The 115343-nt window shown below is 60.6% G+C and carries 106 protein-coding genes (2 of these 106 cut by a window edge); 19 read left to right on the forward strand and 87 right to left on the reverse strand.

What is annotated here, in order from left to right:
* From BM235_RS11810 to lpdA, 4 genes are all read right to left on the reverse strand, one after another.
* Positions 1-89: the beginning of a dihydrolipoamide acetyltransferase family protein gene (locus tag BM235_RS11810; RefSeq protein WP_369803503.1), read on the reverse strand. It extends 1366 nt beyond the left edge of the window; the window shows 89 of its 1455 coding nt (coding positions 1-89); its start codon is at positions 87-89; its stop codon lies off the left edge, out of view.
* 28 nt (positions 90-117) lie between these two features.
* Positions 118-1104 (reverse strand): alpha-ketoacid dehydrogenase subunit beta, encoded by a 987-nt coding sequence (locus BM235_RS11815; protein WP_090113027.1) that lies wholly within the window; start codon positions 1102-1104, stop codon positions 118-120.
* Positions 1105-1107: 3 nt separating this feature from the next.
* Entirely contained in the window at positions 1108-2136 is a 1029-nt protein-coding gene (locus tag BM235_RS11820) for a thiamine pyrophosphate-dependent dehydrogenase E1 component subunit alpha (RefSeq protein WP_090113029.1), read from the reverse strand.
* Positions 2137-2415: 279 nt separating this feature from the next.
* Positions 2416-3855 carry a dihydrolipoyl dehydrogenase gene (gene lpdA / locus BM235_RS11825; protein ID WP_090113031.1) on the reverse strand — a complete coding sequence of 480 codons (1440 nt, stop codon included), beginning with the start codon at positions 3853-3855 and terminating at the stop codon, positions 2416-2418.
* A gap of 293 nt (positions 3856-4148) precedes the next feature.
* Between lpdA and BM235_RS11830 the strand changes: the two genes are divergently transcribed.
* A complete protein-coding gene (locus BM235_RS11830) occupies positions 4149-4463 on the forward strand; it encodes a DUF2627 domain-containing protein (RefSeq protein WP_090113033.1) in 315 nt (104 codons plus the stop codon).
* Positions 4464-4501: 38 nt separating this feature from the next.
* Here the strand turns inward: BM235_RS11830 and BM235_RS11835 are convergent, their stop codons facing one another.
* The gene (locus BM235_RS11835) at positions 4502-5425 is read right to left on the reverse strand and encodes an AraC family transcriptional regulator (protein WP_090113035.1); all 924 of its coding nucleotides are present in this window, start codon (positions 5423-5425) and stop codon (positions 4502-4504) included.
* Positions 5426-5552: 127 nt separating this feature from the next.
* On the opposite strand from BM235_RS11835, the gene yicI reads away from it, so the two are divergent.
* Positions 5553-7892 (forward strand): alpha-xylosidase, encoded by a 2340-nt coding sequence (yicI, locus tag BM235_RS11840; RefSeq protein ID WP_090113037.1) that lies wholly within the window; start codon positions 5553-5555, stop codon positions 7890-7892.
* A 426-nt stretch (positions 7893-8318) separates the two neighbouring features.
* Here yicI and BM235_RS11845 read toward each other — a convergent pair whose 3' ends face one another.
* The 37 genes from BM235_RS11845 to BM235_RS12025 form a co-directional block, all read right to left on the reverse strand.
* Positions 8319-9341 carry a FecCD family ABC transporter permease gene (locus BM235_RS11845; protein ID WP_090113039.1) on the reverse strand — a complete coding sequence of 341 codons (1023 nt, stop codon included), beginning with the start codon at positions 9339-9341 and terminating at the stop codon, positions 8319-8321.
* The gene (locus BM235_RS11850; protein WP_090113041.1) at positions 9341-10390 is read right to left on the reverse strand and encodes a FecCD family ABC transporter permease; all 1050 of its coding nucleotides are present in this window, start codon (positions 10388-10390) and stop codon (positions 9341-9343) included. Before BM235_RS11850 ends, BM235_RS11845 begins: the two co-directional genes overlap by 1 nt.
* 37 nt (positions 10391-10427) lie before the next feature.
* Complete coding sequence (locus BM235_RS11855; RefSeq protein WP_090113578.1) at positions 10428-12149, reverse strand: ABC transporter ATP-binding protein; 1722 nt, start codon at positions 12147-12149, stop codon at positions 10428-10430.
* 262 nt (positions 12150-12411) lie between these two features.
* Positions 12412-13635: a peptidylprolyl isomerase gene (locus tag BM235_RS11860; protein ID WP_090113043.1), complete on the reverse strand. Its 1224-nt coding sequence runs from the start codon at positions 13633-13635 to the stop codon at positions 12412-12414.
* Between the two features lie 77 nt (positions 13636-13712).
* Positions 13713-14672 (reverse strand): acetylxylan esterase, encoded by a 960-nt coding sequence (locus BM235_RS11865; protein WP_255374332.1) that lies wholly within the window; start codon positions 14670-14672, stop codon positions 13713-13715.
* 196 nt (positions 14673-14868) lie between these two features.
* Complete coding sequence (gene spo0A / locus BM235_RS11870) at positions 14869-15693, reverse strand: sporulation transcription factor Spo0A (RefSeq protein ID WP_090113047.1); 825 nt, start codon at positions 15691-15693, stop codon at positions 14869-14871.
* 221 nt (positions 15694-15914) lie between these two features.
* Positions 15915-17246 (reverse strand): SpoIVB peptidase, encoded by a 1332-nt coding sequence (spoIVB, locus tag BM235_RS11875; protein WP_090113049.1) that lies wholly within the window; start codon positions 17244-17246, stop codon positions 15915-15917.
* Positions 17247-17366: 120 nt separating this feature from the next.
* A complete protein-coding gene (gene recN, locus BM235_RS11880) occupies positions 17367-19064 on the reverse strand; it encodes a DNA repair protein RecN (RefSeq protein WP_090113051.1) in 1698 nt (565 codons plus the stop codon).
* A gap of 40 nt (positions 19065-19104) precedes the next feature.
* On the reverse strand, positions 19105-19554 hold the full coding sequence (gene ahrC / locus BM235_RS11885; protein WP_090113052.1) for a transcriptional regulator AhrC/ArgR: 450 nt from the start codon (positions 19552-19554) through the stop codon (positions 19105-19107).
* Entirely contained in the window at positions 19551-20021 is a 471-nt protein-coding gene (locus tag BM235_RS11890) for a hypothetical protein (RefSeq protein ID WP_090113055.1), read from the reverse strand. Before BM235_RS11890 ends, ahrC begins: the two co-directional genes overlap by 4 nt.
* A gap of 218 nt (positions 20022-20239) precedes the next feature.
* A complete protein-coding gene (locus tag BM235_RS11895; RefSeq protein ID WP_090113057.1) occupies positions 20240-21094 on the reverse strand; it encodes a TlyA family RNA methyltransferase in 855 nt (284 codons plus the stop codon).
* A 4-nt stretch (positions 21095-21098) separates the two neighbouring features.
* On the reverse strand, positions 21099-22994 hold the full coding sequence (dxs, locus tag BM235_RS11900) for a 1-deoxy-D-xylulose-5-phosphate synthase (RefSeq protein ID WP_090113058.1): 1896 nt from the start codon (positions 22992-22994) through the stop codon (positions 21099-21101).
* A 363-nt stretch (positions 22995-23357) separates the two neighbouring features.
* The gene (locus tag BM235_RS11905) at positions 23358-24221 is read right to left on the reverse strand and encodes a polyprenyl synthetase family protein (protein WP_090113580.1); all 864 of its coding nucleotides are present in this window, start codon (positions 24219-24221) and stop codon (positions 23358-23360) included.
* Between the two features lie 53 nt (positions 24222-24274).
* On the reverse strand, positions 24275-24538 hold the full coding sequence (gene xseB, locus BM235_RS11910) for an exodeoxyribonuclease VII small subunit (protein ID WP_369803504.1): 264 nt from the start codon (positions 24536-24538) through the stop codon (positions 24275-24277).
* Positions 24528-25898, reverse strand: coding sequence for an exodeoxyribonuclease VII large subunit (gene xseA / locus BM235_RS11915; protein WP_255374333.1), 1371 nt, complete (start codon positions 25896-25898; stop codon positions 24528-24530). Before xseA ends, xseB begins: the two co-directional genes overlap by 11 nt.
* Before the next feature lie 15 nt (positions 25899-25913).
* Positions 25914-26771 carry a bifunctional methylenetetrahydrofolate dehydrogenase/methenyltetrahydrofolate cyclohydrolase FolD gene (folD, locus tag BM235_RS11920; protein WP_090113062.1) on the reverse strand — a complete coding sequence of 286 codons (858 nt, stop codon included), beginning with the start codon at positions 26769-26771 and terminating at the stop codon, positions 25914-25916.
* Positions 26768-27271, reverse strand: coding sequence for a transcription antitermination factor NusB (gene nusB / locus BM235_RS11925; protein ID WP_090113064.1), 504 nt, complete (start codon positions 27269-27271; stop codon positions 26768-26770). Before nusB ends, folD begins: the two co-directional genes overlap by 4 nt.
* A gap of 20 nt (positions 27272-27291) precedes the next feature.
* Complete coding sequence (locus BM235_RS11930) at positions 27292-27525, reverse strand: DUF2273 domain-containing protein (protein WP_090113066.1); 234 nt, start codon at positions 27523-27525, stop codon at positions 27292-27294.
* A gap of 15 nt (positions 27526-27540) precedes the next feature.
* Entirely contained in the window at positions 27541-28104 is a 564-nt protein-coding gene (gene amaP / locus BM235_RS11935; protein WP_090113068.1) for an alkaline shock response membrane anchor protein AmaP, read from the reverse strand.
* A gap of 158 nt (positions 28105-28262) precedes the next feature.
* Positions 28263-28670 (reverse strand): Asp23/Gls24 family envelope stress response protein, encoded by a 408-nt coding sequence (locus tag BM235_RS11940; RefSeq protein ID WP_090113070.1) that lies wholly within the window; start codon positions 28668-28670, stop codon positions 28263-28265.
* A 147-nt stretch (positions 28671-28817) separates the two neighbouring features.
* Positions 28818-30185, reverse strand: coding sequence for an acetyl-CoA carboxylase biotin carboxylase subunit (gene accC, locus BM235_RS11945; RefSeq protein WP_090113072.1), 1368 nt, complete (start codon positions 30183-30185; stop codon positions 28818-28820).
* A 59-nt stretch (positions 30186-30244) separates the two neighbouring features.
* Entirely contained in the window at positions 30245-30724 is a 480-nt protein-coding gene (gene accB, locus BM235_RS11950; RefSeq protein WP_090113073.1) for an acetyl-CoA carboxylase biotin carboxyl carrier protein, read from the reverse strand.
* A 249-nt stretch (positions 30725-30973) separates the two neighbouring features.
* A complete protein-coding gene (locus BM235_RS11955) occupies positions 30974-31780 on the reverse strand; it encodes a SpoIIIAH-like family protein (RefSeq protein ID WP_090113075.1) in 807 nt (268 codons plus the stop codon).
* 76 nt (positions 31781-31856) lie between these two features.
* Positions 31857-32510, reverse strand: coding sequence for a stage III sporulation protein AG (gene spoIIIAG / locus BM235_RS11960; RefSeq protein ID WP_090113085.1), 654 nt, complete (start codon positions 32508-32510; stop codon positions 31857-31859).
* Between the two features lie 17 nt (positions 32511-32527).
* Positions 32528-33235 carry a stage III sporulation protein AF gene (locus BM235_RS11965; RefSeq protein ID WP_158543731.1) on the reverse strand — a complete coding sequence of 236 codons (708 nt, stop codon included), beginning with the start codon at positions 33233-33235 and terminating at the stop codon, positions 32528-32530.
* Positions 33236-33268: 33 nt separating this feature from the next.
* Positions 33269-34567, reverse strand: a complete 1299-nt coding sequence (gene spoIIIAE / locus BM235_RS11970; protein ID WP_255374334.1) for a stage III sporulation protein AE — start codon at positions 34565-34567, stop codon at positions 33269-33271.
* Positions 34568-34569: 2 nt separating this feature from the next.
* A complete protein-coding gene (spoIIIAD, locus tag BM235_RS11975; RefSeq protein WP_090113088.1) occupies positions 34570-34971 on the reverse strand; it encodes a stage III sporulation protein AD in 402 nt (133 codons plus the stop codon).
* 10 nt (positions 34972-34981) lie between these two features.
* Positions 34982-35185, reverse strand: coding sequence for a stage III sporulation protein AC (spoIIIAC, locus tag BM235_RS11980; RefSeq protein ID WP_090113099.1), 204 nt, complete (start codon positions 35183-35185; stop codon positions 34982-34984).
* A gap of 15 nt (positions 35186-35200) precedes the next feature.
* Positions 35201-35719: a stage III sporulation protein SpoIIIAB gene (gene spoIIIAB / locus BM235_RS11985; protein ID WP_090113100.1), complete on the reverse strand. Its 519-nt coding sequence runs from the start codon at positions 35717-35719 to the stop codon at positions 35201-35203.
* A complete protein-coding gene (gene spoIIIAA / locus BM235_RS11990) occupies positions 35712-36746 on the reverse strand; it encodes a stage III sporulation protein AA (RefSeq protein ID WP_255374335.1) in 1035 nt (344 codons plus the stop codon). Before spoIIIAA ends, spoIIIAB begins: the two co-directional genes overlap by 8 nt.
* Before the next feature lie 124 nt (positions 36747-36870).
* Positions 36871-37113 carry a YqhV family protein gene (locus tag BM235_RS11995; RefSeq protein ID WP_090113589.1) on the reverse strand — a complete coding sequence of 81 codons (243 nt, stop codon included), beginning with the start codon at positions 37111-37113 and terminating at the stop codon, positions 36871-36873.
* Between the two features lie 178 nt (positions 37114-37291).
* The gene (locus BM235_RS12000; protein WP_090113103.1) at positions 37292-37648 is read right to left on the reverse strand and encodes a hypothetical protein; all 357 of its coding nucleotides are present in this window, start codon (positions 37646-37648) and stop codon (positions 37292-37294) included.
* Between the two features lie 172 nt (positions 37649-37820).
* Positions 37821-39074, reverse strand: coding sequence for an aspartate kinase (locus BM235_RS12005; RefSeq protein WP_090113105.1), 1254 nt, complete (start codon positions 39072-39074; stop codon positions 37821-37823).
* A 122-nt stretch (positions 39075-39196) separates the two neighbouring features.
* The gene (gene efp, locus BM235_RS12010) at positions 39197-39754 is read right to left on the reverse strand and encodes an elongation factor P (protein WP_090113107.1); all 558 of its coding nucleotides are present in this window, start codon (positions 39752-39754) and stop codon (positions 39197-39199) included.
* A gap of 32 nt (positions 39755-39786) precedes the next feature.
* Complete coding sequence (locus BM235_RS12015) at positions 39787-40866, reverse strand: M24 family metallopeptidase (RefSeq protein WP_090113109.1); 1080 nt, start codon at positions 40864-40866, stop codon at positions 39787-39789.
* A 26-nt stretch (positions 40867-40892) separates the two neighbouring features.
* A complete protein-coding gene (gene aroQ, locus BM235_RS12020) occupies positions 40893-41342 on the reverse strand; it encodes a type II 3-dehydroquinate dehydratase (RefSeq protein ID WP_090113591.1) in 450 nt (149 codons plus the stop codon).
* A gap of 101 nt (positions 41343-41443) precedes the next feature.
* The gene (locus BM235_RS12025; protein ID WP_158543730.1) at positions 41444-41983 is read right to left on the reverse strand and encodes a YqhR family membrane protein; all 540 of its coding nucleotides are present in this window, start codon (positions 41981-41983) and stop codon (positions 41444-41446) included.
* Positions 41984-42146: 163 nt separating this feature from the next.
* Between BM235_RS12025 and BM235_RS12030 the strand changes: the two genes are divergently transcribed.
* Both BM235_RS12030 and BM235_RS12035 read left to right on the forward strand, forming a co-directional pair.
* A complete protein-coding gene (locus BM235_RS12030; RefSeq protein ID WP_090113112.1) occupies positions 42147-43106 on the forward strand; it encodes a DUF1385 domain-containing protein in 960 nt (319 codons plus the stop codon).
* Positions 43107-43132: 26 nt separating this feature from the next.
* On the forward strand, positions 43133-43459 hold the full coding sequence (locus BM235_RS12035; protein ID WP_090113114.1) for a hypothetical protein: 327 nt from the start codon (positions 43133-43135) through the stop codon (positions 43457-43459).
* A gap of 48 nt (positions 43460-43507) precedes the next feature.
* Here BM235_RS12035 and BM235_RS12040 read toward each other — a convergent pair whose 3' ends face one another.
* Complete coding sequence (locus BM235_RS12040) at positions 43508-44572, reverse strand: patatin-like phospholipase family protein (protein WP_090113116.1); 1065 nt, start codon at positions 44570-44572, stop codon at positions 43508-43510.
* A 120-nt stretch (positions 44573-44692) separates the two neighbouring features.
* Positions 44693-45115 (reverse strand): transcriptional regulator MntR, encoded by a 423-nt coding sequence (mntR, locus tag BM235_RS12045; protein ID WP_090113118.1) that lies wholly within the window; start codon positions 45113-45115, stop codon positions 44693-44695.
* 165 nt (positions 45116-45280) lie between these two features.
* On the opposite strand from mntR, the gene splB reads away from it, so the two are divergent.
* The gene (gene splB, locus BM235_RS12050; RefSeq protein WP_090113120.1) at positions 45281-46348 is read left to right on the forward strand and encodes a spore photoproduct lyase; all 1068 of its coding nucleotides are present in this window, start codon (positions 45281-45283) and stop codon (positions 46346-46348) included.
* Between the two features lie 16 nt (positions 46349-46364).
* On the opposite strand, the gene BM235_RS12055 is transcribed toward splB, so the two are convergent.
* From BM235_RS12055 to BM235_RS12080, 6 genes are all read right to left on the reverse strand, one after another.
* Positions 46365-47075 carry a cytochrome c biogenesis CcdA family protein gene (locus BM235_RS12055; RefSeq protein ID WP_090113122.1) on the reverse strand — a complete coding sequence of 237 codons (711 nt, stop codon included), beginning with the start codon at positions 47073-47075 and terminating at the stop codon, positions 46365-46367.
* Positions 47076-47127: 52 nt separating this feature from the next.
* Positions 47128-49731: a CHASE3 domain-containing protein gene (locus BM235_RS12060; RefSeq protein WP_090113134.1), complete on the reverse strand. Its 2604-nt coding sequence runs from the start codon at positions 49729-49731 to the stop codon at positions 47128-47130.
* A 113-nt stretch (positions 49732-49844) separates the two neighbouring features.
* A complete protein-coding gene (metG, locus tag BM235_RS12065) occupies positions 49845-51869 on the reverse strand; it encodes a methionine--tRNA ligase (RefSeq protein ID WP_090113136.1) in 2025 nt (674 codons plus the stop codon).
* A 382-nt stretch (positions 51870-52251) separates the two neighbouring features.
* Entirely contained in the window at positions 52252-52512 is a 261-nt protein-coding gene (gene yidD / locus BM235_RS12070; RefSeq protein ID WP_255374336.1) for a membrane protein insertion efficiency factor YidD, read from the reverse strand.
* Positions 52513-52585: 73 nt separating this feature from the next.
* Positions 52586-52786, reverse strand: coding sequence for a hypothetical protein (locus BM235_RS12075; protein ID WP_090113139.1), 201 nt, complete (start codon positions 52784-52786; stop codon positions 52586-52588).
* Between the two features lie 106 nt (positions 52787-52892).
* Positions 52893-53372, reverse strand: a complete 480-nt coding sequence (locus BM235_RS12080) for a hypothetical protein (protein ID WP_090113141.1) — start codon at positions 53370-53372, stop codon at positions 52893-52895.
* A gap of 191 nt (positions 53373-53563) precedes the next feature.
* On the opposite strand from BM235_RS12080, the gene BM235_RS12085 reads away from it, so the two are divergent.
* The 6 genes from BM235_RS12085 (at position 53564) to BM235_RS12110 (ending at position 55579) form a co-directional block, all read left to right on the forward strand.
* Positions 53564-53788, forward strand: coding sequence for a spore germination protein (locus tag BM235_RS12085; RefSeq protein ID WP_090113143.1), 225 nt, complete (start codon positions 53564-53566; stop codon positions 53786-53788).
* Complete coding sequence (locus BM235_RS12090; RefSeq protein ID WP_090113145.1) at positions 53788-54006, forward strand: spore germination protein GerPB; 219 nt, start codon at positions 53788-53790, stop codon at positions 54004-54006. Before BM235_RS12085 ends, BM235_RS12090 begins: the two co-directional genes overlap by 1 nt.
* Before the next feature lie 36 nt (positions 54007-54042).
* Positions 54043-54741: a spore germination protein GerPC gene (gene gerPC / locus BM235_RS12095; RefSeq protein ID WP_090113146.1), complete on the forward strand. Its 699-nt coding sequence runs from the start codon at positions 54043-54045 to the stop codon at positions 54739-54741.
* 5 nt (positions 54742-54746) lie between these two features.
* Complete coding sequence (locus tag BM235_RS12100; protein ID WP_090113148.1) at positions 54747-54947, forward strand: spore gernimation protein GerPD; 201 nt, start codon at positions 54747-54749, stop codon at positions 54945-54947.
* 1 nt (position 54948) lies between these two features.
* Complete coding sequence (locus BM235_RS12105; RefSeq protein ID WP_090113150.1) at positions 54949-55356, forward strand: spore germination protein GerPE; 408 nt, start codon at positions 54949-54951, stop codon at positions 55354-55356.
* Positions 55357-55459: 103 nt separating this feature from the next.
* The gene (locus BM235_RS12110) at positions 55460-55579 is read left to right on the forward strand and encodes a sporulation protein YjcZ (RefSeq protein ID WP_090113152.1); all 120 of its coding nucleotides are present in this window, start codon (positions 55460-55462) and stop codon (positions 55577-55579) included.
* Between the two features lie 129 nt (positions 55580-55708).
* On the opposite strand, the gene BM235_RS12115 is transcribed toward BM235_RS12110, so the two are convergent.
* From BM235_RS12115 to BM235_RS12170, 12 genes are all read right to left on the reverse strand, one after another.
* Positions 55709-57094 carry a PucR family transcriptional regulator gene (locus BM235_RS12115; RefSeq protein WP_090113154.1) on the reverse strand — a complete coding sequence of 462 codons (1386 nt, stop codon included), beginning with the start codon at positions 57092-57094 and terminating at the stop codon, positions 55709-55711.
* Positions 57095-57372: 278 nt separating this feature from the next.
* On the reverse strand, positions 57373-58020 hold the full coding sequence (locus BM235_RS12120) for a zinc-ribbon domain-containing protein (RefSeq protein ID WP_090113156.1): 648 nt from the start codon (positions 58018-58020) through the stop codon (positions 57373-57375).
* A 39-nt stretch (positions 58021-58059) separates the two neighbouring features.
* The gene (locus BM235_RS12125) at positions 58060-58812 is read right to left on the reverse strand and encodes a DUF1361 domain-containing protein (protein WP_090113158.1); all 753 of its coding nucleotides are present in this window, start codon (positions 58810-58812) and stop codon (positions 58060-58062) included.
* A gap of 155 nt (positions 58813-58967) precedes the next feature.
* Complete coding sequence (locus BM235_RS12130) at positions 58968-60959, reverse strand: glycoside hydrolase family 15 protein (RefSeq protein ID WP_090113160.1); 1992 nt, start codon at positions 60957-60959, stop codon at positions 58968-58970.
* Positions 60960-61007: 48 nt separating this feature from the next.
* Complete coding sequence (glgA, locus tag BM235_RS12135) at positions 61008-62438, reverse strand: glycogen synthase GlgA (RefSeq protein ID WP_090113162.1); 1431 nt, start codon at positions 62436-62438, stop codon at positions 61008-61010.
* A gap of 46 nt (positions 62439-62484) precedes the next feature.
* Complete coding sequence (gene glgD / locus BM235_RS12140) at positions 62485-63597, reverse strand: glucose-1-phosphate adenylyltransferase subunit GlgD (protein ID WP_090113164.1); 1113 nt, start codon at positions 63595-63597, stop codon at positions 62485-62487.
* Positions 63597-64760, reverse strand: coding sequence for a glucose-1-phosphate adenylyltransferase (locus BM235_RS12145; RefSeq protein ID WP_090113166.1), 1164 nt, complete (start codon positions 64758-64760; stop codon positions 63597-63599). The genes glgD and BM235_RS12145 overlap by 1 nt, the downstream gene beginning before the upstream one ends.
* Positions 64761-64799: 39 nt before the next feature.
* The gene (gene glgB / locus BM235_RS12150) at positions 64800-66710 is read right to left on the reverse strand and encodes a 1,4-alpha-glucan branching protein GlgB (protein WP_090113167.1); all 1911 of its coding nucleotides are present in this window, start codon (positions 66708-66710) and stop codon (positions 64800-64802) included.
* Between the two features lie 225 nt (positions 66711-66935).
* A complete protein-coding gene (locus BM235_RS12155) occupies positions 66936-68210 on the reverse strand; it encodes a methyl-accepting chemotaxis protein (protein WP_090113169.1) in 1275 nt (424 codons plus the stop codon).
* Between the two features lie 210 nt (positions 68211-68420).
* On the reverse strand, positions 68421-69902 hold the full coding sequence (araA, locus tag BM235_RS12160) for an L-arabinose isomerase (RefSeq protein WP_090113171.1): 1482 nt from the start codon (positions 69900-69902) through the stop codon (positions 68421-68423).
* A 205-nt stretch (positions 69903-70107) separates the two neighbouring features.
* Positions 70108-70338: a DUF3892 domain-containing protein gene (locus tag BM235_RS12165; RefSeq protein WP_090113173.1), complete on the reverse strand. Its 231-nt coding sequence runs from the start codon at positions 70336-70338 to the stop codon at positions 70108-70110.
* Positions 70339-70415: 77 nt separating this feature from the next.
* Positions 70416-72446, reverse strand: a complete 2031-nt coding sequence (locus BM235_RS12170) for a beta-galactosidase (protein WP_090113175.1) — start codon at positions 72444-72446, stop codon at positions 70416-70418.
* Between the two features lie 115 nt (positions 72447-72561).
* Here BM235_RS12170 and BM235_RS12175 point away from each other — a divergent pair, with 115 nt between their 5' ends.
* Positions 72562-73392, forward strand: coding sequence for an AraC family transcriptional regulator (locus BM235_RS12175; protein WP_090113177.1), 831 nt, complete (start codon positions 72562-72564; stop codon positions 73390-73392).
* 297 nt (positions 73393-73689) lie between these two features.
* Here BM235_RS12175 and BM235_RS12180 read toward each other — a convergent pair whose 3' ends face one another.
* From BM235_RS12180 to BM235_RS12200, 5 genes are all read right to left on the reverse strand, one after another.
* Positions 73690-74670 carry a sugar kinase gene (locus BM235_RS12180; RefSeq protein ID WP_090113179.1) on the reverse strand — a complete coding sequence of 327 codons (981 nt, stop codon included), beginning with the start codon at positions 74668-74670 and terminating at the stop codon, positions 73690-73692.
* Positions 74667-75308, reverse strand: coding sequence for a bifunctional 4-hydroxy-2-oxoglutarate aldolase/2-dehydro-3-deoxy-phosphogluconate aldolase (locus BM235_RS12185; protein WP_090113181.1), 642 nt, complete (start codon positions 75306-75308; stop codon positions 74667-74669). The genes BM235_RS12180 and BM235_RS12185 overlap by 4 nt, the downstream gene beginning before the upstream one ends.
* A gap of 185 nt (positions 75309-75493) precedes the next feature.
* Complete coding sequence (locus BM235_RS12190; RefSeq protein ID WP_090113183.1) at positions 75494-76240, reverse strand: hypothetical protein; 747 nt, start codon at positions 76238-76240, stop codon at positions 75494-75496.
* A 94-nt stretch (positions 76241-76334) separates the two neighbouring features.
* Positions 76335-78230 carry an ABC transporter ATP-binding protein gene (locus BM235_RS12195; RefSeq protein ID WP_090113185.1) on the reverse strand — a complete coding sequence of 632 codons (1896 nt, stop codon included), beginning with the start codon at positions 78228-78230 and terminating at the stop codon, positions 76335-76337.
* Positions 78227-79963: an ABC transporter ATP-binding protein gene (locus BM235_RS12200; RefSeq protein WP_090113187.1), complete on the reverse strand. Its 1737-nt coding sequence runs from the start codon at positions 79961-79963 to the stop codon at positions 78227-78229. The genes BM235_RS12195 and BM235_RS12200 overlap by 4 nt, the downstream gene beginning before the upstream one ends.
* Positions 79964-80126: 163 nt before the next feature.
* On the opposite strand from BM235_RS12200, the gene BM235_RS12205 reads away from it, so the two are divergent.
* Both BM235_RS12205 and BM235_RS12210 read left to right on the forward strand, forming a co-directional pair.
* Positions 80127-81116: a lipoate--protein ligase gene (locus BM235_RS12205; protein ID WP_090113189.1), complete on the forward strand. Its 990-nt coding sequence runs from the start codon at positions 80127-80129 to the stop codon at positions 81114-81116.
* A gap of 68 nt (positions 81117-81184) precedes the next feature.
* Positions 81185-82012 (forward strand): aldo/keto reductase, encoded by an 828-nt coding sequence (locus BM235_RS12210; RefSeq protein ID WP_090113191.1) that lies wholly within the window; start codon positions 81185-81187, stop codon positions 82010-82012.
* Positions 82013-82743: 731 nt separating this feature from the next.
* On the opposite strand, the gene BM235_RS12220 is transcribed toward BM235_RS12210, so the two are convergent.
* From BM235_RS12220 to BM235_RS12250, 7 genes are all read right to left on the reverse strand, one after another.
* On the reverse strand, positions 82744-83301 hold the full coding sequence (locus tag BM235_RS12220; RefSeq protein WP_090113195.1) for a nucleotidyltransferase family protein: 558 nt from the start codon (positions 83299-83301) through the stop codon (positions 82744-82746).
* Between the two features lie 4 nt (positions 83302-83305).
* Positions 83306-84244 carry an RluA family pseudouridine synthase gene (locus BM235_RS12225; protein WP_090113198.1) on the reverse strand — a complete coding sequence of 313 codons (939 nt, stop codon included), beginning with the start codon at positions 84242-84244 and terminating at the stop codon, positions 83306-83308.
* Positions 84245-84382: 138 nt separating this feature from the next.
* Positions 84383-85342 (reverse strand): ABC transporter permease, encoded by a 960-nt coding sequence (locus BM235_RS12230; RefSeq protein ID WP_090113200.1) that lies wholly within the window; start codon positions 85340-85342, stop codon positions 84383-84385.
* Positions 85326-86429 carry an ABC transporter permease gene (locus tag BM235_RS12235; protein ID WP_090113202.1) on the reverse strand — a complete coding sequence of 368 codons (1104 nt, stop codon included), beginning with the start codon at positions 86427-86429 and terminating at the stop codon, positions 85326-85328. Before BM235_RS12235 ends, BM235_RS12230 begins: the two co-directional genes overlap by 17 nt.
* Positions 86426-87967 (reverse strand): ABC transporter ATP-binding protein, encoded by a 1542-nt coding sequence (locus tag BM235_RS12240; protein WP_090113204.1) that lies wholly within the window; start codon positions 87965-87967, stop codon positions 86426-86428. Before BM235_RS12240 ends, BM235_RS12235 begins: the two co-directional genes overlap by 4 nt.
* A gap of 103 nt (positions 87968-88070) precedes the next feature.
* A complete protein-coding gene (locus BM235_RS12245; protein ID WP_255374339.1) occupies positions 88071-89213 on the reverse strand; it encodes a BMP family lipoprotein in 1143 nt (380 codons plus the stop codon).
* Between the two features lie 113 nt (positions 89214-89326).
* Complete coding sequence (locus tag BM235_RS12250; protein WP_369803509.1) at positions 89327-90253, reverse strand: nucleoside hydrolase; 927 nt, start codon at positions 90251-90253, stop codon at positions 89327-89329.
* Between the two features lie 341 nt (positions 90254-90594).
* Between BM235_RS12250 and BM235_RS12255 the strand changes: the two genes are divergently transcribed.
* Both BM235_RS12255 and add read left to right on the forward strand, forming a co-directional pair.
* Positions 90595-90990, forward strand: coding sequence for a DnaJ family domain-containing protein (locus BM235_RS12255; protein WP_090113208.1), 396 nt, complete (start codon positions 90595-90597; stop codon positions 90988-90990).
* 37 nt (positions 90991-91027) lie between these two features.
* Entirely contained in the window at positions 91028-92071 is a 1044-nt protein-coding gene (gene add / locus BM235_RS12260; protein WP_090113210.1) for an adenosine deaminase, read from the forward strand.
* Between the two features lie 88 nt (positions 92072-92159).
* On the opposite strand, the gene BM235_RS12265 is transcribed toward add, so the two are convergent.
* The 3 genes from BM235_RS12265 to BM235_RS12275 all read right to left on the reverse strand — a co-directional run bounded on the left by BM235_RS12265 (position 92160) and on the right by BM235_RS12275 (position 94224).
* Entirely contained in the window at positions 92160-92789 is a 630-nt protein-coding gene (locus BM235_RS12265) for a GTP pyrophosphokinase (protein WP_090113212.1), read from the reverse strand.
* A gap of 40 nt (positions 92790-92829) precedes the next feature.
* Positions 92830-93510 (reverse strand): TerC family protein, encoded by a 681-nt coding sequence (locus BM235_RS12270; RefSeq protein WP_090113214.1) that lies wholly within the window; start codon positions 93508-93510, stop codon positions 92830-92832.
* A 186-nt stretch (positions 93511-93696) separates the two neighbouring features.
* Positions 93697-94224, reverse strand: coding sequence for a YfiT family bacillithiol transferase (locus tag BM235_RS12275; protein ID WP_090113216.1), 528 nt, complete (start codon positions 94222-94224; stop codon positions 93697-93699).
* 303 nt (positions 94225-94527) lie between these two features.
* Here BM235_RS12275 and BM235_RS12280 point away from each other — a divergent pair, with 303 nt between their 5' ends.
* Positions 94528-94869: a hypothetical protein gene (locus BM235_RS12280; RefSeq protein WP_090113218.1), complete on the forward strand. Its 342-nt coding sequence runs from the start codon at positions 94528-94530 to the stop codon at positions 94867-94869.
* A gap of 96 nt (positions 94870-94965) precedes the next feature.
* On the opposite strand, the gene BM235_RS12285 is transcribed toward BM235_RS12280, so the two are convergent.
* From BM235_RS12285 to BM235_RS12320, 8 genes are all read right to left on the reverse strand, one after another.
* Entirely contained in the window at positions 94966-96573 is a 1608-nt protein-coding gene (locus BM235_RS12285) for a helix-turn-helix domain-containing protein (RefSeq protein ID WP_090113220.1), read from the reverse strand.
* A complete protein-coding gene (locus BM235_RS12290; RefSeq protein WP_090113222.1) occupies positions 96548-98335 on the reverse strand; it encodes a cache domain-containing sensor histidine kinase in 1788 nt (595 codons plus the stop codon). The genes BM235_RS12285 and BM235_RS12290 overlap by 26 nt, the downstream gene beginning before the upstream one ends.
* On the reverse strand, positions 98332-100056 hold the full coding sequence (locus BM235_RS12295) for an ABC transporter substrate-binding protein (protein ID WP_090113233.1): 1725 nt from the start codon (positions 100054-100056) through the stop codon (positions 98332-98334). The genes BM235_RS12290 and BM235_RS12295 overlap by 4 nt, the downstream gene beginning before the upstream one ends.
* A 55-nt stretch (positions 100057-100111) precedes the next feature.
* On the reverse strand, positions 100112-100783 hold the full coding sequence (gene rnhA, locus BM235_RS12300) for a ribonuclease H (RefSeq protein ID WP_090113235.1): 672 nt from the start codon (positions 100781-100783) through the stop codon (positions 100112-100114).
* A gap of 150 nt (positions 100784-100933) precedes the next feature.
* The gene (locus BM235_RS12305) at positions 100934-107290 is read right to left on the reverse strand and encodes an S-layer homology domain-containing protein (RefSeq protein ID WP_090113237.1); all 6357 of its coding nucleotides are present in this window, start codon (positions 107288-107290) and stop codon (positions 100934-100936) included.
* Positions 107291-107336: 46 nt separating this feature from the next.
* Positions 107337-108179, reverse strand: a complete 843-nt coding sequence (locus BM235_RS12310; RefSeq protein WP_090113239.1) for a sugar ABC transporter permease — start codon at positions 108177-108179, stop codon at positions 107337-107339.
* On the reverse strand, positions 108179-109483 hold the full coding sequence (locus BM235_RS12315; protein WP_090113241.1) for a sugar ABC transporter permease: 1305 nt from the start codon (positions 109481-109483) through the stop codon (positions 108179-108181). Before BM235_RS12315 ends, BM235_RS12310 begins: the two co-directional genes overlap by 1 nt.
* An 83-nt stretch (positions 109484-109566) precedes the next feature.
* Positions 109567-110922, reverse strand: coding sequence for an extracellular solute-binding protein (locus tag BM235_RS12320; protein WP_090113243.1), 1356 nt, complete (start codon positions 110920-110922; stop codon positions 109567-109569).
* Positions 110923-111299: 377 nt separating this feature from the next.
* Between BM235_RS12320 and BM235_RS12325 the strand changes: the two genes are divergently transcribed.
* Positions 111300-112277: an aldo/keto reductase gene (locus BM235_RS12325; protein ID WP_090113245.1), complete on the forward strand. Its 978-nt coding sequence runs from the start codon at positions 111300-111302 to the stop codon at positions 112275-112277.
* A gap of 74 nt (positions 112278-112351) precedes the next feature.
* Here BM235_RS12325 and gpmA read toward each other — a convergent pair whose 3' ends face one another.
* The gene (gpmA, locus tag BM235_RS12330; RefSeq protein WP_090113247.1) at positions 112352-113134 is read right to left on the reverse strand and encodes a 2,3-diphosphoglycerate-dependent phosphoglycerate mutase; all 783 of its coding nucleotides are present in this window, start codon (positions 113132-113134) and stop codon (positions 112352-112354) included.
* Positions 113135-113377: 243 nt separating this feature from the next.
* On the opposite strand from gpmA, the gene BM235_RS12335 reads away from it, so the two are divergent.
* The gene (locus BM235_RS12335; RefSeq protein ID WP_090113599.1) at positions 113378-114832 is read left to right on the forward strand and encodes a SulP family inorganic anion transporter; all 1455 of its coding nucleotides are present in this window, start codon (positions 113378-113380) and stop codon (positions 114830-114832) included.
* Positions 114833-114998: 166 nt separating this feature from the next.
* Here BM235_RS12335 and BM235_RS12340 read toward each other — a convergent pair whose 3' ends face one another.
* On the reverse strand, positions 114999-115343 hold the end of the coding sequence (locus BM235_RS12340) for a DUF4962 domain-containing protein (protein WP_090113249.1). It continues 4059 nt past the right edge of the window; only the last 345 of its 4404 coding nucleotides appear in the window; its start codon lies beyond the right edge, outside the window; its stop codon occupies positions 114999-115001.

The following is a 115343-nucleotide window of genomic DNA, read 5'->3' on the forward strand; positions in this document are numbered from 1 at the left end:
CCCGGCTTTTTCAGCCAACGGTCCACGGTCGCGGTCTCCAGCGATTCGGCCAGCTTCGGCATGATGATTTCGGTAATCTTTTTGCTCAAGTCCGTTCAGCTCCTTCCCGTGACGGTTCTAGTATCGCGCCAGCTCCAGCATGGCCGCCTTCAGCTTATCCTTGTTCAGCATGAACTGCTTTTCGCCCACCGGATTGTACGGCATCGCAGGCACGTCGGGACCGCACAAACGGCGGATCGGCGCGTCGAGGTCGTACAGCATCTCCTCGGCGATGATCGCGGCGACTTCGCCGCCGATGCCGCCTGTTTTGTTGTCCTCGTGAACGATCAGCACCTTGCCGGTGCGCGCGGCAGCTTCGAGGATGCCCTCGCGGTCGAGCGGCTGGATCGTGCGCAGGTCGAGGATGTGCGCCTCGACGCCTTCTTCGCGCGACAGTTCCTCGGCGGCTTGCATCGCAAAATGAAGCGGCATGCTGTAGCTGATCACCGTAATGTCGCTGCCTTCGCGCAGCACGTTCGCTTTGCCGATCGGCACCGTGTACTCGCCTTCGGGCACTTCGTCGCTTACGAGACGGTAGCATTTTTTATTTTCGAAAAAAATGACGGGATCCGGATCGCGAATCGCGGAGATAAGCAGGCCCTTGGCGTCATAGGCGGTCGCGGGCGCGACGATCTTGAGGCCCGGCGTGCCGAAAAACACCGATTCGGTGCACTGCGAATGGTACAGGCCGCCGAATACGCCGCCGCCGATCGGCGCGCGGATGACGACGGGGCAGCTCCAGTCGTTATTCGAGCGGTAACGGATCTTCGCCGCCTCGCTGATGATCTGGTTGGCCGCCGGGAACATGAAATCGGAATACTGCATCTCGGCGATCGGCTTCATGCCCGCCATCGCGGCGCCGATCGCGACGCCTGCGATCGCGGATTCCGCGAGCGGCGTGTCGATCGCCCGGTCCTCGCCGAACTGCTGCTGCAGTCCCTTGGTCGTGCCGAACACGCCGCCTTTGAGACCGACGTCCTCGCCGAGGACGAACACGCTGTCGTCCCGCTCCATCTCTTCCTTCATGGCCAATCGGATCGCGTCGATATATTCGATTACCGGCATGCGTTAGCGCACCTCCCCGTTGTCTTCGGCGTACACGTAGCGGAAGGCGTCCTCCGCCGACTGGTACGGCGCTTGCTCGGCATAGGCCGTCGCCTCGTCGAGCTCCTTGCGGATGCGCTGTTGAAGCGCCTGTTCTTGCGCCTCGGACCAAAGCCCGAGCTGCTCCAAATATACGCGGAAGGCCGGCAGTGCGTCCTTGGACCGGTTTTCGTCGACCTCTTCCTTGGTACGGTAGGCCATGTCGTTGTCAGACGTCGAGTGCGGCGTGACGCGATAGGTCATGATCTCCACGAGCGTCGGCCCTTCGCCCGCCAGCGCGCGCTCGTGCGCCTCGCGGAACACGCGGTACACTTCAAGCGGATCGTGTCCGTCGACCCGGATGCCGGGGAAGCCGTAGCCGAGCGCGCGGTCGCTGATGCGGCCGGCCGTCTGCTTGGACAGCGGCACCGAGATCGCGTAGCCGTTGTTCTCGCAGACGAAGATAACGGGCAGCTTCTGCACGCCCGCGAAGTTGCAGCCTTCGTGAAAGTCGCCCTGGTTGCTCGAGCCTTCGCCGAACGATACGATCGCCACGGACGATTCGCCGCGGATCTTCGAGGCGAGCGCGAAGCCGACCGCGTGCGGCACCTGCGTCGTCACGGGGCTTGAGCCCGTCGCGATGCGGAGACGTCGACAGCCGAAGTGCGCGGACATCTGGCGTCCGGCGCTGTTCGGGTCCTCGCCCTTGCCGTAAAGCGCCAGCATCAGCTCCTTGACGGTCATGCCGACGGTCAGCACCAAACCGTAGTCGCGGTAATAAGGTAGAAACCAGTCTTTGTCGCGATCCATGGCAAAGCCCATCGCCACCTGCGACGGCTCCTGCGTAATGCCCGATATGTGGAAGTTCACCTTCCCGGCGCGCTGCAGCACCTGGCCGCGCTCGTCGAATTTGCGCGCGAGCATCATCGTCTCGTACATGGCGACGGCCCGTTCGTCCGTCAAGCCCAGCGCGATATGCCGCGCTTGTTGTTCTACGCTGCCTTTCTGGGTCATGAAGCGTCCCTCCCGGCTTTTCGTTTTAGGATTCGTTTTAGAAGTTGTCGTTAGTGTTATAACCTGGTCTTAATACTTGAACCTAGAACCTATTATACAGCGGCACGTTCGAAAAAGAAACCGCGGGCGGAGCGGAGTTCGGTTAATCGCCACGGGTGCAGCTTGCTCCAGCGCGCGCCGCGTCTTCGGCCAGCTCCCGCAACGCAAAACGGCCTCGCCTGAAAATCCGGCGAAACCGCGTGCGCGAAGCGCCGCGGCGAAAGCCTGGCGCTGCTTCCTTTAAGAACCGTGCGAAGCGGAGCCGGAGACGGCCTGCATCACTTCCTGCATCGCTTCGGATAACGTCGGATGCGGATGAATGGCGCGGCCGATCTCCCACGGCACCGCGTCCAGCAGCTTCGCGAGCGACGCTTCGGCGATCAGGTCGGTCGCATGGGGACCGACGAGATGGACGCCGAGCAGGTCGCCCGTCTTGCGGTCCGCGATCGCCTTCGCGAAGCCTTCGGGCTCGCCGTGCACGAGCGCCTTGCCGAAGATCCGCATCGGCAGCTTCACCGCGCGCGTCTCGAAGCCGGCCGCCTTGGCCGCGGCCTCGGTCCAGCCGATCGCCGCGGCCTCGGGCCGGCTGTAGATCGCCCGCGGCACGTCGCGGTCGGGCGTACGGGGAATCGGCTGCCCGAGAATATGGGCGACCGCGACCTCCGCCTCGTGCATCGCCGCGTGCGCCAGCTGTACGCCGCCGATGACGTCGCCGACGGCATAGATGTGCGGCTCCCCGGTCTGCAGCGTTGCCGGATTCACCGTCACGAAGCCGCCTGCCGCCTTGACGTCCGTATTTTCGAAGCCGAGGTTCTCGACGTTGCCGACGCGTCCCACGGATACGAGCATGCGCTCCGCCTCGAGCGTCTCGGCTTCGCCGGCGGACGTCTCGATGCGGACGGATACGCTCCCTTCCGCAGACACGCACGACAAAGCATCCAGCTTCGCGCCCAGACGCAGCTTCACGCCTCGCTTCTCGAGCCGGCGGGCCAGCTCCGAGGAGATATCCTTGTCTTCGCCGGGCAGCAGGCGGTCCGCCGTCTCGACGAGCGTCACCGCCGTGCCGAAGTCGCCGAGCAGCGACGCCCATTCGACGCCGATGACGCCGCCGCCGACGATGATCGCGCTGGCCGGCAGCGACGGCCACGTCAACGCTTCGTCGCTCGTCACGACGCGAACGCCGTCGTACGGCAATCCTTCGAGTCTTCGCGGGCGCGATCCTGTCGCCAAGATGAGATGACGAGGCACGACGGTCTCCGATTCTCCGTCCTCGAGCTCGACGGCGATCGCGCCTCCGCGCGGCGAGAAGATCGACGGACCGGTCAGCCGGCCGGCCCCCCGGATCACCTGGATGCGGTTTTGCTTCATTAGCGCCTCTACGCCCTTGTGAAGCTGTCCGACCACGTCGTCCTTGCGGTTCAGGACGGCGCTCCAGTCCACGCTGACGCCGTCGGCCTCGGCCAGACGGACGCCGTAAGACGCGGCGCTTCTTACCGTAGCGTATACTTCGGCGCTGCGAAGCAGCGTCTTGCTCGGAATGCAGCCGCGATGCAGGCAGGTGCCGCCGAGCTTGTCCTTTTCAATAATAGCCACGCTTCGTCCGGCTTGAGCGGCACGTACGGCGGCGGTATAACCGCCGGGGCCGCCGCCCAGGATGGCGACGTCGACTTCGATTGGCATGAAGGTACCTCCGGATTTTTAGGCTTTGCAGCAGCATGAATATGTATATAGAGCTTGGCGTCTTCGTAAAAGCACGCCGCTTTCTTGATTCCCGCCGACCCTACCATTATAGCGTCTCGCGCCGCAACAAAAAAGTTCGCCGTATTAGCGGCAGTTCGGTCACCATTTCCCACCATTTCTGTTAAAAGCGAACGATACCAAGCACTCGCGCCTTTTACGTTCTCATTTACGATGGACATATTCTCGATAAATCGCTATCATTAGAGCATAGAACAGGAAGGTGGACATGACCGTTGAAGCTCGTGATCTCGCGCTTGATCGCCATTCTCATGCTCGTCGTGCCCGGCCTCGCCGCCGCATACGGCTTCCTGCTGATGAAGGACGCCTTGTTCGATTATTTCGCGCAGTTCGGGAACGTCAACCTGCCCGATCCCCATTTTGATCTGTGGCACTTTTTGCTGGGATTCGTTTTATTTCTCGTCGGCGTCGGCTTCATCGGCGGCTGGATTTTTTTCCGCGATCGCAAGCACAACTACGTGTCGCCCCGCTTCCGCGCAAAGCGCCCTCCGCGTCCTCCGCGCGACGGCAGCAAGTCGGGCGGCCAATAAATGAATAAAAAGGAATAGCGCCTTCGCGAATCGCGGCGCTATTCTTTTTTTGTTGCCGCGGCATGCAAAGCAGGTCCCTTGTCCGCTGTACCGGCCTTTCGGTAGGCTCTTGGCGTGCAGCCGTAAATGCCGCGAAACAGCTTGATGAAGTAGCTGAAGTTATCGAAGCCCGCTTCCAGCGCGACCTCGGAGATCGTCGATTCGGACGCGGTCAGCCTGCCGGCCGCATACCGGATTCGATGACGGTTCAGATATTCGACCGGCGTCCTTCGCATGTACGCTTTGAACATGCGGCTAAAATGCCCTTCGCTCATGCCGGCCACGTCGGCGAGCTCCCGCAGGCTTAACTTGCGCGCGAAGTTCGTTTCCATGAAGACCAACGCCTGCTTCAACCTTTCCGCCGCATGGCTCTCGCCTTCGTCCGCCGGCGATCGCGATTGCCATTGTCCTGCGTCGATCAGATCCGCGATCAGACTAAGCAGGCCCGCTTTAACCCGCAGCTCGCGCGCGGGCGCAACGGCATGCTCGAGCCGTTGAACGGCCGCGATCGCCGCGATCGCCGCCTCGCCCCAAGGCGTATCCGGCGTCCAGTGGTGCGGCGGTCCTGACCGCCCGCGCTGCAGCGGACGCAAATAGCGCGCGGAGATCGCGTCGTCCGGGCCGCCGTCCAGCCAGCCGAGGTCGCAGACGAGCGCTTCGTACGCGCAATCCGACGCTTCGAGCGGGTATCCGCCGTGCAGCAGCCCGCCGGGTATGAACAAGGCCTCTCCTGCGGACACTTCGTAAGCGGACAAACCGATTTGAAAAACGGCTCGACCGGACGTCACCCTTAGAAACTCGATCTCCTCGTGCCAATGAAAATCGAGAATGCCTTCCTGGGGCGTCCGCGCTTGCTGATAGAAGCCGACCGGGAAGCCCGGCGTGCCGTGCCGGCGGTCCTCTTTTAACAATTTATTGTCCACGTAATCGCAGCCGCCTCATAATCGTGTTATTTATAAGCATAATATTGCAAGAAATTCGATAAATCAATCGGTATTATGTTACTTAAAGAGAGCGGTTTCCTATCGCTCGAACAGGAGGTCCGATTCCATGAAATTCAGCAACGGCTATTGGCTGACCCGCGAAGGCTTCGAGGTGCTGACGCCTTACGAGGTGCACAGCATCGACATCGCCCCGAACAAATTGACGGTGTTCGCGCCGCATCGCCATCTCGAGCACCGCGGCAATACGCTGAACGAAGCGCTTACGACGATCGAATTCGATTCTCCCCTTCCCGACGTCATTCGCGTAAAGCTGTATCACCACAAAGGTCGCAAACGGCTGTCGCCTGGCGCTTTCCCGCTGACCGGCGGTCAAGAAGGCGCTGCAGCGACGATCGAGGACGGCGAGGATCGGGTTACGCTGACCAGCGGCGATACGAGCGTCTCGATCGAGAAGGCGCATCCGCTTCGCATTACTTATTATTATAAAGGCCGCAAGCTGACGGGCAGCGGATTCCGCCAGACCGGATTCGTGAAGGGCGCGGACGGCGTTCACTATTTCCGCGAGCAGCTCGATCTGGCAGTCGGCGAAACAGTATACGGACTCGGCGAACGCTTTTCCGCTTTCGTCAAAAACGGGCAAAGCGTCGATATCTGGAACCAGGACGGCGGCACGGCCTCCGAGCAAGCGTACAAAAACGTGCCGTTCTACGTCACGAATCGCGGCTACGGCGTGTTCGTCAACCATCCGGAGCTCGTTTCCTTCGAGGTCGCATCGGAAAAGGTATCGAAAACGCAGTTCAGCGTGCAGGGCGAACAGCTCGAATACATGATCGTCGGCGGCGACTCCCTGAAGGAAGTGCTCGCCAATTACACGTCGCTCACCGGCAAGCCCGCGCTTCCTCCGTCATGGACGTTCGGCCTTTGGCTGACGACTTCGTTCACGACGAATTACGACGAAGAGACCGTGAACAGCTTCGTGGACGGCATGGCGCAGCGCGATCTCCCGCTGTCCGTATTCCACTTCGACTGCTTCTGGATGAAGGAGTACCAATGGTGCGACTTCGAATGGGACGAACGCGTATTCCCGGATCCGAAGGGAATGCTCGATCGATTGAAGGCGAAGGGTCTCAAGATCTGCGTCTGGATCAACTCGTATATCGCCCAGCGCTCCAAGCTGTTCGACGAAGGCATGGCGAACGGCTACCTGCTCAAGCGGAAGGACGGCAGCGTCTGGCAGACCGACCTGTGGCAGTACGGCATGGGCATCGTTGACTTCACGAATCCGGATGCCTGCCGCTGGTTCGGCGACAAGCTGCGGGCGCTTGTCGATATGGGCGTCGATTGCTTCAAGACCGACTTCGGCGAGCGGATCCCGACTGACGACGTCGTCTACTTCGACGGATCGGACCCGCAGCAGATGCATAACTATTACACGCAGCTGTACAACAAGGTCGTATTCGACGTCCTCGAGGAGAAAAAGGGCCGCGGCGAAGCGGCGTTGTTCGCCCGGTCGGCCACGGCCGGCGGCCAGCAGTTCCCGGTGCACTGGGGCGGAGACTGCGAAGCGACGTTCGAATCGATGGCGGAAAGCTTGCGCGGCGGCCTGTCGCTCGGTCTCTCGGGCTTCGGCTTCTGGAGCCACGATATCGGCGGCTTCGAGCAGAGCGCTACGCCCGACCTGTACAAGCGTTGGGTCGCTTTCGGACTGCTGTCCAGCCACAGCCGCCTGCACGGCAGCACATCGTACCGGGTGCCGTGGCTGTTCGACGAAGAAGCGGTCGACGTGCTCCGCCGCTTTACCAAGCTGAAAGCGAGCCTCATGCCGTACCTGTTCGCCCAGGCGGCCGATTCCAGCCGCATCGGTCTGCCGATGATGCGCGCGATGCTGCTCGAGTTCGGCGAAGATCCGGCCTGCGATTACCTGGATCGCCAATTCATGCTCGGCGACTCCCTGCTCGTCTCGCCGATCTTCAACAGCGAAGGCGAATCGGCCTATTACTTGCCGAAGGGCAAATGGACGCACTTCCTGTCCGGCGACGTCGTCGAGGGCGGCTCGTGGCATCGCGAGACTTACGATTACATGAGTCTGCCGCTGTACGCCCGCGAAGGATCGCTCATCGCGGTCGGCGCGACCGACGACCGTCCGGACTACGATTATACGACCGGCGTAACGCTCCACCTGTTCGAGCTCGGGGACGGCGCTTCCGCCTCCGCGGATATCGTCGGCGAAGACGGCGCAGTCCGTCTCACGGTCACTGCCGAGCGCAGCGGCGGCACGATCTCGGTCACGGCTTCGGGCGAAGCCGCCGACGCCGCCGACTGGTCGATTCAGCTGCGCGGGATCGAATCGGTTCGCGCCGTGACCGGCGGTGAGACCGCGGCGGACGGACTCGGCCTGAAGGTAAGACGCTCGGCAGGAGAGCGCCGCATCGCGATCGAGCTTTAAGATTCGGCATATACGCAGTGAAAGAGCCGCCCCTATCGTCATGAAAATGACCAAGGGGCGGCTCCTTTGTTTTTATTTTATGCAAATCCAGACTCCCGCTTACGGACTACAGATTCGCTATTTTCGTGTTATACGGCCCGAACCGACCTTTTGCGGACAGGAGAACCGTTATTAGGCTTTTCAACACACGAATCCCTCCACTTTAGTGAGAATAACGGATCCTGAGTCCGCTCCGCACACCAAGAAGCCGATTACAACGAAATAACGGATCCTGAGTCCGCATGCACGTCCGGGATGCATCGATCCTTCGCCGTCGCCGGCACATTACGGGCACTCGCGCTGCCGCTTCCGTTCGGCAACTGCCGCGCCACGCCTCCATAGGCGTTCCACCATCCATCAAGCGCGGGACCGAACGATCCTCGCGCTTTATCTGGCGCGCGCCAGCAAATAAATAAAGTACGGCGCGCCGATGATCGCGACGATGATGCCAGTCGGCGTGTCGGAAATGCGGCTGATCGTATCCGCAGCGATCAGAAGCACGCTGCCGGACAGCGCGGACGCGGGCAGCAGGATCTCGTGCCTGGAGCCGACGAGCCGTCTGGCGAGGTGCGGACCGATCAGCCCGATGAAGCTGATCGCGCCGCCGACGGCGACGCAGCTGCCAGCCAGAGCGACCGCCGCGAGGAGCAGCAGCAGACGTTCCCGCTGCAGCCGGGCGCCCAGCCCTACGGACAAGTGATCGCCCAGGCTGAGCACGTTCAGCGTCCTGGCCTTCGCCATGACGAACGGGATCAGCACCGCCATCCAGGGCAGCAGCGTCAGGACGAACTTCCAATTGGCGCCCCACAGACTGCCGGCGAGCCAGGTCGCGGCGAACTGGTATTGCTCGGGGTTCAAGCGCTGCGTCAGGACGATGATCGCCGCGCTGATGCCCGCCTGCACCGCGATGCCGACGAGGACGAGACGAAGCACGGAGACGCCGTCCGATTTTTTATACGCGAGGAAGTAGACGAGCGCGCCGGCCGCCGCCGCGCCGAAAAACGCAAGGAAAGGCAGCGTGTAGGGCGGAGAGGCGCTGATGGACGGGCGCAGCGCGACGAACAGGATGACCATCAGGCTCGCGCCCGAGTTGACGCCGATGAGGCCGGGGTCCGCGAGCGGATTGCGCGTGATGCCCTGAAGGATGCAACCGGCGAGCGCGAAGCCGGCGCCGACGAGCACCGAGATGACGATGCGGGGCAATCGGAACTGGAACAAAATAAGCGATTGCTTGTCCGTGCCGAAGCCCAAAAGCGTTTTACCGACGTCGAGCGGACTAAGCCGAATAAATCCGGTGTTCATGCTGATCACGAAAACGACGACGACGAGCAGGGCTAAGCCGACGACGGTGGACCATGCCTTCGCTTTTCGCCTCGTGTCCGAGGCTGCGTAGATCGACTTCGCGGCCATTACAGCTCCCTCCCTTCGCGTCTGGCCAGGTAGAGAAGGAACGGCACGCCGATGATCGCGATAAGCGCGCCGACAGGCGTTTCCGTGCCCGGCCGCACCATTCTGGCGCCCAGATCCGCGAGCACGAACAGCAGCGCGCCCAGTATCGCCGAGCATGGAACGATCCATCGGTAGCTGACGCCGACAAGATAACGGGTTATGTGCGGTACCATCAGCCCGAGAAAGCTGACGAAACCGACGACCGACACGGATGCCCCCGCTAGGATCAGGATGATGACGGCTCCGATCAGCTTGATCAATCCGACGCGAACGCCGATGCCCGCAGCCGTCTCTTCTCCCAGGCTAAGCAGCGTAATATAGCGTGCCAGCATGAAAGCGGCCAATAGGCCGCCGCCGATCCACCATTGAATCACGTCCACCTGCGCCCAGCGGACGCCCGCGGCGCCGCCGAACAGCCAAAAGTCCAGGCTTTGGCCGATCCGGTACTTCAAGGCGATGCCTTCGCTGATCGCGAGCAGCAGCGCCGATACGGCGGAGCCGGCCAGCGCCAGGCGGACCGGCGTCAGCCCGCCCCGCGACAGGCTTCCCAGACCGTAGATGAGCGCCGTGGCGCCGGCAGCGCCGGCGAACGACATCCAGATCAGCTGGCCGAACAGCAGATGCGGAATAAAGGCGAAACAGACCGCCAGCATGAAGCCTGCCCCCGCATTGATCCCGAGCAGCCCGGGATCGGCCAGCGGATTGCGCGTCATGCCCTGCATAACGGATCCTGCGACCGCGAACGCCGCGCCCGTAAGCATGCAGGCGATCGTGCGGGGCATCCGCAGCGAGCGTATGATCTGATGATCCGTCAGGTCGCGATTAAAGTGCCATATCGCGTCCCATACGACGGACAAGCCGATGTCCTTGGCACCGATCGAGATGGATAAGGCCATGCTGAACGCGAGCAGCGCCAAGCCGCCAATCAAGATGACGGATGCCGCCAGGGGCCGGGTGCGAAGCTTCTTCGCGGAAGCTTCCGCTTTCTGCCCGTTCGAATTTGCTGCCATAGATTCAATACCTACCTCGACTGTAGCGTTTAAATGATTAGCGTACCGCGCTGAATTGGGCCTGGTGAAGACGGCTGTAAATGCCGCCGGCCCGTACGAGCTCTTCGTGCCTTCCCTGCTCCGCGATGCCGTCCTCGGTGACGACGACGATGCGGTCGGCATCCTTGATAGTCGCGAGCCTGTGCGCGATGACAAGGGTCGTGCGGCCTTCGGAAAGCTCGGACAGCGATTGCTGGATCGCGGCTTCGGTCTCGGTGTCGAGCGCCGAAGTCGCTTCGTCCAGGATCAGGATCGGCGGATTTTTCAGAAACATGCGGGCGATCGCTAGACGTTGCTTCTGGCCGCCGGACAGCTTCACGCCCCGCTCCCCGATGACCGTATCCAATCCGAGCGGCTGCGCGCGGATGAATTCTTCGAGCTTCGCTCTGCGCGCCGCCGTCCAGATTTCTTCTTCGGTCGCCCCCAGCTTGCCGTAAGCGATATTCTCCCTTACCGTGCCGGAGAATAGAAAGACGTCCTGCTGCACGACGCCGATCTGACGCCGCAGCGAAACGAGCTTCATCCGGCGGATGTCCATGCCGTCGATCGTAATCGAGCCGCCCGAAACCTCGTAGAAGCGCGGCAGCAAGCTGCAGAGCGTCGTTTTCCCCGCGCCCGACGGACCGACGAACGCGACGGTCTCGCCCGCCTTGATGGACAAGTTGATGCCGCTTAGCGCTTGCGTGTGCGACTCATAGCCGAACGACACGTCCCGATAACGAATTTCGCCGGCCAATTTGCCGACTTCGACCGCACCGTCCGCATCGGACACGTCCGGCTCGGTATCCATGAGCTCGATGTAACGCTTGAACCCCGCGATCCCCTTCGGATACAGCTCGATGACCGCGTTGATTTTCTCGATCGGTCTGAACAGTACGTTGGTCAGCAAAATAAAGGCCAGAAATTCCCCATATTGAAGCTCGCCTCGAATGACGTACCAGGCGCCCGCGACCATGACGATCAGCGATACGAGCCGCATCAGCATATAGCTTGCGGTCGAACTGCGCGCGAGAATCTTGTAGCCGAGCAGCTTTGCCTTGCGGAACATCTGGTTGTTGACGCGGAAGAGCGACATCTCGTGCTCCTCGTTGGCGAAAGCCTGCACCACGCGGATGCCTCCGATGTTGTCCTCGACCCGCGCGTTGTAATCGCCCATGCTGCCGAACATCTTGTTCATGGCGCCCGTCATTCTGCCGTTGAAGTATATCGACAGCACGATTAGTACGGGCACGGTGGCGAACGTGATGATCGCCATCCCGGGATGGATGTACAGCATGAGGCCGAACGCGCCGGCGAGCGTCATGACGGCGATGAACACGTCTTCCGGACCGTGGTGAGCGACTTCGCCGATGTCCATCAGATCGGTCGACATGCGGGACATGAGATGGCCGGTTTTCGTATTGTCGTAAAATTTGAAAGAAAGCTTCTGGAGATGCGCGAACAGATTGCGGCGCATGTCGGTCTCGATGTTGATGCCGAGCATATGTCCCCAGTAGGTCACGACGAATTGCATAAAAGCGTTGAGCAAGTAGACGGCGAGCAGGCCGCCGCATGCCCATAGGATCGGCTCCCAATCCTTGCTCGGCAACAGCTTGTCGACGACTCGGTTCAGCGCGAGCGGAAATGCTAGCTCCAGTAGCGCCGCCAAAATCGCGCAGCAAAAATCGAGATAAAACAGACCTTTATACGGTTTGTAAAAAGACATAAAACGGCGAATCAAATCCATGTTCCTCCCATGCGACAGCAGCCGTCGTTCGGCCGCTCCGCCCGTGTGCGTCTGCGTTTCCGTCAGTCGGAACGCGATGAGACCAGCATACCCCGCCCGCTCCGGGTTAGACAAGGCCGAATGCGCATGTTTCAATGATAATGAATATCATTATTGATTTCAATCATTTTTGACGCATGTCTGCCGGACATTAATAAAGCCGCCGCCTTCTCCGAAAGAGAAAGGCGGCGGCTGCAATGCCGTATCGATGCGTTTTTTATTCGCTGGCGCTGGCCGACGGCGATGCTGCGGACGAAGCCGACGGAGATGCGGCACCGGAAGCAGAAGGCGCAGTCGATGCTGCCGGAGATGCTGCCGGAGATGCGGCCGGCTCTTCTGCCTTCGTCAGCAGGTTTTCGTAGCCTGCGTCCTTTTTAGCCGTTTCGATCCATTCGGACGCGCCCTCGTTCACCTTTTCGTCGAGATACGCGGACTTGACCTTGTCCTTAACCGAATCGTACGTGGAGGTCACGGCATCCTTGCGGTCTGTCAGAAGAATGATATGGAAGCCGTTCGGCGATTCGACGACGCCGCTCATTTCGCCCTTCTTAAGCTTGAAAGCAGCCGTCTCGAACTGCTCGTTCATGGCGCCTTTGCCGAAGAAGCCGAGATCGCCTCCGTTTGCCTGGGAGCCGGTGTCGGTCGACTTTTCCTTCGCGACCGTCGCGAAGTCGGCGCCGCCCTTCAGGTCCTTGAGGACCGCATCGGCCTCCGCCTTCGTCGCCAGCAGGATGTGCGAGGCGCGAACTTGTTCGGGCGTGTCGAAGGTGGCTTTGTTCGCGTCGTAATAAGCTTTAAGATCCTCTTCCTTGGGCGCAAGCTTCTTATCGAAAATCGCGCGAAGCTCGACTTGAGGCAGAATCTGGTTTTTCTTGTACGCTTCTAGCGTCGTGCCGCTCGAGGACAGCGCGTTTTCGAAGTCGGCATCCGTCGCGAAGTTGTATTGCGCCTTGATCTTGACGACTTCTTGGGCGACCGCTTCTTCGGCGGCCGCTTCGGTCAAGCCGGCTTTCTCGGCTTCGCCGTCGATCAGCTTCAGCGTCATGTAGTTGTCGAGCATGGAGCCAGCTTGATCTTTGCCGACTTGATCGTACATGACCGTATAAAATTCGGACTTGGTGATGTCCTTCCCGTTCAGCGTGCCGACAGCGCCCTTCAGGTTGCCGCCGCCGTCGTCGTTCTGGCGGATCAGGACGACCGCCAGCGCGATGACCGCGATGACCGCGACGATCCATGGCACGACGACTGCGGCTTTGGCTCCGGACGCCGCCGGCACGACCGTCGCGGGCTCGGTTTCGTTTTCTTGCGGCAAGTCATTCCTATACGATTCGGCCGGCTCTGCCGCCTCCTCGATCGATTCTACGTGCGATTGCGCGTTATTTTCGTCCGGCACCCCGTCCTTGCGGGCCGGGTTGTTCGGGTCCTTTTCCAAATCGCTCATTCCTATTCTTCCTCCTTGAGTGTTAACGGATCATTCATCCACTATATCAAATTATGGACAAGTTACCTTAAAGCCAGCTAAAAATTGAAGCTCGAACGGATAAATTCGAGCGCCTTGCGGTTCTGGTCGCCGCTGACCGCATGTCCTTGGAACGGATAAACCTCGATCCGCTTGTCCGACTCGATCCGGTTGTAGGCGGCATAAATCGTCTCGGGCATCGTAACCGGATCCTTGAGACCGACGGAGACCAGGAGGGGAATGCGGATGCGATGCGCCAGGTTCATCATGTCGAAGTAACTGAGCGTCCGCAGCACGTCATCGAGCTTGTCCGGGAAACGGTTCAAGAAATCGGCGGCTTCCGTCAGCGAGCTGGTGGAGTTTAAAATGCCGAAATCCATGTGGCACATGTTCGGGATGTGCGCGACGGCGATCGATGGCACATCCGACAGCGCCGCCGCAAGCAGCGCGAGACCGCCGCCTTGGCTGCCGCCGCTCGCGCAGATGCGCCCGGCGTCGACTTCCGGCTGCGCCGCTGCCCACTCGAGCGCCTTCAGCGCGTCGATCGAGATCGCTTTATAATAACACTCGTCTTTGTCCAAAATGTTTTGCGTCAGCCAACCTCGCGTCATCCCGTGCCGCTGCGCTAGCAGATTGCCCGTCTCCCCGCCTTGGCCGCGTATGTCGACGGCGAATGCGGCGACGCCTAACATCGCGTATTGCGCGAAATCCTCGGGGTACCCCTTGCTGCCCGTATAACCGTGATAAAGAACGACGCAAGGGAGCTTGGCGTCGGCCGGCCTGTTTTTCGGCAAAATGAACCAGCCGTGAATGCGGGTGCTGTCGAAGCCTTCGTATTCGACCTTGTAAGCTTCCATGCTGTCGAGCGGCGTCTTAGTCAGCAGCCGCATGCCGTTAAGCGGCTTGTCCTTGGCAGAAGTCAGCGTGCTGCTCCAAAATGCGTCGAGATCCGGCTCCGCGGTCAGCGCCGGACGGTACTGCTCCAGATCGGCGATGCGTCTTTGTATCGCATTGTTCAAATTGCAATCCCCCTGTTTCTGTGGCTTTTCCTCGCGTTCACCAATTGGACACAACAGGCCTATCTTACCATCGTATACCAGCAGTGTCGACCATAAAAAAACGCCGCTTTCATCGTCGGCGGCAATCATCCGATGATGAAGCGGCGTTTCCCGAAGAACGCGAACAGATCGATTTCGCTTAATTTCGCCCCGTTTCCTAGCTCACCTTGTGCTCGATACGAAGCTTGTCGGCCACCATCGCGATGAACTCCGAGTTCGTCGGCTTGGACTTGGCGATGTTGATCGTGTAGCCGAACAAATGGCTGATCGAATCGATGTTGCCGCGCGTCCAGGCGACTTCGATGGCATGCCGGATGGCGCGTTCTACGCGGCTGGGCGTCGTCTTGAACTTTTCGGCGATAGCCGGATACAGCGTTTTCGTAATCGCGCCGAGAATCTCGATGTTATTGTAGACCATCGTGATCGCCTCGCGCAGATACTGATAGCCCTTGATATGCGCCGGTACGCCGATTTCGTGAATGATGCTCGTGATATTGGCGTCCAGATTTTTCGGCTTGCCGATCGGTACGATATTCGAACGCGAGCCTCCGCTGAAGGAAGAAGACGCGGACGAAGAAACGGATACCGGGATTTGCGACGGCGTACCCGCAAGCTGACGAATACGGTTCGCGAGCACGTCCATGTCGAACGGCTTCAAAATATAATAGGAGGCGCCAAGCTGTACCGCGCGTTGTGTGATGTTCTCTTGGCCGAACGCGGTGAGCATAATGATCTTCGGCATGGGGGACAGGTTCAGGTCCCGCAGCTTTTCCAATACGCCGAGCCCGTCCAGGTGAGGCATAATAATATCCAGAATCATCACATCCGGAATATTCCGGGTTTCTTCCAGCTGACGGATGACCTCTTCTCCGTTGTACGCCACGCCGATGACGGTCATGTCCTCCTGCTCTTCGATATACTCGGACAGCAGGTTGGTGAATTCTCGGTTATCGTCTGCAAGAAATACTTCAATCCGCGGCAATGTTGTATCCTCCCTCACAAGCTTAAGATTATGTTAGAAACGCTCACCGTTCCCTGCTTATCCGAATTCGACAAAGCGTTTGCAATTCCTTCTTGTCGTAATTTTTTTCTTTATTTTTTTATCTGCATAACATATAATAAAGAATTTACGTCATTTGACGATCTATTTCGGTTTTTTTCGACAAAGCGATGTCGTTAAAAATAACGAGAAAATCCAAGGCGTCATACCGCCTTGGATTTTGCCTGGCCCGGCTTCAACATAATGCCCGCGTCCTGAAGCATCCACTCGATGTAGCAGCCGTAGCCCGACGCCGGATCGTTGACGAAGACGTGCGTGACGGCGCCGACCAGCTTCCCGTTTTGCAAAATTGGACTGCCGCTCATGCCTTGAACGATACCGCCCGTGCGTTTGATCAGATCCGGATCGGTGACGCGGATGACCATCCCTTTCGTCGCAGGCGACGATTGCCGGGACACGTGCACGATCTCGATCTTGAAGCGCTCGACTTTCTGACCGCCGACGACCGTCCATATTTCCGCCGGCCCTTCCTTGACCTCTTCGGCGAAAGCGACCGGTACCGGTTCCGCCTGGTAGGCATGACCCGGGAGCTCGCCCATCTGGCCGAAAATGCCGAAAGGCGTATTGCGTTCTACGTTGCCGAGCGTTTTGCTGCCCGGCACGAACTCCGCGCGCTTTTCGCCCGGATCGCCGTTCTCGCTCTTGGCGATCGACGTGACGTTCGACTGAAGAATTTGCCCGCTGCCCACGGTGATCGGCGTCTGCGTATCCATGTCCGTAATGACATGGCCCAGCGCGCCGTATACGCCTTGGTCGGGCGCGTAAAAGGTCAACGTGCCGACCCCGGCCGCGGAATCGCGTATATAGAGGCCGACGCGCCATGCTTTGTCTTCCTGGTCGTAAACCGGCGTCAGCGTCGTTCGAAATTGTGCTTTGCCCCGCTGAACGACCAGCTTAAGCGGCTGCCCCGTGGCGCCTGCTTGCTTCGCGAACGGAGCGACGCGCTTAACGTCGTTGACCGGTTCCCCGTTAATCGAAACGATCAGATCCCCCATTCGCAGCTTGGCCTCTTCTCCCGGCGATACGCGCGACTGTTCGCCGGTCTGTACGAGATGATGGCCGACGACCATGATGCCGGCCGATTTGACCTTGACGCCGATCGTTTGGCCGCCGGGAATGACTTTGAGATCCGGTACGACCTGAAGCTTGACGGTTTTAAACGGTATTCGGCCGAATAGCTTAAGCTTGAGTTCTGTTTGACCGCTGCGTTTGGAATGAATGGACACCGGATGATTAAGATCGATCCGTACGCTCGCGCTCGTCGAGCCGTTCACTTCGGCGACCGTCGAATCGGATAGCGAGCCCTGCGCATGCACCGGCATCGCATAATGAAGGTGCTTGTCCTGTCCCTCGAACAACCGAAGCTCATTCGGGAATGCGGCATAATGACGCATCGGTGCGGAACAGACGGCAAATCCTAGAATAAGCGCTAGGAATAGACCAAAAACGCGACGCCAAGAGGACTTCCCGTTCAAGTTCTCACCACTTCCCTACAGACTACACCGGCGAACCGTGACACTGCCCGGCGACGTAACTATAAGGTAACCGCGGCTCCCCCCTTTTATGTTGCCGAAAACCTTCCTTGAATCATGAATTTACGCGTCCTGGCGCGATTTTTGAGCCTCGGCCAGCGTTAACATTTCTTGCGCGTGATGGCGGGTTCGATCGGTGACTTCCACCCCGCCAAGCATGCGCGCGAGTTCCTCCACGCGCTCGTCGGCGTTAAGCATCCGTACGCGCGTCGACGTTCTGCCGTCGTCCGTGACGCGCTTGGCGATCTCGAATTGATCGTCCGCCATGCACGCGACCTGCGGCAAATGCGTAATGCAAAACACCTGACAGTGCGTCGCCAGCCTGGACAGCTTGTCGGCGACGGATTGGGCCGCGCGCCCGCTGACGCCCGTATCGACTTCGTCGAACACCAGAACCGGAATCTGATCGATTCGGGCAAAAATGGCTTTTAGCGCCAGCATGACCCGAGACATCTCGCCGCCCGACGCGATCCGGGCAAGCGGCTTCGGAGGCTCGCCGGGATTGGTCGACAGCAGAAATTCGGCCGAATCCGTGCCTGTCGGAGTCAAGTTGTCCGTGTTCACCAGCCGCACCTCGAAAGCCGCTCGCTCCATTTGCAGCCCCTTGAGCTCTTGCTCGATCTCCGAGCCGAGAAGCGCGGCGGTCTCTCTACGGATCGCGCCTAGGCGCTCGGCCAGCGCGCGCAGCTCGCTCTCCAAGCGCACCTCGCGTTCGTTCAACTCTTTGAGGAGCTCGTCGCGATTTTCAAGCCGCTGCGTATCTTCCTGAATTCGGGCATAATATTGCAGGATGTCCTCGACGCTCTCGCCGTACTTGCGCCGAAGTCCGAACAGGAGATCCATCCGCATCTCGATCTCGGACAGCCGCTCCGGATTGAATTCGATGCTTTCTTTGTAATCGCGCAGTTGGTAAGAGACGTCCTCGGCGGCATAGTAGGCCGACTGCAGCTGTTCGACGAGCGGCCCAAGCTTGGCCGGATCGACCTTGACGATGTCCTCGAGCTTCGCGATGGCTTTGGACAAGACGCTGAGCCCCTTGTTGCCGTAAAGCAGGTCGTAGGCTTCAGTCGCCGATTCGGCCAGCTTCTCGGCGTGCGCGAGCTTGCGCCGCTCCTCGGCAAGCGACTCGTCCTCTCCCGGCTTCAGGCGCGCATCGGCGATCTCCTCGAGCTGATATCGGTAGAGGTCCAGCATCTGCATCTGCTGGCGGGTGAGCTCGTCCAGCTCCCTGCGCTCTCGGCTGACCGTCGCGTACTCCCTGTACCTATTTTGATACTCGGTTTTGAGCGAGGCGATGGCGTCTCCCGCAAATGAGTCGAGCCATTCCAGATGGCGGTCGGTTCGCAGCAAAGACTGATGCTCGTGCTGACCGTGGATATTGACGAGGTTTTCGCCGATTTCGCGCAGCATCGTCAGCGTGACATGCTGCCCGTTCACGCGCGCGGACGACTTGCCTTGCGCCTGAAGCTCGCGTCGTACCAATAGCGCTTCGTGCGGATCGGCGTTCACGCCGTGCCGGTCGAGCACGCCCCATACAGGATGCGCGGGATCGAGATCGAATACCGCTTCGATCTCGGCTTTGTCGCAGCCATGGCGGATCATCTCGGCGGACCCGCGCCCTCCCGCGATGAGGCCCAGCGCATCGATGATGATCGATTTGCCGGCGCCGGTCTCGCCTGTCAGCACCTCGAAGCCCCGCTTGAACGATACCCGAATATTTTCGATTACCGCCAAGTGGCGAATGGACAGCTCTTGCAGCATATGGCGCTCATCCTCCCCAGCCGGCGCAGGTCGCCGGCTTCTAACGAATAATGTCCAAAATGCGGGTGACGATCTCTGCGCCCTGCGGCTTCGTGCGGCAGATGAGCAACGTCGTGTCGTCTCCGCCGATCGTGCCGACGATCTCCGGCCAATCCATGCCGTCCAGCAGCGAGGCGATCGTGCCGGCCGTACCCGGCAAACACTTCACGACGACCAGATTCTCCGCGGCTTCCGCATGGATAAAGTGATCCATCATCGCTCGCTTCAGCTTCATCGTCGGGTTGAAGCGTTGATCCTGCGCAATGGCATATTTATATCTGCCGTCGCCCAGCGGCACTTTGATGAGCTGCAGCTCCTTGATGTCGCGGGAGACGGTCGCTTGCGTCACGTTGAAGCTCTGGGCGCGGAGGGCTTCAACCAGGTCTTCCTGCGTCTCGATCTCGCTCGCGCCGATGAGCTCGCGAATTTTCCTTTGCCGCTGACCTTTCATTCTTTGCCCTCCTCTATTTTGAATTTTACCGTTTTAAGGGATCTGTCGCGCATGTCCGCGACGATCACGCCTTCGCACTCGGGAAACAAAAGCGCATACACGAGCAGACGCTCCCGGATCCCGCTGGCCGTCCAATCCATGGGCTGCCTCGGCCGTTCAAGCTTCACGAGATAGTAGCGTTCTTCCTTGGAGGCGATATAGTCGAAATACAAGCGGGTCGCCTCGTACGGCCCGTCGTCGACCGATACGCCTAAAGGAATCCGGTGCTTGCCGGAGAGCGCTTCGTAACCATGCTCCCGCAGCAGCGCCGCCGCTTCGTCATCTTCGTCGGGCGCGCCGTCCCTGGCCAGCCTGCGCAGGCGTGAGCTCGGCGGCTCGTGCAGCCAATGCCTGAACCGGCGCCAGACCCACCATATGATCGCCGCTACCGCCGCGGCAAAAATCAGACCGTCCCCGAACCGAGCCATCGCCCCGCCTCCTCCGCATCCTGATTCATTCGCGGCGGCGGGCCGGGTTTCCTCTATGGGAGCAAGCAAAAAAACCGGTGCGGAGGGCGCTTGCGCGCCTACCGGCCGGCCGTGCTTCGGCGGACGCGGAATCCTATGTAGGCCGGCGGCCTCTCGGCCGTGACCGATTGCCCTTATCGGACCTTCGTCGAACAGGCGCTGAAGGCTGTTAAAAGGCTTTATGCACGATGCCTGAACTTGGCCGCCGCCTCTTCGACGACATGGCTGAGCAAGCTGTCGCCGTTCAAGCCTCCGGGCCATTCGCCGCCGGCTTGTCCGGACGATGAATCCGCCAGTCGCCAATACGCGAGAAACTCGATGTTGCCTTCGCCTCCCGTAATCGGGGAATACGTCAGGCCCCTCAGCTCAAAGCCCAGCGCGTTCGCCGCGGACAAGACTTCGCGCAAAACGTTCAGGTGAACGTCCGGATCCCTTACGACTCCCGACTTGCCGACCTGTTCGCGTCCGGCCTCGAATTGAGGCTTGATCAGCGCCACGGTGCCCGCTCCCGGTCCAAGCAGCGGGCGCAGCGCAGGCAGGATGAGCTTCAGCGAAATGAACGACACGTCGATCGACGCGAATGCAGGCGCCGGGCCCGACAATTGGTCCGGCGTCATATGCCGGAAATTGCAGCGCTCCATCACGCAAACCCGAGAATCCTGGCGGAGGCTCCAATCGAGCTGGTTGTAGCCGACATCGATCGCATAGACGAACGAAGCGCCGTTTTGAAGGGCGCAGTCCGTGAACCCGCCGGTCGACGCGCCGATATCCATCATGACCGTATCCTTCAAATCGATGCCGAATTCGCGAATCGCTTTTTCCAGCTTGAGGCCGCCTCGGCTCACATACGGATGAACGGCGCCTTTGACGGTTAGCGCCGCGTCGCGCGGAATCTTGGTACCCGGCTTATCCACTTGCTCGGTTCCGACTAGGACAAGTCCCGCCATGATGGCGGATTGCGCCTTTGAACGGCTTTCGAAAAAGCCTTGTTCGACGAGCAGCGTGTCGATTCTTTCTTTAGCTATCGTCGACATCGCCTCAGTTCGCCGTCTGCCGCTGACGCTTCAGCAGCGCGAACGACCGAAGGTGCTTCGCCGCTTCTTCGGCGGTCAGGCCGACTTCGGCGCGCTGCTCCTTGATCGTCGCATGCTCGATGAATCGGTCAGGTATGCCCGCGAGCTGAACGGTCGGCTTCAAGCCTTGCTGCGCGTAATGCTCGAGAATCGCGCTCCCGAGTCCGCCAGCGACCGCCGTCTCTTCGAGCACCAGCATCGGCAGCCGCTCCTTGGCGAGCTGAGCGAGCATCGCCTCGTCCAACGGCTTGACGAATCGCGCGTTGACGACGCGCACGCTCAGTCCTTCGCGCTTCAGCAGCTCCGCCGCTTCTTCGGCGACGTGCACCATCGGGCCGATCGCGAGGATCGCCGCGTAGTCGCCGTCTCTCACGACCTCCCATGAGCCGATCGGGATCGGCGCGAGTTCGTCGTCCATCGCGACGCCTCTGCCCTGCTCGCGCGGGTAGCGGATCGCGATCGGACCGTCGTCGTACGCCACGGCCGTCGCCAACATGCGGCGCAGCTCGTATTCGTCCTTAGGCATCATTAAGACGAGGTTCGGGATGTGACGAAGATACGCGATATCGTAAACCCCTTGGTGCGTCTCGCCGTCGCCGCCGACGAAGCCGGCGCGGTCGATGGCGAAGATCACGTTGGCATTATGCCGGCAAATATCGTGTACGACCTGATCGTACGCGCGCTGAAGGAAGGTCGAATAGACCGCGTAAACCGGCTTCATGCCTTCCATCGCAAGCGCGGCGGACATCGTTGCCGCATGCTGCTCCGCGATGCCCACGTCGATCATCCGTCCGGGGAATCGTTGCGCGAAGCCGAGCAAGCCGGAGCCTCCAGGCATCGCCGGCGTGATCGCGACGATCCGTTCGTCCTTTTCGGCCAGCTCGATCAGCGCATTGCCGAACACCTCGGTGTACATCGGCGGGCCGACCGGCTTGAGCACCTGGCCGGACTCGATCTTATAAGAACCGGTGATCCCGTGCCATTTGTGGGAATCCGCTTCCGCCGGAGAATAACCCTTCCCTTTGACGGTGAGGATGTGGACAAGGACGGGACCTTCGCATTTATCCGCCTGACGGAACGCCTCGATCAGTTTTTCCGTATCGTGGCCGTCGACCGGTCCAAGGTACTTGAGCCCGAACTCTTCGAACAGCATGCCCGGAACGACCAGATACTTCAGGCTGTCCTTCAGCCGCTCGGCCGTCTTCGCGAGCTTGCCTCCGATCGCCGGCACCTTGCGCAGCAGCCACTCGAACTCGTCCTTCGCTTTGCGGTACGTCTTGTCGCTGCGGACTTTGCCCAAGTAGTTGTGAAGCGCGCCTACGTTAGGCGCGATCGACATCTCGTTGTCGTTCAGAACGACGGTAAGCTTGCGCTTTTCATGGCCGATATGGTTGAGCGCCTCAAGCGCCATCCCGCCGGTTAGCGCGCCGTCCCCGATGACCGCGATCACCTTGTTGGCGCGCCCCTGCATATCGCGCGCGAGCGCCATGCCCATCGCTCCGGACAGGGAGGTGCTGCTGTGGCCGGCCTCCCAGACGTCGTGCTCGCTCTCCGCGCGCTTGACGAAGCCGCACAGTCCGTCCTTCTGCCGAAGCGTGTCGAACCGGTCCATGCGTCCGGTCAGCATCTTGTGGACATACGCCTGATGACCCACGTCGAACAAAAACTTGTCGGTCGGGCTGTCGTACAAGTAATGCATCGCAAGCGTCAATTCGACGACGCCTAAGTTAGGCGCCAGATGCCCACCCGTAACGGACAGCTTTTCAATTAGGAATTGTCTGATCTCTTGGGCCAACTGAGGAAGCTCTGACATGGACAGCCGCTTCAGGTCGGTTGGACTATGGATGCTGTCGAGCAGCAATAGGAATTCCCCGCTTTCCAAAAACGATTGCTATGTTGAATTTAGTCAACGCATCACGATTCGTCGATTTTAGTCTAAATGTATTATAGCATAATGACCATTTAAAAACTCCTCCGCCCCCCCTAATCCCTCCCATTTGCATACGAATCTGCAAGCCGTCCGGTGTCATGACCGTTACTAAAAGCCTATCCTTATGTATAAAAAGACGGCGCGCCGATAACCGGAACACACCTACCGTGCGATTTTTACCCAACTTCCCGGCTGGCTAAACAAGTAAAAAAAGCATCCCCGCTTCGGTCCCGGAATGCCGATGACCGATGAGAAATGCTTTGTTGGGCGGATGAAACCATGCCCATTCGCTTTTTAATTGTCCCTGGAAATCAGCCGCATCGCGATCTGCTCCAGCCGTCCGCTGTCGGCAAGCTCCGCCGATCTGACGGCCGAGATCGCTTGCTCCGTCAGCTCCTCGACGCGCCTGCGGCTCCGCTCGAGTCCGATCAAATAGGGATAAGTGACTTTGCCCTGCCGCTCGTCGCTGCCCACCGGCTTGCCCAGCTTGCCCTGATCGCCCGTAATATCGAGGATGTCGTCTTGGATCTGGAAGGCCAAGCCGACGTTCGTGCCGAAGCGAGCGAGCGCGTCTAACTGCCGGTCGCTGGCGCCTGCCGCATGCCCGCCCGCCCGCAAGGAAAACGCGATGAGGTCGCTCGTCTTGTGCAGGTGGATATGCTCGAGCTGGTCGATGGACGTGATCCCTTGCTCGCCTTCCATATCGTCGGCCTGTCCGCCCACCATGCCCGGAAAACCCGCCAGCCGGGCCAAGTCGCGGACGACGGCCAGCGTCCGCTCGGCCGGCACGCCAAGCGCCGCCGCTTCGGAGGCGGCATAAAAGGCGTGCGTCAGCAGGCCGTCGCCGGCCAGAATCGCAGTCGCTTCGCCGAACACTTTATGATTGGTCGGGATGCCCCGCCTGTAGTCGTCGTTATCCATCGCGGGAAGATCGTCGTGGATCAACGAGTACGTGTGCACCATTTCCACGGCGACGGCGAAGGGCATCGCCAGGCTCGCGGCCTTCTCGTCGCCGTGAACGGCCTCCGCCGAAGCCAGCACGAAAATCGGACGAAGACGCTTGCCGCCTGCGGCAAGCGAATACATCGCGGCTTCCTTTAGCCGTCCGTTCACGCGCCAATCTCCGGGTATCGCCTTCTCGAGCGCTTGCTCGACCATCGTCCTTCGGGACGCCAGATAGACCGATATGTCTTCCGTTTGCACCTTTTCGATTACTCTCCTTTGCCGCCTGCCTCGCCCTGCTGCGGCGCGAAGGGCTTGCGCTGCAAACCGTCTCCGTCCTCCATCAGCATCTCGATCCGGCGCTCCACCTGCTCCAGCTTCTGGCCGCACAGCCTGGACAGCGCCATGCCTTCCTGATAGAGCTCGATCGCCGCTTCAAGCGGCACGTCTCCGCTCTCCAGCTTGGATACGATGCCTTCGAGCCGTTCCATCGCCTGCTCGAAGGAAAGCGCCGTTTCCGATTCATTCGTCACTCGTATTCGCCTCCCCATGCACCGCCGCTACGCTGCAAGACAGCTTGCCGTCCGCCAGCCGCACGACGAGTCTGTCGCCGGCCTTCGTTTCGCGCACGGACCTAAGCAGCTTTTTCTCTTCTTCGTCATAAGCCAAACTGTACCCGCGCGCCATGACCTTAAGCGGACTGAGCGCGTCGAGTTGGCGGATCGCGGAGCCGAAGGCGCTCCGTCCGTCCCGCACGATGCCGCGCATGGCCGCGGTCAATGCCTTTTCCGCGGCTTCCTTGCGCCTGCGCGCATAGACCGCCTGCTCGGTCGGGCTCGCCCCGGCCAGCCGGCCGTTCAGACGCGCGAGCCGTTCCCGGCTGCGGTCGGCGAGCGCGCCGGTCCGGTAGCCCAGCCTGTCCCTCAGACGATCGAGCCGCTCGGCCGAAGCGAGCAGTGAACGCCGGGGCTGCGTAAAGTAAGGCGATCTGGCGGCATGACGGTATCGTTCCCGCGCGCGGCCGAGCTGGCTGCCGAGCGAGCGCGCCATCCGCTGCTCCAGATGGCCGAGCCGCTCCTGCAGCTCGGCGATATGAGGTACGGCCAGCTCCGCGGCGGCAGTCGGCGTAGCCGCCCTGAGATCGGCCGCGAAGTCGGCGATCGTGAAGTCCGTCTCGTGGCCGACGGCCGAGATGACGGGAATCGCCGACGCGCGAATCGCGCGCGCGACCGCTTCCTCGTTGAACGCCCACAGCTCCTCGAGCGAGCCTCCGCCACGGCCGACGATCAGCACGTCCGTCTCGGCCAGCCGGTTCATCGCCTGAATCGCCTTCACGATCGACGGCGCCGCCCCTGTGCCTTGCACCGAGACCGGATACAGCACGATCGCCACCGACGGATGCCTGCGCTGGAGCGTAATGATGATATCCCGCACGGCCGCTCCCGTCGGGGACGTAATGATGCCGATCGCTTTCGGATATTTAGGAATAGGCCGCTTGACCGCCTCGTCGAAAAGCCCTTCCCCATGAAGCTTCTTTTTGAGCTGCTCGTAGGCGAGGAACAGGCTGCCGATGCCGTCCGGCTGCATGGCGGTCACGTAAAATTGGTATTGTCCGTCCCGCTCGTAAACGGACACGCCGCCCCGCGCGATGACTTTCATGCCGTCCTTGGGCCTGAAAGGCAAGCGCTGATTGTGGGACGCGAACATGATGCTCTTAAGGCGTCCGCTCTCGTCCTTCAGCGTGAAGTACATATGGCCGCTGGAATGATGGGTAAAATTCGAAATCTCCCCGCGCAGCCAAATATCCTGAAGCTTGGGGTCTCCCTCGAGCTTCATCTTGATGTAGCGGTTGACGTCCCGAATGCTGAGGATGCGGGCCGGTTGGTCCATCATGGCCTCGCCCCCGTCCTATTCGATGCCGCGCGCGGCCTTCGCCGACTTCAGCGTATTCAGCATGAGCATCGTAATCGTCATCGGTCCGACGCCGCCCGGCACGGGCGTGATCCAGCCGGCGACCGGCGCGACATCTTCATAATCGACGTCGCCGCAAAGCTTGCCGTCGGGCAGTCGGTTGACGCCGACGTCGATCACGACCGCGCCCGGCTTCACCCAGTCTTTTTTGACGAGCTTCGGCACGCCAACGGCGGCTACTACGATGTCCGCGCCGCGGACGACCGCCGGCAGATCCGGCGTGCGGGAATGACAGATCGTCACGGTCGCATGCTCCCGCAGCAGCAGGATCGACACCGGCTTGCCCACGATGTTGCTGCGGCCGATGACGACGGCATGCTTGCCCGCCGGGTCGTTGCCCGTGCGCTTCAGCAGCTCGATGACGCCGGAAGGCGTGCATGGCTGGAGCGCATCGTCGCCGATGAGCAGATTGCCCACGCTGACGGGATGGAAGCCGTCGACGTCCTTTTCCACCGAGATGGCGTCGATGACCGCCTTCTCTTCGATATGCTTGGGAAGCGGCAGCTGCACGAGAATGCCGTTAATATCCGTCTGGGCATTCAGCCGAGCGATGAGCGATAGCAGCTCCTCCTGCGTCGTCTCGGCGGACAAGCGATGCACCTCGGAATAGAACCCAAGCTCTTCGCATGCCTTCGCTTTGTTGCGCACGTATACTTGCGAAGCCGGATCTTCCCCGACCAGCACGACCGCGAGTCCGGGACGCACGCCCTTCGCCGCGAGAGATTCCGTCTCGCGCTTGATCTCTTCGCGGATCTCGGCCGCGATTCGCTTGCCGTCTATAATCTGCGCGCTCATTCGTTTTCCTCCCCTTCGGCCGCGGGTCCCGACCCGGCTTCTTCTCCGGCAGCTTCTTTGCCTTTCGTCTGACCGCGCTCGCGAATCAACCGCCCCAGCACGCCGTTGACGAACTTGCCGGATTCGTCCGTGCCGAAATGCTTGGCCAGCTCGATCGCTTCGTTTACCGCGACTTTGGCGGGCACGTCCTCGCGATGATTCATCTCGTAGGCGGCCAACCTCAAAATCTGCCTATCCACTCTGGACAGCCGATCGACCTGCCAGCCGGTCAGGTACCCTGCCAGTTGAGCGTCCAACGCATCCTGGTTCGACTTCACGCCGAGCACGAGCTCGCGCGTAAAGCCGTCGACGGCCGCCAGCTCGGCGACCTCCGTCTCCATTTCGTTGTCGCCCTTCGCTTCTTCCATTACGGCATCGACGGCTTCTTGCGCCGACACGCCGTTCATCTCCATCTGGTACAGGCTTTGTACCGCAATCTCTCTCGCCAATCTGCGCTTCATGAATCCTCCCGAATTAAGTCTTAACTACGTCCGCCGGGCCACCTGTCGGACAGCCATTCCGTCAGTCTGCCCCAATGAAAAAGCGGGCCCCGCCGCTCGTCGCGCTGCTTGCCGACGGCGAAACCGATGCCGACGAGCAGCGCGCAGAACAGCATGTCCCAGAATCCGACGATTAAATAAATAAGGCCGCAAAGCATGCCGGCGGCGACGCCGAGCGTCCGGCCGCCGTAATTGTCCCACCATATTCTCCACATGGATGGCAAGGCCTCCTATTCCACGCGGCTTTTGAAAGTCGTCGGCGCCTGCGTTACGTTAGCGATATACACGGTCACGTCCGAAACGGGAATGCCGGTCGTCTCTTCGATCTGCTGGGACACCGTGCGCTGCATATCCTCGGACAGGGTCGGAATCGAGCCTTCTCCGTCCACGAAAGCGCGAATCGTAATATGCAATCCGGCTTCCGCGACGCGTACGCGCGCGCGAAGATCCTTGACGCCCTTCGAGCGGGACGCCGCCTTCAGCGCCAGATTCTCGACCGTCTCGATGGAGATCTGGATATCCCCGTGCTCCGTCCGTTGGTTGATCGTCGGTGCCGTTGTGTTCAAACGTCCGACGGACAGCACGAGAAAGCGGAGGCTGATCAGAATCAGTACGGCCGCCACTACGATAACGCCGACCTGCAGCGGCCGGTAATCGCCGGTCGTCTGGTCGACGACTTCGGTCAGCCATTCCATCGAAAAAGCGCCGAGCGCTACCGCGACGACAAAAGCCGAAGCGACGACGATCGCCAAGGAATAAATGAATAGCAGCAGCCTGTCCCATACTTTGAACATGTAACCGACTCCTCCTGTCATGAACCTATCCTGAACGCCGAACAGCCTATATGGTCGAAAAAGCGCCCGATGCGCCCTCCCTCGTAAGGTCAGGCCATCAAGGCGCCGTCACCCGCAATTCCAAGAGAGACGACTGCCATGTCCGGCTCACGCCGGCGTCATCTCACGCGCAGTTGCCCATCTTCCTCTTCGATCTTGTCCGCCGGCTTGAACAGCACGTCATGGACATGGACGTTCACTTCGACGACGTTCAGGCCGGTCATCGTCTCGATCGAGCGCTTGACGCCGTGCTGAACCTCCGAAGCGATCTCCGTGATCCGCCTGCCGTATTCGACGATGATCGATACGTCGATCGCGGCTTCTCTTTGACCCACTTCCACCTTAACGCCTTTGGACAAATTTTTGCGTCCCAGCAATTCGGCGATGCCCGAAGAGATGCCGCCGCTCATTCCCGCGACGCCCTCCACTTCGACCGTTGCCAGCCCCGCGATAATCTCGATGACTTCCGGCGCGATCTGGATGGTCCCCATGTCGGTTTTCTCGTAGTCTGACACCAATGTTTCCATTCGCTGGTACACCTCCTCGCGTCTTGTCGTCGGCCAGGCCTTCATTATTAATACTATAGCAAAGGCCAAGAATTATGACAAACCTCCGTACGGGCCTCGAAAGAAGGGCGCATCGCGCCCGCCGGTCTTCGGCCGATCCAAAAAGGTTTAGGCTTCTTCGCGGTACGGCGCGTCGACGTCGTGCTCCTCGAGGAACTTGATATCGAACGTGCCCTTGTTGAAAATCGGATGATTCAGAAGCTTCAGGTGGAACGGAATCGTCGTCTTGACGCCTTCGATCATGAACTCGCCGAGCGCCCTGCGAGCTCTCGCGATCGCTTCTTCGCGCGTCGGTCCCCACACGATGAGCTTCGCGATCATCGAATCGTAGTGAGGAGAGATCATATAGCCTGGATAAGCGCCGCTGTCTACGCGCACGCCGGGACCGCCCGGCGGCAAGTAGAACCCGATTCGGCCCGGAGATGGCATGAAGCCGCGATCCGGATCCTCGGCATTGATGCGGCACTCGATGCTCCAGCCGTCGAAGCGAACCTCTTCTTGCGTGAAGCTAAGCGGGCGGCCTTCGGCGATGGAGATCATTTCCTTGATCAGATCGATGCCCGTGATGAGCTCGGTGACGGGATGCTCGACCTGGATCCGGGTGTTCATCTCCATAAAGTAGAAGTTGCCGTCAGGTCCGAGCAAGAACTCGATCGTCCCGGCGCCCGAATAGTTAACGGCGCGAGCCGCGCGCACGGCCGCTTGGCCCATGCGCTCGCGCAGCTCGGGCGTCATGACCGGGCATGGCGCTTCTTCCACCAGCTTCTGGCGGCGGCGCTGCACGGAGCAGTCGCGCTCGCCGAGATGGCAGACGTTGCCGTGCTTGTCAGCGATGATCTGAATTTCGACATGCTTCATGCCTGTCAGATACTTCTCCAGATAAACGCCGGAGTTTCCGAACGCTTTTTGCGCCTCTTGCTGCGCGGTCGAGATCTCGCGAACGAGCATCTCTTCGTCGTCGGCGAGGCGAATGCCCCGTCCGCCGCCGCCCGCCGTCGCCTTGATGATGACCGGATACCCGATCTCCCGCGCGACGCGGATGGCTTCGTCGATATCTTCGACAAGCCCGTCGGAGCCCGGAATGACCGGCACGTCCGCGTCCTTCATCGTCTGCTTGGCGACCGCCTTGTCCCCCATCCGGCTGATCGCTTCGGCGGACGGGCCGATAAATACAATATTGCACGTCTCGCAGATATCCGCGAAATCGGCATTTTCGGAAAGGAACCCGTAACCCGGGTGAATCGCGTCGCATTCGGTAAGCGTGGCGACGCTCATGATATTCGTGAGATTGAGATAGCTGTCCTTGGAAGCGATCGGCCCGATGCAATAGGCTTCGTCCGCAAGCTTCAGGTGAAGGGACTCGCGGTCTCCTTCGGAATATACGGCCACCGTGGAGATGCCGAGCTCGCGGCAAGCGCGGATGATGCGCACGGCGATCTCGCCCCGGTTGGCCACCAGAATCTTATGGATATTCAAAGCACAAGTCCCCCTTCGTAATTCCGGCCGCCGGGGTACGGGGCCGGAAATAGCGCGCGTTATTCCGGTTTGACGAGGAACAGCGGCTGTCCGAATTCGACGAGCTGGCCGTTCTGCGCCAGTACTTCGACGATCTCGCCCTTCACTTCGGCTTCCAGAGGGTTCATCAGCTTCATCGCTTCGAGAATGCATACGACCGTCTTATCGTGGACCTTGTCGCCTTCGTTCACGAACGACGGCGCGTCCGGAGACGGCGCGCGATAGAACGTGCCGACCATCGGCGACACGATCTGGTGCAGGCCGGACAGGTCCCTGCCGGCAGGCTGCGACGCTTCGGCCGGCGCGGCCGCCGCGGCAGGAGCCGGAGCTGCCTGTACGTATGTATGGGGGACCGAAGCCGCGGTCTGTACGTTCACGACCTCCGTGCGTCCGGGTTTCCGGATGGAGATCCTCGCGCCCTCGTTTTCGATCTCGAGCTCATGCACGGAGGTTTGATCCACGAGTTTGATTAATTCTTTGATTTCGCTAAGTTTGAACATATTCGCCCTACGCTCCTTGGCTGTCTCATTTGCCGTATGAAATCCAAGCGGCCTCGCCGCCCTCGTTCAAAGGGCAATTAAAGCAAGCCGCCGTCCATACTGAGCCGTCGTACGGCCCGATCTCGTCTTCGTATGAATAGCAAAGCCTGTACGTACCCATAACGGACTCATTATAACATAATCGAAAGAAATGGAAAGAGCCGGCCCGCCGGCCGGCTCCCGGCCGGTTGCCCGGCGCGCGAATTCTGATTATTGGATAAACTGCACGGAAACGGCGTCCGGCTTTACGCTAAGCTCTTTGGTCGCGAGCTTGACGATCTTGACCGCCTGCTTAGAGTCGAGCGCGTCCGCCTGCACGATGATCTCGAACTTGTCGCCCTCTTGCTTGACGACCGCGTTCTCGTAATCGGACACCAGTTTGTCTTGCAGACTTGCGATACGCTCTTCGGTAGCGGTGATGCGGCCCTGCTCTTCGACCGCGGCGGCGGCTTCGTCCTGCGACTTGGAGCTGTCGGCGACGATCTTGTCCAAGTCCTCGTAAGCTTTGGAAGCCGCTTGTTCGCGTTCGAGTTGAATCTGGTCGAACTGCTCGCGCGCGGAGAGGTTGTTCATGCCCTTCAGCACTTCCTGATCCGCAGGCGATACCGCGGATTGGCCGTCCTTGCCCGCGTCTGGAGAAGCGGCGGCTTCCTTGTCCGTTCCTTTCGACGCATCCGGCGATGCAGCCGTCTCTTGGTTCGGCGCCGCCGAAGCGTCCGGCGATGCCGACGCCTCCTTGCTCGGCGCGGCCGTGCCGTCAGTCGAAGCGGACTTGTCGCCGCCGCTCGCGGCTGCCGCGCCTTCGTCGCTTAGTCCGCCGGCGCCGTCGACGGAGGTAATCTCGATGCCGTCGTCATCCGCCGCGCCGGTCACGCCGGTCGCGTCCGTGACCATCTGCTGTTCCTGCGCCGTGCGGTCCGGCTGCGTGACATCCTCGGTAAACAGATAATAAGAGGAAAGAATGACCATGAGCGAAAGCATCGAGACGAGCCAGATCGTTTGCCGTTTGTTGTTCATTTGTTTTTGACCTCCTGCGTATTTGGGATTGGGAATTCGGAATTGAGATTGGGTATTGGGATTTTAAAGGTATTCCTCACTCGGCGGTGCGCGGCATGACCGAAACGCGATGGATCGGCACGTCCAATCCGGATGCGACCGCCTCCGAGATCATCCGGCGAACGGTCGCGTTCTCCGCCCCTTTCGCCACGATCAGCACGCCTCTCAGCCGAGGCTTGATCTTTTTCACGACGATGGGCGATTTGCCGCCCGATACCTCGTATAACACGACCTGGCCGTCCTGCGTGACGTCCGTGATATGGCGCCTCGCGCCGTTTTTGTCCGTTTCGTCGGTAATTTGCTGGGTTTTCTTTTCGTTCAGCTGCACGACCGTCTCTTCGGTCGAATCGACCGTCACCATGACGTCCGTTGTGCCGACGCCGGCGATCTTCTCCAGCATCTCCTTCAACCGGATATCGAGCTGGGTCTCGATCTCGGCGAACGGATCGTCCTTGCCTTCTCCCGTTCCTAGAAACGTCTCCTGCTGCGCCGGCTTGTCTACGTCGCCCGGCGGCACGGCGCCATCCCCGTCAGGGGGCGTCACGGGCTTCATCTTGATGAACGAGGAGGCCAGAATGAGCGCGGCTCCGACAAGCCCGATCAAGATGAGCCAGCGAAACGTCTTCACCCGCTTGGGGCCGCCGGGCCCGCCTCCGATATAGGTTTCCAGCTTGTGCAGCCACTTGGCCATGTTTCTCGCTCCTCCTGTCATCCGCCCGCCGCCGCGACCTCGATCTTGGACGTTCCGATCCCGAACCGTCCGGCGACGAGCGCCGCGATTCGTCCGTCCCGGCCGTTGTCCGCAGTTGCCTCGCCGGTCTGCGCCGCCGGCACCGCCCGGTCGACGTCTTCATCGCTCCGGTCATCCGCACCCGTCCCGACTTCGACGTCGACGACGACCGGGGAGACGGGCTCCACCTCGGCGATCGGTTCGCCGCCTTCCGCCGTGATCCCGGCCTCAGGCGCTACCAGCCGAATTTTAACCGACTCGACCGCCAACGCTCCGTCCGCAGCCGGTTCCGCCGAAACCTCGACCGAACCGACCTTGACATCCTCTTCCTGCTCGACGACTGCCTTGATCTGGGCCTCGAGCCCCGCTACGGCAAGCTTAGCGGCCTGTTCGTCCATGCCCGCTCCGATCCGCTTCGCCTCCGCCATGATGGCCTCGAGCTGGCTGCGGTCTTCGCCGCCGACCGGCTCCCGCTCCGCCCACTCGATGCCCGCGGCCAGCTTGGCGTCCATATCTCCCTGGATCCAAGAGAGCAGCGGTCCGGCGAGCGTCAGCAGGATGAAAAGTCCCGCCACGAGCCGCACGTATCGCTGCATCGTACGGTTCGGGAGCAGCAGATCGATCAGCGCGGCCAGCAGGACCGCGGCCACGACTTGGCGAAGCCAGCCGCCGAGCGCTTCAATCAAGGTCTTCGCCTCCCTCCGGATCCGCCGTCCGGCTCATCTCATCAGAATGGATGCGTTGCCCGCCGTCAGTACGATCGTCACCGCCAGGAAAAACATGAGGCCAACCGACGCGAGCGCGGCGAATACGTAGACGAGCGTTTTGCCGATGACTTGGAGGCACTGCACGATCGGCGTGTCGCCGAGCGGCTGGAGCACCGCCGCGGACAATCGGTAGATCAAGGCCAGCGTCAGAATCTTGACGGCCGGGAAGGCGCACAGAAAAATCAGAATGACGACGCCCGCGAGGCCGACCGCGTTTTTGACCAATAGGCTTGCCGACAGCACGGTATCCGCGGCGTCCGAAAACATCCGGCCCACGACGGGCACGAAGTTGCCCGTGACGAACTTCGCCGTCCGAAGCGCGACGCCGTCCGCGATCGCGCCGGTGGCGCCCTGGATGGACAGCACGCCGAGGAACAAGGTCAGCATCGCGCCGAGAAGTCCGACGGAGGCCGTGCGGAGCAGATTGGCCAGCTGCGTCACCTTGAACCGCTCGGACACCGTGCTGGCCAGATGCAGGACAGCCGAGAAGAACAAGAGCGGGAACACGACGAGGTGGATGACGGTGCCGATCGAATGGACCATGAACACGATGACGGGATGCAAGACCGCGACCGTCGTCACGCCTCCCGTGCTGGCGAGCAAAGTAAGCAGGAGCGGTACCATCGCGAGCATGAACTGCACCATCCCGGCGATCGCGTCCGCCGCGTAGCCGGCTCCCGTCCTGAAGCTGTTCACGGCGATGATAAGCAGGACCATGTACGCGATGGCATAAGCGACCTGGCTGACGGCCTGGCGTTCGAAGGCGCTCTGCATCGTCTCCAGCAGCATCGTGAAGATGGCCAGCAGGACGATCGTGACGATCAGCTTGCCGCTGTACAGCACCTCGTGAAGGAAAAATCGCGCCAGCGCGAGCAGGACATCCTTGACGCTCCACCCTTCGCCTTCTTTCGGAAACATGAGCTCCCGCAGCGTCGGGGCTTCGCCTTCCGGAAAAAATCCGCCGTAATCGTTTTTGAGCTTGTTCCAGAATTGCTCGATCTGCCCTAGGCTTAAGTCCTCGGACTGCGACTCCGCCAGCTCGCCGGACAAGGTCCCCGGGTCCGTGCCGTACGTGCCGTCTTTGTCCGGCGCGATGACGGCCTCCGATCGAGGCGCATGGGCGGCGGCTTGACGTCCTTCGTCCCCTGCGGCGGCAGCCGGGCGCGGCCAGAACGACAGCAGCATAGCGCACATTAGAAGCGCGAACGGGATCCAGCCTGTCCGCCGCTCGAGCAATCCCGGTCGACCCATCTTTAGGCTCCTCCCCCCGCCGGCAGCAATCCGAGCACCGTCTCGATGATGATGCTGATGATCGGCACCGCCATGACGAGGATCAGCATTTTTCCCGCGAATTCGATCTTCGAGGCGATGCTGTCGAGACCCGCGTCGCGGACGATCTGGGCGCCGAACTCGGCGATGTAGGCGATGCCGATGATCTTGAGCATCGTCTTCAGGTACACGGACTGGATGCCGGAGCGGTCGGCCAGCTCTTCGATCATCGAGACGACGCCGCCGATCTTGCCGATCAGCGCGAGGAATACAGCGATGCCGAAAAAGGTAGCCAGCAGAAACGCGAACATCGGCTTTTGTTCGCGGATGACGAGAATCAGAATGGCCGTCAACAATCCGATGCCGACGATCTGCAAGATGTCCATAAGCGACCGCCTATTGGAACAGGAAGATCGTCTTGATCTCCTGGAACAGATCGTTCAGCAGCCGGACGACCATGAACAGCACGACGACGAACCCGATCACCGTGACCCAGTGCGCCATGTCTTCCTTGTTCATCTGCTTGAGCACGGTATGAATCATCGCGACGATGATTCCGATGCCCGCAATCTGGAAAATCGTGCTCACGTCGATATTCATGAATACGGCCCCCTACTACATCATGAGAATGACGACCAGGGCGGCCGTGAGCACTCCCAGACTTCGGCACAGCTTCTCGTATCTCTGCTGGTCGTCGCGCGCCGCCTGCTCTTCCGCCTGGAGTTGATGCATCGCAAGCTTCAAGTGCTTGAGCTGATCCTCCGCGCCGCTCGCGCCGAGCGTCTCGCCGAGCCGCAGCATCGTATCCCGCTCCGGCGGACGCATCGAAGTTGCAGGCCATCCAGCCTTGAAGGCTTGTTCCCAGCAGTCCGACACCGTCTCCCCGGTCCCGGACGCAAGGCGGGCGGACGCCTCCGCGAACAGCGCCGACACCGGCGCCGTTAACGCTGCGGCGATCCGGGCGAGCGCTCCCGGCAGCGGCGTCTGGCCGTAGCCGATCTCCGTCTCCAGCCGCTGGAGCGCATGGAGCAGCTGACGGATCTGCTTGGGCCGCTGCGCGAACTTCGCGGCTTGCATGAAGCCGATCATCGTGCCCGCGAACAGAATGAGCGCCGCGCCCGCCAGCTTAAGCATGGCGCACCCCGTCCCCGTTCGGCGACCGGATGACCGGCACGGACCGGCAGCCGGAAGACTTGCGCGCCTCCGCCTCCGCTTCGTCGGCGCCGACGACGCGATGCCGCACGACGCCGCCGGACCGGGACAGCAGGACGTAGGCGCCGAACATGCCTTCGGCGGCGAGCTCAGCCAATACGGGCCTGGCGAACACGTCGCGCAGGTCGAGCGCATGCGCGGTCGCCACGACCCGCACGCCGGCATGCAGCGCTTCCTTGAGCGCGTAGGCGTCCTCCGGCCGGCCGATCTCGTCGGCTACGACGACCTCCGGCGACATCGAACGCACCAGCATCATGAGACCCTCCGCTTTCGGACAAGCATCGAGCACGTCGGTGCGCGGACCGAGATCGAACGCCGGCACGCCTCGGTCGCAAGCCGCGATCTCGGAGCGCTCGTCCACGACGCCGACCTTGCGGCCGCCCCAGCGCTGCGCCTGCGGGTGGTACCACTGCCCCGCGCTGATCGAGCGAGCCAGATCCCGCAGCAGCGTCGTCTTGCCTTGCTGCGGCGCGGATACGATCAGCGTATGCCTCACGGTCCGCGCGACCGGGTCCAGCAGCTCTGGCAGCAATCCCGCCGCGCAGCCGGCGCGCGCCCTCGCGATCCGGATATTGAAGCTCGCGACGTCCCGCAGATGGCGCACATGTCCGCCCTCGAGCACCGTGCGGCCCGCCAGGCCGATCCGGTGGCCGCCGGCCACGGTTACGTAGCCGCGCCTCAGTTCCTCTTCAACCGCGTACAACGAATGGTTAGTCACGCGTTCCAGCAATGCCCTGCAGTCTTCGCGAGTCGGGCGGTAGGCTTCGGCGCTGTCCGTCACGGCTTTCCCTTGCGGGCAAACGAATGCCGAGCCGCCTCCGAAGCCGATCTCAAGCGGTCTTCCTTCTCTGACGCGAATCTCCTCGAGCGACTGCAGCAGCGTCTCCGGCAGCTTTTCCAGCCGCCCCCGCAGACCGGCGGGGAACAGTTCCAGCAACGGCAGCGACAATCGTCCTCCCCCTCTCCGGCGTAAGCAAGTTGTCCTTCGCTCTTCCATGCATATGCTTGGACGCTTCTCTTTTATGCTTGGGAAGTCTCTTTTTTCCGTTAATAGATTGGGGACCCCGATCCGCTTATTTTTTAAGGATGCCGATTAGCAGGCAAGCGACTCCCGCGCCGATCCAGACTAATTTGACGGGAGAAAGCTTGTCCGACATGCCGACGAGGCCGATCGTCGTCGTGGAGATCAGAATCAGCGGTCCGACCAGCGCCAGCATCGCGTTTACGCTTAGCGCCTTGGTGACGTCGTTCAGCTTCAGCATGACCAGCGCGGCCGTCAATTCGATGCTCCCGGACAAAATCCGGAGCAGCGCCATGCTGAATACGGATTTATCCAAGCCGCTCTCACCTCCTTTCGCTCACTCGAATCATGTCCGTGGTATACGCTATGCGGCGGAGTCGGACAACTTGCCTATGTTCTCGAAAAATGAGAGATTCATTTGAAAAGCAAAAAAAGACCCGTCCGATCCCGGACGGGCCTGTCATGTCTTGCTACTATTTTGCTCGCTTTAACGCTCTGATCTCCGTATCGTGCTCCAGCACGCGGAAGGCAAGCGCTTCGATCGCTTTCCCTTGCCTGGATTGCTCGGTCTGCAGCGAATCGAGGGCGATCGCGTGCTCCTTCTGAACGTCCATCACCTTCGATAACCGTTCGTTTGTGTCCATGACTGCGGACGCGACTTGATTCAACGTTGTCTCGATCACGTCGAATCGCCGATCCATGCCGTCCAGACGCTGATCGATCGCGTCAAACCGCCGATCCATCCCGTCCAGCCGTTGATCGATGCCGTCCAACCGCCGGGACATCCCTTTCAACTCTACCAAAATCGTATCCAGCACCTGCTCGCTCAAACTCGCTTCCTCCTTCAAAGGATAATACCGCCGACGACAAAACAAATCGTAATTCGACAGGCATGACCTCCATGGGGTCGGAAGGAGGCAGGGACCTTTGCTAAATAAAGATTAGCAAAAGCGCTATAAATATCCAATAATAACTTAAAACGCTAAAAAATCATTGACAAACTTAGCGTCTGTCCTGCGGTCCGCCCACGAAAGCCGCGTCCGCCGTATCCAGACCGTACGCGGTGTGAAGCGCGCGCACGACTTCGTTCAAAGGCTCGGCCGCGATGACGCAGGAGCACTTGATCTCGGACGTGCTGACCATCTTGATGCTGACGCCCGCTCTCGAGATCACGTCGAACATCTTGGCGGCTACGCCAGGGTTCGACACCATGCCTGCGCCGACGATGGATACTTTAACGAGGTTTTCTTCGTAGGTCGCCTCGTCGTAAGGCACCTCTCCGCGCACGCGTTCGATGACGCCGAGCGCGCGCGCGCGATCCGCCAGGGACACGGTAAACGAAAAGTCCGCCTTGCCGTCCGAAATGCCGCTTTGCACGATGATGTCGACGTCGATCGACTCGTAGGCGAGCGCGCCGAAGATTTTTGCCAATACGCCCGGGATATCCGCCACGCCTACGATGCTGATGCGGGCTACATTTTTATCAAAAGCGATGCCGCTTACGACGACGCCTTGTTCCATTGCCGCTTCCTCCCTCACGAGCGTTCCTTCATTCTGGGTAAAGCTCGAACGCACCACGAGATGAACGTTGTAGTGCTTCGCGTATTCGACCGCGCGGGGGTGCAGCACCGCCGCGCCAAGATGGGCAAGCTCGAGCATCTCGTCGTACGAGATGACGTCCAGCTTTCGCGCGTTCTTCACGACGCGGGGATCGGTGGAATAAATGCCGTCCACGTCTGTATAAATCTCGCACACGTCGGCTTTGATCGCAGCCGCGAGCGCGACCGCCGTCGTATCGGAGCCGCCGCGTCCGAGCGTCGTGATCTCGCCGTCTTCCGTCATGCCCTGGAAGCCCGCGACGATCGCGATCGCCCCGCCGTCCAGCGCAGCGTGAAGCCGAGTCGGCGCTATCTCGGATATTCTTGCTTTTCCGTGTACTGATTCCGTCACGATGCCGGCTTGCCAGCCCGTGAACGATTTGGCTTCATGGCCGAGTTTATGAATAGTCATCGCGAGCAGCGCGACCGAGATCTGCTCGCCGGTCGTCAGCAGCATATCCATCTCCCTGGACGGGGGATTGTCGGTTAATTCCTTGGACTTGTCGATCAGATCGTCGGTCGTATCGCCCATGGCGGACACGACGACGACGACGCGATGGCCTTGCAGCTTTTTGTCGATAATCCGCTGGGCCACGCGCTGCATCCGCTCAGAGGTCCCGACGGAACTGCCGCCGAATTTCATCACGATTAAGGACAACGCGGTTCCACTCCTCATCTACACTGTGCATACAGCAATATATTATAGCATAAGCCCAGCGGCCCAGAAACGAAAAAAAAATCCTCCGGTCCCGAAGGGAACGCGGAGGATCGAGGTCGAAATTAGGCGCGGGAGATATACTTGCCTTCTGTCGTATTGATGAGCAGTACGTCGCCTTCGTTGATGAAGAGGGGTACCTGCACGTTGTGGCCGGTCTCGAGCTTCGCGTTTTTCGTTGCGCCCGTGGCCGTATTGCCCTTGATGCCCGGCTCGGTCTCGACGACCTTCAGGTCGACGTTGTTCGGCAGGTTGATGCCGAGAATCTCGCCTTGGTAGCTGGTGATGTTGACGGTCATGTTTTCCTTGAGGAAGTTGATCTCCCATTCGAGCTGCTTCTTGTCCAGGTTGAACTGGTCGTAAGTCTCGTTGTCCATGAACGTGTACTCGCTGCCGGAGTTGTACAGGTATTGCACGGCGCGGTTTTCGATATGGGCGCGAACGACGTTCTCGCCGGCGCGGAACGTTTTCTCGATGACGTTGCCGTTGCGCAGGTTCTTCAGCTTGGAGCGGACGAACGCGGCGCCCTTGCCCGGCTTGACGTGCTGGAAGTCGATGACGGTGCATAGATCGTTGTCCACTTCAATGGTAAGGCCTGTCTTAAAATCGTTAACGGAAATCACTGCTAAATTCCCTCCTGTAGGAACGTGGCTCCCTATTCCAGAACGATCAGTTCTTTCGGGGAACGCGTAAGTATTTTAATCCCGTCATCCGTCAGAACGACGTCGTCTTCGATCCGTACGCCGCCGAAGCCCGGAACGTAAATACCCGGTTCGACCGTGACGACATGACCCGGGAGTAAAATCGTATCCGGCGCCGAATAGCTGAGCCGCGGCTCTTCGTGAATCTCGAGCCCGATCCCGTGACCGGTGCTATGGCCGTATTGATCACCATAACCATACCGCGTGATGATATCTCTCGTCAAGGCGTCGCCTTCCCGTCCGGACATTCCCGGCTTCAGGTGCGCGAGCGCGTGCAGCTGGGCTTCGAGCACGATGCCGTAGATCTCTTTGTGACGATCCGTCGCCGGACCGACGACGACCGTCCGGGTCAGATCCGAGCAGTAGCCTTTGTAGTATGCGCCGAAATCGAGCGTGACGAATTCGCCGGTCCCGATCACCCGGTCGCTCGCCACCCCGTGCGGCATCGCGGAGCGCTCGCCCGAAGCGACGATCGTATCGAACGACGTGCCCGAGGCGCCCAGTTTCCTCATATAGAACTCCATCTCCAAGGCAATGTCGGATTCCTTCGCCCCCGGCTTGAGGAAGCCGAGAATATGCGAAAAGGTCCGGTCTGCGACGTCGGCGGCTTCCTGAATGACCGCTAGCTCCGATGCGTCCTTTACGGCCCGAAGCTTCTCCAGCGCCTTGCCCGCGGGCACGAGCTCGACCGGCGACAGCCGCTCCTTCAACATCGCGTATTGCGCGTAGCTGACCGTGCCGTCCTCGAACAACAGCCGCTGGACGCCGGCGCCGCGCAGAAGCTCCGCGACCCGATCGTGATAGCCCGTCGGCGGGTGCTCCGCGACTTCGACGCCTTCGGCTTGGGCATTCGCTTGCTCCGTATAACGGAAATCCGTAAACAGTACGGCGCTTCCGGCCGTCACCAGCACGACGCCGGCCGTGCCGGTGAACCCTGTCAGATAACGACGATTGTGTCCGCTCGTTACGAGCATGGCATCCCCGCCAAGCCCCGCCATCTCGCCTCTTAATCTTGCGATTCTAGCTTCGCTCATTAATCGCACCTCCTCTTCCTTTAAAACTACGGGCGAGCCGGCTGCCGGAGATGCCGCAGCAGCGCGAGCAGGCCAAGCTCGTAGCCGTACGCGCCGAAGCCGGCGATCTGGCCGACGCACACCGGCGCGAGCATCGACGTATGCCTGAAAGACTCGCGCTTATGTATGTTCGACAAGTGGACTTCGACGGTCGGGAGACCGACGGACGCGATCCCGTCGCGAAGCGCGATGCTCGTGTGCGTGTAAGCGCCGGGATTGATCAATATGCCGTCGTGCCGACCGAAGGCGGCATGCATCTCGTCCAGCAATCCGCCCTCGTGATTCGATTGATAAAAGAAAAGAGCAGCCCCTTCGCGCTCGGCCGCCTCTCTCAGATTCCGCTCGATGTCCGATAGCGTTGCGGTGCCGTACACCCCCGGCTCTCTGACGCCGAGCATATTCAGGTTCGGTCCGTTCAGAACCAAGATACTGGGCAAGTCCGGCACTCCTTCCTTGATTTTCAGCGATAAATTCATCAGTCATTGTATCACAACGGCCCAAGGAGGTGCCACACGCGATCCTCGCGTTCAGCCGTCCGTCAAGCGGGCTCGGGATCGCTTGAGCGGCCGCCTTCTTCGCCGTTCGCCCGATTCGGCTCGCGCGCGGACTCGTTGTGGTATTCGAAAGCGAACGAATAGCCGATAAAGAGGCCCCACAGCAAGTACAAGGCGCCTTCCGTAAACATGCTGCCGAGACCGATTTCTTTATATGCAGGCACGGCGCCCGTCTTCGGTCCGATCCAGAAAAACAAAAGCACCCACCAGGCGGCGCCGAAAAACAAGCCGGGCCACGGTCCCCGAAGCTTGCCTAGGATCAACCAATATAAATAGGCGGCAACGATGGACATGACGACAAACATCGCCAAACCTACGCAATGCCACGCGATCGTGTCCAGGCTCTCCCGCTTGACGAACGGATCTGCCAAAAAAGCCTGCGGCACCTTGGTGAAATTCATCGCGACCGTCAGCCACCGGAGCGAACCCCAGATCAGTCCGGCGAACAAGCCGAGCGTCAGGCAATAAACGGCGGGGTGCTTCGTTCTCCCCGTACCCGCGCTTTTGTTTTCCGTTTGTTCCATCTTTTTCGCACCATCCTTTCGGAAGCTCCCGCTTGTCGGCATAGTATGGGCTTCATGTCATGGGGCTAGTCGCTTCGCGGCCGGACCATGTAGCATTGCAGGCCCTTATCCTGTAAAATAAGAAGATACTCGAAGCCTTCAGCTTCAAGAGATTCGTCGAGAGATGGTGAATGGTTTGGCAGAACAACCGACCTCCATATACGGGGGACAAGCGGTGATAGAAGGCGTCATGTTCGCCGGACGGAACGTCCACGTGACCGCGGTGCGGCGCAAGAACCAAGAAATTGCTTTTTTTGAAGTTCCCCGCAAGCAGCAGCAGAGCCAGGCGCTCAAGGTGCTGAAGCGGATCCCTTTTATTCGGGGCATCGTCGGCATCGTCGAGTCCTCGGCCAAAGGCTCTCAGCACTTGAACTTCTCGGCCGAAGCGTACGCGGAGGACGAAACGCAGCCGGAAGCGGCCGAAAAGCCGAAGGAAAAAGAAAAATGGAGCCTGTCCATGGTGCTCGGAGTGGCCGTCGTAGGCGTGCTGTCATTCGTCTTCGGCAAGCTGGTATTCACGACCGTCCCCGCCCTGCTCGAAGGCTTTCTGTTCGAAAACGTATTTAGCAGCATGATCCTGCATAACCTGTTGGAAGGCGTCATCAAGATCGCGTTGTTGCTCTTTTATCTCTGGTTCATATCAAAGACGCCTTTGATCAAGCGCCTGTTCCAGTATCATGGCGCCGAGCACAAGGTGATCAGCGCCTACGAAGCAGGCGTCGAGCTGACGGTCGAAAACGTTCAGCGGTTCACGCGACTTCATTATCGCTGCGGCAGCAGCTTTCTCGTGTTCACGGTCATCGTCGGCGTCGTGCTGTACTCGTTCCCGATTTTCCATTGGGACACGATATGGGAACGCGTATGGATTCGGATCGCTTTGCTCCCCGTCGTCATCGGCATTTCTTACGAGGTGCTTCGCTTGACGAACGCGGCTCGCGATATCCCGGGGCTGCGCGTGCTCGGGTACCCGGGACTGTGGCTTCAATTGTTGACGACCAAAGAACCGAATGACGATCAGGTAGCCGTTTCCATCGCTTCGTTCAATCGCATGCGGGAGCTCGACCGCGAGATTCGGCCCGTATAATTCAATTTCAACGGGAGGGACGCTCATTGCGCAAACGCAACCGAATGCCAACTTGGTTTGTCGTCGTCCTGGCGTTAGTCGCCATCGGAATCGCGTCCAGCATCTTGAACGGCGGCCAAGCGCTCATCATTCCCGTCGTCCTCATCGCGATCGTATGGATCTTGTACAAGTTTCCGCCGAACCGCTGGGCTCGCGGAGGAGCGCCTCGCTCGGACTATCAGCGCGCGGCGGCGCAGAGCAAGAAGCGCCAGCAAGCCAAGGAAACCGCCGCCAAGCCGCGCCGCAGCCCCTCGCCTTTCCGCGTCATCGAAGGCAGCAAGGGACGCGACGACGAGCCGCCGACCTATCATTGATCGACCGTTTTAACGACGCGCCGCGCAAAAAGGATTGAGGCTCCCGCCTCAATCCTTTTTATTTGGCCGTTCGGGCGGCTTGGCATATCCGAACCGAACCTTGGGCGCGCTTGGCGCATGGATTGCATGCGGATGGATATTCGGCAGGTCGGGCGGGCATACCCCCGTCCTGTAGTCGAACAGGTCGAAAAACTCGCTGCCCGCGTTTAACCCGGACTGATACAGGCTTTCGCTTTGCGCTTCCGACAAATGAAAGTCCGTCGTCCGTACGCCTAGCGTCGGGATCTTGATCGTCCGCACGCGGTTGTTTTTCTCGATATAGCGCTCGTCGTGGGCGCTCAGCATCGTTTCGAACATGGCATAGAACATCGTGAACGGCCCGCTGATCCGATGCCCTTTCGGATTCGGCCTGCCGACCATTTGGAAGCCGACCACCGGCAGCACGGGACCCTTCGCCTCGGGCTCCTCGAAAAGCCAAAGCGGAAAGTTGCTGAGCAGTCCGCCGTCGACGACATAGGAGCCGTGCGCGATCAAACTTTTGTCATCACGTTTGGCGCGTTTGAACGGGCGGTAGGCGGAGGCGCTGCGTACGATGACGGGATCGAAAAAATAAGGGATGCTCACGCTCATGCGGATCGCCTGGGCCACGCCTAGATCGCGGGGCTCCATTCCATAATCTGCGATGTCGTCGGGCAGTACGAGAATTTTGCCGTTCGTAATATCCGATGCGACGATGCGCAATCGGCCCGGGGGCAAGTCCCCGAACGTTCGGATTCCGCGAGCCGCCAGCAGCTTTTCGGCCCACGCTTCGAGCGTGTCGCCGCTGTACAGTCCTTTGAATATCAACAGGCGAGCGGCGGGACCGATCAGCTTCACGTTAAAGATGGGCGCTCGCTTCAAAAAAGCGGAAAAGGGCGTGCCGTCGATGATCATTTTCATCTCCGATGCGCTGTACCCGGCTGCGATCAACGCCGCCACGATGCTTCCCGCGGAGGTCCCCGCAACCTGGTTGAACCCGTAGCCGTTCAACTCCGCGGCCCGAACCGCGCCGGCGAGCGAAATGCCCTTCACCCCGCCGCCTTCGAAAACCGCATTGATCATTTTCAGGTGCATCAAGCTACCTCCGTCCGCATTAAGCCGGTTACAGCAAGCTTATGCGGCAGAACTGAGGTACAGACCGATGCGGCTCATCCTCCGAGAAAAGCAAAAAGGACGCCTTCGCGTCCTCTCTCCTTATTCGGTATCCAATTCGGTGCGTATGCGCATCAATTCGGCCCGGCGCGCATCGTCCCGATTAAAATATTCGACCAGCGTCTCGATGCAGGTAATGGAATCCCAGCTCAAATGATGCTCGATTCCTTCCACGTCGCGGTAAATATTCTCATGCTGCACGCCGATCACGTTCAGGAACGATTCGAGCAGATGATGCCGGTCGACGAGCCGCTTTCCGATTTTTTTTCCTTTGCTCGTGAGGATAAGTCCCCGATACTTCTCGTAAATTAAATATTGATCCTTGTCCAGCTTCTGTATCATCTTGGTCACGGACGAGGGGTGCACTTCCAGTCCTTCGGCGATGTCGGATACGCGGGCGTATCCCTTCTCGTCGATCAGCCTGTAGATGCGTTCGAGATAATCTTCCATGCTTGGCGTCGGCACCGAACTGTCCCCTTTCCCGACGGTTAATAACTCTTTGTATCATACAACGCTCGACCGGCGAGGGCAAGCCGCCCGCTCCGCCCGCTTGAATCTCATCCAGAAGTTAACCGGTGTCCGCCGGCCTTGGCCGAAGCATACTACGGATTCAAAGGGGGCGAGTGTTCGATGAGCGTCGGCGTCACCGAAAAACCGCGTAAAGCCGTCACGACCAAGCCGTTCGTTCCCGAGCTCGTCTACTTCGAGCCCGAAGCGCTGAACTATCCGATGGGCATGCGAATCCGCGATTGGGCGTTGCGCGAAGGCATTCCGCACCGGATGACCACTTCGCATAACCGTATCACCAACCTGCCCGGAGAGACCGAGACGGAGCAGTACAAGATCGCGAAAAGAACGCTTGTCGTGGGCCTCCGCAAGACGCTGAAATTCGATACGTCCAAGCCTTCCGCCGAATATGCCATCCCTCTGGCGACCGGCTGCATGGGCCACTGCCATTATTGCTACCTGCAAACGACGCTCGGCGCGAAGCCCTATATTCGCGTGTATGTCAATATCGACGAAATTCTGGCTGCCGCCAAAGGCTACATCGACGAGCGCAGTCCCGAAATCACCCGCTTCGAGGCGGCTTGTACGTCGGATCCGCTCGGCCTCGAGCATATAACCGGATCGCTGGCAGAAACGATCGCCTTTATGGCGAAGCAGCCGCTCGGCCGACTGCGGTTCGTATCCAAGTTCCATCACGTCGACTCGCTGCTCGGCATCGCGCACGGCGGTCACACGCGGGTGCGATTCAGCGTCAACGCCGACTATGTCATCCGAAGCTTCGAGCCCGCCACGTCCCGGTTCGCGGAACGGATCGAGGCGGCCGGCAAAATCGCAAGAGCGGGCTACCCGCTTGGTTTCATCATCGCTCCCATTATCTGGTTCGACGGTTGGGAAGACGGGTACGCGGAGCTGCTAAAGCGCCTGGCTGCAGAACTGCCGCCGGAGGCCGGGCGAGACCTCACCTTCGAGCTGATTCAGCACCGCTTTACGAAGACAGCCAAGACCATCATCGAAAAGCGTTATCCGAAAACCAAGCTCGAGATGGACGAAGCGAAACGGAAAAAGAAATGGGGCCGCTGGGGGCAAAATAAATACGTTTATCCCGACGAGCAGGCCGACGCGCTGCGCATGTTCATAACCGAGCGCATCTTCGAAGCGTTCCCGACCGCGAAAATCGAATACTTCACCTAAGGTCGCGCTAGATGATTTAGAACAAAAGCCAATCCGGCGTGATCCGGTTCAGCCAGATCGTGATCTCGGTCATTCGGTCCGTAAATAGCAAGATGCCCATCAAAATCATGAGCGCGCCGCCGATTTTCATCAGCTTGTCGGAGTACTTCAAGATCCATCTAGCCGATCCGATAAAAAACGCGAGCACGAAAAACGGTACGCCGAAGCCTAAAGAATACGCGGCCGTCATGCTTGCCCACGTGCCTGGCTCGCTGGCGGCCAAAGCCAAAATCGCGGTAAGAATCGGCCCTACGCACGGGGACCACCCGGCGGAAAAGCCGATCCCGAAAATAAAGGAGCCGATATAACCGGCGGGGCGCCAGCTCACGTTCATCTTGCGCTCCTTGAGCAGCAGCTGCGGTTGGAAGACGCCCAGCAAAAACAAGCCCATGAGAACGATGAGGATCGCCGAGATTTGACGGATCAGATCCTGATATTCCCGGAACGTATAGGCGAACGTGTTGGCCGTGTAACTAAGCGTGAAGAATACGGCCGAGAAACCCAAAATAAAAAAGAACGTATGCGCCATCGTTTTCGAGCGTATTTCTTTGCTCGTTTCGGATTTCAGGCGGGTCACCGATATTCCGGTTATGTACGACAGATACGACGGATATAACGGAAGGCAGCAGGGAGAAATAAAAGAAGCGAGTCCCCCCGCAAAAGCGATTCCGATGTTCAGTTGACTCATAGGTTCCTCCTTACGAATATAAAAGCGGGGCCGGAAAACCGGCCCCAACGCATCAAGCTTCTACCTTCATCTGAGCGACCATGATGGATATGAGCTGCTGAACCTGAACCGGCTTGCTGATATAAGCGTTCGCTCCGGCCTCAAGGCATTTGTCCCGGTCTTCCTTCATCGCCTTTGCCGTCACCGCGATGATAGGCGTGTTCAGCTGCAGCGTATGCCGAATCTCGCGGATCGCCTGGAATCCGTCCATGTCCGGCATCATGATGTCCATCAGTATACAGTCGTAATTGTCGCCGCCGCGCAGCCGGTCCATACACTCCAGACCGTCGTGCGCGATCGTGAACGTCATCTCGAGCGACTCGAGCACATGCGACAGCGCGAACAAATTGCGTGCGTCGTCGTCGACCAGAAGGACGCTCCGCCCCTTCAACGCCGCGGTACTCAGCGGCATCTCGGATACGGCGATGGACACCGGATCGGCAACGGACAGCGCCGCGGAGGACGTCGCTAGCTGCTTCGAAGCGACCGCCTCGTCCAGCTCGCCGATCGAACGCTGCGCCGGCAAATACAACGTAAATTCGCTGCCCTTGCCTTCCTTGCTCTGCACCTCGATCCGGCCGCCGAGCATATTCGCGAGGGAAGCAGAGATCGTAAGGCCGAGGCCGGTGCCTCCGTACTTGCGGGCGGTACCGCTGTCGGCTTGGGTGAAGGCTTCGAAGATCAAACCGAGCTTTTCGCTCGCGATGCCCCTGCCCGTGTCCGTGACGGTGAACGCGATCTCCTGCTGTCCCCACGAATTGTTCGCGTGCACGCCGATCAGGAGATCGACTTTGCCGGCTTCGGTAAACTTGAACGCGTTGGACAGCAAGTTTTTCAATATCTGCTGCAGTCGGAATCCGTCGGTCTCCAGCCAGGCCGGCGTTGCCGGCGCGATCCGGACCGCGAAGTCCAGCTTTTTCTTGGCGGCGACTTCCTGGAAATTGCTCTGAATCGTGAGCTGAAGATCCGCCAGGATGATGTTTCCCATCTCGATATCGAGCTTGCCGGCCTCGACCTTGGACAGGTCGAGAATATCGTTGATCAGGTTCAGCAGATCGTTGCCGGCGCTGTAAATCGTATTGACGTAGCTGATATCGTCCTCGCTTAGATGGCCGTGCCGGTTCTCGGCCAGCATCTGGGACAGAATCAGCATGCTGTTAAGCGGCGTCCGCAATTCGTGCGACATGTTGGCGAGAAATTCGCTCTTGAAGTTGGAGCTGCGCTTGAGCTCGTCGTTCATCGTCAGCAGCTCGAGCGACTGGGCGTTAAGCTCTTCGGACTGGACCTGGAGTTCTTCGTTCGCCGCTTGCGCCTCCGTGTACAGCTGCTCCATCTCCATGCGGCTCTTGACGGATTGGATGGTCACGCCCAGCATGGACGCCAGCTGTTCCAACAGCTCGATATCCGCCTTTTTGAAGGGCTTGAACGTGCCGATCTCAAGGACGCCGACGACGACTTTCTCGAAGAGTACCGGCAGCAGGACGATCTGCTTCGGCGCGGATTGACCGATACCGGAGTGAATATTCACGTAGCCGTCGGGAATCTGATTGACGACCATCGTGCGAGATCCGGCCGCGCATTGCCCGACCAGTCCTTCGCCAATCTGAAATTCCTTCCGTCCGAAGTTCTCGAAGGCGTCCGCGTAAGAGGCGTTTTTGGCCAGCTGGTTCGCCTGGTCGCGGACGTACAAGACGCCGTAGGGGATATCGAATACGCGGACCATCTGATTCATGAACAGGCGTCCGACGGCATCGATGTCGTTCTGCTCCTGCAGCAGCGTAGCGATCTCCGCAATCTGGTCTTTGCGAAGGTTTTGCCGCTCGATCGAATCCAGCAGGGCGTTGGTCGAGTCCCCGAGCTCCATCATCTCGTCTCTCGTGTTGATCTCGATCCGCTTGTCCAGGTTGCCGTCCTGCGAAGCGATCTGGCGGATCGTCGTGCTGACCTTGCGGATCGTCTTGATGACGGTACCGGAGATGAACCAGGCGATGGCGATCGCGATGATCGCTACGAACAACCAAAGTAGATATAGGAAAAAGATTAGGGATGCGTTACTCTCCTTCAGATCCGTCACCCGTTGGTTGGTCAGACTCATCTCCGTATCCTTAATGTTTAGCAGCTGCTGCCGGAGCGCGTCTGTCTTGGACTTGCCGGTTTTCTCCCTAAAAAAACGGTCGAGGCTTTCCGTATCCCCGCCTCGCTTGAAACCGATCGCGTTTTCGCTCGCCGTGTCCGTCCATTCGCGGATGTTCGTCTTGATGCTATCCAGATTCCGCAGCTGCGCTTGGTTATCGATGACAAGCGCGGACAACGCATTGACGTCGGATTCCCATCTGGACTTGCCGGTATTGTAGGGTTCAAGGTAGTCTTCGTCTCCGCTGATGACGTACCCTCTCATCCCCGTCTCCATATCGAGCAAGTCCTTTTGAATCTGGTCGACCGTCTCGTGCACCTGAATGTCGTGCGTGCTGATGAATTCCACTTCGTTTTGCAAGGACGCGATCCGTACGGTCAAAGCGACGATCGCGATGCCCAAAAAGACCATTACGATCACGTTGCCCAACAGAATCTTGGTCCGAATGGATATTTTTCTCCTTCGCTCCGGGACGCTGTACACGAATTGCTCCTCCTCGATGCCGTTACTCTATTAGTACTATCATACCTGAAAATAACGATCAATTAAAATGAAAAACCTGCGAATACAGAGATTCGCAGGTTTTATATCCGATATTATTTGACCAAAGCACCGTTCGGCATCCCTTCGGGGACCGTCGCCAGCTTCAACTGGCCGCCCTCCGAAGCCGCCAAAATCATGCCGTGGGACCATTCGCCGCGCAGCTTGACCGGCTTCAAATTGGCGACGCAGATCACCTTGGCGCCGACGAGTTCCTCCGGCTTGTAATATTGGGCGATGCCCGAGACGACCTGCCGCGACTCGCCGCCGAGGTCGAGCTGCAGCTTCAGCAGCTTGTCGGCCTTCGGGATCGGCTCGCAGGCCGTGACTTGCGCGACGCGCAGCTCGATTTTGGCGAAGTCGTCGATGGAGATCTCCTCCTTCGCGCCCGCTTTAGCGTTCGGCTGCGCGACCTCTTCTTTCGCGCCGGACGCGGGCTTCTCCGGAGTCGCTTCCGCTTTGGCGCCGCCCCCCATCATCTCCACGATCCAGGCGACCTCGCTCTCAAGATCGAGACGCGGGAACAGCGATTCTCCCTTCTCGACCTTCGCGCCGGCGGCGAGACCGCTCCACGCGCCGATGCTGTCCCATGCGGTCGCCTGGCCGGCGGCGATGCCGAGCTGCGCCCAGATGCGGGCTGGCGCGTGCGTCATGAACGGCTGCAGCAGAATCGATACGATGCGCAGGCTCTCCGCCAGATGCGCCATGACGGACGCCAGCGCGCCGCGGTCGGCTTCATCCTTGGCGAGCACCCATGGCTGCGTCTCGTCGATGTACTTGTTCGTCCGGCTCACGAGCGTCCAGATCGCCGTCAGCGCGACGGAAAATTCCATCGCTTCGATCGCTTCCTCGGTTTTGCGCACGGCCGCCGCCGCCACGGACTCCAGGTCCGCGTCGAACGCCGTAGCGCCGTTAGCCTCGGGCACGACGCCGTCGAAGTACTTGCCGATCATGGCGACGGTGCGGCTCAGCAGGTTGCCCAGATCGTTGGCCAGGTCGTAGTTCAGCCGCTCGGCGAAGTTCTCCGGCGTGAACGTGCCGTCGGATCCGAACGGCACCTCGCGCAGCAAGTAATATCGGACCGGATCGAGCCCATAGCGGTCGATCAGCTTGACCGGGTCCACCACGTTGCCTTTGGACTTTGACATTTTGCCGTCTTTCATCAGCAGCCAGCCGTGGGCGAAAACCTTCTTCGGCAGCGGCAGGTCGAGCGCCATGAGCATGATCGGCCAATAGATCGTATGGAAGCGGACGATCTCCTTGCTCATCAGATGCACGTCCGCCGGCCAGAACTTGCGCATGAGCGCGTCGTCCGGCGTTCCGTATCCGAGCGCCGTGATGTAATTGCATAGCGCGTCGATCCATACGTAGATGACATGCTTCGGGTCGGAGCGCACCGGGATGCCCCAATTGTAGGTCGTCCGGGATACCGCGAGATCCTCGAGTCCGGGCTTGATGAAGTTGTTGATCATCTCGGTCTTGCGCGACTCGGGCTGGATGAAGTCCGGGTGCGCCTCGTAATGGGCGAGCAGCCGGTCCACGTAATGGCTCATTTTGAAAAAATAAGACTCTTCCTTGACCAGCTCGACCGGGTGCCCGCTGTCGGGACTTTTGCCGCCGACGACGTTGCCCTGCTCGTCTTTGACGACGTCCACCAACTGCGTCTCGGTATAAAATGTCTCGTCGGGGATGCTGTACCAGCCTTCGTACTCGCCTTTATAGATGTCGCCCTTGGCCAGCAGCTTCTCGAAAATCTCCTCCACGACCAGCGTGTGCCGGGGCTCGGTCGTGCGGATGAAGTCGTCGTTCGAGATCTCGAGCTTCTTCCACAAATCCTTGATGCCGACGACGATATCGTCGACGAATTGCTGAGGCGTCTTGCCCGCGTCCTGCGCCTTGCGCTCGATTTTCTGGCCGTGCTCGTCCGTGCCCGTCAGATAGCGAACCTCGAAGCCGCGGAGGCGCTTGTATCTGGAAATGGCGTCGCCGGCGACGGTCGTGTAAGCGTGCCCGATATGCAGCTTGTCGCTCGGGTAGTAGATGGGCGTCGTGATATAAAAGGTTTTGCCCGTTTCGGTCATCTTCTTCAGCTCCTATAGGGGATATGGCGCAGACATCGGGCCGAAAACGCAAAAAGACTCCCGTCCGTCATGGGACGAGAGTCTGCGCTCACGTGGTACCACCCAAATTCCCTCCGCCGCATGCGCGCACGAAGGCTCATTCGCGCCGGTCGCCATCGACCGGCAGCTCCGTTAACGCCGGAACGCGTCGTACTCTCATCGCAGGACCGCGGCGGCGGCTGCGCTCGGGCACGAATCCTCCAGGACCATCTTCCAAAGTCGATCTATGCCGGCTCGCAGCGTCCCCGGCTCTCTGAGATAGATCGTTGCCTTGTACTCATCGCTTCATCGGATCGGTATACGGTTGTATTGGCCAAAATATAACGCAGCGCGAGGGCCGATGTCAAGCGGACGGCCGCCCTACATCGCTTTTCCCCTTAGGCGGAGGAACCGGATCGAAGCCGCCGGGGTGAAAAGGGTGGCATTTGCAGATGCGTACCGCGGCCAAGCCCGCGCCCTTGATCGGTCCGTGCACTTCGATCGCCTCCAGCGCATAGGCGGAGCAGGTCGGAGCGAAACGGCAGGTCGGCGGCTTGAGCGGCGAGATGAACCGGCGGTAGAACAGGATGGGCAGCCGCATCGCCGCCACGATTGTCTCCCTCATCCCGTAACGCCCCCTTGCGCCCTTTGTCCTCATGATGCAGGAAGCCCCCGACGAAGTCAAATCGGCGAACGGATCAAGCGAACCACTCGTTTACGATAAAAATAAACGCGGCGAGCGAGACGGCCGAGCCGATCAGATAGCCCCAGCCTTGTCCCTTTTTGCCCTGAAAAAAACGGAGTATGCCCATGCTGAGCAATCCTCCGACCAACAAAATAAAAATAACGCCAACGATAAACAGACCCGCGGACACTTCAGATACGTCGACCAGTTCCAAAAAAGCTTCCTCCCCATTCTCTGATGCATTCACGCGCCTAGCATGCGCGAATGCCGCTGTAAAGCATTATATCGAATCCGGGCATGATTGAACATCGTTACCCGTGCTATTCGCCGATAAAAAGCTCAACCTCGCCTTGTCTCGGCGGCTTTCGCCGGAATACGACGACCCATCTCCCGTTTTTCCAGGCGACCCTCCCCGTCTTCGGCAAAACGAGACTGGGCAGCTTCAGCGACGCGGTTGCGTCGCCGGGCAGACCGGACACGCGCAGCCTGTCGGCCGTCGCGTACAGACGGACGGCGCTCCTGTCCGTGCCCGGCGGCGGCTTGATCGTGGCGACGACGCGTTTTTTCTCTTTTCGCGCCTCCATTTGCGGACTCGCGGTGACGATGGCTTCGGGCCGTGCGCCCGCGACGGCCCCCGTCTTTTCCAGAGACTTGCCGAACCCGAGCTTCCGTATATAATCGTCGAGCCACGATTCGTCTTCGTGCCCCCATTGTTTGATCAAATCCCACGGCAGGTCCTTGCCGATCAGCCGGCGGATCTCGCTCCAATCCGGCAGCGGTCCTTCGTCGAAAAACGCCATCATTCCCGCCCTCCCTCGCAGGCAAAACGTCGCTGCGCCGCTTGCTCGCGGCGCGTCGTCCCGCCGGTTCCGAACCCTCATCAGCTTATGCGGGCCTGGGCGAGGAAGTGCGGAAAGCCGGAATTCGGGAACATCTGGGCTCCTGCCTTCATACATTAAGACATGACCATTCAAAAGGGAGTCGTTGCCGCATGCCCAGCATCGTAGGAGCTGTCAAAATCATCAGCATCGGCTCCAGCGGCGTCGTCCAATTCGGGGACTGCCTCCAAGTTTCTCCCTCCAGCACGACCAAAACTTTCGCGGGAGCAGGTTCCTTCGTTACCGGCGACTTGCCTAGAACCAACTCGATAAGCTCGACGAATACGAACGATCCTGACGTAGTCGATTCGAATTCAGCGGGAGGCGCCGTCGTCTGATGGCATGGACGATCTATCAACAAATCTCGATCGGCCAGCTGCGCGTGGATGCCGTCTCCAACTCTTCCGTCCTTCAGATCGGCAGCGCCGGAAGCATTCGGTCGCTCTCCCAGTTATATAATTCGGGAGGGTTCACCGAACCGGCCGCGCAACTGAGCGAGAGCCAGCCCAACGCGTCGCAGCCGCTATTTCTCGCGCCGTTGCCCAACCCAAGCTAGCGAGTTACGCATTTTACCGGCAGGAGGCGTATCGCATTGAACTCGGTATGGCATTTTCCGAACGGGCATTCGGGTTTCGATTGCCAAGTCTGCGCAGGTCGAATTCGCGAGCTCGAATCTTGGGCCGGGTCGGCAGCGGAGCAATTGAAAGATTTCCAAAAGCAAATCGATAACCTGCGCCAGCAGCAAGCCGAAGCGCAATCGCGTATCGCCGAGATGCAGACCCGAATCGAGGACCTGCAGCGCCAGCCCCCGGTTCACGTCGAGTATCACTTCGACCAGCTGAAGGTGAGCAGGCTGGACGGCACGCTCAACATCGGCATTAGCCCGAACGCCAAAGGCGACGTCGACTCCTTCGAAGTTCCGGCAGCGGGCACCTGGCAGACGCCCGCCGTCGGATCCGAAGGACCCGAACCTCTTATTCCGCGACTAATCAAACAAAGCCGCGATATGTTCGACCAAGAGGCCGCAGCCGACCTGGCCGCGACCGCTGCGAAGAACGGCATTTCTTTCGAAGCCTCCGAGATCCGGCGGGTATCGGACGACGTAAAAGCGCAATTGGGACCCCGAATCCAGTATTACGCGCGCACGACGCCGCTGCCTAAGGAGAACGGGGAAAAAGCGTTGGCGGATTGGGAACGGGAAGTAATCGAAAAAGTCAGGAAAGACGTGCGTGCCGCTTTTGAAAATTATGCGGCCAAGCGCGTGTCGCAAGCGCCGCCTGAAAGGCAGTGAATCCAATGAAGCTTGGACAAATGATCGTAAACAACGAGCCGGTTCGGATCGGATCGATCCGCGTACTCGGCATTTCCAGTTCTTCCTCGATGCTCGTGGGGGACACGCAGAGCATGACGCTGTATTCGTATTTCGACACGCCGCCGGAATCCGTCATCATCGGACCGCTGGCGCCGCTGCCGGACCTTCCCGAAGAGAACCTATAATATGAGTTTGTCGCGAAGGGTCTCGGCCGTCGGCCTCGTCTATATCAATTCTGCATCCGATTCGTCCGTCGTCCATTTTGGGGACAACCGCGACGGCGCGAGATTGAAGGCGCGCGTGCTTGCGGTACAGCGCAGCGTCGCGACGTTCAAGGACAATGAATTTCCTTTCGCCTCCTATTCGCTTTTTACGCGTCCCTTGCCCGTCCCTCCGCCCGACGAGGGACCGGCTGCCTTCTTCGAGTCATCTTGCGCGCCGATCGAGATCGGCACCGTTCAAATTACCGCCATCTCGGCCGCTTCGCACGTCAGGTTCGGCAACGGCGGACCGGAAACCGCCGAGACGCGAATCGTCAATATCCGCAATCGCATACCCGGCGTCCAACCGCGCGTCGAAGTCGATTTTAAATGATCCTCCCGGCATAAACGGGCGAACGCACAAGCCGCCCGCCGACCTCCGCATATGATGACTGTGTGATCGCTCATCACATAAACCTAATCGGGAGGTTGTTACTATGGGATACGGAGTAGCAGGCGCAGGTTGCGGATACGGCGGCGGCGCCATGGCGGGTGCAGCGTTCGCGCTGGTTCTGTACGTACTGCTCGTCATCATCCTTAAAGCCGGCATTTTCTAATCGATTTGCGGCGAAGCCGCGCCCGTTTCGATAGCGTAAAAAGCCTCCGGTCCGCATTCGCTGCGGCCGGAGGCTTTTGAACGTTTAGCGGCGCTTTGAAGCGCTACGAGGGCTGCGGCGCCCCGGCGTTCAATAGCTGCCAGGCGATATCTGGCCGAGCTTCAGCGACAGCTGCAGTTGGAGCCTGTCTTCAGGATCGTCGAGCGATACGCCGAGGATGCTCTGGATTTTGTCCAGCCTGTAGACGATCGTATTGTAATGCGCATACAGCTTTTCGGAGGTCAGCTTGATGTTGCCGTTGCATCGGAAAAACATTTCCAGCGTTTCCGCGAGCCGGCCGCCGCCTTTACGGTCCGCCTGCTGCAGCGGGGCCATATAGCGGCGCAGAAACTGTTCGCGTTCTTCGCCTCCGGGAATCAAGTACAGCAGCGCGTACACGCCGAGGTTGTCGTATGAAACGACGTCGCCCGCCAATCCGCATACTTCCGCGACCTGCTGCGCCCTTCTCGCCTGCGACAGACTAGCCGGCAGCAGCTCCGGTTTCGCGACCGGACGGCCGGCGAACAGCCTGACGGCCGGCATGGAGAGCTCCGCGCGAAGCTCGTCGAGCAGCTCCCGAAGCGGCGCTTCCCTTTCCGCGTCGGACAAGTCATGTCCGTCGCCGTCGTCTCCGGACAGAATAAGCACCAGATCGCTGCCGTAGACGGCCGAGAGCAGCTCCCTCCCGGGCAGCCGCCTGCCAGACCTAAGCCGGCGGGATAGCTCCGCAAGCGTTCCGTCCGGCGCATCGCCGCCGGCTTTCTCCAAGCCGACTACGGCCACGCAAAGCCGGCCGGGGCGCTTGATCTCGCAGCCGCACACCTCTGCCCGCATCGTCCAGTCCCGCTCGGAGACGATCTTTCCCGAGAGCCAGTCCTGGAGGAACAGCTCGAGATATTTTCCTTCGACCTCGCGCACGGCATCGATATTAGCCATCTCCAAGTCTACGAACGCAGACAGACGCGCGAGCGTCAGCATATCCAGGGCGGTGGCCGGTCGGTTGTGCTCGAACAGCGCGATCGCAGTCGCGAGGTCTGCGTTCTTCGCGATGCAATGCACGTAGGCCCTTCGCCCGTTACCCGTGCCGATGAAACCGGAAGCGGCCGCCGGTTCTCCCCCGCGCCTGACTTGCGCCGCGACAGCCGCGAGGGACGGCGACGCGTCAGGCAAGCGAAGGCCGCTTGAATGCCACTCCCCCTCCCTGCTTCCGAAGACCGCGATCGGATTGCCCAGCGCTTCTTCCATTGCGTCCAACGCCTGCTCCAAGCTGCCGCCGTCCAGGAGCAGGCGGGACACCCGGCCGATCGCCGATTGAAGCTCGACCAATTGACCATAATCTTCAGCCAGCGATCGTTCCGGCGCCAAGCGCGCTTCGACCGCCATTTCCATAAGCTCTTCCTTCGGTTCCATGATCGGAAAGCTGACGCGGTTCGGCCTGCTATCGGGATGGGCGTCTTTACGGGACATTGCAGTCATATTGCTCCCCTCCTCGCCATGCGCGGTTGTTTTTCTCAAATACAGCTCTTATATTATGTTATATTTTATAACATTCATTATCAAATGTCTTCTTATATTTCGTCTTTCATCATTATAATTTTATATCAAACCTATTTTCGCGTTACTTTTAATGACACATTGCATCTTCGACCCGTAGATTACCGTACGATCCAAAACACGCACAAAAAAAGCTGTCTAAGCGACATGGATGCCGCTTCGACAGCCTTACAACTCCCCTATGCGTTGTCAGTCTGGATTCAAGGATACATCGGATTGCCGCAATCCTGGCAGAATCTCGCTTCTTCAGGCATTTCCGACCCGCAGGCCGTGCACACTTGTACGGTCGGCTTAGGAGGCGGAGGAGGCTCGGCCGCCGCCGGCTCCTCCGCTGGAACGGTACGGCTAGCAGCCCAAGCTTCGTCCGCGGACTCGTCCTCAGGATAAATATCGATCGCCCGCGACGCGCGATCGGATGCCGCGTCTTCGGGCAGCACGGACAGCTCGTCTTCGGCCGGAATCTCGGCCGCCGGAGCCGGCGCCGGCTCCGGGAACGGCTTGCCGCAAGCCGGGCAGAAGCGGGTCTGGAACGGAACGCGCTGGCCGCACTCGCATTCCTTTTCGTTGCGCAGCTCGCGAATCCGGTCCTCCAATGCGTCGATCTCGCGGTCCTTGTCCGCGATGACCTGGCAAGCCGGGATGACTTCGCTCTCCGCCTTGGACAAGTCGCCGGCAACGTAAGCCTTGAAGACGGCTTCTCCGATTTCGTTATATTGACGTTCGATCTCCTTGCGCTTGCCCGCGATTTGCGAGTGGAGCTTGGTGATCTCAACGGTCTGTTGGGCCTTCTCCGTGGCGGTGCTGACCCCTTTGCTGACTGTCTCCGTTAACTTTTTGAAGAAACTCATGAATTCCGCCTCCTAGACTCGAGCAACTATAACTATGTACTATGATAACCCGCCGGCACCGTCCCGGGCAACGCCGCCGCTCTGACCCGGCCCGCGTTGGATGCCGAGGCCGTATAGCGACAAATAAACGATCAGGATGAGCATGCCGAACAAAATCGTCAAAATCGCGCCGTTCGAGTTGATGCCGCCGATGACGCTGTTCGCCAGCCTGAACGGACTGAATACGACGTCCCAGCTGTTCAGCCGTATGACTCTCCCCAAATAGACGCCGAACCCGCCGAGGAACGAGACGGCCACGATAAACAGCCAGCCCGCCGCATCACCCAAATACCGGGAGACGAGACGATGGAATTGGCGCATCGACAAATAGCCGAGCAGCAAGCCGCACCAGGCGAACAGGAAAAAGACGATCAGATCGTACCAAAGGAGCAGCGATTCGGTGGACTGCAGCCAGCTATAGGTGGGATTCATGATCAAATGGATCAAGTCTGTCGTCAAATACGGCGCGTTCGGATAAAGCAGCAGCCAGCCGAGCCCGAGGATCGGCAGCATCGCTCCGCGCGCAGCCGGCATCCCCGCTAGCAATCGGTCCGCCCCCGCGGCCGCCATCGAGACGACGAGCGGGAGCCAGGCCAAGAACAAATTCCATAGCAGGAACCGGTAGCGGGCATCGCCGACCTGCGCTTCCCTGACGACGAGCATGGACAGGCACAGCAGCGACGTGAAGCAAAGAATTAAAAAAGCCGGCGTGATAAGCGGCTCGGCTGCAGCGCGCACTTGATTGCGGCTCATCGTTGCGGTCCCTCCTTTCAATGCTTATTACTGTCCTATTTACACCGATTGGCGGGGAAAAGTTGCGTTTAAGCCCCAAAAATTAAAGAAACCATCCCGCCGGCTTCCGTCGGGGGATGGCAGTCGACCTTCGCCATAGATTCGCTAAATGTGCCTTATACGGCGCTGCCCTTGCGCGCGGCTGCGGCGAGCTCCTCGTGTTTGCGAACGTAGAGGCATACGGTCTTGATATAGGTCGCGTGCGACCAGGTGAGCGGCGCCACGGAGAGAGGCGTGCCCTGGGTCGGATGAATCTGCTCCGGCATGTTGCCCCCCTCGAGCGTCGAATGAACGATCTTCTCGAGCGTGATGCGCGGCGCTTCGAGATCCGCCAGGCTGGTCGCGGTCTCGATCTGAAAGTACGCGACCCATAGCGTGCAGATGATCCACGGGTTGCCGGGCACGCGCTCCAGGTCGTCGGACTGTTGAAAATAATAGTCGTTCGTGTACCTGGCGATACCGCCGACGTCCGTCTTGATCGACAACCCCTGCTGAATCGCATGCATCGTGCGGACGACGCGGTCGTCGCTCGCCGGGAGCACGCCGAATTCGAACAGGCCGAACACGCTGCTCTCGATCGTCATGTCCTTCTCCCACTTGCCGTCCCGCAGCGCGAGACCGCGAGCGAAGCGGCCGGCTTCTTCGTCCCACAGATGCGTCAGCATGCCGAGCTTGATCCGCTCGGCCACGTTGCGATAGCGGTCGCTGCGCTCGTAATCGCCGAACAGGTCCGCGAAGTACGCGGCTCCCATCAGGCCGCCGTAGACGGACGCAGAGGTGTACGTCCAGATTCCGTAGCGCTCCTCCCACAGATCGTAGCTCGGGAGCGGCAAACCGAGCGAAGGCTCGATATAGTCGCACAGGAAGGACGCAGCCTTGCGCACGAGGCTCGGATACAGCGACTGGGGCAGCTCGATCTCGCCGTGACGCTCGTAATCCTTCCAGAGCGCGAACAGCACGAGCGCCGTCTCGTCCTCCTGGATCGGCAGCCGGGGCAGGCCGTGCACGACGTACGGATGCCAGCTGGAGCCGACCGTGCCGTCCGGATTGTACTTGTGGTACAAATAGCCTTCGGGCGCGAGCGCATCGTTGCAGAAGTGGAAAAACGGCGCGATCGTGCCGTGATAGCCGGCCAGCGACATCGCGTCCGCGATGAGCGCGCCGTCGCGCGGCCACATGTAGCTGTAGTGGTCGCGGTTGTATTGCAGGATGTCGGTATCGTTGGCGGCCAGAATGGCGCCGCGCTCGTCGATCTGCGTACGCACGATGAGCAGGCTGTGCTTGAACAGGCGCACGACCTCCGGCGGGAGATCGCCGAATTGATACTGCGTGCCAACCTTCGTCAGCCAGTGGTTCCAGTAAATGACGATACGGCTCAGCAGCTTTTCGGGATGGCTCTCGAGCACGTATTGGTCGAGCCGCTTGACCTCTTCCAGGTCGCTGCCGACGGACATCCAGTAATACAGCGAGCTCTCGCCGTTCGCCTGCAGCTCCAGCCTGAAGCTGATCGTGCTGTCCACGGAGCCTTGGGCGATCGCGTTGCCCATCAGCTCGCCGTCCTCGGCGTCGCGCCAAGTCCCTTCGGCCGAATGGAACCGCTTGATGCCGGTCGTGAACTGGTAGATGCCGCCGGTCTGGGAACGGCCGTTGAACATGAAATAGGAGGAACGCTTGTAATGGAAAACGGTACGGTTCATGGGGTAGTAGGCCGCCGTGTCTCCGACCTCGTTGCCGTCGATCATCAGGTCCTGGTGGAAGAACACGCGCACGTCCTTCGGTTCCCCGGTCAGATTGCGAACGACGACGCGCTTCATATAGATGCTCTCCCGCTGGTGGATCCCGTCGTTGACGTACAGCTCGATGCCGAGTCCGTCATGTCTGGCGACCACGTTCGTGACGAGCGAATTTTCGATGTAGCCGAGCTCGATCCGCCAAGACGGATCGTCGAGCCAGACGAAGGAGCCGTTGCACCAGATGCCGAACCGGCACTGCTGCCCGCCGATATGGTTGAGCTGGCCTACGAACGGGAAATAAAGATCGCGGATGAAGCAATGATCGTCGAGATTGATGAGCATCTTGCCGTTGCCGATCACGAGATGTCGGGCCATGCCAGCATTCCCCTCTCCTATTGGACCGCCCTTGCCGCGGACCGTCCTCTATTTAACGAGCTCTCTATATAGTAGTTCGTACTGCTTGGCCGAGCTACCCCAACCATAGTCCCGCTTCGCGCCGTTGTTCACGAGGCGTTTCCAGGCTTCGGGCTCTTCCCGGTAAAAACGGAGCGCGCGGCGCACCGTAAAGATCAGGTCGTGCGCGCTCGCCGGGCCGAAGGTGAAGCCGGTGCCGGTGCCGGCGAACTCGTTGAACGGCTCGACCGTGTCCTTAAGCCCGCCCGTCTCCCGCACGATCGGCACCGTCCTGTAGCGCAGCGAGATGAGCTGGCTGAGGCCGCAGGGCTCGAAGCGCGAGGGCATCAGGAACATGTCGGACGAAGCGTAGATCCGCCTCGCGAGTCCCTCGTTGAAGCCGAACCAGACCGCGAGCTGTCCCGGGTAACGGCGAATCGCTTCGCCGAGCAGATGCTCGAAGTGCGGATCGCCCGAACCGAGCACGGCGAGCTGGGCGCCTTCGTCCATCAAGGCGGAGAGGCTGTCCAATATCAAGTCGAAGCCCTTTTGCCCGACCATTCGCGAGACGACGCCGATCAACGGGGCATCCGCGTCCTCGGCCAGCCCTAGCTCGCGCTGCAGCGCCGGCTTGTTCTGCCTCTTTTTCGCAAGCGAATCCCGGTACCGTACATGCAAGGCCGCATCGTTCATGGAATCGTACGACTGCGTGTCGATGCCGTTAAGAATGCCGACCAGATCGCCAGCCCGCTCGCGCAGCACGCCGTCGAGCTTCTCCCCGTATTCGGCCGTCTGAATCTCGAGCGCATAGGAAGGACTGACGGTCGTCAGCTTGTCCGCGAAGCGCAGTCCCGCCTTCATGCAGCTCGCGGCGCCGTAAAATTCAAGGCTGTCGCCAGTAAAAGCGTCGTCGCCGACGGAGAGCAGATCCTGCAGCAGCTCGCGGGAAAACACGCCTTGATATTGCAAATTGTGAATCGTAAATACGGTCCGCACGCGCTGTACCGCCGGCTCGTAGGCGTACCTCGTTCGAAGCAGGAACGGCACGAGACCCGTCTGCCAGTCGTGACAGTGCACGACGTCGGGCAGCGCAGGCTCCCGCAGCATCGCCTCCACGGCCGCAAAGCTGAAAAATACGAAGCGCTCCGCGTCGTCGCCGTACCCGTACGGCGATTCGCGCCTGAAGTAGAACTCGTTGTCGATCAGAAGAAAGCGCACGCCGTCGGCCATAACCTCGTATAGCCCGCAATACTCCCTGCGCCATCCCATCGTGATATAGTAATAGCCTTTGAAAGCCGCGTTTTCCAAATAAGCGTCGGATATGCTCCCATACTTGGGGAGGACGACGGTCACGTCGATGCCGCGACCGCCGAGCGCCTTGGGCAGAGCCCCGATGACGTCCGCGAGCCCCCCCGTCTTGACGAGAGGGACGCCTTCGGACGCCACGAACCAAACGTTCATGGAACACCTCCGATGAGTTGAACTGTTTCGTGCCGAATCGAATATCTTAAATGATTTTGCGCTTCAGCGCGATGTACGGCAGGTCGGAAGCCCCCATCAGCTGCTGATCGCTGCGGATTTCCACTTCTTTGTCCAAGATGCAATTCGACAGCAGGCCGTGCTCGCCGATGACGCCGTTTTGCATGACGATCGAATTGCGCACGACCGCGTCCTTGTGCACCTTGACGCCGCGGAACAGGATGCTGCCCTCCACGCGGCCTTCGATGTCGCAGCCGTTCGCGACGAGCGAGCCGCTCACCGCGGAGCCGGCGCGATAGCGGGTAGGCGGTTCGTCCTTCACTTTGGTGAAGATCGGACCCGGTTCGAAGAACAGCTCGTTCCACACCTTCGGATCCAAAAGCTCGAGACTGTGCTTGTAATAGGACGGGATGTTGTTCACGACGCCCAAGAATCCGTCATGCATGTAAGCGTCGACCTTCAGCTCGCCGAGCCGCGGCATGACGGCGTGCCTGACGAAGTGGTCCTTGCCTTGCGCGAGCGAGGTGTCGACCAGGTCGAGGAGCAGCTCCTTGCGAAGAACGTACATCTCCATCGAGACGACGTCGCTCGCGAGCCTGCCGAAGTGATCCTGCATGTCGACGATCCGGCCGTCCGCGTCCAGCTTCGCCTTGCGCGTCAGTCCCGTCACCGCGTTCGGCCATTCTTTGCATACGACCGTGATGTCCGAGCCTCGTTCGCGGTGCTGCTCGAGCACCTTGGCGAAGTCGATGTTGCATACCATATGGCTGCGCGCGACGACGACGTATTCGAGCGGGCTGCGCGCGAAGTAATCCCGGTGCCGGTAAAACTGGTACAGGTCGCCTTTGCCGAAGTCGGACTGGTCCTCCATCGACGGAGGCAGTACGAACAGGCCGCTTTGCTTGCTGTGAAGGTCCCAGTTGCTGCCCGAGCCCAGGTGGTCCATCAGCGAGCGGTATTTGGTGTGGGCGAATACGGCGACCTTGTTCATGCCCGAATTCACCATCGAGGACAGGACGAAGTCGATCAATCGGTAGCGGGCGCCGAACGGCACCGTGGCGAGGCAGCGGGCGCTCGTGAGCGGACCCATGTCCTCCGTCTCGTGAATCAGGTTGATGACGCCCATGAGCGGCAGTTTCATTAGGACTTCGCCTCCTCGAGTTCTGCTTCGGCTTCGATGCGGTCGCCGCTGCCGACGACGGCGATCTCGGCGGCTTCCACGCTGCCGATGACGCAGCCGTCTCCGACGACCGCCCCGTCGCCGACGATCGCGCGCACGATCCGCACGTTTTTGCCGATTTTCGCGTTCGGCATGATGACCGAATCCTCGATAAAGCTGCCTTCGCCTATGGAGACGCACTGGAACAGCACCGAACGGTTGACGGTCCCTTCGACGACGCAGCCTTCGTTGATGAGCGAGCTCTGAACGCTCGAGGACGGAGACAGATAATGCGCCGGCATGTTCGGATTGACGGAATAGATACGCCAGGACCGGTCATTGAGGTTCAGCGCAGGCTCATCCTCCAGCAGGTCCATATTGGCCTCCCAGAGCGAATCGATCGTCCCTACGTCCTTCCAGTATCCGTCGAACCGGTGCGTGAACAGGCGCGCGCCGTCTTCGAGCAGCGTCGGGATGATGTCCTTGCCGAAGTCGTTCGACGAGCCCTGCGTCGCTTCGTCGCGGATCAGCGCTTCCTTCAGCACCTTCCACGTGAAAATATAGACGCCCATCGACGCGAGATTGCTTTTGGGCTGCTTCGGTTTTTCCGCGAACTCGACGACCCGGTCGTCCTCGTCCACGCTCAGGATGCCGAAGCGGCTGGCCTCCGCCCACGGCACGGTGATGACCGCGATCGTCGCGTCGGCGCGGTTCCGCTTGTGGGACTCGAGCAGCTCGTCGTAGTCCATTTTGTAGATATGATCGCCGGAGATGATAAGCACGTACTCGGGCTCGTAGCCCTCGATGAAGCCCATGTTCTGGTAGATCGCGTTAGCGGTTCCTTTGTACCACGTGCCGCCCTTGGAGCGGACATACGGCGGCAGGACGTGCATGCCCCCGCCCCTGCGGTCGAGGCCCCACGGGCTGCCGATCCCGAGATATTGGTTGAGCACGAGCGGTTGGTATTGGGTCAGGACGCCCACCGTATCGATCCCTGAATTCACGCAATTGCTGAGCGTAAAATCTATGATTCTGTACTTGCCGCCGAAATGCACGGCGGGTTTCGCAAGGTCCTTGGTCAATACGCCGAGCCGGCGGCCTTCGCCGCCCGCCAACAGCATGGCAATGCATTCGCTTTTATGCATCCTGCTCTCCCCGCTCTCTTGAGAATATGCCAGGCTTGACTAGTCCTCCACGGACGCGTCCGGCTCGAAGAGCAGGAACGTCAGCGGAGGCAGTACGATCTCCATGCTGAAGGGCTGGCCGTGCATCGGATGCCGCTCCGCCTTGAACTTGCGGGGCATCGCCGCGCCGGAGCCGCCGTAGTCGGCGGCGTCGCTGTTCATCGCCAGGCGGTACGAAGCGCCCGTCGGCACGCCCAAGCGAAAAACCGGATAGGCGGCTGCCGAAAAATTGCAGACGGCCACGAGATGCGATTTCCTTTTCTTGCCGAACCGGATATAGGAAAGCACGCTCTGGGCGGCATTATCCGCGTCGATCCATCTGAAGCCTTCTGGCGAGTGATCCTGCTCCCACAGCGCCGCCTCGTTCCGGTAAAAAGAACCGAGGTCCCGCGTGAATCGCCGCATCGAATCGTGCAGCGGGTACCGGAGTACCGGCCAGTCGAGCTCGCCCAGGTCCTTCCACTCGTCGTACTGTCCGAACTCGCCGCCCATGAAGAGCAGCTTTTTGCCCGGGTGGGTCATCCAGTAGCCATAGAATAGCCGGAGATTCGAAAACTTCTGCTCGTAAGCGCCAGGCATCTTGTTCAGCAGCGACCGCTTGCCGTGCACGACTTCGTCGTGGGATAGCGGGAGCACGTAATTCTCGGCGTAAGCGTACATCATGGAGAAGGTCGCCAGGTTGTGCACCCCGGATCGATGCGCCGGCTCGGTCTCCATGTACTTCAGCATGTCGTTCATCCAACCCATGTTCCACTTGTAATTGAACCCCAGTCCGCCCAGGTACACGGGAGCGGTGACGCCCGGCCAAGCCGAGGAATCCTCGGCGATGACGAGCGCGTTCGGGTAATAGCGGAACACGACCTCGTTCAGCTTGCGTATCCAAGCAAGCGCGTCGAGATTTTCGATGCCGCCGCGCTTGTTTCTCGTGTGCATCTCCGGCGGCTTGTCGAAGTTCAGGTCGATCATGCTCGCCACGGCGTCGACCCGGATGCCGTCGATATGATACACGTCCATCCAGAAGAGCGCGTTCGAGATAAGGAAGCTCTGAACCTCGGGCCTTCCGAAGTCGAAGGCGAGCGTGCCCCAGAGCGGTTTTTCGGCGACGCGCCAATCGGCGGGCTCGTAGAGCGGCTGGCCGTCGAACCGGCGCAGTCCGTGATCGTCCTTGCAAAAATGTCCTGGCACCCAATCCAGAAGTACCCCGATTCCGCGCTGATGGCACCGGTCCACGAGCTTTTTTAGTCCGTCGGGATGTCCATATCTGCTGGTGGCCGAGTAATAGCCGGTCGTCTGATAGCCCCAGGAACGGTCGAACGGGTGCTCCGTGATCGGCAGGATCTCGATATGCGTGTACCCGTTATCCGCGACATAATCGACGAGCTCGTGCGCGAGCCGCTCGTAGGACCAAAATTGCTCGGGGCCGTCGATTCGCCAGGAGCCCAGATGCACCTCGTAGACGAGCATAGGCCGCTCGTAGGGCTTGCTTCGGCTCCTCCTCTCCTGCCACGAATGGTCTCCCCAAGAATAATTATCCAAATTCGCCACCACGGAAGCGGTTCCCGGACGAAGTTCCGAGAAGAACGCGAACGGGTCGGATTTGAGGAAGACGCGCCCGTCGGCGTCCACGATCTCGTACTTGTATGCCGCGCCATCGCCAATGCCGGGAAAGAACGCTTGCCATACGCCGGTCGTGCCCGACAACGCGAGCGGATGCGACGCTCCGCGCCAGCCGTTAAAGTCGCCGGCGACCCTGACTTCGCGGGCATGCGGGGCCCACACGGCGAATCTCGTGCCGCGTTCGCCGTCCCGTTCGCACGGATGCGCGCCGAATGCGCGATATGCGCGAAACAATTCTCCGTGGTTGTACAAATACAGATCATGCTGCGATACCGATGCCGTACCGGTCGTCATATCGGACCCTCCTTGGCGGACGAAGCGGCGGGATCGCCAATCGCGTCAAATTTTTGTCATTTTTCCTCACATAAAACTTCTGTATTACGTTTATTATAGAGGAATATCCATGCCTTTTCATCCGCCTTTTCCAAAAAAAATTCCGGCAAAAGGGATAAAATAACCTCCCGCGTCAGTCCCCTCCGAAGGACTGGCACGGGAGGCTGCAGCAGCCGCGCCATGCGCTTATCGGTTAAAATACGAAGCCTGCTCCTTGAGCGTCAGCGACTTGGCCCGCAGCGATTCGGACGAGGCCGCGATCTCCTCCATCACCGCCGTCTGCTCCTGCGAGGAGGAGGACACCCGCTCGGCCCCGGCGCGAATCTCGCCCGCCACCTCAGCCACCCTGCGGGCCTCGCCAAGCGCCCGGCCGGCCTGCACGGCCTGCTCGGACATCCGGCTCGCGATCCGCTCGACGATCGAGCCGACTTCGGCGGCTTCCCTGGCCACGATGCCGAACGCTTCGGCGGAAGCTCTGCCCTGCTCCGATTCATGCTCCGCCACCTGGGCCTGACGCTGGATATGCCCGACGCACGCGCCGACTTCGGCTTGAATCTGCGCGATCAGTTGACGAATATCCTTAACCGCGCTTGCGCTCTGTCCCGCCAGCGTCTTGACGGCCTGGGCGACGACCACGAAGCCCCTGCCTTCCTCGCCCGCCCTTGCCGCTTCGATCGAAGCGTTAAGCGCGAGCAGGTTCGTCTGCTCGGCGAAGTCGCCGACGACGTTCGAGATGGATCCGATCTTGTCGGCATTGTCGCTCAGACGGTTCACGATCTCGAGCGCCGTGCGGTTCTGCTCGGCCAGTTGGTCCATGCCGGACACCAGCGAGCTGAAGACCGCTTCGCTCCGCGCGACCGTGCCGTTCATGCGCTCCGTTTTGTCCTTGGCGGCCGCAGCGCTCTGGTCGGCTACCCGCGCGGCGTCGGCCAGCCGTTCGACCGACGCTTGCATCGCTTCTGCGGACGCGAACTGCCGCTCCGTGCCCTCGGTGATCCGTTCTGCATGGCGCGACATCTCCTCGATCCGGAGCGCCGCTTGCGAGATCGCGCCCTGGAGTTCGGCCGCGTGCTGGTCCGTCTGCGCCGAATTGTCCAGGATGCCGCCCGTGATCGTCTTCAACCGGTCGAGCATGCCCTGGAACGCCGCTCCGAGCTGCGCCAGCTCGTCCCCTGTTCCGCTCGCGTGCACGCGCACGCCGAGATTGCCTCGCTCCGCCTCCTTGGCGGCGGCCGTCAGCGAGAGCAGCGGACGCAGCAGCCATTTGGCCGCGAAAAAACCGAACAGTCCCGTCCAAAAAACGCCGAGCGCCAGCGTCAAAAGAACGAATACCCAAAAAGGCATGAAATCAAACGTTTCCTTCATTTCCAACAACACGAAAGCGCTGGTCGCATAGGTTATGCCGGACACCAGCGTAATGCCGACGACCATTTTCGCGACGATTCCCATCCCTTTGTTCATGTCGAAGCCTCCGTCATTCTGTCGATTCGTCTATTAGACAAAATTCGACTTCGGCCCAGCGCATCCTCTTGTCCATTCGGTGACATTCGCAGCCGATCCTGTGTCGAATCAGCGTCTAATCTTTGTCCGCTTCGTGAACGAAGACCGACTCGGCATGTAAAAGCAAAAACCGCCGGGCATCGAAAGCCCGACGGTTTTTCATACGGCGGATCAGCGGCCCCAAGCGGCCTGGCCGAACCGAATCTCGTTTTTAAGCTGCCTCGCGTTCGTCGAAGCGTCGATGACGATCGTCTCGATGCCTGCAAGCTCGGCAAAATCGAGGAGCTGCTCCGTCGTCACGGCGAACGAATAAACGGTATGATGCGCCCCGCCAGCCAGAATCCACGCCTCCGCGCCCGCCGAGAGCGAAGGCTCCGGCTTCCACAGAACGCGCGCAACGGGAAGCTTCGGCATCTCGCGTTCGACAGGCACCCCGTTCACTTCGTTCACGATCAGGCGGAACCGGGTTCCCAGGTCGACGATCGAGGCGTTCAGCGCCTTGCCGCCCTTGCCGTCGAAAACGATGCGCGCCGGGTCGGCCTTGCCGCCGATGCCGAGCGGATGAACCTCGATGCGGGGCTTGGAAGCCGCGAGCGTCGGGCATACCTCCAGCATGTGAGCGCCCAGCACCAGCTCGTTGCCCGGCTCGAAGTGGTACGTGTAGTCCTCCATGAAGGAGGTGTCCTTGCCGCCCGCGATGATTTTCATCAAACGCGTGAGCGCCGCGGTCTTCCAGTCTCCTTCGCCGGCGAAACCGTAGCCTTGCTCCATCAAGCGCTGCACGGCGAGGCCCGGCAGCTGCTCGAGCCCGTGCAGGTCCTCGAACGTCGTCGTGAACGCGGTGAAGCCGCCCTCTTCCAGGAATCGCTTCATCGCGATCTCCAAGCGGGCTTGGTAAGCGATCGCATTCCGCACGGCGCCTTCGGCGCGGCCCGCTTCGACGATCTCATAGCGTTCGGCGTACTCGCCGAGAAGCGCTTCGACTTCGGCGTCCGTCACCGCGTTGACGTATTGGACGAGGTCGCCTACGCCATGCGTATTGACTGACCAGCCGAATTTGATCTGCGCTTCGACCTTGTCGCCTTCGGTTACCGCTACCTGTCTCATATTGTCGCCGAACCGGACGACCTTAAGCCGCTTACTCTCGTTCCAGGCGACGGCCGTGCGCTGCCAGGCGCCGACGCGGGCATGGACGTCCTCATTCGTCCAATGGCCGACGACGACCTTGCGGGCGATGCCTAGACGAGCGCCGATGAATCCGTATTCGCGGTCCCCGTGCGCGGCTTGGTTCGTATTCATGAAGTCCATGTCGATCGAGTCCCAAGGGATGTCGCGGTTATATTGCGTGTGCAGGTGAAGCAAAGGCTTGCGCAGTTCCGTCAGACCCGCGATCCACATTTTGGCCGGGGAAAACGTATGCATCCACGTGATGACGCCGGCGCAATCCTCGTCGGCGTTCGCTTCGTTCAGAACGCGCCGGATCTCTTCCGGCGTGGTCACGACAGGCTTGAACAGGACCGGATAAGAGACGCGCTCGGTCAGCGCTTCTGCGATCTCGCGGGAGTGGGCGGCCACCTCTTCCAGCGTCTCCGGGCCGTACAGATGCTGGCTGCCGGTAATGAACCAAAACGTATAGGGCTTCACTTGAAGCATAACGCTACCTCCTTGGATAAAAGCGAATCAACACGATAATCGATTTCAACTTGTACGTACCTTTACTCTAATATAATAACGAAGGTCGCGCATACAATCAACACTTGTATGTACATGTACGAATAATTTTATCCGAAACGCAAAAACGCCGCCGAAGCCGCTTAAGGCAAGCGGTTTCGGCGGCGCCTCGGAAGCGCGTCTCCCCTCAGAATCCGGGCAGGTTGTCGAGATTGTTGTCTTCCCGTCCGTCCGGGTTCGAGCGCAGATGCTCGTCGCCGTCGCGGCCGCGGAAAACGTTGACGTTTTCGATCTGGTCGTTTTTGGCCATTTGCTGCGCTTCTTTGTAGCCGACCACTTGGCCCGAAGACAGCTTCAGTTCCACGATGTCGCCGTCTCCGTTTTTGCGAACGCCTACGACTTGCTCACGATCCGCCATGTCTTCCACCTCCTGTCGGGGTTTAGCATGCCTCCGATCGCGTCTATTTATTCGCCGTTGGCGCGTCCAACCGCCGCTCAGCTTCGGGCGGCGATGATCATCACGCCGCGCGCGGGCACTTCTACGCGTCCTGGCGCGTCAACGCCGGTCAGCAGTTCAGTGCCGTTCACGTCGAACTTGACGACGGCGGGCTCGGGATTGTGGTTCAGCAGGAACAGGAAGCGATCTTCGCCCTTGACGCGCACGGTCGCCTCGACGCCGGCCGGCGCGCTGACGAGCGGCAGAATCCCCTTGTCCTCGCATAGCTGTCCGAGCAAATCCTCGAGGAAGGAAGCTTCGGGGCTCGTTGCGACGTACCAGGCCTCCCCTTCTCCGAAGCGATTCACCGTTACGGAAGGCATGCCCGCATAAAAATCGCGGCCGTATTCGGCGACGACCTGCGCGCTCTCGGCATGAATCAAATCGCACAATATTCCGCATTCGTAGCTGCCCGACAAGCGGCCTTGTCCCTCGTCTTTGACGACGATCGCGTTTTTCGTATCCGGGAACAGCGCATCGATCTCCTCCGCCCATATGCCGAGCAGCTTGCGAAGCTCGCCCGGATAGCCGCCGACCGTCACGATGTCGCTCTCGTTCACGATGCCGCTGAAAAACGTCGTCACGAACGTGCCCCCGGCAGCAGTAAACGCTTCGGCCCGCTGTGCGAAGCCCGGCTTCACCATATAGAGCACCGGCGCGATGACGATGTCGTACGCGGAGAGATCGTCCTCCACCCCGATCATGTCGACGGGGATGTGCTGCCGGAACAAGGCATCGTAATATTTATGCACTTCGTCGACGTACTTTAGATGCACGGTCGGACCGCTCGACAGATCGAGCGCCCAGCGGTTTTCCCAATCGAACAAAATCGCCACGCGCGCGCCGCTCATGGCGTCGAGCAGCTTGTCGCCGAGCCGCCCGAGCTCGTCTCCCAACTCCGCGCACTCGCGGAATACGCGGGTATGCTCATGCCCCACGTGTTCGATGACGGCGCCGTGATATTTCTCGCAGGCCCCGATCGAACGGCGGAGCTGGAAGAACATCACGGTATCCGCGCCGCGCGCGACCGCCTGATAGCTCCAAAGGCGCATGACGCCCGGGCGCTTCAGCGAGTTGACCGGCTGCCAGTTCTGCTGGCTCGGCGTCTGCTCCATGAGCATGAACGGCTGTCCTTGCCGCAGGCCGCGCATCAGGTCGTGCGTCATCGCGGTCAGGCTGACCGGCGTATCGAGCGAAGGATAGTTGTCCCACGAGATGACGTCCAGGTACGGCGCCCATTTAAAGTAATCCAGCTCCGGATACAGCCCCATCAGATTCGTCGTAATCGGCAGATGCGGCGTATGCTTCTTGATCTCGTCGTATTCGATGCGATAGCATTCGAGCAGGCTGTCGGACATGAATCGGCGAAAATCGAGAGAAATACCCTGGAAGTTCGTCCGGTTGCCGTCCCACTCCTCGCTCAGCGCGTTCGGCAGCACGATTTCTTCCCAATCGTAAAACGTGTGCCCCCAAAACCGCGTATTCCAAGCTTTGTTGAGCGCGTCAAGCGTCCCGTAGCGCGCCTGCAGCCACGTCCGGAAAGCTGCTTCGGACTGCTCACTGTAATCGTACCCGCCGTATTCGTTGGAAATGTGCCAGATCAGCACGGCCGGATGGTCCCTGTAACGCTCCGCGAGCTTGCCCGCGAGCGCCTTGGCGAACCGGCGGTAGACCGGACTGTTCGGATTGGAGTTGTGCCGGCCGCCGAATTTGCGCTTGCGGCCTTGATAGTCGACCCGCGTCACCTCCGGATATTTGCGAGCCATCCACGCCGGATGCGCGCCCGTGCCCGTCGCCAGACAGACGTACACGCCATTGCGGTAAAGCCGGTCGATCGTCTCGTCCAGCCAAGCGAAGTCATAGGTATCCTCGTCAGGTTGAATCAGCGCCCAGGAAAATACGTTAACGGTCGCGACGTCGATGCCGGCAAGCTTGAACATCCGATCGTCCTCGGCCCACGTTTGGGCATTCCACTGCTCCGGATTGTAGTCTCCGCCGTACCAGATTTTCGGCAGCTTATCGTTGATCATGCGCGCGCACATCCTTTATCATATAATTATATCTTCATCTTAACGCAGTCCGATGTCCCGCTGAATATAATCATTGCCCGATTCGATATAAGAAAACAACAGGAAGTGCTGCGCAATGCGGACATACAGAAGATTCGCGATCCCCTCCGGGCAGACAGGCCAGCTCCCCTTGTTCGTCGAGACGATCGGCACCGTGCTCGAGGAAGGAAAAATCGCCCGACCGACCGGTTACCCTTTTTACCACTGGCTGCAAACTTTAAGCGGCGAAGGCGCGTTTACCGTCGGCGGCAGAAAATTCAGCCTCCCTGCCGGCTCCGGCATCTTGGTCCCGTCGGAGGAGCCGCATGTCTACGAACCGGGCTCCGATGCGTGGGAGACGGCGTATTTAACGTTCGGCGGAACCGCGGCTGCGACGATGCTGATCGCGCTCGGCCTGGTCGAGCCCGTGCCGATTCGCTGGGAATGGGATTCCCCCTTAGCCGATTTTTTGGAGCGGATGCTGGATCGAATCGAGGCCGACGACGATCCGTTTGGCCTGGAGGCGTCCGCGGATGCCTACCGGTTCCTGCTCACGCTGCGGCGGCACGGCCGATCGGGCAGACAGGACTCGGTCGACCGCGCGTCGGAGCGGCTGCGTCCGCTCATCGAGTGGATGGAACGGCGCTATGCCGATCCCGACGCAGGCTTGGCCGACATGCGTGCGGTGCTCGGCATGCCGCCCAGCTCGATGAACGAACTGTTCAGGCGGGCGTTCGGCCAGTCCCCTTACAACTATCTCATCGACCTGCGGATCCGCAAGGCGAAGGAGATGCTGATCGGGCGTCCGCAGGAGACCGTCTCGCGGATCGCCACGCTCGCGGGCTTCCGCGACACGAGCCACTTCGTCGCCACGTTCAGGCGCAAAACCGGGCTGCCGCCGGATAAGTTCAGGCAGCTGTACGAATAAAAACGCGGCATCCCGCCGAGCAGGCGCTTACGAGCCTGAGACACGGGATACCGCGTATATGAATACGAAGGCGATTCTGTTTTGGCGAAATAGCGATGTCGCGTATCGTTATTCCGTGCCGCGAGCCACTTTTCGGGAATTAACGATGTCGCGTATCGTTATTCCATGCCATGAGCCACGTTTCGGGATAATAGCGATGTCAGATGTCGTTATTTCGATCCACGATCCGCTTTTCGGGCAAATAGCGATGTCCCGCATCGCTATTGCAGACGCAACGCGAAGCGTCCGCGCGCCTTTTCAGCGCGTCACTTCCTGACCGCCGTCTAGGAGACGAAGCATCTCTTCCCGGCGGGGCAAGCCCTCCCAGTCGCCTTTGAACTGCGTTGCCAGCGCGCCGAGCAGGTTCGCGCGATCGAGCGCGGACTTGAGGTACGCGCTGTCGCTTTGCCGCTCGTTTTCCAGCCATGCGGACAGGAAGCCCGCCGCGAAGGCATCCCCGGCGCCGACCGTATCGACGACGCGCTTCACGACATGCGGCTCCGCCATGACGGCGGCTTGCGAGGAAAAGGCGACGGAGCCCTGCTCGCCCAGCTTCAGCACGACGGTCTTCGGCCCCATGCCCAGGAAGTCGGCGCCGTATTCGGCCTCGCTCTTCGTCCCGAGCAGAAACTCGGCCTCCTCGAGCCCCGGCATGAACACGTCGCAAAGCGGAATAAGGGACAGCAGCGTCTGACGCGCTTTTTCCTCGGACCAGAGCTTGCGGCGCAGGTTCGGATCGAAGGAGACGGACAAGCCTTCGTTGCGGGCGGCGATCATCGCGGCGCGGATCGCGTTCTCGGCACCGTGGCTCAGCGCAGGCGTTATACCCGTCACGTGCAAATGGCCGGCGTTCGCGAACCACTCCGGACGGATCTGTTCCTGCGTCAGCATGCTGGCCGCCGAGCCTTTGCGGTAATAATAGACGTTGGGGTCGCCGTAACCTTTGAATTCTTTGAAATAGATCGCGGTCGGATGATTGTCGTCGCGTTCGGCCAGGCTCGTGTCCACGCCTTCGCCCGCCAGCGTCGACAGGATCAGATCGCCGAACGGGTCTTTGCCGAGACGGCTGATCCAGCGCACCTTCAGCCCCATGCGCGACAAGCCGATCGCCACGTTCGACTCGGCGCCGGCGACGGAGCGCGTGAAAAGCGGCGCGTAGGCCAGCGGTCCGTCGTGGATGGGCTGCATAAGCACCATGCTCTCGCCGATCGTGACGACGTCCGCCCAGTTCGCGCTCATGCTCCCGCTCCTTCGCGTACGGCGTCGGCGAACGCGCGCGCGCGCGCCGTCAGCTCGTCGAACCGGCCCTCCGCGATCAATTGCTTGTCGACGAGATTGCCGCCCAAGCCGACCGCCACCGCGCCGGCGTCGAATACGGATTGAATGTTGCCCAGGTTGACGCCGCCCGTCGCGATCATCGGGATGTGATTAAGCGGCGCGCGGATTTCCTTTAGATAGCCCGCCCCCAGCGATGCGAACGGGAACACCTTGACGGCCGACGCGCCGGCCTTGTACGCCTTGACGATCTCGGTCGGCGTCATCGTGCCCGGCCACACCTCAATGCCGTTCTCCGCGCCGTAGTAGACGATCTCTTCGTCCAGGTTCGGCGAGATGAGGTACTCGGCGCCCGCCGCCACCGCTTCCTTGGCCTGCCCGATATCCAGCACCGTGCCGGCGCCGATCCGAAGCTTGCCCGCATAGCCTTCGCGGAAACGGGAGATCATCCCGAGGGCGCCGTCCGTATTGAGCGTAACCTCCAGGAACACGATCCCCCCGTCCGCCAGCGCCTTCGCCGTCCGGTCGCCGTTCGCTTCGTCGATGCCCCGGATGATCGCCACGATTTTTTCGCGGGATAGCTCCTCAAGCAGCTTTTTCATCTCCAACCACTCTCCCCATACGATTCAAAACGCCAATATTTTCAGTTTATCACCATCATCGGCCAAGATAAAGTTAGGAATGCGACTTAAATAAACTTAAATAAACGCAAATAAACCGCATCTCCGTCTTTAAATACGGAGATGCGGTCCAAATGACGCCGATTTAGCCTTATATAATGCCTCGGTCAGGCGCCGGCCGCAGACTGCTGTCCGTCCGTTTGAGCTTGCCCTTGACCCTGTCCTTGACCGCCGCGCATGCCGCCGCCGAAGCCGCCGCCAATTCCGCCTAGGCGGATCGATTCGGCTTCCTGCGTGCCTTCCTTCAACGTCACCGTGATGACGTCGTCCGCCTTCAGGTCCCCGATCGCGATCTCGGTCTCCGTCCGTTGGCCGTCGGTCGTCTCGGTCTTGTAGATTTTCGTAGCGTCGGTGACGGTGATGTCCTCGGTTTCTTCGGTGAACATATTGGCCATGTCGGGACGCTGCCCCCCCTGGCCCGCTTGTCCGCCTGCCCCGCCTTGTCCCGCCTGCCCGCCGGCTTGGCCGTCCACGCCCTGCTGCGGCGGATCGCCGCTCGGCGGCTGCGCGTCTTCGCTTGGCGCGGCGCCGTCGCCCGCATTTTGTCCGCCGTCCTGGCGGTTGCCGCCCATCCGTCCGCCGCCTTGTCCGGGTTGGAACGACGACTTGTAGATCGTGATCGTATTGCCGCTTACGCTCTTGATCTTGCCGAGCGTCCCCATCGCCTGCATGCCGCCGAAGCCTCCGCCTTGACCGGCCGCAGCCCGATCGCCCGCGGCTGCGCCGCCGGACTGGACGCCGGCAGCCGCCTGCGCAGGCGCCGCAGTCCCGCTATCGTCGGCTTTAGAACCGCAGCTCGCCAGCAATGCAACCGTTAACGCCGCCGCGGCGAGCATCGTCCATTTTTTGTTCATTCGCCCAACAACTCCTCCCATGTCCTATCAGCAAGGTATCACGGGCAAATGAATGGATCATGAACAAACTCTGAAATTTGGATAAAACTTCCCGTCAGCTCGCGTCTTCCGAAAATTTGCCGCCGGAAAATTGACTATTGTACAGATCGGCGTAAAAACCGCCTGCGGCGAGCAACGCTTCATGCGTACCCTGCTCGATCACGGTCCCCTTGTTCATGACGAGGATCAGGTCGGCTTCCCGGATCGTCGACAGACGGTGCGCGATGACAAAGCTCGTTCGGCCCTGCATGAGACGGTTCATCGCCGTCTGAATGTTGGCTTCGGTACGCGTGTCGACGCTGCTCGTCGCTTCGTCGAGGATCAAAATCGCAGGATCGGCCAGGATGGCGCGGGCGATCGTGAGCAGCTGCTTTTGTCCTTGCGAAAGGTTGGAGGCTTCCTCGTTCAGCACGGTGTCGTACCCGTCGGGCAGCGTCCGAATGAAGTGGTCCGCGAACGCCGCTTTCGCGGCATCCACCACCTCCGCCTCGGTCGCGCCGGCCCGGCCGTAGGCGATGTTGTCGCGAATCGTCCCGCCGAACAGCCAAGTATCCTGCAGCACCATGCCGAACAGGCTGCGAAGGTTGCCGCGCTTCAGCTTGGAAATATCGGTCCCGTCGACCGTGATCGACCCGCCGTTCACCTCGTAGAAGCGCATGAGCAGGTTAACGAGCGTCGTCTTGCCCGCGCCGGTCGGCCCGACGATCGCCACGGTCTGACCGGCCTTCACGTCGATGTTCATGTCCGCGATGAGCGGCGCGTCGTCCTTGTAGCTGAAGTCCACGCGCTTGAAGGCGACATGGCCCGCCACGCGGGACGGATCGAGCTCCTTGTTTTCCTCGGGCATCTCTTCGCGCTCGTCGAGCAGCTCGAACACCCGCTCCGCGGAGGCGATCGTCGACTGAATGATATTGGCGATATTCGCGGTCTGGGTAATCGGCATCGTGAATTGGCGCGCGTATTGGATAAAAGCCTGAATGTCCCCGATGTTGATCGCTTGCCGCGTAACGAGCACGCCGCCCACGACGCTGATCGCGACGTAGCCGATATTGCCGATGAAGCTCATGAGCGGCATCATGATGCCGGACACGAACTGCGCGCGCCAGCCGGCATCGTACAACCGATCGTTGATGGCGTCGAATTTCTCGACCGCCTTCCGTTCGTGGCCGTATGCCTTAACGATCTGATGGCCGGTATACATCTCTTCGACGTGGCCGTTCAGCTCGCCCAGGTTTTTTTGCTGGCCGATGAAGTAGCCTTGCGACTTGCCTGCGATCGCTTTGATGACAAGGAAGCTGAGCGGAAGCGTCAGCAGCACGATGACCGTCAGCAATGGACTGATCGTCAGCATCATGACGATGACGCCGACGATCGTGACGACGGACGTGATGAGCTGCGTCAGGCTCTGCTGCAGCGTATTGCTGATATTGTCCACGTCGTTGACGACGCGGCTCAAGATCTCCCCGTGCGTTCGCGAATCGAAAAACTTGAGCGGCAGCCGGGCGAGCTTCTCGTTGACGTCGTTGCGCAGCTTGTATACGGTTCGCTGGGCGACGCCGGCCATCAGGTACTGCTGAATGTAGCTGAAGACGGCGCTCAGCACGTACAATCCGATCAGCCAGGCGATGATCATCTCGATGCCGTGCCAGTCGATCTTGGCGTTCGGATCAATGATGCCAGCGAACAGCTTCGTCGTCGCATGCCCGAGAATCTTGGGACTTAAAATGGAAAAGATCGTACTCACGATCGCCGCAGCGAACACGGTAATCAACGTGAAACGGAACGGCTTCAAATAGCCGACCAGCCTGCGGAATGTGCCCTTGAAATCCTTGGCTTTCTGAACCGGCATGCCCGGTCTCCCGCCGGGATGACCGCCGAACGGGCCGGGGCCGCCAGGGCCGCCGTCCTGCCGCGGAGGCCCCCCTCTGCCTGCGCCTGCTTGCTGACTCATGCGATCTCCTCCTCCGTCAGCTGCGAAGACACGATTTCTTTATAGATCTCGCTCGATTGCAGCAGTTCCTTATGCGAGCCCGTTGCGGCGATCTCGCCGTCGTCGAGCACGATGATCCGGTCGGCGTCCATGACCGTGCTGACGCGCTGCGCGACGATCAAGACGGTCGCCTCCGTCGTCTCGCTCTTCAGCGCGGCTCTAAGCTTCGCATCCGTCTTGAAGTCGAGCGCCGAGAAGCTGTCGTCGAAAATATAGATGTCCGGCCGCCGTACGAGCGCGCGGGCGATGGATAGCCGCTGCTTCTGCCCGCCGGATACGTTGGTGCCGCCCTGGGCGATATGCGCGCCGAACCCGCCTTCCATTCCCGAGATGAAGTCGGCCGCTTGGGCGACCTCGGCGGCATGGCGCAGCTCCTCGTCGGTCGCGTCTTCTTTGCCGTAGCGGATATTGTCCGCGATCGATCCCGTGAAAAGCACCGCCTTCTGCGGGACGAGACCGATCTGCGATCGAAGCTCCGATTGCGGACGCTCCCGCACGTCGGTACCGCCGATCCGGATGCTGCCTGAATCCACGTCGTAAAAACGGGGGATCAGATTGACGAGGGTCGACTTGCCGGAGCCTGTCCCCCCGATGATCGCGGTCACCTCGCCCGGCTCCGCCCGGAAGCTGACGTTCTTGAGCGCCGGCTGCTCCGCGCCCGGATAGCTGAACGTAACATCGTCGAACTCGACGACGCCGCGCAGCTCCGTACGGCCTGTGCGCGCATGCGGCGCGTCGTTCACGACGGGCGACATCTCCAGCACCTCGTTGATGCGGACGGCCGAAGCCGACGCGCGCGGCACCATGACGAACATCATCGACAGCATGAGCATCGAGAACATGATCTGCATGGCGTATTGGAGGAACGCCATCAAGTCGCCGACTTCCATATGGCCGTGGCTGACCCGGAGACCCCCGAACCAGATGATCGCGACGCTCGAAAAGTTCATGATGAGCATCATGAGCGGCCAGAGGACGGCCATGATCTGATTGACCCGTACGGACGTGTCCGTGAGATCGCGGTTCGCTTCGACGAATCGCGCCTGCTCGTGCCCGATGCGTCCGAACGAGCGGATGACGCGAATGCCCGTCAGCCCCTCCCGAAGCACGAGATTCAGCTTGTCGAGCTTTTTCTGAATGACTCTGAACAAAGGGATGCCCTTGCGCGCGACCAGGACGATCGTCAGGACGAGCACCGGAACGGCTACGACAAGCACGAGCGACAGCTGGGCATCCTTGGATACGGCCATGATGATGCCGCCGATGCTCATCATCGGCGCCATGACCATCATCCGCAGCATCATCATGAGCACCTGCTGCACCTGGTTGATGTCGTTGGTCGTGCGCGTGATCAGCGAGGCGGTGCCGATCTTGTCGAATTCCTGGAGCGAATACTGCTCGACGCGGGAAAACACATTGCCCCGGACGAGCCGGCCGAAGCCAGCCGAGATGCGCGACGAGTAATAGCTCGCCAGGATCGATACGCCGGTGCCGACGAGCGCCACGGCGAGCATGAAGCCGCCGATCCGCATGATGTAAGCGGTATCGCCGCCGCGCTTGACGATGCCTTCGTCGACGATGTCCGCCATTAAGGTCGGCAGGTACAGCTCGGACAGCGACTGCAGCAGGATCAGCGCCATGACCAGGACGACGAGGGCCCGGTACGGCGCGAGCAATCTGAACAGCTTTAACATGGACGTCATCCTTCCCGATTTCTAGATTTGTGGCTTTTGAACAAACGGATACCCATACCCTATCCTTCAATTATGAATTCAATATGAACCAAAGCGAGTTTGTCCGCAAGTCTCAAATGGCATAAAATAGAGAGGACGCACATTCGACGGGAGGCAGACGGCATTGCTTTTTATCGACAACGGCGGCGGCAACGATCCCGCCCTTAATCTGGCTCTCGAGGAGTATACCCTTCGCAAGCTGTCCGGGGATGAGCCGATCCTGCTTTTTTACGTCAACAGGCCTTCCATTATCATCGGAAAAAACCAGAACACCGCCGAAGAAGTCAATTCGGCCTATACCGAGGCGCACGGCATCGACGTCGTTCGCAGGCTGTCCGGCGGCGGCGCCGTCTATCACGATCTCGGCAATTTGAATTTTAGCTTTATCACCAAGGACGACGGCAATTCGTTCCATAACTTCCGCAAGTTCACGGAGCCGGTCGTCAAAGCGCTCCGCGGCATGGGCGTCGAAGCCGAGCTGTCGGGCCGCAACGACATTCAAGTCGGCGAACGCAAAATATCGGGCAACGCGATGTTCGCGACCGGCGGACGGATGTTCTGCCACGGCACGCTGCTGTTCGACTCCCACATGGAGGACGTATCCGCGGCGCTGAAGCCGAATCCGCTCAAGTTCGAGTCGAAGGCGACCAAGTCGATCCGCGCGCGCGTCGCCAACATTTCGGAGTTTCTTGCGGAGCCGATGACGATGGAAGCCTTCAGAAGCCGGATCCTCACCTCGATTTTCGACGGCGCCTCCGACATTCCTCAGCTTCGGCTGACCGAGGCGGATTGGGAAGCGGTTCGCAAGCTGGCGGACGAGCGGTACCGGAGCTGGGATTGGAATTTCGGCTTGTCGCCGGCATTTAACGTCCAGCAGCGCAAGCGACTGCCCGCCGGAACCTTCGATATCCGAATGAACGTGCAGGATGGCCGCATCTCGGAAGCCGCCGTGTACGGCGACTTCTTCGGCAGAGGCGAGATCGGCGACGTGACCGAGATGCTTCAAGGGCTGCGTTACGACCGGGAGTCGCTCGCGGCCGCGTTCGAAGGCGTGGACTTGGCCTTTTACTTCGGCGCGGTCACGATGGAAGAATGGCTGGATCTGCTGATCTGAAGCCGATGCGCAAATCGTTCTCAACTTAGATTACCCCATCACCCATACACGACTGGAGGCACTGTACGATGACCAACTCTCTTCAATCCTGCACCGTGCTGCGGGGCGGCGTCCGCATGCCATGGCTGGGACTCGGCGTTTGGAAAATGGACAACGACGCGCAGGTCGTCTCCGCCGTGCGTGCCGCGCTCGACGCCGGTTACCGGAGCATCGATACGGCCGCGATCTACAGAAACGAAGCGGGCGTCGGTCAGGCGATTCGCGAAGGCGGCGTCCCGCGTTCGGAGTTGTTCGTCACGACGAAGATTTGGAACGAGGATCAGGGCTACGACAAGACGCTGGCAGCGTATGATGCTTCGCTTGAACGCCTTGGTCTCGACCATGTCGATCTGCTGCTCATTCACTGGCCGGGCACAGACAAGTTCGTCGATACTTGGCGAGCGTTCGAGAAGCTGTATGCGGACGGACGCGTGAGGGCCGTCGGCGTCAGCAACTTCAACATCCGTCATCTGGAGGAGCTGAAGCGGCACAGCGATCTCGTCCCGATGGTTAATCAGGTCGAATACCATCCGCTGTTGTCCCAGCGCGAGCTCCGAAGCTATTGCCAGGAAAACCGCATCCAGCTTGAGGCGTGGAGCCCGCTTATGCAGGGCAACCTCGATCACGAGGCGCTGCGTTCGATCGGCGCGAAGCACGGCAAATCGCCCGCTCAGGTCGTGCTGCGCTGGGACATCCAGCATGGCGTCGTGACGATCCCGAAGTCTGTCACACCGGCCCGGATCGCCGAGAACGCGAACGTGTTCGACTTCGAACTGAGCGCGGACGAGATGGCGCTCATCGACGACCTGAACCGGGACCAACGGTTCGGCCCTGATCCGGAGAAGTTTCTGTTTTAACAGAAAAGTAGCCTTCCCCGCAGACCCAATGGCCAGCGGAGGCGGCTTCTTTTTTTGCTTACGATGCATCTAGTGAGGCGAAGCGTTCCTAATTAGGAACAGCGCTGGCCCTTGCTGCGCCATGGGTGCTCGTTTGTTCCTAGTTAGGAACAACGCTTGCTTCTCTTGCGCCCAAGACTTCCGTTTGTTCCTCGTTAGGAACAACGAAATCCACTGTTGGGACATGTGCGCCCGATTGTTCCTAATTAGGAACAACGCCTGCTTCTCTTGCGCCCAAGGCAGCCGTTTGTTCCTAGTCAGAAACTATGATGCCCTCCCGCTTGCAAACGGCGCCGGCTGCTCCTCTTCAGGAATAATTCTGCCCTCTCCCATGCAACAGGCACCCGGCTGTTCCTCGCCAGGAACAATACCGTCCTTCCCCCTGCTAAAGGCCCCCGGCTATTCCTAATGCTATCCTGCAAAAGTGCATCATCCAAGGCTGGTATGGAGCGTTTTTGCGATCTATCGCGCAAAAGTGCACGGTAGCTCGTCTCTTTAAGCGGGACCCCGGCGTTTCGGGCAATAATGCTGCACTTTTGCGCGATAGCTCGCTAGGGACGTACGGGCGTCGCTCTCGATCTTGTACTTTTGAGCGATAGCCCCGTATCTCAAGCAAACGATGTCGCAATTCCCGTCAGGAACCATTCGTCCCTTTCCTGCGCCGTCCGTTCGATCGGCAGCTTACAAACCGCTTACCTCGCGTAGCTGACGCCGGGCCAGATCCGATCCCACCGCTTGGCGTCGATTCTGCGCTCGAAGATCGCATGGAGCGCAGGATCCGCCGCGAATGCCGGCGTCGGCGCGACCCGCATGGCGACGGCATCGGCGAGCCCATGCGGCGCGCCGAGTATGGGCATGCCCGCGTCATCCAACTTCAAGGCCAGCGCCGTGGCGGTCTCCGGGTAGTTCGCGACGGCGTCGAGCGATGACCGGTAAGGCGCACGGCCGTTAACGGCATGCATGCGCGCCTGGTTTTTGACAGACCACGGTACGTTCGGCATAAGCTTGCGAAGCTCCGCCTCATAGCGCTTTTCGGTCGCTTCGTCCGGATCGCCGGCGTCGAAGTAAATCACGTCGACATCCGGCAGGCGCGTGCGCGAAGCCGAGCCGGACAGGACGTCCCGCAGCTTGCTTCGCACGAACCCGGCGGCGATCCACCAGTCGGGCAGGTTCAGCGATCCGGCCGTCCGCAGCGCACACATCATCTCTTCGTCCGCTTGAACGAGCGACAGCAGCATGCGTTCGTCCATCGTCTCAAATACCCTCGAGCCGCAGCTTGTCCGCCGTTCGCTTCAGAATCGGCGGTGCCGGCGCGCGGAATTCGCGTCCGTCCGGCAGCACGACGCGCCACGCGTGCAGCAGCTGATGGTTGATGCCCGCGTAAATTTTCCCGCCGTACTTCACATCCCCGAGCAGCGGATGGCCGATGCTCTGGAAGTGCGTGCGGATCTGATGCGTGCGTCCGCTAACGAGCTCGATCTCGACGAGACTGTAGCCGTCGCCCTGGGAGAGCGCCCGGTATCGCGTCGTCGCGGACAGCCGCTTTTCGTCGGCGGCGTTCGCTGCCGAGGCGACCCGCGTGCGATTGCGCTTTTCGTCGCGCACAAGCTCGTCCGTCAGCTCGCCTTCGCCTTCGAGACGGCCTTCGACGATCGTCACGTAATACTTCTTCAGCTCGTGCTTCTGGATCCACTGATTGAGCTGATGCAGCATGCCCGCAGTCTTGCCGACGAGCACGAGGCCGCTCGTGTTGCGATCGAGCCGGTTGGCCGTCGCGGGCATGAACATCGGACTGTCGAGCTCACCTTTGCGGTACAAGTAGGCATGCACGCGATTGATCAGCGTGTCCCGCTGATCCGTCTGATCCGGATGCGTGAGCATACCCGCGGGCTTCAGCGCGACGAGCAGCTGATCGTCCTCGTAGACGACGTGAACGTCGGCGTTGACGCCGACGTACTTCGTCTTCTGCTGCCCGATCGAAGCTTCCTTGTATTGCTCTTCTTCCATATAGATCGCCAGTTCGTCGCCGGCAGCCAGCTCGTAGTCCTGCTTTTTGCGCTTGCCGTTCACCCGGACCTTGCCCGAGTCGATCATCTTGTAGATCTGGCCGAGCGGGACGTTCGGCAGCAGGTTTCGGAGAAAGCGGTGCAGGCGCTTGCCGCTCTCCGAGGGAGTAACCTTGCGATTGATCATTCGGTGTACGCTCCTAGCTTCAATTCAATCGATCCTTTATGCGGTCGCTATTGCCGATTATACCTGATTTTTGCATCGATCAACAAAAAAGCCGCCGGATCCGATTGGATCCGAGCGGCCTTTAGGGAATGCGGACAGCTAACGTTTCGACGGATCGTATGCTTCTCCGGCTGCCGCCGGTCCGCGGACCGACTTGCCGACCGCGCCGGCAAGTACGATCAGGGTCAGCACGTAAGGCAGCATGTAGAGGAACTCGGTCGGAATCGATTGGGAAAATTCGAACCTGGTCAGGAAGTTCCGAAGCGCCTGCGCCATGCCGAAGAAGAAGGCGGCGCCGAATACGCCGTACGGATTCCAGCGACCGAAGATGAGTGCGGCGATGGCGATGAAGCCTTGGCCCGAGATCGTGCTGTGCGAAAAGTTGCTCGTGGTCGTGAGCGTGATCGTCGCGCCGCCGAGACCCGCGAGCGCGCCGCTGATCAATACGCCGATATAGCGGTATTTGGTGACGTTGATGCCGACCGTGTCCGCGGCGCCCGGATGCTCGCCGACCGAACGCAAACGCAGTCCGAACGGCGTCCTGAACAGCAGATACGAACTGAGCGGCACGAGGATGTACGCGATGTAAGTCGTCGGGTAGCTGTTGAAAAACGCTCTGCCGAGAAACGGAATGTCCGACAGCAGCGGAATCGGCCACTTGGCGAATACTTGCTCGAGCTGCGCGGTGTCGCCGGCCCCCTCGAAGATGATTTTCACCAAATACAAGGTGACGGCGACCGCGAGAATGTTGATGACGACGCCGACGATCGTCTGATCGGCTTTGAGCGACACGGTCGCATAGGCGTGCAGCAGCGCGAATACGAGTCCGCAAAAGACGCCCGCGATCAATCCGACCCAAGGCGAGGAAGTCGTCGCGCCTCCGTCCGTCTCCATATAATAGCTCGCGATAGCGGCGCCGAATGCACCGGCGGTCATCATGCCCTCGAGGCCGATGTTGAACACGCCCGACCGTTCGCTGAACACACCGCCGAGCGCGGCGAAGATGAGCGCGACGGAAAAGACAAGCGTAGAACTGATCAGATCAGCCAACGTTCCCATTCATGTCAGCCCCTTTCCGCTCGCGCGATTTGCGCTTTTTGAACAACGGCTGAATCACGGTGCGGATCAGGCCGTGAGAGGCGACGAAGAAGATGATGCTGCCGATGACGATCCGAACGATCTCCGACGGTACGTCGGCTTCGAAGTTCATCCCCGCCGAGCCATAGGTAAGTCCGCCGAACAAGATCGCGCCGAGCAAGATGCCGATCGGATGGTTGCCGCCGAGCAGCGCGACGGCGATGCCGTCGAAGCCGTAGCCCGCGGATGCGGCTTGTACGACCTGATAGTGGAATACGCCGAGCACCGAGAAGACGCCGCCAAGTCCGGCGAACGCGCCCGAGATCATCATCGTCTTGATGAAGCTGGCCTTGATGTTGATGCCCGCGGCTTTGGCGGCATCGGCGTTGTGCCCGACGGCGCGCAGCTCGTAGCCCTGCTTCGTGCGCCACAACAGCACGTAGAAGATGACGACGCAGAGCAGGCCGATCCAGATGCCCCAGTCCATCCGCGCGCCCTCCATGAAGTTCTGGAGCCAGCCGATGGACAGCGAAGCGGTATCGTCGATGTTCGGCGTCTTTTGCTCGCCTTTCTTGACGAGGAAGTCGCGGAGAATGTAGTTGGACAAATAAAGCGCGATCCAGTTCAGCATGATCGCCGAGATGACCTCGTTCACGCCGCGGTAAGCCTTCAGCCAGCCGACTAGCGCACCCCAGAGCGCGCCGCACAGCATGCCGACGATCAGCGCCAGCGGCGCGTGAATGAACGCGGGCAGATGCACCTTAAGGCCGATGAACGTCGCAGCCGTCATGCCGATGATGTATTGGCCGTCCGCGCCGATGTTGAAGATCCCGGCACGAAAGGCGAAGCCGACGGCGAGTCCCGTGAACAGGATCGGCGTGATGGCGACGATCGTCTCTCCGAAGTCGTACTTGGTGCCGAATACCGTTTTCCAAAGCGCGCCGTATGCCGCGAAGGGGTCGTAGCCGCCGATCCACATGACGATCCCGCCGCACAGCAATCCGAGCACGATCGCGATAAACGGGATGTAGGTGGACGGTTTATTGAAAATATCAGCCGCTTTATTCATGCCGACGCTCCTTTGCCAGCCTGCATTTTGCCCGCCATCATAAGTCCGATCTCATCGTCCGCCGCCTTCTCGGGATCGACCTCGCCCATGATTCGTCCGTCGAAGATCACCTGGATGCGATCCGAAAGCCGGTGAAGCTCATCCAGCTCGTAGGAGATCAGAAGAACGGCCTTGCCTTCGGCCCTCGCCTGCAGGAGCCGGTCGTGAACGAACGAGATCGCGCCGATATCGAGCCCCCGCGTCGGCTGGACGGCGATGAGCAGCTGCGGGTCGCGTTCCATCTCCCGCGCGATGATCGCCTTCTGCTGGTTGCCGCCGGAGAGCGAGCGCGTCTTGTTATGAATATCCGGCGTCCGCACGTCGTAAGCTTCGATCAGCTTCGAGGCGTGCCGGTCGATTTCGGATTTATTCAGGAAGCCGCCCTTGAAAAACCGTCCTTGCTCGGGGGATCCCAGGATTAAGTTTTCGCTGACGCTGAAATCGAGCACGAGTCCGTGCTTCTGGCGGTCCTCGGGAATGTTCGACATGCCCGCTTTGATCCGATTCTTGATTGAAGCCTGCGTAATGTCCCTTCCGTTCAGTCGGATGCTGCCGCTCTGTACCGCTCGCATGCCCGTTAGCGCTTCCACCAGCTCGTGCTGTCCGTTCCCGTCGACGCCGGCGATGCCGACGATCTCGCCCGCCCGGATGCGGAAGGACACGCCGTCGACGACCGGCTTGCCTTTATCGGCGCCCGCGACCGTTACGTCCGACAGTTCAAGCACCGTCTCGCCGGGTTTCGCGGCTTCCTTCGGCTTGTCGAGCGACACGCGCCTGCCGACCATTTTCTCGGCGAGCTCGCTCTCGCTAGTCTTTGCGGTGTTCACGGTGCCGACGACCTTGCCTCTGCGAATGATCGTCACGCGATCCGATACTTCCATGATCTCCTTGAGCTTGTGCGTAATCAAGATGATGGATTTCCCTTCGTTCGCGAGCCGCTTCAAAATTTGCATCAGCTCGTGAATCTCCTGCACGGTCAATACGGCCGTCGGTTCGTCGAAAATCAAAATTTCGGCGCCGCGATAAAGGGTTTTCAAAATCTCGACGCGCTGCTGCATGCCGACCGTGATGTTCTCGACCTTGACCGTCGGTTCGACCATAAGCCCGTACCTTTCGGACAGCTCCTTTACCTTGGCGTTAGCCTGCCGGTAGTTGATGGACAGACCTTTGGAGGGCTCGATGCCGAGCACGATATTCTCGGCGACCGTGAACGGCTGGACCAATTTGAAGTGCTGGTGAACCATCCCGATGCCGAGCTCGATCGCTTTGCCGGGTCCGTCGATCGCCTGGGGCTTGCCGTTTACGCGGATTTCGCCCTCGTCAGGCTGATACAGGCCGAATAAAATGCTCATCAGCGTCGATTTGCCCGCGCCGTTTTCCCCGAGCAGCGCGTGAATCTCGCCCTTGCGCAGCTCCAGGCTGATGGCGTCGTTCGCGACGATGCCGGGAAACCGCTTGGTGATGCCCCTAAGCTCGACCACCGGTACCGCTTGCTCCATCTGATATCAGCTCCTGTCCCCATATCAAAGCGTTAAAACGGAAGAAAGGACAAGGCTCGCGAAAGCGGCCTTGCCCTTGCGGAGATTCCGTGCAGCGCGGAATTTATTCCGTCGGAACCTTGATTTCTCCGCTGATGATCTTGTTCTTGTATTCTTCAACCTTGTCGAGGATCTCTTTGGAGACGTTCGGGTTTTCGACAGGCAGGCCGACGCCGCCTTCGGCAAGACCGAGCTCGACCGTCTGGCCGCCGTGGAAGTTGCCGGCGAGCAAGTCGTTGGAGACGCGATATACGGCTTCGTCGACCTTTTTGACCATCGAAGTCAACGTCACGTCGTTGCCGAATTCGATCGATTGGTCTTTGTCGACGCCGATGACCCATACTTTTTTGCCGGCCTTGAAGCGATCCTTCGCTTCATTGAACACGCCGTTGCCGGAGCCGCCGGCCGCGTGGAAGATGATGTCGGCGCCGCCGTCGTACATGGTTGCGGCAGCCAGCTTGCCTTGGTCCGGCTTGCTGAAGTCGCCGACGTAGTTCACATCGATCGTCGCATTCGGATTGACTGCCGCGACGCCGGCCTTAAAGCCCGCTTCGAACTTCTTGATGACCGGCAGCTCCATGCCGCCTACGAAACCGATCTTGTTCGTCTTCGTCGTCAGACCTGCGACGACGCCCACGAGGAACGAGCCTTCGTTTTCCTTAAACAGGACGGACTCGACGTTCTGCAGCGACTCGGTCGGCGTCGTGTCGATCAAGGCGAGCTTCGATTCCGGGTTGGCTTTGGCTACGGTCGTAGCCGCGTCCGCGAACAGGAAGCCGATGCCCCAAGTCAGGTCGTAGCCGTCTTTGACGAACTTCGTCAGGAGCGGGATGTAGTCGCTGTCCTTTTTGCTCTCTTGATACTTAGTATCGGCACCCGTATCCTTCGCGATCTTCTGCAGGGCTTCCCAAGCTTGCTGGTTAAACGACTTGTCGTTGACCCCGCCAAGGTCGGTAACCATGCCGATCTTCTTGCCCTTGCCGTCGGCAGGAGCCGCGGATTCGCTAGCGGGCGCGGACGCGGAAGCCGATGGCGAAGCCGATTCGGAAGCGCTCGGGCTTGCGGACTCGGATGCCGGCGCGCTCGCGCTTGGAGACGCTGCGCCTTCGTTATTGTTGTTCTTGCTTCCGCAGCCGGACAGCACCAGCAGCATCGCCATCATGGCGACCAGCATCAGGCTAAGCGGCTTCATCGTGCTCTTTTTCATGCTTGATTCTCTCCCCGTCTCTCATACTTGTATTTGCATCTACGGCGCGAGGGCCGCTCCGGAACCGCTGTACGAGCCGGCGAAACGGTGGCCGCGAGCCGCGGTAGCCGAAATTAGTCCTGCTTCAGCAGTTCGGTCATGTAAGCGAAGAAGCCGTCTCGGTCGACGTCGTAAATCAAGTTGACCGGTCTGCCGCCTTCCGACAACTCCGTCCGTCCCTGCGCCGTGCCGTCGGTCCTGACGATGCTGTTCACCGTCTTGACCTTGACCAGGTCGGGCTTGCCGACATAGGCGGCGGTGAGCACGTCCCATAAATAGTAAGTCGAATTGGTCGCATGGAAAATGAGCGGCGGCACGAGCGCGTAGCACTGGCCGACGAAGTCGATCGCCTCGTGCCTGCGGAGCTTGGCCCAAGCGTCTCTTGCCTCCAGCGTGAGCGGCACCTGGTTCGTGCTCTCCAGCGCGACCATATCGATCCGAAGCCCGCTCGCCCACACGCGCGCCGTTCCTTCGGGATCCCAAAACGCATTCCATTCGGCCGTGCCGTCATGCTCCGGCTCCTCGACGTTGCCCTTAGGCAAGAACGTCCCGCCCATCCATACGACGCGCTCGATTCGCGCTTCGATATCGGGCGCTTCGTCGAGCGCACGGGCGAGATCCGTGAGCGGTCCCGTGAAGACGAGCGTCGTTCTCCCTTCGCCCGCGCGCACGCGATCGATGAGATGAAGATGCGCGGGCTTGTCCGAGATCGGCGTTAGGACGGCCTCCGCTTCGTTTAGAATCGGGAAGGCGTCAACATAATAAGACATGATACGCCATGCCGCAGGGAAAGGATTTTTGCCTCGCGAATGGGAACGGGAAAGATCGAGCCCTTCGCGCCTCGCGCCGCCGAACCGGTCGATAATCTTCCGGCTGGCTTGTACGGAAGGCTCGAGATAGCCGTCGGCCCCGATGACCGAGACGCCCGTCAACTGTACGTCCGGCATGCGGAGCAGCAGGAGCAGCGCGACGAAATCGTCGCCGCCGCCGTCATGATTCATATAAACTCTCAACGTTCGACCATCCTTCGTTGAACCTTTTTGCATTCCGTTTTGAACGAATGTCCTGTTATCTTTTATAACCCATTAATCACACAAACGCCAGACCCAAATGAAAATACCTTTTACCCCCGCACCCGATTTGTGAACCATGCTGAAATTGCATTCGAAAATTGGTCAATGTTGACTATAGTCATCTAATCCGGTCGGCATAAAAGGCTTAATACCGAAGTTCGATGTCAACTAAATTAACAAGATCGAGCCGATTCATCGCGCTCTTACTTCAATCAACCGTTTAACCCTGATACAATGCTATAATAACACAAGCAAAGGACGGTGAGCAGATGAATTGGATTGTCTCCATTGCCGAGCAAAAAATACGCGAAGCCGAAAAATCGGGACTTTTCGACGGACTGTCCGGACAGGGAAAACCGCTTCCCGATGACGACCTGGCGGGCGTGCCCGAGGAGCTGCGCCTCTCCTACAAGCTGCTCAAAAACGCAGGCGCGCTGCCCGAAGAGCTGCAGATTCGCAAGGATCTCGTCTCGCTGTCCGATCTGCTCGAAGCGTGCCGGGATCCGGAGCAATCGGCGAAGCTGAAGGGCGAACTGTCGGAAAAGCGGCTGCGCTACCGACTCATGATGAACGAGCGGGGCTGGACGCACCAAGACGCCTACGAACAATACGCGGACGCGGTCTATGCCAAGCTGACGCGCACGGATGCCGATAAAGCGCCTTGATGGCGCCAACAGAAGATAGACGACAGGAGAGATCGGGATGGACAACTGGCTCGAAGCGCTGCCGAAGGCGGATCTGCACCTGCACCTGGACGGATGCGTGAAGCCCGCTACGCTGCTCGAATTGGCAGCGGACCGCGGCTATCCTCTGCCCGCGGACCGGGCGGAGGATCTTCTGCCCTTCATGCAGGTCGATGAGGACTGCGACAGCCTGAAAACGTATTTGGAAAAGTTCAACTTCGTCCTCCCGCTGCTGCAGGATGCGGCCGCCCTCGCGCGTGTCGCCGAGGAGACGGTCGAGCAGTCGGCCGCGCGCAATTGCCTGTATATAGAGGTCCGCTTCGCGCCCGCGCTCCATACGAACGAAGGCATGACGCCCGACGACGCCATCGCCGCCGTGCTGGAAGGCCTGAAGCGCGGAGAGGCGGCCTACGGCGTCGTCGCCCGACTCATCGTCATTTGCATGCGGCATCAAGACGAAGCGATCAATCTGCCCGTTATCCGCGCCGCCATTGCCCGGCGGGACCAAGGCGTCGTGGCTGTCGATTTGGCAGGCGACGAAGCCTCCCACCCTGCGGCCAAATTCCGAGCCACGTTCGCCGCCGCCATCGAAGCCGGCATCCCGATCACGATTCATGCCGGCGAAGCGGCCGGCCCCTTCAATGTCCGCGAAGCCGTCGAGGGGCTGGGCGCGACGCGCATCGGCCACGGCATCCGGCTGCGGGAAGACCCCGGGCTGCTGGACTGGATCCGGGAGCGGCGCATCCCGCTCGAGCTGTGTCCGACGAGCAACGTTCAGACGAAGGCGATCGCGTCGTGGGACGATTACCCGATCCGCGGCTACTACGACGCCGGCGTCTACGTCACCGTCAACACGGACAATCCGACCGTGTCCGGCACCGATATGACGCGCGAATGCGAGACGATCGCGACGCGTTTCGGGTTCGCGCCGGCCGAGCTGGCGGATCTGATGCGCGGCGCGCTGCTGGCGGCCTTCGCAGAGCCGCCCGTCAAGGAGCGGCTGCTGGCCCGGTTCGACGAGCTGGTCGAACGCTTGATGACAGACGTCTCCCGCGAGGATTAAACGCCAGAAGCGTCAAAAGTCCGGCCCTGAGACAGGGACCGGACTTTTTTGCTACATTATAGTAACGCTTTCACGCGTCTCTTCCCGGCTATTCGTCCGACCGGTATTTTTGCACCTCTTCGTTCAGCGCGAACATGCGCTTGTCCAGCGAATTGATCAAGTCCGCCGTATCCTTCAGCTGCAGGCCGATCTCGTGCGGTACCTGCGCGTTGAATTTGTAGTAGATCTTATGCTCGAGGCTTGCCCAGAAATCCATGGCGATCGTGCGGATCTGGATCTCGACGGGCACCTGCTCCATCCGGTCGGTCAGGAACACCGGCACCAGGATGATCAAGTGCAGGCTCTGATAGCCGTTCGGCTTTGGATTCGCCACGTAATCTTTGACTTCGAGCACGGTGACGTCCTGCTGCTTGCTGATCATCTCGTACATTCGATAAATATCGGTAGAGAAGGAACAGATGACCCGAATGCCCGATATATCGCGAATGTGGTTCACCGCGTTGTCGATCGTCACCGCGAGCCCTTTGCGGATCAGCTTGTCCCGGATGCTCTCGGGAGACTTGATGCGCGTCTTCATATGCTCGATCGGGTTGTAGTTCTGAATGAAGTGCAATTCCTCGTTCAAAATATTAAGCTTCGTGCTCACTTCGTCGAGCGCGAACTTGTATGTCAGCAGCATCTTGCCCCATTCCCGCATGCTGCTCGGATCCATTGCCATCTTCGTATGTCTCCCTTAAACGTGTTCGCAGAGCTTGAATTTAGTGTCTGTGCCGCCAAACGCGCCGCGCGCGCCAAAACGACAGCGCCCCGTATGCGAGAAAAAGCACGCCCAGCAGTATCGGCAAAATCTCGGGCAGCGCCGGAGCGGCCTCGTCCATATAGTCGCCGACCCAGGGATCGCCGGCCAGCATCTCTCCCGCGGAATAGCCGAGCAAGCCGGCCCCCACCCATACGAGCGGCGGAAATCGCGTCATCAGCTTAGTCAGGAACTGACTGCACCAGATAATCAGCGGGACGCTGATCGCAAGACCGATGACGATAAGCGTGAAATTGCCGTGCGCCGCGCCGGCGACGGCTACGACGTTGTCGAGGCTCATGACGAGATCCGCGATGACGATCGTCCGGATCGCGCCGCCGAGCGTCGTCTTCGCCTCGATCTCTTCTTCGTGCGAATCCTCGTTCAGCAGCTTCCACGCGATGAACAGCAGCAGCAGGCCGCCGCACGCCTGTACCAGCGGGATCCTCAGCAGCGTTACCGCGGCGAACGTCAGCACGATTCGAAGACCCACCGCGCCGAACGTCCCCCAGAAGATCGCCTTTTTCTGGTGCGCCGGATCCAAATTTTTGCTCGCCATCGCGATGACGACCGCATTGTCGCCGCTCAGGACGATGTTGATCAGAATCATATCCAGCAATGCAAACATCCAGTCGCTTCCCATGTTGCGCGCTCCTTGTCCGATTCGAACCGTGCCGCTGCCGCGAAGGCGAACCGAGCAGCCGGTCGTATTTACGCCTCAAGTTTCCATTTTACCCGAATCGGGGGCACGCGAACAAACCCGTCCCATGAGGGACCGGGCTTGTCCGATGTCCTTCAGTCCAATCGTCGTATCGATCTTATGCCTGGCTCACCAGCCCATGCGATCTCTCAGCCTTTCGATATGCGCGGTATGATGCTTGCCATGCCATACGTACATGCCAAGACAGCGATCGAGACGCGTCGTCTCCCCGCTGCCGGGATGGTAAAATTCGCGAGCGAACTGCTCGTCCGACAGCGATGCCAGCAGCGCGGTCCAACGCACGTGAACGGCACCGATCAGCGCTAGCGAAGGCGCGACCGGCAAATCCCGCGAGTCGGCGAGCTCCGCCCACAGGTGCTCCTCGTAAGGCTTGATCGTCGGCCGGTCTTCGGTCAGCGCCAGCTTGAACCGCGTCAGGCTGTTCATATGGCTGTCTCCGATATGGTGCACGACCTGCCTGACCTTCCATCCGCCTTCCCGGTAAGGCGTATCGAGCTGCGCGTCGTCCAGCCCGCGCACCGCCTCGGACAGCAGGTCCGGCAGCGCCGCGATCTCCTGGATCCACTGCCTGCGCTGGTCGGGGGAAACGTCGCCTTCAAAATCGAACTTGCCCATCGGGTAACGTAAATCGTCCATTTTCTTTCGCTCCAGTCCTGCGTCGGTTTTTTTCAGTATAGCACATCTCGCTGGACGCTCCCGCACGATGCCGCGTGCCGATGTGCTTCTGCCATTACGCTGCGGACTTCGCCAAAATAAGGGGGCTAATCGGCCTTTCGTTCTTATCGAATATCGCCGTCTCGACGACTATCGGCCGACGACGTGAAAAAATCCAAAAAATCATGTGCGATTTCACAAAATAACGCTAGCCAAGACAAAGTCCCATGCGTTATAATGAAAGCGCTACCACCCAAACTTTCGATGACAGGGGGATACGAAAAGATGGATGCAGCGATGAATTTATACGATCAGTTCGAACCGCGGAACGATTGCTACTTCTTCCGCATCGGCGCCCAAGGGCAAATTTGTTGTCACGGCCGCAACTATACGATAAAAAAGCGAATGACGGCCGAGCAGGCCGAAGCATTGACGAGAGACGCTCTCTTCGTTCGGATCACCTCGGACTGCTACGTCAACGTCGCCAAGATCACCTATGTGACGGACAATGCCGTATACTTCGGCGACGGTCCGGCCTTGAACCATATGCTCCCCGTACCGAAGCGCAAGCAGCACCTTATTCGCCAAGGCATCTCCCAGCTTCAGGGACTCCGCATCAGCGTCTGAACGGACAAAAGGCCATCCGCAGAGCGATTCTGCAGCGGAAGGCCTTTTTTGTATGGAATCGGCCGCGGCGTCGCGAACGGGTAGGCGTCTTGCCGTCTACGCGCCTCGGACGGCTTTGCGGTAATCGTGCGGAGACATGCCGTACACTTTGCGGAACAGCCGGGCGAAGTACGAAAAATTGCCGTAGCCGAGGCTGTCCGCGATTTCGCTGATCGTGCGCTCGGTACCCACGAGCAGGTCCGAAGCCCGGCGCATTTTCTCCTGAAGCAGGTAATCGGTCAACACCATCCCCGTCTCCTTGCGGAATAGCCTCGATAGATACGCCGGATTCAGATACACGTGCGCCGCTAGCTCCTCGCGCGTCAGGTCGCGATCCAGATGCGAGGCGATATAGGCTTTGACCTGGCGGACGGCGGGACTCTCGCTGTCGCCGCCGGACAGCAGCGCGTAAGCCGCGTCCAGCACTTCGCCCGCCCACTGCCGGAGCCTTGCAACCGAGCGCGTAGCCGTCTCGGGACCGGTCGCTCCTTTGCCGCCGTACAACAGATGCGCGGAAAAGCCCTTGCGCTGCAGCGCGTAATAAACCGCCTGGAGCAGCGCGTGATAACAGGCCGCAAGCGTTTCAGGCGTCAGCGCGCTTCCGCGCTCCTCCTCCAGCTTGGCATCCAGGGCGCGCATCACGCTGTCCTTGTCCCGCCGCTCGATCAGGTCGGCCGCGTCGAGCAGCATGCCCGCGCCCCAGCCTTCGGCGAGATCCGGCGTCTCCTGCCGGCCGGATACGAGAATGGCTTCGCTCGTCCGGCTCACGTTGCGGTATTCGGCGCCGAGCAGCAGCAAGTACGTTCGGCGCGCGTCTTCGATCGGTACGGCGCCGCTCGCGTAGCACGACACCTTGCAATAAAAATAGGCTCTGCACGCAGAAATATAGGCGCGGCAGTCGTCTATCAGGCGATTGACGTCGCCGCGTCCGCCGCCGGCGTGCACCGCGACAAAAGCGTTTCCGCGGCGGTCGCGGAAGACGCTGCCGGCGCGCCCATCCAGCAGCACCTCCTCGGCGGCCTTGCGCAGCGCGAACTCCATGATCTCTTCTTCCCGTTCGCTGAGCGGCTTCAGCCACTCCTCGACGCTAAGCAGGACGAATGCCGCTTGTCCGAGCTCGTCCGCGCTCACGTCGAAGCCGTTGAGCGCGGACGCCACGGTATCCTTCGAGGGCCGGATATCGCCATCGAACAAGTCCTGCCAGAAGCGCTCGAGGAGAATCGGCTTGCGGCCTTTCCACAGCGCGGCGTATTTATGGTACAGCTCCCCCGTTTCTTCGCGCTTGCGCCGGTCCTCCACCTTGCGGATCGTCTTGCGCAGTACCTCTTCGAGCTCTTCATAAATGACCGGCTTCAAGAGATAGTCGCTCCCGCCGAGCTGAAGCGCCTTTTGCGCATAGGCGAATTCGGAGTGGCAGGTCAGCACGACCGTCTCGATGGCTAGCCCTTGCTCCTGTACCCAAGCCATCAGCTCGAGCCCGCTGCCTTCCGGCATCTCGATGTCGCAGATCATGACGTCGATCTCCTGGCGCGAGAGCAGCTCTCTGGCCATCTCGGCATGGAACGCCTCGAATACTTCGTCTACGCCCGCAGCTCGCCAATTCACGCCGGACTGCAGTCCTTTTACCGCGTAATATTCGTCATCGACGATGAGTGCCCGAATCAAGCGCGATCCCCTCCTTTGCGGTCGATTGAAACGGAAGCGTAAGCCGCACTACGGCGCCGCGCGGCTCGCCGTCCGCGAACCGCAGCTTCACGTTCGTCTTGTAAAACAACCGGCATCGGCGCACGATGTTCCACAGTCCGACATGTCCGTCCTTCGGACTTGCGGCCGCCGCCATTTCCTCCAGCGCCGCCGCCTGCCCTGCGGCCAATCCCTTGCCGTTGTCGGCGACCTCGATGCAGACCGATTCCTCCGTCCCTTCCCGCGTCGCGTACACGCGCACCGCGATCCGGTACGCTTCGCCGCCTTTGAACGAAAAACCGTGCACCATCGCGTTTTCGACGAGCGGCTGCACCGTGAGCGGAGGGAGCTGGAAGTCCGCAAGCGCCGGGTCGACGTCGAAGTCGAAGATAAGCGCCTCGGGGAACCTGAACTTCTGGATCGACAAATAATCGTTGATGTGCGCCATCTCGTCCCCGATCGTGATCGACGGCGTCTGCGTCCGGGTCGCGTAGCGGAAGTAACGGACTAGGTGCAGCGCCATGCGCTGGATGATGTCGTAGCTGCGCGTCTGCGCGAGATGGTAGACGATGTTCAGCGAGTTCATGAAGAAGTGCGGGTGAATTTGCGCCTGCAGCGCGCTTAGCTCCGCCTTTTGCGTACGGATCTGCTCCTCGTAAATATCGATTTTCAAATGCTCGATCTGCGTGGCCATGCCGTTAAACGTCTCGTTGATCGCGACGAATTCCACGAGCCGGTTGTCCTCCAGCCTGGCGGTCAAATCTCCCGAACGGATGCGGCGCATCCCTCTGATGAGCCCTACGATCGGCTTGACGATGGCCCGTTGCAAGAAGATCAGGTAGACGGCGAGCAGCCCCGCGGCGACGACGGGCACCAAATACGTCAGCACGCGAAAATAAGGCAGGCCCTCCAGCACGCGCCGCTCGGGCAGCAGGAGCGACAAGTGCAAGCCGGCGTTTCTCGACGCTTTGCCGATCAGCAGATACCGTTGGTCCAGCTTGACGATATTGTAGACGGCCGGGTTTTGACCGGACGCCGGCAAGGCTTGCAGCGCCCTCGGCGTCTCGCCCGACAGGGGACCGTCGCTCTGCGACAGCAGCCTGCCCGAATCGTCGGACAATACCGCCTGGCCGCCCCCGTCCCTCGTGAGACTATGGAAGGGCTCCATCAGCCGGTTAAGGTCGACCCATGCGCCGATATAGGAGCGATAGCCGGTATCCACGATCCGAACGAGCGCATAGGACCCTTCCAGTTCGACGACGTTCCAGCCGGAATAGCTGGGACGGCTCCCTTCCGCCTGCGCGAGCAGACGCCGCAGCGCCTCCTGGACGAGCAGCTTGCGCGCGTACGGCACCGAAGTTTGCGGCGCGAGCAGCAGATTGTCGGATGCCGCGCCGTAAGCGAACAGCACGTCCGCCGCTTCGTAATAATTGGTATTGAAAAACAAATCGTTCACCGTATGCGTCTGCGCGAGGTAATACGCCCAGGAGCCCTTCGCGTTTTGCCCGAGCGCGATCAGGCTGTCGTCCTGCTCGGCGGTTTTGTACAAATAGTTTTCGATCTCTTCAAGCGCTTTGTCCATATCGTTGACGTACATCGTCAGCAGGCTCTCGTTGGACTGGGCGACCTGCGAATGCACGACTCGCGTCGCGTAAAGATTGTTCCAGATCAGCAGCACGACCAACGGCACGGTGACGAGCGCGAAGCCGAGCACGAGCCTCGACCGAAGCGTGGCCGGTCTCATCGGCGTCCCTCCCGATCCACGAGCCAGGCGTCCAGCTGCCGCTGCTTCTCGGCGATGACGGCGTCCGCGCCCGCTTCCTTCAGCTTCTGGCGGTACATCGGAAGGACGAGCGCCGGGTCGAGCGCCCCTGTGTTGATCGCCGGCGCAAAGTCCTCGTCGACGCTGGCGACGGCGGCGATCTCGTTTTTCACCAGCTCCGGATCGAAGACGAAGCCAAGCGCCTTCGATTTGTCCGCCTCCGCATTGAACGCGCGGTACTGCTCCCACAGCTTGGAATCCTCGTTGCTCCACAAGTAAGAGTTCAACTGATTGCCGAACATCCACGACTGATTGAGATTGTAGCCGACCGTCTTGGCGTCCACGCCTTCCGGATAATCGATCTGCCCGTCGGGCTGCTTGACGTAGTGCTTGCCTTCGATGCCCCAATCGAGCAGGTTGAGCAAATACGGATCCGTATACAGCAGGTTCAGCAGCATCATCGCCTTTTCCGGGTGCCTCGCGTTTTTGGTGATCGCGAACATCGCGCTCGTCGTGTCCGCCGTCGTCGTATAGGGCTTGGTCAGCTCGACCGCGGTCATCGGCATGCCGGTATTGCGGGAAGCCTGGATCTCGAAGCCCGGCTTGAGCGATTCGGCGAAGGCGAACGCCTTGCCCGCCTTGACCGCCTCGTACTCGCTGTCCTTGGACGCCGCCGCGTCCGGATTGAAGTATCCCGCCGCGTTCCAGGCATGCATCAGCTTGGCGCTCGCTTCGAATTCGGGCGTATCCGCCAGATTGACGACCCGAAGCGAACCGTCCGCGCGGGACAGTACCCCGGGGCCATCCCCCAGCATGTCGAACAAACCGTATTGCAGCACGAAAGTCAGCGGGCTTCGGTCGGCTCTGGCTTGCAGCGGCGCGATGCCGGGCTCGTTCTCCTTGATCTTGGCGAAAACGGGCGTCAGATCCGACAAGGCGCGAACCTGCGTCAAATCGATGCCGTACTTGTCGACAAGGTCCTTGCGCATGACCAGACCCTTGCTGGAAGCGAACTCCTTGTTCGCGACGATGCCGTAGACGCTGCCGTTCACCTTGCCCGCCTCGATGATGGCCGGACTTAGCAGGCTGCGGATGCCGCCGCCATAGCGCTCGAGGAGATCGTCGAGCGGAATGAACCTGCCCTTGGCCACCTCGTCGCCGAAGCGCATCCAACCTGCCGTGAACATCAGGTCGATCTGCTCGCCCGACGCGAACATGAGGCCCGTCTTATCCCACCAGCTGCCCATGTCGATCGGCTTCAGTTTGATGTTCGCGTTGATTTTTTTATTCAAATAGCGGCTCATCTCGTCCTGCACGAGCTGCAGATCCCGCGGCGTGCCCGCCGGAAAAGCCATGACGATCGTGTCGGGCGACGCGCCGCCGGACGTCGCCGTCCCGTTGGCGGGCACCGTGCCGGACGGCTCCGCGCCGGGCGAAACGGCGCCGCGGTCCGCACGCTCCAAGCCCGCCGCGAACCAAACGAGCCCGGCCGCCGCGCAGGCGACGGCGATTGCAATCGCTTTCTTATTTATCGGTCCCAAAGAGGACGACCACCTTTGACGGAGTTCGGTCCGGCGAAGCGCCGGCCCGATCGCGAACGCGGCGGCTTGCCGCATGTCGACCGGTTCCGATTCTTCATCATACCGCCAGCGGTCGGCCGCGGACAACCAAAATTGTGACCGATCCTGTTCAAATGGTGACATCTCGAGCGGCTCCAAGTAAACGGAGAGAGACTCTTTTGCAAGGATCGCTGCTGCGTCAGCCTTTTCGGCCGTAATCCGCCTTGACCTCGCCCCATCGCTCCGTTTCCCACTTGAGCACCTTGTTCGGGTACGTATTGACGCGCAGCCAACTGAGCGCGCGGTCGACGAGCGCCCAGATCTCGAAGGTCGACTCGTCCCGCGGCAGCGTCGTCACGACTTCTTTTTGCTTTAGCCATTTGAGCGCCGTGCGCGAATCGCTGTAGATCGTCTTCGCACTTCCCCGCTGCTTCAAATAGGCGAGCGCGTGGACGATCGCCAGAAATTCGCCGAGGTTGTTCGTTCCCTTATCGATCGGTCCGACCGAAAACAACACGTCGCCCGTTCGCGTATCCACGCCTCTGTATTCGACCGGACCCGGGTTGCCGCGCGTGCCGACGTCCACCGACACGCTGTCGAAGTCGATCTCGCCCGCGGCTTGCTCCGGCGACAGCGGCAGCTTCTCTCCCGCTCCCGCGGACCTGGCCGATGCGCCCGAGGCGCTTTTCCCGCCGCCTTGCCCCCAATGCTTTTTCCAGCCCTCCCGGTAAGCCCGCTCCGCCTCCGGCTTGCTGCCGTACGATTTGTACTTCGCGTCCTTGCGTCCGGATACTTGGGCTTGGCATGCCGGCCACGAGTCGTAAATGCCCGGCGCGCCGCCTTCCCAGACGACATAATATTTTCCCGCCATGTCTTTTTGCCCTCCATGCGCCCGGCGCGCCTTGCGCGCGGCCCCTCGTTCAAACATTGATTGTAACATATTGTACGCGCAAAAAAATCCGTGCCTCCCGGCCCTTTTCGGGGCGGAGGCACGGACAGATTCATGCGGATCGCTTGTCGGTTAAAGCAGCTTCATGCCGACCATCAGTCGCCTGAGGGCAGCCGCGGCCTCGGCGCGCGCGACAGTCGCCTTAGGCGCGAACGTGCCGTCCGGGCGACCTTGGAGCAGGCCTAGGCGCATCAGCTCCTTGGTCGCCTCGCGCGCCCAGACGCTGATCGAACTCGCGTCAGTGACGTCCGGGAGTGCGGCCGCAGTGCCCGCGGATGTCTGCGCCTCGGGAGCCAGCTTGAACGCGGCCGCCAGCATGACCGCCATCTGCTCGCGCGTCACCGGCGCCGACGGCGCAAACCGGCCGCCGCCGATGCCCCGGACCAGCCCGAAGCGGGCCGAGGCTTCCGCATCCGCTGCGAACCAATCGTCGGCTTGGACGTCGGCGAAGGCCTCCTTGCCCCCCTCGCCTTTCAGACCGAGCGCCCGGACGAGCATCGCGGCGAATTCGGCGCGGCTCACGGCGGCGCTTGGAGAGAACTTGCCCGCGCCCGTCCCGTTCACGATCCGTTTTGCCGCGAGCAGCTCGATGTCCCCCTTCGCCCAGTGCCCCGCGACATCGCCGAAGGCGCGCGAAGAGGCTGCCAGGACATAAATGCTGTTCGTCGTACTGCGGATCGTGACCGTCGTGTTACCGCCCCCGGCTTCGAACAGTGCCGGCACCGGACGGAATGAGCGGCTCTTCGGATCATATACGAGCGCGGCCGTTCCGGCATCGTTCAGCGTTCCGTGGAGCTTCAAGCTTCTGTCGACGAACACGCTGCCGAAGCCGTCGATCGGCGACTTCGATCCGTCCGAAGACCAATAGAGCTCGAATGCGTATTGAGCGCCTTCGATTAGCGTCAGACCGTCGATTGCAGCCGCTTCGGCCATGGCGTTTTGGACGTCCGCAGCCGGCCGCGCGATCGTCAGCAGCAGCTCGCCGTCCCCCGCCTTTTCGGCTAACCACTGCGCGATCAACGCAAGCGACAGCCTGTAGCTTACGTCTCCGGTCTCGATCGCGACCGTGCCTCCCGGCACTGCGGCGACCGCCTCTTTGAGCGCGGCGGCGCCGATCGCGACGGCGGCCGATCCGTCCGCCGCGGCATCCGCGCGGACGCGAAGGACGGAAGGCTTGCCGGCCAGCATGCCGCGCAGCGCATCGTCCAGGCGCTGGAACGACTCGGGTTTCGGCGTAGCGGGCTCCTTCACGGCGGGGTTACCCGGCGCATCCGGCGGGACGCTCGCTTCGTCCGGTACGACCTGCGGGTTGCGTCCCGCCGAAGCGTCGCCGCCGGCCGCCTCGCCGGCCGCGAGCCTGAATTTCTCATCCCCCGCGCCATTGAACTGCCTGCCCAGCTTCGCGCCGCGCACGAGCACGTTCGCCAGCGTGACGCTACCGTTCGCGTCCCCGTTTACTTGAAGTCCCCAAGTGCCCGCGCCGTCGATGACCAGGTTTTCGAGCCGCACCTTTCTGCCCGCTTCGGACCGCACGCCTTTGTCGCCGTTTGCGTAGAAGCCTTGGTACGTACTATCGATCGCCTCGTTGTTGCGGATGACGATGTCCGCGTCGATCGGCTTGTCGCCGGCGAACAGCCAGATCGCGCCGAAGTCCTGTCCCCAGTTCGGCTCGCGGCCGCCCGTGCGGAGCAGGGTGTTGCGCTCGACGACCGTCGTGCCCGAGAACGGCACCGGATTGAAGCGCGTCGACACCGCGATGCCGGCGCCGAAGCCCATCGTATCCGCGATGATGTTGTCGCGGATCGCGTTGTCCTTGCCTCCGAAGACGGCGACGTTATCCGCCAGCGTCGGCAGCTGGATCGTATTGAAGCGCACGACGTTGCCCTCCGTGCGGGCCAGCTCGTCGCTCGCGCCTTCGCGCGGGTCCGACCACAGCGCGACGGCGTCGTCGCCCGTATTGCGGATCGAGCTGTGCTCGAGCGTCGAATGCTTCGTCCCGGTCGAGAAGTGCACGCCGTCCGCATACGTATCCCTGACGCGCAGGCCGCCCAGGTACAAGCCTTCCGTACCCAGCGACGCGTCGTCGCTAAGCGTCGTCCAAATGCCGGCCTTCGCATGGCGGATCCATACGTGCTGAATCGACGAGCCCTTGCCGTAAGCGCCGTCGAATCCCGCCTCCGGCAGCGCGTCGCGTCTCGCGTTCACGCCGACGTCGACGGTCAGATCGCGAATGCGGACCCGATCGCCCCGCCCCATGAAGCCCGCGCCCGTCAGCTTGGTGTGCCACATCCCGGCGCCTGCGATCGTGACGCCGCTCACCTCGAGCGGGCGATCGATCCGGTACGTTCCCGCCGGCAGCCACAATCCGAACCCTTCGCGGTGCGCGTCGTCGATCGCCGCCTCGAGCGCAGCCGTATCGTCCTTGCCGTCATCGGGCAGGACCCCGTACCGTGCGGCCGACACGTAGCCGGCCGGCATCTCGAACGGCGCCGGCGCAAGCTCGAGCTCGGCGAAGTCGAGCGTATAGCTGGCGGCCGCGTCTCCTTCGTCCTTGCGCAGCATGACGGTCGCGCCCGCCGGGATGTCGCCGACGAACTGCTGCGCTTCGTCGTAGAAGCGGTGCGGATCGCCGTCGGCCGGCTGATTGGAATACGGGTACTTGCCGTACACCCAGCTGAATTCGGACGTCAGGGTAATCGTCCCTCGCTTTTGTCCGTTCACGTACAAGCTTAACGTAGCGGCCAAGCCCGCGCCGTCTTCGCTATCCGGCATGCTGTACCGGATATTCAAATAGTTCGCCGCGGCGGACGATTGGAACGACACGTAGTCGCCTGTCGCCGCGAGCGTCACCGCCTGCCTGCCGGACGATTCGGCGGACAGCGTGCCATATGCCCTGTCGCCCGAGACGAGCTGTCCGTTGGTCGCCATCCGTTCGGCCTCGTACGTCTCGTAAGGCACGTCGGCTCCACGCGATGGCGGAGCCGCAGCGCCTCTGACGATCAACGCGTCGACCGCGACGGCGTCCGAGGGTGCGCCTTCGCCCTCCAGCTCGACGCTGTTGTACCCTGCGCGCAGCGGCAGCGCGAACGCGGCTTCGCGCCAGCCGCCGGCGCCCCCGTCCAACGACAGCGTCTGCATGCGGACGCCGTTCACGGACAGCGCCACGCGCCCTTCGCCGCGGTAGCGGATCGAGGCGGCATAGCTCCCCGCCACCGGCGCGTCCACGGCGAAGAACAGCGCCGCGTCTTCGCCTGCGAAGCGCTCCGCGTACGAGACGCCTCCGGCCGTCCCGATCGACACGCCGCCCCGTGCGAACGCGTTTTCCGCTTCGTACGCGACCGTGCCCTTCAGCGGGCGAAGCTGCCAGCGGGTCGCGGCCGAGCCCTCGGCCGCAAGACCGAGCGAGCCGTCGCTCGCGTCGGCCGCCAACGACAGCCCGGGCCAGCGAGCGCTGACAAGCGACGTCAGCCCGGCGTCTTGGGACAAGCGCCACTGCGCGCCGAGCGCCGTGCCGTCGGGCGACAACGCGACCTTGCCCGCCGAATCGGCCGTCAAATACAGCTCGGCGTCCGCCTGCCTGACGCGCGTATACCCGTTGTACGCTTCCAGCAGCCATCGGGCGCCTGCAGCCGCTTGCGTCTGGGCGACCGTCTTGGCCTCGCCGCCCGCCCCTACCAGCCAACTGCCATTTGGATCGCTCGCCAGCTCATATACGTTGGCGTCCGCGATCGCCGGCGTCGCGCCGTTCAGGTCTTCCGCTTCGGGAACCGGGGGACGCGCCTCGGCAGGCGCCGTCTCCAGCGTCCACCGGACGCCCGCGCTCTCGATCGACCGCAGATCGTATTGGGCATAGCCCGTACGGTCCTCGCTATGCAAGTACTCGTCGAGATGCCCGGCAGCGCCGCTTCGGATCAGGAAGCCGCCTGCGACCGGCGCATCCTCGACGTGCCACAGCGAAGCTTCGGAAGCGCCGGCGACTTCTTCCGTCTCCAGATACGCCTGCGCGCCCGCGATCGACATGACGTTGCCCGTCGCGCGGTTCGCGAAGCGATCCCCTTCCGGTCCGCGATCGATACGCCAGTGACCGGACGCGTCGTCCGCTGCCGGGTTGCCGTAGAGAACGACTTGGCGCGCGTTTTCATACAGATACTGGCCGGTCGCGCCGTTTTTAATGCGGACAAAACCGGCGGGCAGCGCAGACGGAACGAACGGTGCCTCTTCAACGAGCCACTGCGCGCTGCCCCAGTCGGCAGGTACCCCGCTGGACTGGGCGAAGCCTTTGTTGTCTTCGTCGTGGATGCGCTGGTCGTTTTTCCAGACGTTCGTGAACACCTTGCGGCCTTCGGCGCCGTCCGTCATCGTCCACTGCGCGCTGCCCAGGGTCGGATCGATGTCGAGCGCCTCGAGCGCGCTCTCGTAGCTCGTCACGCGCTCGTTGGTCACGAGATGCCCCGTCGCGCGATTTGCGATCAGCATCCCCTGCTCGCCCTGGCGGAGCGACCATTGGGCGGCCGGATCGGCCGGATCCGGCGCGCCGTCTTTGACGATGCCGTCGTCCTCGTACAGGTATGTTCCTCTGTAGCCGTTCTTCAGCGTCACGTAGCCTTGCGGCACGCCGATGTCCCCAGCCGGAACGAATATCCACTTCGGACTGCTCCAATCCCGGTCGATCACGCCGTACTGCGCGAATTTCAGTTTGTTTTCGACGTGAATGTACGACTGTGCGTCCGCTGCCTGGTTCGAATCGCGAACGCTGTGAATCTCCTTGGCCCCCTGGTAATCCTCGATGATCCAGTCGCCCGCCGTCGAGCCTTCGGCAAGCTCCGAGGCGCGTAGCGGCTGGCGCGCGTCCGACGCGCCGTCCAGCGTCGCGAAATGTCCCGTCGCGCGGTTTTGAATCCGTTTGTAGCCTTCGCCGGATACGACCAGCCACTCCGCCTTCGGGTCTCCGGCGACGGCGTTGCCGTATTTGACGATGCCGTCCTCCTCGTACATATACAGTTGCAGCCAGCTGCTCTTGATCCGGATATAGCTCGGCGCCGGCGGCTCGCCAGATCCGCCCGGCGCCGACCCCGGATCCTCGAGCCGCCATTGCGCGCTGCCCCAGGAAGGCTGCGCCCAGTCGTTGACGTGTCCCGCGCCGTCCTGCGCCTGGACGTTCAACAGCGCGGACGAATCGGCAGGATCGGCGAACGTATAATGGTCGTCCACCGAGCTGCCGCCCGAATCCTTCGCCGGCGCCATTGCCCAGGCAAACGGCTCGAACGCCGAAGCTGCGGGCTCGCCTGCGGCAAGGTAATGGCCGCTTTGCGCGTTGCGAATCAGCGTGCCGCCGGCCGTAACGTATACGAGCCATAATGCCAGCCGATCGTCTGCTGCAGGCGTGCCGTATTTGACGCCGCCCGCTGCGTCCTCGAACAGGTATCCGCCCTTCCAGCCGTCCGCGAGCCGCACCGGCTCGACCTCCGCCGCCGGCTGCAGCTTCCACAGCGCGCTGCCCCAGGAAGGCTGCGCCCAGTCGTTGGCATGCGCGAAGCCGTCCTGCGACTCCACGTTCAGCAGCCGGTTCGCGTACACCGCGCTCGACACGCTGACCTGCCCCGAAGCATCGGGCGCGGACACCAGCCATTGCGCCGTCTTCCCGCCTTCTCCTTCCTCCGGGGGCAGCGCCTCCAGCGGCTGCGCGACGGCATCCGCCGCGGCGACGTTTTTCATATCCATAAAATGACCGGTCGCCCGGTTGCGAAACGTCGTTTTCCCGTCGGCCGTCTCCGCGAACCATTGCGAAGCGCGGTCCGTGACCGCAGGCGCCCCGTACTTGACCTTGCCCGCTTCCTCGAACAGGTAGGTTCCTTTCCACGGGTTCAATAGGCGAACGGCTTCGGCGGACGGTGCCGCTTCGACGTGCCAGGTCGCACTGCCCCAGCCCGCCTGCGCCCAGTTGTTCGCGTGCGCGTAGCCGTCCTGCGTCTGGACGTTGAGCAGCCGGCTCGCAAAGCCCGCGCTTGCGACGTTCACGGCGCCCGGCCTGCCCGGCACGTCGTTCACGAGCCAAAGCGCGCCAGGCGTCGACGCGTCCGCGGACGTCGTCTCGAGCGGATCCGCGATCCGGGCGTCCGGCGTTACGGACGTCATATCGAGCACCCGTCCGCTCTGCCGGTTGCGGATGAGCTTCTTGCCTTCGCCCGCGTCCTCGATCCGCCACTGCGCGGCGGGATCGGACAGCGCCGTCGTACCGTAGCGCACCCGTCCTGCCGCGTCCTCGAACAAAAACTTTCCTTTCCAGTCGTCCTTGAACCGGACATACCCGCCCGCGTCCTGCGCCGCGGCCCCTGCCGGCTCGGCCGGCTCGGCGAACGCCTGCAGCGGCGCGAGCAGCAGCGCCGCGATCAGGCCGAGCGCCGGCCATTTTCGCCAACGTAACCTCATGACGGACCCTCTCCCTTTTTACGAAGCTTGGCTCCTTTTTTGCGTGCTATCCTTTCGTCGCGCCTTCTGCAAGCCCTGCGATCAGGTAGCGCTGAAGGATGAGAAAGACGACCGCGATCGGCAGCGCGACGAGGATCGTCCCGGCCGCGAACATCGTGAAGTTATTGCCGACCTTGTCGTTGATGAAGCTGAACAGGCCGAGCGCGATCGTGAACTTCTCCGGGGAGCGGAGAATGATGCGCGGCGTCAGAAAGTCCATGAACGGCGCCATAAACGTAAACAGCGCCACGACCGCCAAAATCGGCCGCACGAGCGGGAACAGGATGCGGAAGTACGTCGTCAAATGCCCCGCACCGTCCATTTTCGCCGACTCGTCCAAATCCCGCGGGATCGTGTCCATGTAGCCTTTTACGAGGAACACGTTCATCGGCAGCCCGCCGATCACGTAAAAGATGATGAGTCCGGCGAACGTATCGAGCAGGCCGACGAGATTGAGCAGCAGATAGATCGCCACCATGCCCATCAGCACCGGGAACATCTGCATGAGCAGCACCGCATAGATGCTATTTTTGCGCCCGGCGAAGTGATAGCGGGAAAAGACGAACGCAACGAGCCCGACCATGATGACGGAAAACAACGCGTTCAGCACGGCGACGTAAATCGTGTTTTTGTACCAGAGCACGTAATCGCTGCGCGGATCGTAGAACAGCCATTTGTAGTGCTCGAGGGACAGCGAGTCGGGAATGAGCTTGGAACTGAACATGCTCGTGCCCGGATTGAGCGAGATGCTGACCGCCCACAGCAGCGGGTACAGGATGACGGCGAACATGATCAGGACGACGAGGTAGATGCCGGCTACCTCCAGCCGCGACTTGAGCGTGCGACCCATCAGTACATGCCCTCCTCTCGGAACGAGCGCGTGCGGCGGAACTGGAAAAACGCGAACAGCGCGACGACGAGCCCCATGATGATCGAGATCGCGGCGGCCATCTTGTAGTTGTTCTGGTCGAACGTGAGCGTGTACACCCAGGAGATCAGAATGTCGGTCGCTCCCGAGCTTTGGCCCGGCACCGGCGGCCCGCCTTTATTGAACAGATAAATGATGTTGAAGTTGTTGAAATTGTACGAAAACTGCATGATGAGCAGCGGCGCGGTCGCGTACAGCACATGGGGCAGCGTGATGAAGCGCATCTTGTCCCAGCGGGAGCCCCCGTCGACGTCGGCCGCCTCGTACCAGTCTTTGGAGATGCTCTGCAGGACGCCCGTCACGAGCGTGAACACGTACGGAAAGCCGAGCCAGATCTGCACGAAAATGATCGCGATCCGCGCCCAGGTCGGGTCGGTCAGCCACGGGACCGACGTGCCGAAGATCGACATGACGTCGCGGTTGACCGAGCCGAACGTGTCGTTGAACATGGCAGCGAACACGAGTACCGTCATGAACGACGGTACCGCCCAAGGCAGGATGAACACGGTGCGGATGAGCTTTTTGAAGCGGACGCGGGCGTCGTTAACGAGCAGCGCGAGAAAAAAAGCTAGCGCGATCTGCAGGCTCGTCGCGACCAGTGTCCACACGACCGTCCAGGTGAGCACCGCGAGCAGGCTCTTCGTCCATACGCCTTCGGTGAACAGCGCGGCGAAGTTGTCGAAGGCGACCCAATCCAGCAAGTGCGCGGGCGGCGAGTTGTACAGATTGTAGTTGGTGAACGCGAGGCAGATCATGAACAGCAGCGGGAAAATGACGATCATCGTCAGCAGCATGAATGTCGGCACGATGACGAAATACGGGAAGCCGTGCTCCCAGCTATCGTGAAATGCTTGGCGGACGGACGGGATGCGCAGTCCTTCCTGCCGTTTGGCCGCGTCACGGTAAGCATCCCGCAGATTTAGCGCGTAAGCTGACGTGAACAAGGCAAGCAAGAGCACCGCGATGATGCCTTCGACGAGCAGCGTCCTCGAGTCGTCGGTCTCGGGATTGCTGCCGAGCGTGATCAGGCCATAAATGCCGTTCACGATCGGCGCGGACAAGGCGATGCCGACGGCTGCGGCCAGCAGCAGGAAGATCGTGCCTTTGATGTAACGGCGGTTGGCATACTGCCCGAACCCGGGAATGACGGACAGCAGCGCCGCCGTCCGCGGCTTGGGTCCCGCGAGAGTTTGCGGTCCGCCCGTTGCGGCCTGTTGAATTTGCATGTTGAGACACCATCCTTAAAAAGAAGAGGGGCGGCCGTCGTCTGGGCCCCTCCACCGGATTTCATGATTGGCGAGACTTGCGATCAGGCGCCCGTCATCTTGATCTTGTCTTCGATCTGCTTCACGGCGTCGTCCATCGAGCCCTGCACGTCCTTGCCGCTCGCGATGAACTTCAACGCGTTCGCCATCGGATCCCAGACCGTATCGAGCTCCGGCACGGTCGGGAACGGCATGCCGTACGTGTTTTGCTGGGAGAAGCCGAACACCAGCGGATCTCCCGTCAGGTCGGTGCTCGTGAGCACGCTTTTGACCGGCGGCACTTCGCCCGTCTGCTTGAAGTAATAGAGCGAATTTTCTTCGTTCGTCATGAAGGCGGCCAGGTCGGACGCCCACTCCGGAGACTTGGAAAACTTCGAGAGCATCCAGCCCTTGACGCCGATGAACGAGGTCGGGCGCTTGCCGTTTTCGAGCGTCGGCAGCGGCGCGACGGCGAGGTCGTCGCCGAGCTGCTTTTTCAGATCCTGAATCGCCCAAGGCCCGTTTACGATGGCGCCGACCTTGCCCTGTCCGAACAGGCCGCCGACGATGTCGCCGTTGACGTCCTTCGGAATATATCCCTTCTGGAACCAGCTTTGGATGAGCTGGCCGCCCTTGACCGCGCCTTCCTTGTTGAAGCCGATATCCTTCGTATCGAAGCCTCCGCTTCCGTCCGGCTTGAAAATATAGCCGTCGTTGCCGCCCATGAACGCCCAGGCGTAATAGAAGTTGGTCGCTTCGAACAGGAAGCCGTACTGCTGCTTTTTGGCATCCGTCTGCTCGGCCATGATCTTCTCGAGGTCCGCAATCGTTTTCGGGGCTTCGGGCACGAGCTTTTTGTTGTAAAACAGCGCATATGTCTCGGTGACGGCCGGAAGTCCGTACAGCTTGCCGTCCTGGCTGAGCGCAGCCAGCGCTTCCGGCGTATAGGCGGACAGCGTCTCCTGCGGCGTCTTGATCTCCTGCACGAGGCCTTTGATCACGAGCGCGCCAATGCCGGGCTGATAGAACAGGTCGGGGCCTTTGCCCGCCGGTCCGTCAAGCGCGAGCACGTCCGGCTGGTCGTTCATCGCGACAGGCTTGATATTGACCTTGATGCCCGTCTGCTCGGTGTACTTTTTGGCGATCTCCGTGGAGACGGCGATTTTGTCCGCGTTGTCGTCCTGCCAGATCGTCAGCTCGGCCGGCTTGGCGGGCAGGTCGGACGAGGCCGATGCGGACGCCGACGACGAGTCGACTGGAGACGCTGATGCCGAGGCGCTCTGGGATGCGGACTGGCTGGCGGACGGAGAAGCGGCGCCCGCGTCGTTGCCTTCGTTGTTGCCGTTGCCGCCGCAGGCGGATAGCGCGCCGGCCACGAGCAGCGTGCCGAGCGGGATGGCGATTACCTTTTTGTTTAGCATTTGTTCGGACTCCCTTTCCCTCTGGACCGTAGGATGGTTGCGACGTTTATTGGCCGCATTGATCTTGCTTGCCTTCATGTTAAGGCAGAGCGGCAGGGGGTAACTACCAACCTAGTGACCGGTGATCGCAAGATTGTGACCAGGAGAGAACGGGCGAGGTCAGCTGGTTCGCAACAAAAGCGCTGCTTCGGCGGCGATTGATCGCCTGGCGCTGGCTGCAAGCGAGGTTTGCGCGGTTAGGGCGGTGGCGGGCATATGCTCACGGATAGCTAGGTATCGGCAGCCGTCGTTCTGCGCGGTTGATCATTCCAGATGGGCATGAGACAATCAGGTATCCAGCGGTTGGAATAAAACGAGGAAACGGGGAGGAAATTGGCATGCAGTATCGTTCACTGGGCCAAAGCGGGCTTCGCGTCTCGGCGATCGGCCTCGGCACGAACGCTTTCGGCAAGCGCTCGGACCGGGAGACGTCGATCCGGATCGTTCATGAGGCGCTAGACAGCGGCATCAATATGCTGGACACGGCTAACATCTACGCAGGTACGCAGTCGGAGTCGATCATCGGGGAGGCGCTGGCGGGAAGACGACATGAAGCGGTATTGGCCACCAAGGCCGGGCTGCCGATGGGACAAGGCCCGAACGACAGAGGCTCGTCCCGCTTCCATCTTCAGCGGGAGCTGGAGGGCAGCCTGAGGAGGCTGAAGACGGATTACGTGGATCTGTACCAGATCCATACGTTCGATCCGGCGACGCCGCTGGAGGAAACGCTGCGCACGCTGGACGACTTGGTCGCGGCGGGCAAAGTGCGCTATATCGGCGCGTCCAACTATGCCGCCTGGGAGCTCATGAAGGCGCTCGGCGTCAGCGAGCGGCGCGGGTTCGAGCGCTTTGTCTGCACGCAGGCCAGCTATTCGCTCGCCGATCGCACGCCCGAGACCGAGCTCATTCCGCTATGCCTCGACCAAGGCGTCGGGCTCATCCCGTACTTCCCGCTCGCGGGCGGCATTCTGACCGGCAAGTACGCGGCAGCGGGCGATGCGGCGCCGGAAGGGTCGCGGGCCGACACCGATCCCTCGTTCCGCCGGTTCCTAGGCGGCCGCGCGGACGAGCTAGGCAGGCAGGTCGCCGCGCTGGCCGACGAACTCGGCGTTCAGCCGGCGGTGCTCGCGATCGCATGGCTGCTCGCCCGCCCCGCAGTCGCTACCGTCATCGCCGGCGCGACCCGGCCCGAGCAGCTTCGCGCCAACCTGGAGGCCGATGCCCTGCATCTGTCCGAAGCGACGCTTGACCGGCTGGACCGGATCAGCGACGATTTCCGGCAAGGCAGCCCGTTCGCCGTTTATCGCTTGTCCTAAACTTGCAAACCTAAGCCGCAGCGGGCGCGATGTACTTGCGCGATACGGACACCAATGCTCGTTAAAAAAGTCGATTATGTCCGTTCATGATGCCCCTCGCCCTTCGTCGGCATATCCTGCGCCGGGTCGGGCGAGATTTTGTGCGGAATCTCCCCTTGCGACAGCGGTCCGTCTTCGCCAAGGTAGTAGTGCCTGACAGGCTTCATATCGTCGCCGAACTCGTAGACGAGCGGGATCGCCGTCGGAATGTTGAGGTTGACGACGCCGTCCTCGGGCAGATCGTCCAGGTACCGGATCAGCGCCCGCAGCGTGTTGCCGTGCGCGCATAGCAGCAGCTTGCGCCCCGCCGACAGCTCGGGCAAGATTTTTTTCTCCCAATAGACGAGCACGCGGTCTGCCGTGTCGTCCAGGTTTTCCGTCAGCGGAACGTCGCCGTCGATGTCTTTATAACGGGGATCGTCGCCCGCATACCTTTCGTCGTCCCGCTCGAGCGCCGGCGGACGCTCGCTCACGGACCTGCGCCAGAGCAGCACCTGGTCGGCGCCGTAACGTTCAGCCGTCTCCGCTTTGTTCAGCCCTTGCAGCGCGCCGTAATGGCGTTCGTTGAGCCGCCAGCTCTTGGAGACCGGGATCCAAAGCTGGTCGAGCTCGTCCAGAATGATGCCCATCGTCCGAATCGCCCGCGTCAGCACCGACGAGAAGGCGGCGTCGAAGGCGAATCCGTTCGCGCGCAGCACCTGTCCCGCGCGCCGCGCTTCCTTGAGCCCCTGTTCGGACAGATCCGAATCGGTCCAGCCCGTGAACCGGTTTTCCAGGTTGTATTCGCTCTGACCGTGCCTCACGAATACGATCTTCATGCCATTCCCTCCGTTTCCTCTCGCTTCTCGTATTATAACCGCATTCCCTCGCCGAGGACATTCGCCCAGGGTGTTCAAATCGGCCCGGAGCATGTATAATGAACCGGACGACAAACGGCCCCGGCTTTTCTGAGAGGAAAGCCCTATACAAGCGACATTTTCGAACGGCATAGACCGCGATCGGTACGGTACCGCATCAACGATCCCGGTGCTTTTCGTTCATTTCGAGAGGAGTTTTTTTTGTTGTTTCAAAAATTGAAAAGCAACTGGTTCTTCAACGCGCGCAGAGACATTCTGTCCGGGTTGACGGTCGCTTTTGCGCTCATTCCGGAAGCGATCGCCTTCTCGATCCTGGCAGGCGTCGACCCGATGGTCGGCTTGTACGCGTCGTTCTGCATCGCCGTGACGATCTCGATCGTCGGCGGCCGTCCCGGCATGATTTCCGCCGCGACCGGCGCGATGGCCTCCCTCATGGGACCGATCGTGGCCAAGTACGGCATCGAATATATTTACGCCGCCGCGTTGCTGACCGGCGCCATTCAATTCATCATGGGACTGTTGCGGTTCGGACGATTCATCACCTTTATCCCTCATTCCGTCGTGACCGGCTTCGTGAACGCGCTCGCCATCATCATCTTCATGGCGCAGCTGCCGAACTTCGAAGGCGCGAACTGGCAGATGTACGCGATGGTGGCGGGCACGCTCGCGATCATTTACCTGTTCCCGCTGCTGACCAAAGCCGTACCTTCCGCCCTCGTCGCTATCATCGTCATGACGATCGTGTCTGTCAGCCTGGGCCTCGACCTGCGGACGGTCGGCGACATGGGCCCGATCACGCAGAAGCTCCCGCTCTTCCATTTCCCCGACATCGACTTCACCTTCGCGGCGATCTGGCGCATCGTGCCGATCTCGCTCGCGCTTGCGGTCGTCGGCTTGACCGAGTCGCTCATGACCGCGACGATCGTCGACGAGATGACGGAGACGAAGAGCGACAAAAACCGCGAGGTGCGCGGACAAGGCATCGCCAACGTCGTCTCCGGCCTGTTCGGCGGCATGGCCGGCTGCGCCATGATCGGACAGACGGTCATCAACGTCAAATCCGGCGGGCGCTCGCGGCTCTCGACGTTCGTGGCCGGCGTGTTTCTGCTATTTTTGATCCTCGTGCTGGGCGACGTCGTCCGCGAGATTCCGATGGCCGCGCTCGTTGGCGTCATGTTCATGGTGTCGATCGGCACGTTCGACTGGCATTCGGTCCGCACGCTCGCCAAGATTCCGCGCAGCGACGCGCTGATCATGGTCGTGACCGTCGGCATCGTCGTCGCTACGTCCAATCTCGCGCTCGGCGTGCTTGCGGGCGTCGTGCTCAGCGCCGTCTATTTCGGATGGCGCTCCGCACAAATCAAGGCGCAGGCGGATACGACGAAGGACAATCGCAAAGTGTACCGGATCACCGGCCAGCTCTTCTTCGGCACGATGAACCACTTCGTCAACTTGTTCGATTACAAAGAAGATCCTTCGAAAATCACGATCGATTTCTCGGCCTCGCACGTTTGGGATCACTCGGCCGTCACGGCGATCGCGAAGGCGGTCGGCAAGTACGAGCAGTACGGCAAAACGGTGCAGATCGTCGGATTGAACGAAGATAGCCGCAGGCTGCTGGAGCGCTCGGGATTGTCCGGCGCGACTAAAGCCAGTTAGCGCCAACGCCCTCCTTCGCCTTGCATTCCAGGCGCATCAAAAAGCAAAAGACCGCCCGCAGGCGGCCTTTTTTTTTGCGTTGCTTTGCCTTCACCGTGATTTCCCGACGCTTCGTGACGCCCGATGCGTTGTACCGTTCGTCCCGGCTTTACTCGCAGTTCGACGATCAGGATGTCAACTCCAGGACGCCTCCGGCGCCGTCCAGGATCACCCATGGCGAACTCGCGAACGTCTTCGTCCCCGATGTTGCGCCTCCTTTCTCGAAAATGAGCCCTGCAGGAGCGCTCACGATGCTGTAGGTGCCTGCCGCAATGCTGGTCAATTGGCCGTAGCTGGCCGTACCGCCCGCATAAGTTCCGTGTGCCGCCAAAGCATGCGTGCCGATAATCGTTCCGTTCAATTTCACGGTGAGCGTCACGCTTGGCTTGGGAACCGGTTTCGTTGCGGCGTTCAACTTGAAGCGTCTGCCGGATTCGGACCGAATGGTGAGCACGCCTCCGGCTTTGGTCCA

This window comes from Cohnella sp. OV330 (assembly GCF_900112065.1).
GTDB lineage: Bacteria > Bacillota > Bacilli > Paenibacillales > Paenibacillaceae > Cohnella.

Bases quoted from the DNA above. Each gene is read 5' to 3' on its own strand.
- BM235_RS11995 (WP_090113589.1), bottom strand. From the start codon at position 37,113: ATGGCGCTGCTCCGGATTTTGTCCGGGAGCATCGAATTGACGGCCGCG.
- BM235_RS12220 (WP_090113195.1), bottom strand. From the start codon at position 83,301: ATGGACGAACGCATGCTGCTGTCGCTCGTTCAAGCGGACGAAGAGATG.
- BM235_RS12170 (WP_090113175.1), bottom strand. From the start codon at position 72,446: ATGATCAACGATAAGCTGCCGAAAATCTGGTACGGCGGAGACTACAAT.
- BM235_RS11820 (WP_090113029.1), bottom strand. From the start codon at position 2,136: ATGACCCAGAAAGGCAGCGTAGAACAACAAGCGCGGCATATCGCGCTG.
- BM235_RS12265 (WP_090113212.1), bottom strand. From the start codon at position 92,789: ATGGCAATGGATCCGAGCAGCATGCGGGAATGGGGCAAGATGCTGCTG.
- BM235_RS12015 (WP_090113109.1), bottom strand. From the start codon at position 40,866: ATGAGCGAAGCTAGAATCGCAAGATTAAGAGGCGAGATGGCGGGGCTT.
- add (WP_090113210.1), top strand. From the start codon at position 91,028: ATGGACAACTGGCTCGAAGCGCTGCCGAAGGCGGATCTGCACCTGCAC.
- BM235_RS12080 (WP_090113141.1), bottom strand. From the start codon at position 53,372: ATGGCGTTTTTCGACGAAGGACCGCTGCCGGATTGGAGCGAGATCCGC.
- glgB (WP_090113167.1), bottom strand. From the start codon at position 66,710: ATGACGACCGGTACGGCATCGGTATCGCAGCATGATCTGTATTTGTAC.
- BM235_RS12055 (WP_090113122.1), bottom strand. From the start codon at position 47,075: ATGAGTCAACTGAACATCGGAATCGCTTTTGCGGGGGGACTCGCTTCT.
- BM235_RS12100 (WP_090113148.1), top strand. From the start codon at position 54,747: ATGAAGCTTGGACAAATGATCGTAAACAACGAGCCGGTTCGGATCGGA.
- BM235_RS11930 (WP_090113066.1), bottom strand. From the start codon at position 27,525: ATGTGGAGAATATGGTGGGACAATTACGGCGGCCGGACGCTCGGCGTC.
- BM235_RS12305 (WP_090113237.1), bottom strand. From the start codon at position 107,290: ATGAGGTTACGTTGGCGAAAATGGCCGGCGCTCGGCCTGATCGCGGCG.
- spoIIIAB (WP_090113100.1), bottom strand. From the start codon at position 35,719: ATGCTTAAGCTGGCGGGCGCGGCGCTCATTCTGTTCGCGGGCACGATG.
- BM235_RS12025 (WP_158543730.1), bottom strand. From the start codon at position 41,983: ATGGAACAAACGGAAAACAAAAGCGCGGGTACGGGGAGAACGAAGCAC.
- spoIIIAD (WP_090113088.1), bottom strand. From the start codon at position 34,971: ATGGACATCTTGCAGATCGTCGGCATCGGATTGTTGACGGCCATTCTG.
- folD (WP_090113062.1), bottom strand. From the start codon at position 26,771: ATGAGCGCGCAGATTATAGACGGCAAGCGAATCGCGGCCGAGATCCGC.
- BM235_RS11890 (WP_090113055.1), bottom strand. From the start codon at position 20,021: ATGGCTCGGTTCGGGGACGGTCTGATTTTTGCCGCGGCGGTAGCGGCG.
- BM235_RS12155 (WP_090113169.1), bottom strand. From the start codon at position 68,210: ATGAACAAAGGGATGGGAATCGTCGCGAAAATGGTCGTCGGCATTACG.
- BM235_RS12185 (WP_090113181.1), bottom strand. From the start codon at position 75,308: ATGAAAAAGCTGCTTGAGGAGCTATCCCGCGAAAAAATCGTGGCGATC.
- ahrC (WP_090113052.1), bottom strand. From the start codon at position 19,554: ATGAAAGGTCAGCGGCAAAGGAAAATTCGCGAGCTCATCGGCGCGAGC.
- BM235_RS12225 (WP_090113198.1), bottom strand. From the start codon at position 84,244: ATGATCAATCGCAAGGTTACTCCCTCGGAGAGCGGCAAGCGCCTGCAC.
- BM235_RS12130 (WP_090113160.1), bottom strand. From the start codon at position 60,959: ATGGCCCGACATCTCGTGATCGGCAACGGCAAGATGCTCATCAATCTC.
- BM235_RS12315 (WP_090113241.1), bottom strand. From the start codon at position 109,483: ATGCAAATTCAACAGGCCGCAACGGGCGGACCGCAAACTCTCGCGGGA.
- BM235_RS11905 (WP_090113580.1), bottom strand. From the start codon at position 24,221: ATGGTCGAGCAAGCGCTCGAGAAGGCGATACCCGGAGATTGGCGCGTG.
- BM235_RS11955 (WP_090113075.1), bottom strand. From the start codon at position 31,780: ATGAACAACAAACGGCAAACGATCTGGCTCGTCTCGATGCTTTCGCTC.
- BM235_RS12235 (WP_090113202.1), bottom strand. From the start codon at position 86,429: ATGAATAAAGCGGCTGATATTTTCAATAAACCGTCCACCTACATCCCG.
- BM235_RS12195 (WP_090113185.1), bottom strand. From the start codon at position 78,230: ATGAGTCAGCAAGCAGGCGCAGGCAGAGGGGGGCCTCCGCGGCAGGAC.
- araA (WP_090113171.1), bottom strand. From the start codon at position 69,902: ATGCTTCAAGTGAAGCCCTATACGTTTTGGTTCATTACCGGCAGCCAG.
- BM235_RS12250 (WP_369803509.1), bottom strand. From the start codon at position 90,253: ATGAATCATGACGGCGGCGGCGACGATTTCGTCGCGCTGCTCCTGCTG.
- splB (WP_090113120.1), top strand. From the start codon at position 45,281: ATGAGCGTCGGCGTCACCGAAAAACCGCGTAAAGCCGTCACGACCAAG.
- xseA (WP_255374333.1), bottom strand. From the start codon at position 25,898: ATGATGGACCAACCGGCCCGCATCCTCAGCATTCGGGACGTCAACCGC.
- BM235_RS11895 (WP_090113057.1), bottom strand. From the start codon at position 21,094: ATGTCGACGATAGCTAAAGAAAGAATCGACACGCTGCTCGTCGAACAA.
- BM235_RS12175 (WP_090113177.1), top strand. From the start codon at position 72,562: ATGCGGACATACAGAAGATTCGCGATCCCCTCCGGGCAGACAGGCCAG.
- BM235_RS12180 (WP_090113179.1), bottom strand. From the start codon at position 74,670: ATGAGCGCGAACTGGGCGGACGTCGTCACGATCGGCGAGAGCATGGTG.
- glgA (WP_090113162.1), bottom strand. From the start codon at position 62,438: ATGAACGTTTGGTTCGTGGCGTCCGAAGGCGTCCCTCTCGTCAAGACG.
- BM235_RS12125 (WP_090113158.1), bottom strand. From the start codon at position 58,812: ATGAGCCGCAATCAAGTGCGCGCTGCAGCCGAGCCGCTTATCACGCCG.
- gpmA (WP_090113247.1), bottom strand. From the start codon at position 113,134: ATGAAGATCGTATTCGTGAGGCACGGTCAGAGCGAATACAACCTGGAA.
- BM235_RS12310 (WP_090113239.1), bottom strand. From the start codon at position 108,179: ATGGGTCGCACGCTCAAGTCGCGGCTGGAGGTAGCCGGCATCTACCTC.
- BM235_RS12320 (WP_090113243.1), bottom strand. From the start codon at position 110,922: ATGCTAAACAAAAAGGTAATCGCCATCCCGCTCGGCACGCTGCTCGTG.
- BM235_RS11860 (WP_090113043.1), bottom strand. From the start codon at position 13,635: ATGAGCGATTTGGAAAAGGACCCGAACAACCCGGCCCGCAAGGACGGG.
- BM235_RS12190 (WP_090113183.1), bottom strand. From the start codon at position 76,240: ATGAACAAAAAATGGACGATGCTCGCCGCGGCGGCGTTAACGGTTGCA.
- rnhA (WP_090113235.1), bottom strand. From the start codon at position 100,783: ATGGCGGGAAAATATTATGTCGTCTGGGAAGGCGGCGCGCCGGGCATT.
- BM235_RS12255 (WP_090113208.1), top strand. From the start codon at position 90,595: ATGAATTGGATTGTCTCCATTGCCGAGCAAAAAATACGCGAAGCCGAA.
- BM235_RS12245 (WP_255374339.1), bottom strand. From the start codon at position 89,213: ATGAAAAAGAGCACGATGAAGCCGCTTAGCCTGATGCTGGTCGCCATG.
- BM235_RS11845 (WP_090113039.1), bottom strand. From the start codon at position 9,341: ATGGCCGCGAAGTCGATCTACGCAGCCTCGGACACGAGGCGAAAAGCG.
- BM235_RS12290 (WP_090113222.1), bottom strand. From the start codon at position 98,335: ATGAGACCGGCCACGCTTCGGTCGAGGCTCGTGCTCGGCTTCGCGCTC.
- yicI (WP_090113037.1), top strand. From the start codon at position 5,553: ATGAAATTCAGCAACGGCTATTGGCTGACCCGCGAAGGCTTCGAGGTG.
- BM235_RS12120 (WP_090113156.1), bottom strand. From the start codon at position 58,020: ATGAGTTTCTTCAAAAAGTTAACGGAGACAGTCAGCAAAGGGGTCAGC.
- BM235_RS12275 (WP_090113216.1), bottom strand. From the start codon at position 94,224: ATGGACGATTTACGTTACCCGATGGGCAAGTTCGATTTTGAAGGCGAC.
- metG (WP_090113136.1), bottom strand. From the start codon at position 51,869: ATGACCGAAACGGGCAAAACCTTTTATATCACGACGCCCATCTACTAC.
- BM235_RS12165 (WP_090113173.1), bottom strand. From the start codon at position 70,338: ATGGCGGATCGTGAGCAAGTCGTAGGCGTTCGCAAAAACGGAGACGGC.
- BM235_RS11940 (WP_090113070.1), bottom strand. From the start codon at position 28,670: ATGGAAACATTGGTGTCAGACTACGAGAAAACCGACATGGGGACCATC.
- BM235_RS12230 (WP_090113200.1), bottom strand. From the start codon at position 85,342: ATGGGAACGTTGGCTGATCTGATCAGTTCTACGCTTGTCTTTTCCGTC.
- BM235_RS12270 (WP_090113214.1), bottom strand. From the start codon at position 93,510: ATGGGAAGCGACTGGATGTTTGCATTGCTGGATATGATTCTGATCAAC.
- BM235_RS12030 (WP_090113112.1), top strand. From the start codon at position 42,147: ATGGTGAATGGTTTGGCAGAACAACCGACCTCCATATACGGGGGACAA.
- spoIIIAG (WP_090113085.1), bottom strand. From the start codon at position 32,510: ATGGCCAAGTGGCTGCACAAGCTGGAAACCTATATCGGAGGCGGGCCC.
- BM235_RS12210 (WP_090113191.1), top strand. From the start codon at position 81,185: ATGACCAACTCTCTTCAATCCTGCACCGTGCTGCGGGGCGGCGTCCGC.
- BM235_RS12325 (WP_090113245.1), top strand. From the start codon at position 111,300: ATGCAGTATCGTTCACTGGGCCAAAGCGGGCTTCGCGTCTCGGCGATC.
- BM235_RS12110 (WP_090113152.1), top strand. From the start codon at position 55,460: ATGGGATACGGAGTAGCAGGCGCAGGTTGCGGATACGGCGGCGGCGCC.
- BM235_RS12200 (WP_090113187.1), bottom strand. From the start codon at position 79,963: ATGTTAAAGCTGTTCAGATTGCTCGCGCCGTACCGGGCCCTCGTCGTC.
- BM235_RS12085 (WP_090113143.1), top strand. From the start codon at position 53,564: ATGCCCAGCATCGTAGGAGCTGTCAAAATCATCAGCATCGGCTCCAGC.
- recN (WP_090113051.1), bottom strand. From the start codon at position 19,064: ATGCTGCAAGAGCTGTCCATTCGCCACTTGGCGGTAATCGAAAATATT.
- spoIIIAC (WP_090113099.1), bottom strand. From the start codon at position 35,185: ATGAATATCGACGTGAGCACGATTTTCCAGATTGCGGGCATCGGAATC.
- BM235_RS12280 (WP_090113218.1), top strand. From the start codon at position 94,528: ATGGATGCAGCGATGAATTTATACGATCAGTTCGAACCGCGGAACGAT.
- spoIIIAE (WP_255374334.1), bottom strand. From the start codon at position 34,567: ATGGGTCGACCGGGATTGCTCGAGCGGCGGACAGGCTGGATCCCGTTC.
- BM235_RS12295 (WP_090113233.1), bottom strand. From the start codon at position 100,056: ATGTCACCATTTGAACAGGATCGGTCACAATTTTGGTTGTCCGCGGCC.
- BM235_RS12145 (WP_090113166.1), bottom strand. From the start codon at position 64,760: ATGCATAAAAGCGAATGCATTGCCATGCTGTTGGCGGGCGGCGAAGGC.
- amaP (WP_090113068.1), bottom strand. From the start codon at position 28,104: ATGTTCAAAGTATGGGACAGGCTGCTGCTATTCATTTATTCCTTGGCG.
- BM235_RS12090 (WP_090113145.1), top strand. From the start codon at position 53,788: ATGGCATGGACGATCTATCAACAAATCTCGATCGGCCAGCTGCGCGTG.
- BM235_RS11850 (WP_090113041.1), bottom strand. From the start codon at position 10,390: ATGGCAGCAAATTCGAACGGGCAGAAAGCGGAAGCTTCCGCGAAGAAG.
- BM235_RS11815 (WP_090113027.1), bottom strand. From the start codon at position 1,104: ATGCCGGTAATCGAATATATCGACGCGATCCGATTGGCCATGAAGGAA.
- accB (WP_090113073.1), bottom strand. From the start codon at position 30,724: ATGTTCAAACTTAGCGAAATCAAAGAATTAATCAAACTCGTGGATCAA.
- BM235_RS12105 (WP_090113150.1), top strand. From the start codon at position 54,949: ATGAGTTTGTCGCGAAGGGTCTCGGCCGTCGGCCTCGTCTATATCAAT.
- nusB (WP_090113064.1), bottom strand. From the start codon at position 27,271: ATGAAGCGCAGATTGGCGAGAGAGATTGCGGTACAAAGCCTGTACCAG.
- BM235_RS12040 (WP_090113116.1), bottom strand. From the start codon at position 44,572: ATGCACCTGAAAATGATCAATGCGGTTTTCGAAGGCGGCGGGGTGAAG.
- BM235_RS12115 (WP_090113154.1), bottom strand. From the start codon at position 57,094: ATGACTGCAATGTCCCGTAAAGACGCCCATCCCGATAGCAGGCCGAAC.
- glgD (WP_090113164.1), bottom strand. From the start codon at position 63,597: ATGAAACTGCCGCTCATGGGCGTCATCAACCTGATTCACGAGACGGAG.
- lpdA (WP_090113031.1), bottom strand. From the start codon at position 3,855: ATGCCAATCGAAGTCGACGTCGCCATCCTGGGCGGCGGCCCCGGCGGT.
- BM235_RS12240 (WP_090113204.1), bottom strand. From the start codon at position 87,967: ATGGAGCAAGCGGTACCGGTGGTCGAGCTTAGGGGCATCACCAAGCGG.
- yidD (WP_255374336.1), bottom strand. From the start codon at position 52,512: ATGAGGGAGACAATCGTGGCGGCGATGCGGCTGCCCATCCTGTTCTAC.